The following is a 103,977-nucleotide window of genomic DNA, read 5'->3' on the forward strand; positions in this document are numbered from 1 at the left end:
GACCACAATAACTCACCTTTTCGAGGCGATCCAAAGTCACCAACTTTTCTTGCAATTCTCGGCTCTATTCTTGCTTTTCTGCATCACCTTCCAAGGGGAGAAAGGAGACCAGGGTCAGGCCATCGAACTCGCGGGGTTCGCGACGGTTCGCACCAAGTGTACGGAAGGCGAATCCCTGTTCGTTTGTCGCTCGCCAAATCAAAACGGCGTTCCCTTCGCCAAATCCCTCGGCCACATTGTTCCAGATCATCTCCCGCACCTTCTGCGAGAAATCGCCGACGTAGACCCCGGCCCGGATTTCCAGCATCCAGACGGCGAGGCGGCCGCGCAGTCGAGGCGGGACGTTTTCAACCACGATGACCGTCATCGCCGAGTCCCTCCTCATCTTCGAACGCTGGTCCGACACTGTCTTTGGGCGCGTTCGGCAAGGGCAATCCTCCGGCCGAGAGCACGTCCTCTATCAAAGGGATAAGCCGTCGCAACAACTTTTTGGAGCGAAAGGCGTCGCGACAGGCGAGCCGAGTCTCCCGTTCCGGATCTTTCGGTTTCTTCGCAGCCACGGCGAAGGCCGCCGGGACCACGGTTTCGAACTTGAGCAGATCCGCGATGTCGTAGACGAAGGAACGGGGCTTGCCGGTATGCAGAAACCCGATGGCCGGAGCATACCCGGCGGCAAGCACGGCCGCTTCCGTCACGCCGTAGAGGCAGGAGGTGGCCGCACTCACGCACTGGTTGGGGACGTCGCCGGAGGCCCGAACCTTGGGATCGTAGCGCCGTCCGGTCCATTTCACGCCGAATTGCCGGGCGAACAAAGCGTAAAGCGCCTTGACGCGACCGCCCTCGATTCCCCGGAGCTGATCCACGCTGCGGTTGGACGGAGCGTCCTCGCCGAAGCGGACGGCGAACATGCGACGCACGACGTTCAGCCGGGCCGTGGGGTCCAGGGCGAGTGACGCCTGCCAGAGCAGCTTGTCGCTGCGCGCGCCGCCGGGCTGTCCGGCGGCATACAGCCGCACACCCGCTTCGCCCACCCAGACCAGCAACGTCCCGGCCCGGGCGGCAAGAACGACGGCAGCGTGCGAAACGCGCGTGCCGGGTTCCAGCAGGATGCATCCCACGCCTCCAACCGGCACATGCGTCCGGACGCCCACGGCGTCCACCAGCACGAAGGAACCGTCCAACACGTCGAGCTGCCCCTTCTCCAGGAAGACCATGCTGGACCGTTCCTTGAGGGGGATGGGAGCGAGCTTGGGCAGCATCACGCCCTCCGGACGAGCAGCAGGCCGAAGCCGAACCCCTTGGCGCAGCCCACGCCTTGGAACAGGGCCATCCGGAGCGCGTCCGGGTTCGCGACCCGCGCGAAGCCACGCAGATCGAGACGCCCGAGCACGATCGGCTTGCACCCGGAACTCTTGCGGAACCGGTCCTGGGCATAGCCGTCGGCCAACACGGTTTCGGGCTCCACTTCCAGTCCGAGGCCTTCCTGCCGCGCAAGCAGCCAATCGCGCCCGGCCTGTTCCGCGAGTTCGGAACGCGGCGGCAGGGCGTGCTTCGGCGTCCCCGCCTCCATAAGCCGCGTCCGCAGGTCCTGCACAACATCGTAGCGCTTCTGTTTGTCGCCTTCGCGGGTCTTGCGCACGGGGTTCACCCGCACCGAGAACAGGACGCGATCGCCGACGGCGAGCAGGGGGTCATATTCCTTCACCTCCCGGCGAATCAGAAAGTCCGACTTGACGGGAGGACGTTCCGAAACGGCCAGGAAACAGTTCGCCCCGTCGCGCCCGCCGCCGATGTCGCGGAACAGGAAATCGCGTTTCCGCTCCGGGCCGTCCGAAAACACGTCCCACAACGCCTGGTGCATTTCATAGATACCAGCCCGCACAAGGGCGGCGGGATCGAAGCTGAGTTTGCTCATGTACATGGTCGCCTCCTGTCATTCGCCCGCGCGCAGCCGGTGTTCAGGCCGGACGGAGAACTGCCGCCGCCCATGATGGGAAACCTGGTCGCGCACGATGAATGTTTCCAGTTTCTCCAGGCCGTCCAGCTCGTCCGAGAAGACGTCCCGGTCCGCGGCATCGACGATGCCTGTCCGGTACGGAGCCTCCCTGCGGGCCAACGCCTCGGCGAAGTCCGCCGCCTCGACGATCTCGGGCCGGAACAGCTCGTCCGCGGGGCACGACTTGCGTCCGAGGTACGGCGTCAGTCGAGGCCGGAACAGGGCGTCGCGGAGCTCCGCCAGCGGGTGCGGCGGCTCCTCCCGCGCCCAGACGCAGGCCGTGAACACCGACCCGGCCAAGTATTCGCGCCGGGTGAGGATGGTGTTCGGCTCGTCGTCCGGCCCGAGCATGCGGCCCAGTTCGTCCTGGCGGGTGCGGTAGACAAGCTTGGCCCGCTCCCTGGGCGTCTGCACGGTGTGGTAGTCGATGAACCGTTCGCCGGGGGCGTCCACGCGCACGGCGAAGTGGTAGCCCTCGTGCAGCGCCGCGAGCCGGTTTTCCTCATCCCGGCGGATGCCCAGGCAGGCCGCCAGCAGCCCGAAGACGCCGGAACGCGTGGGGCGGCCGGAGATCGGCCGGATTTCGCCCACGGCCACCGTTCCCCAGGCCTGGAGCGGGCCGCTCAGCGTAAAGAGCAGATATTCGCGCATGACGGTCACTCCGCGATGAAGCCGCACACGGCCCGCAGGCTGCCCCCGCCGTCGGCGACGTTGAAGCATTCACTCGCAAGGTCTTGTCCGTACACGCTGTTGAGGGAATCGCGCCGTCCGAGCAGGCGCTCCACGGCGTCCGCCAGCAGATCGCCCTTCTCGCTGTTCAGCGGTTTCAGGAACGCGGCGGCCAGGCTACGCGGCTGCTCGTCGCCCTTCTCCGCGAGGCAGAAGGAGGCGTAGGCCCGACTGGCGAAGCTGTTCTGCTTGCCCGTGGGGCTGACGGTGCAGGCCGCCTCGACCAAAGCGCGCAGCGTCCGCGCGGTCAGGTTGTCGTCGCCCAGAGTCTCCCGCAGCAACTCGCGGTCGATACAGACGTAGAGGTAAAACAGGCCCGCACCGAACTCGGCGACGCCCATGTGCCCGGCCCCGGCATCCTCCTTGTTCAGGTCGTCCACGGCGGTGAAGAAGTCCTCCTCCACGGCGGCGGTGTGCACGGTAAAGGCGTGGGCCACCTGCGCGGCGGCTTCGACGTTGAACCGCTTGCTGGCGGCCAGCATGCGCCCGAACAGGGCCATGTCCGCCGAGGCCGCGTCGGCGCGCAGCAGGTCCAGCGCCTCGCCCTCGGGCACTTTGCCCGACGCGCGGCAGACCTCGACGAGCGCGGCCACGCCCTCGATCTCCGCCGGGGAGAGATGCACGATCTGCTCGGTCTCCAGAGACTCCAACAACGCCTTCATGCTCGACTCGACATCGTCCTTTTTCTTTTCATACTTGGCCTTGATTTTGCCGAACACGCTCCCGATGGCGCGACCGATGGCCACAGCCTTGTTCTCCTTAAGAGTGGACAATCCCCCCGTTTCTACGCCGTCGATGGCCTCATGAAGCGTCACGCCGCAGGTGAGCGCCTTGTAGGCGTACTTGCCGATTTCCTTGGTCCGCGTACCCAGCGCACCGCCGAGGGCCTCGGCAAAAGCGTCGGAAGTGCGCCAGGCGCGTTTGAGGCTCTGGGAGGAGACGCGCAGCCGCTGCGTATTGCCCATGGTCATGGTCTTGGGGCGGCCCAGGTCGTCGCGGTTCAGGTTGGCGGCGGGATAGCTGGTCAGGATGTGGAGCTGGATATATCTGGACATGTCTTTTCTCCTTGATTTAATTGGTAATGGCGTGGAGGTAGTATTGTTCGGCCCAGGTGCGGCTGGTGGTTTCATTCCACCAGACCGTGCCGATGGTCAGACTTACCGGGTCGACCGCGCCATCGAGCATCCGCACGAGGCGCAGCAGCATCCGGTACAGCTCGTCCCGGTCGCCGTCGCGGATGGTGATGAGCTTGCGGAACCGGGCGTCGCGAATTTCTTCGCTGGCCTTGGGAATGGCTGCGAGCTGGCGAGGAAAGGTCTTCTCGGAGGAAAGCCTGCGCGCGTGGGCCAGGATGCCTACGGGCAGGGCCAAACGCTCCAGCAACGGCGTGGAGAGTTCGAAGCCCGCACGGCGCAACAGGGGCACCAGTCCGCGCCAGAACGCCCGGGAGGTGAACACCTCAGTAGGCGACTTGGCCCGGCGCAGTTCCGCCCGGGCGCCCCGGTCCTTCTGCAAGGACTCCAACCACTCGCCCAAAACGGTCCAAAAGACTTTGTTCCCTTGCACTTCGCTGAAGCTGTTGATCATTTCGAACCTCGCTCTGTCGGCAATTCGAGAATTTTCGCAAGCGCCGCGCGGTTGAAGTTCCGCATGGAGCGCCAGGCCTGAACCTGCCGTTTGATGCGTTCCGGCTGCACCTGGAACCGCTCGACCTCCGCATGGAAGCGTTCTACCGCCGTCTTGGCCAGGATGTCCGCCCACTCGATGCGAAACGGCTCGGCCTCACCGTAGTCCTCACATTCGGCAAGCCTGCGGGTCAGATGGTAAAAGCCCTTTTCCGTCGCGCCCCAGAAAGCGGTCCCGGCATTGTCGAACACCGTCGCGTCGATCTTGGCCTGCGACTTGGCGGCCTCGTGCACCAGCGCGTCCTTGAGCGCCCCCACGAGATTGCGCCGCACCTGATCCGCAGCGGCAACGAACATGTCCACGGCCAGCCGAAAATCAGCCAGACGCTCCTCCGGCACATGGTAGGCCGGGAATTCGGACTCGCACCACTGCCGGGCCTTCATGTTGTCCATGTCGAACCCGCTGGCGCGCACGGTCAGCCCGAATTCGGGCTCGGCAAGCAATTCCCGCGTTTCGGGGTCGTCGAACAATTCCATGGCATTTGCCACACAGGCCGCCCGGGCGATCCCCTTGCCGTCCCTGGTCCTGTCGTCGAACTGGCCGTAGACCACGCCGAGCCAATGGGAATAACCGGCGATGTTCGCCATTCCCTTCACGGAATACGCGTCCTTGTCCTGCCCCTGGTGGCGGTACGGGGTCAGCGGATGACGCCATGTTCCTCCATAATTATATCCGGAAGGCCGCGTGACATAGCGGCGCACCACCGTCCGGGAGGAAGCGGCGCAAAGGTCGCACTGCACGGGACCGGCCTCTTCATCGGGAATCAGCAGGATGCGCCGGGGCATGCCCCAATAGGCGTGCAGGGGGTGCACATCGCCGGGGTGCGTCTCCTCGCCCTTTTCGCTGGTCCGGGTCGGAGCGCCCCACGGGTAGACCGCACCGGCAAGACCGTCGGGGCCCGGCGCGGCAGCGACTTCGTGGACACTGGCGTTCTGCGGCAACACGTTGCGCCAGACCTTCTCCCACAGCGTGCCGCCCTCCACCAACGTGGACAGCGGCCCGCCGCCGCGCAGGGAGGTGCGGTGCCCCTTGCCCCCGGAGGGCGCGAAGGTCTGGAGCGTGAAGAGCGCCATGGCCGCGCAGGCCGGGCACATGGCCTTGACGAAGCCACGCTTGATGAAGAAGTCGCCGCTGTTCTTCAGCGTATTGCCGCCGGGGGAGTCGATGAGCAGGGCCGCCACATCATTGGCGTCCTTGGGCGTGCCCGGCGGCAGCTCGAAGTCCTGCATGAACAGCGGCCGTTCGCCGAAGAGATTGAAGAAGGATTTATGCGGCTCCATGGCCGCGCGAAGTTCGTCCGGCGCAGGCGGTTCCTCGTGGAGCCGTTCCCATTCTCCGGCGGTTTCCGGAGGTCGGACCGTCTGCAGGAGCCCCACCAGGAACTCCATGAGCGCCGCCCGAAAATCCGGCCTCGGCGGCGCAAGGTCTTTGGGAGGGTTGTCCCCCGCGGCCAGCTCCCACGGCGCGATCACGCCCTCCGAGCCGTCGGCCCGGACGATGGGAAGCCAGCGCTCCTCAAGCAGATTGAACATTGATGCGCCTCCTTTGTTGATCGATGATAACAAAAAGGCTATACTTGCAGAAACGAGGCGGCCCTCCCCGCCTTGGGGAGAACCGCCCTGCGGCCACCTCGGTTAACCCGAGATGACCGCGGAGAATATGGGGATGACGAGAACCACGCTGCAATCAGCGCTAAGGTACATGATGACGATCGTACGCCGAGATCTAAAAACAAAAGTCTGCATGACAGCAAGCCTTCCTTCCGAGCATCAGGTTGACGGCTCGCGCACGAAAGGCTATTTTTTGGTTCTCACACCTGTGCCTTTGTGCACACCAGCGGCCCTTTCGGACTCGATTCGAAGGGGTCGTTTTTTTATTTTAGGTACAGCAGCCAGAAGAGGTTGTCAATTCTAATTTGTAGTTATCGTGATCATCTCTCCTTCTCATTCCATGCCGTTATCGTAATCAACTCTCCTTTTTATTTCATGGCGCTCACGTTAACCAGCTCTCCTTCTTGATAATTTGACAATCCCCACTATGTGGGGAACATATAAACCCTTGGTGTTATCGAGAACACCTCTCTGGTTCATCCCCGCGCACGCGGGGAACTCATTCTCCCTAACTGAGCCCCATTCATCCGTCAATTTCCGCCCCCTCCCCTTCAACGTACCGTACCTCCACCACCTGCCCCTTCTCATTCCTCCCCGCACCGAACCAGCGCCCCGGCTCCCGTTCCACGAGCGGCACCAGCAGGGACCAGCGCCCCTTGTCGGGCATCCGTTCGGTCAGGACGTCCAGCGCAGTCTGCAATTCGGGCGGAACAACCATCTCCGCGAGCTTGTAGGCCGAGAGCCGGACCTCCGAGCGCAGGCAGGCCCGCATGGAGGCGTCGTCCGGTCGGGCCGCGCCCCAAAGCGCGAGTTGGCCCTCCCGAACGCGGACCAGCCGCACCTGCCGGGTCGTCTGACCGAGCCTGGTCGGGGTCTTCTGGTCCCGGTCCCAGACCGTGCCGGAGCTGCGCCTGTGGTAGCCGGCTTCGAAACGGAGTCGGTTGTTTTCCGCGAAGGCCTTGTCGGCGTATTCCTTGCCGAGTTCCTGAAGCGCCTCGTCCAGCAGGGCTTCCGGCACGTCGCCCGCATAGGCGCCCTCCACCAGGGCGCGCGCGTCCTCGGGCAGGAGCAGCCGCCCGCGATCCGCGAGCAGCCGGGCGGTGCGCCAGAGCACGTCCGGGCGGGGGTAAACGTAGCGCCCCGAGGGGAAGACGCGGCCGTACCATTCCGCATCCGCATCCTCGACGGGCTCCGGCATGAGCACGAGCATCCGCGCCGAGCGATACCCTTCCGGACGACCGGTACGCGCCTGGTGTCGATGGCAGCGTCCGGCGCGCTGAATGAGCAGTTCCATGGGCGCGAGGTCGGAAAGCAAGACATCGAAATCAAGGTCGAGCGATTGTTCCACGACTTGGGTGGAGATGAGAATCTTCCCTCCCCGTTCCTCCGGCCTGGATTCCTTGCCGAACGTCGCCAACACTTGCGATTCAATCTCCTGCCGGTCGCAGCCCGCAAACCGGGCGTGGAATAGCAAGGCGTCCCCGGCGGGCACGCCGTACTCCTCCACTAGCCTGCGCCGGGCCGCCAGCGCATCGCCCACTGTGTTGCGGACCCAGCACGCGCAGGCTCCAGCCCGATGCGCGTCCGCCAGGGCGGCGAACATCGCGTCTTCGTCCGACACCGGGGTCACGGCCACGTCCAGCCGCCGCGAGGCCGCCACGGGTGTCTCCGTGAGACAAGTGTCCATTACCCGCGTGGCCAGGGGAAAGGCCGTCTCCCGAACGGTCATTTCCGGCAATGTCGTCCCCCCGGCGAGCTCCCTTCCCCGCACCCAGGCGCGCACCAGCTTCTCCCGGAGCTCGCGGGTCATGGTCGCCGAGAGCAGCACCACGCTGCCGCCGAGGGCCGCATGGAAGGACAGCAACGAGCACGCCAGTGTGCCCGTGTATTCATCGTAGGAATGGATTTCGTCGGCGACGAGCGTGGACCGTGACAGACCGAGCAGGCGCAGGCACTGGTGCCGGGAAGGCAGGACGCCGAGCAGCGCCTGGTCCAGAGTGCCAACGCCGCACGGTGCAAGCAGGGCCTTTTTGCGGTTGTCCGCGATCCAGGCCGAACAGGCCGCCCCTCCCTCCCAAAAGCCGCCCTCCCCTCCGACGGATGCGGGACGAATGGCTTCAAGTCCGATGCTCTCCAGATAGTCTTCTTTCAAGGCCCGGCCGCCATGGGCCAGCACCAACGATGCCTTCTCGTCCGCGAAGAGCCGCCGGTAACTCTGCGCAAGGCGGGCGTACATGGCGTTGGAGGTGGCCATGGTCGGCAGCCCGACGAAGACGCCCGCGCTCGTCCCGGCACGCATGTGGCGATGCGCGGCCAGGATGGCGGCCTCCGTCTTGCCTCCTCCGGTCTGGTCCTCCAAGATGAGCAGCTCCGGTCCGTCCGGGTCGGGAAGATCGAGCACATACCGCTGCAGAGGGTGCGGGGACGCGTCGTCCGGGAGGCCTGGAAAATATTCGTGAAAGGAAAGCCTGCCCGACGGGGACGCGGACAGCACGCCCGTTTCCGCGACGGCGATCCGAGCCCGGTCCACAGCGTAGCCCCAATACTCCGAGACATCGCCGACCTCCGCTCGGGCTTCGAACCATTCCGAATTGGAGCCGACCCAGTCGGAAAGCACGAACAGTCCGGCGGCGAGCCAGGACAGCCGACACAGGCCGTTTTCCCCGACTCCGTCCAGGGAGACGCCGCCAAGAAACAAGTCCGCCATGTCTTTGACGAAGGCTTGCGCCTCGCACTCCGTGCCCTTGAAGAACCGTTTCACATTCGAGCAGGCGGAAACGGGCTCGCCGTGGTGGCCGAAGGCTGCCGCCGCCAACGGGGAAAGGCATCGCTTGTTTTCCGCCCGGAGCATGATCCGCACCTGCGGCGCGACCTCCGACCAGAGCCCCATACCGAGCTCCGTGTGGTGCGGCCCGCCTTCCGCCCGCCACTCCGGAATGCCAAGTCGCCGCGCCAGTTCGGGAACCATGTTTTGAAAGGGAAGCGAGAACTTGCCGAGGTCGTGTACGGAGGCGAAAAAACGGAGCAAAGCCAGTGTTCCGGCTTCATCCATCGAAGAAAGATGCATGAGGCGGGCACGAAACAGTGAGTCCATGTCCAAAAGAACATGAGTTACAGCAGCGACGTCAAGACAGTGACAAGCAAGGTGATGATATCCCTCGCCTGCAACCGTTTTCCCCCAAAACAGGGTGCTATGATCAGAGGTTTTATTTGACATAGCATACCGTCACAACGAAATTTTTTTTCGAAAAAAGGTGCCGCGACCGACAAGTCACACCGTCTGATCTGCTATTATAAGCCCTTGCCTTCGCATTCAATATTTCTACGGTTATCCCACATACATTGGATGCACGCTCTCTTTGACCAACGTTCTTGGTTCAAGGGAGGAGGGCTGCCTAGAACGGAGGTACACCCTCTGAGCAATAATCTGAAGTCCTTAACTAACCGATCTGTCGCCCGCGCACACCCCGCAGATTAACAGAAAAAATCGGTCGACATCGCATACCGGCTGCCAAGGCCGCAGAACTGATCGAGCGGAACCATGCGGCAAGCATCCGGTATATGACGGAAAAAAACCATGAACGCAAACGGTTCCTGTCCCCCGAACAGGTGAATCAACTGCTGGCCGCCGCACCAAACATGCGGTCCAGCCACTATCTGCCGCTGGCGATCCTTCTGGCGGTGGAACACGGCTGCAACAGGCAGGAAGCGCTGGATCTCAAATGGTCCGATGTCATCTTGAGCGAGCAGGAAAATCTCATCACCTTCCAACGGACCAAGAATGGGGTGACGAGGACGCACCGCATCCTGCTCCGCGTTCGTAAAACCAGCATCCCGCCTATGTTCCGCTCGCATTCCGCCGATTGAATCCAGGCTCGACGCCCATTCTCATCTCTCCTGCCCCCCATAACGGACCCCAAATCTACCCCGCAAGCACGGAAAAAGGGCTTCGGTAAACTACCGAAGCCCTTTCATATTCGTGGTGGAGCTGGAGGGAATCGAACCCACGACCTCTTGAATGCCATTCAAGCGCTCTCCCAACTGAGCTACAGCCCCACGTCGTTGGGAAGAACCCTTTTGCCCATTTTCGCCTTCGATGTCAACACGCGGAACGCGAAAAATCGCAATTCGCTTCCGGCCTTGGAGCGCTTGCATTTTTGGGCGTATCACGCGAGGAAGGCGGCATGAAGGTGCAGGGCGGGAAAACGGATCTCGTGCTCGGAGCGGCTGCGGGCTACCATCTCGGGGATGTGCGGCCCTTTCTCGTTTCGCTCGCCCGGTCGGGATTTCAGGGCGAGTGCGTGCTGTTCGTCTCCCCGACCACGCGGGACCAGGAGCGCATGCCCGCGCTGGCGAGCGGGTTCGCCCTCCGGCTCGTGCCGATGCGCGCCCTGCCCGGCCTGGAGCATCTGCCCTGCAACGCCTTGCGCCATTTCCACGCCCTGAACCTGCTCCGGCGCGAGGCGGGCCGTTTTTCCCGCGTTCTGCTCACGGACGTTCGCGACGTGATCTTCCAGCGCGATCCCTTTGCCTACGCCTGGCCGAGCGGTCTGAACGCCGTGCTGGAGCACCGCGCCGCGCTGCTCGGCGACTGCCCGCACAATTCCCTCTGGGTGCGCGGCCACCTCGGCCCGCAGGCGCTCGACGCCCTGCGCCGCGCGCCCGTGTCCTGCTCCGGCACGACCCTGGGCGATCCGGAAGCTGTGGCGGACTACCTCGAAAAGCTCACCGCCCTGCTCGCTCCCTACGTCCCGGCCCCGCGCATGGCCGGATACGACCAGGCCGTGCACAACCATCTCGTGCATGGCCGCAGCCTGCCGAAGCTGACGCTGCACGACAATTCCGGCCCGATCCTGACCCTGGCTTCGAGGCCGGGCGAGCCCGCCCTCGACGACCAGGGCGACGTGCTCAACGACGCGGGCGCGCCCGCGCTCATCGTGCATCAATACGACCGCAAGCCCGGCCTGTTTCGCCATCTGCGCGAAAAGTACGCCTAAGGCCGGCCCGATTCCTTCAGACTCAGCTCGTATTCCTCCCGGATGCGCTCCAAAAGCGCCTTGGTATCATCGGCCAGCAGCTTGGGCGCGGAAAAATCAGGACGCGACGCGAATTTCTGAAGCATCAGCACGTCCCGGTCGCTCCAGAGCGGCAGCAGGCCCCCGAGCACATAGCCCCGCTCCCAGGCGCGCTCCACGGCCCAGGGCAGGCCGGGGTCCGCAAGCGGCAGCTGCGCATGATAGGCGTGCATGCCGGGATGGAGCGCCTCCAGTTCCGCCAGCCGGTCGGGCAGATCCGCCCCCAGCGCATCGGCCTGGATCTTGGCAATCCCGGAATTGTCCATGCTCGTGAAAGCGCAGTCCGTGATTCCGGCGGGATCGACGCCGGGCGCGAATTCGCGTTCCACGCCGAGCTGTCCGTAGGCGTCCCGCAGGTAGTCCTCGTAGGCCGGATGCGGGTGCACCGCGTGCGGAATGTCGCGGAAGATGGTGAACTCGCAGAGCAGGCTGATGCGCGCGTCGCTGTCCCGCTTGGGCGGCATGCTTTCGATCTCCAAGGCCAGTTCCCGCATGTCGTATTTCCGGTTGACCTTCTGCATGGTCGTCTCGTCCGTGACGCTCTGGCCGAAAAGCATGTTCACCTGAAGCTCGTCGCGAGCCGCGACGTAGGTCATCTTGGTCAGGCGCAGAGCCAGAAAGCCGTTGCGGTAATCGGGCAACACCATGAGTCCGCCCGACTCCACAGCCCCTTTCCCCGGCGCGGACCGATACAGCCCGGCAAGGCCCACCACATCGCCGGATTCGGCCCTGCCCACGAACATCTGCACGTCCGGCCCGGCATTGGCCGCGCGCAGGCGCTCCGGATCATAAACGTAGTCGAGGGGAAAGTTGTCGCCATAAATGGCGTAATACAGCCGGGCCACGTTTTCCGCGTCCTGCGGCTGAAACACGTCCGCCTTGATCTTCTGTCCGGGCTCCACCGCTTTCGCGCTCTGCCGAAGCAGCTCGATGCATTCCTCTTTCGTTCTCTGAACCAGGGCCATGTTCGCTCCGTTTTCTCAGGTGCAGACGAATTCGCCGTTGGGCAGGGGGCGCACGCCCTTCCGAAAGACCGGGCTGCGCTCCTTTCGAAATGGACGCTTCCCTCCGTTGCTACCCATAATTGCGGCTTCGGGCAATCTCCCCGCATCCGACAGACTGCGGAAGCCAAGCCGGGGCTCTTGCATTTTCCGGATTCTTGTACGCAAAAATGAAATTATGGCAAGGCATTGCATGCTTCTCAATTTACTTTCGTTCGGCAACGATATTGTGGTATAGTTGAAGACACACTTCAACCGCGTCCGGCCGCCCACCGGAGAGGAGACCCCATGCAACCCCATAAAATACTCTTCGCATTTCTCGTCCTGTTTGCCTGCGCTTTGCCTGTTGCAGCGCAGGAAAGCGTACCCGGCCACGCCCAGGACTCTGCCGAAGACTACGCCGGAATGCCTCCCTTCACTCAATCCGAGCTGGAACGATTCCTCCACGACTGGCCCGCGTTCACAGGCTGGGCCGAGACGCGCGGCGAGGAGCTGGACCAGAGCGGCAACGAGGACGACTGGACCCGCGAGGCCGCGACCTTCGTCTCCGGGCTCGGCTGGGACCACGAACGCTTCTTCTACGTCGCCCACCAATGCGCCGTGGGCATCTCCGGCCTGGCCATGGAAGAGCAGGGTCCGGCCATCATGGCCGAGCTGGCCGAGGCCAGAAAGCAGATCATGGCCGACCAGACCATGACCGACGAGCAAAAGCAGCAGATGCTCCAGATGCTCGAACAGTCCCAGGGCGGCATGGACGGCATGCAGGACATGCAGGAGCATGTCGCGCCGCAGGAGCTGGCCCTGATCAAGTCGCGGCAGAAGGATATCCGCCGCGTCATGCAGGTGGAGGAATAAAGAGCCTCCGGTCCTCCCTTTGCTTTGTCCCGGCGGGTCGGCTATGTTCCTTCCCGCCGGGACCGCTTTTTCCCGCCCTTGACCCCAGGCTGGTATGTGCCTTGCAGACCCACCGTGGACCGTCGGCGGCATATGGCCGTTCTCGGCGAACAGCACTCGACCCACGGGAAGGCCATGAACAAGATTCGGATCAAAATCATCATCTTCTTCGTCGCGTTCATCAGCTTCATGACCCTGAACACGGCCATGTACGGCTGGAACATCGTCTCCTTCCGCGACAGGCTCGGCGTTCTGGACCATTTCCACGAGCTGCTCTCGGACATCCTCGAAATCCGGCGCTACGAAAAAAACTACATCTTCTACCCGGAACCCGGCAGCCTCAAGGAAATGCTCGTCTACATCGAGATGACCGAGCAGACCGTGGGCATTCTTCAGGAAAACATCGTGGAGATCGGCGGGGAAGAGGAATACCAGGGCTTCATTTCGGATCTCAAGGAATACAAGCAGCGGCTGCACATCCTCTCCGAAGGGGGCAAGACCGACTTCGCGGAGGTCCGCCGCCTGGGCACGGCCATGGTCGGCTTTGCGCAGCGCCTGCTCGACCTCAAGAAGCAGCGCATCCACAACGCCCTGATCTCCATCCTCTACATCCCCATCTGCGTGATGATCGGGCTTGCCGCGCTGATAACGGTCCTGTTCATCTGGCAGGCCAAGCGGGTCATGGACCGCCTCGCCTACGTGCAGCAGGCGGCCGAGGGCGTGGCCAAGGGCGACTACGAAGCCATCCAGCACATCAAGAGCGACGACTACGCCTCCAAGCTGATGCGCTCCGCCTTCAGCAAGATGGCCGAGGAGATCGAGTCCCGCCAGGAACAGCTCATCGAGTCCCGCAAGCTCGTCTCCATCGGCACGCTGACCTCCGGCATCGCCCATGAGCTGAACAACCCGCTGAACAACGTCTCCCTCACGGCGGACACGCTTCTGGAGGAATTCGGCGAGCTTTCGGAAGTCGAGGCCAAGGAGATGCTTCTGGACATCATCAACGAGACGAGCCGGGCCAGCGAGGTGGTCCGCAACCTGCTGGACTTCTCCAGGGAGGACCGCCAGCCCATGACCCGGCTCAAGGTCGCCGAGGTCATCCGCCAGACCCTCAAGCTGGTGGGCAACCAGCTCATGCTCGACCACGTCCGCGTGATTTCGAGCATCCCGGACGACCTGCCGGACATCTGCGGCGATCTGCACTATCTGGAGCAGGTCTTCATCAACCTGTTCATGAACGCCACGCAGGCCATGCCCGACGGGGGCGTGCTGAGCATTTCGGCCCGGAGCGGCCCGGAAGGCTATGTCTGCGTGGACGTGGCCGACACGGGCTGCGGCATGTCCGCCGAAACCCTGGAACGCATCTTCGACCCCTTCTACACCACCAAGCCCGTGGGCAAGGGCACCGGCCTCGGCCTGTCCATCATATATGGAATCGTCAAGAAGCACGGCGGATTCATCGAGGTGAAGAGCGAAGTGGACCAGGGCACCACTTTTTCCATTCATTTGCTGACCATGGGCGAGGAGGACGAAGCGGATGAGCAAGTTTCGAGCTGCGGTCATTGACGACGAGGGCCAGGCGGCCCGGCACATCGCCCGAGTGCTCGAAAAGCTGGGCTTCGAAACCGAAACCTTCGGTTCCGGGCACCCCTTTCTGGCCCGGATGACCGAAGCGCCCTTCCAGCTCGTGTTCATCGACCTCAGGCTGCCGGACATGGACGGCATGGAAATCCTCGACTTCGTGAAAAAAGGCTTCGAGGACGTGGAGGCCCTGGTGGTCACCGGGCACGGCTCCATCCCCTCGGCGGTCAAGGCCACGGGCAAGGGAGCGTCCAACTATCTGGTCAAGCCCCTGCGGCTTCAGGACATCCGGGCCGCGGCCCGCGAGGCCCTGGAAAAACTCCAGCTCAAGGAGGAAAACCGCAGGCTCAAGGCCGCCCTGGACAAAACCCCGCCCCTCAAGGACTTCATCGGCAACAGCCCGGCCATGCAGGAAGTCTTCGCCATGATCCGCAAGGTTTCCAAGGTCAACTGCAACGTGCTGCTCCAGGCGGACACGGGCACGGGCAAGGAGCGGGCCGCACGGGCGATCCACGACCTCAGCCCGCGCCGCGACAAGACCTTCGTCTCCTTCAACTGCGGCGGATTCACCGAAGAGCTGATCTCCAGCGAACTCTTCGGCCATGAGAAAGGAGCCTTCACCGGAGCCACGGCCACCAAGATCGGCCTGCTCGAATCCGCGGACGGCGGCACGGTCTTCCTGGACGAGATCGGCGAGATGCCGCTGAACATGCAGGTCAAGCTCCTGCACGTGATCCAGGAACGGCAGATCATGCGCGTGGGCGGCACCCGGCCCATCCACCTGGACATCCGGATCATCGCCGCCACCAACCGCGACCTCCAGCAGGCCATGAGCGCGGGCGAATTCCGCGAGGATCTCTTCTACCGCCTGAACGTGGTCATGATCTACCTGCCCCGGCTGGCCGAGCGGCGCGACGACATCCCCATCCTGGTCAACCACTTCCTGAAGACCTTCAACAACCGCTTCGGCAAGTCGGTGACCTCCCTCTCGCCCCAGGCCATGGAAGTGCTCATGCACTACAACTACCCCGGCAACGTCCGGGAGCTGGAAAACATCGTCCAGCGCGCCGTGGCCCTGGCCGAGGGCGAAAGCATCGGCATCAACGAGCTGCCCCCGGACCTGCTCAACCTGGCCTTCAGCACCTTCGGCGGCTCGGGCATGCTGCCCCTGGAGGAGATGGAGCGCCGCCACATCCAGCGGGTTCTGGAAGCCACGGGCTACAACAAGAACCTGGCCAGCCACATCCTGGGCCTGCCCCGCACCACGCTCTGGCGGCGCATCAAGAAGTTCGGCATCAAGGACGAGGAATAGGCGCAGCGGCCCGGACATCCGGTGCGGGCCGCCCCGCACGCACGCCAACGGTTCCCCTCCTTGCGGGCCGTGCTTCTCCTTTCGAAATTCCGCCGCGTCCCCTCCCACGGGCTGCCTGACGCCCAGCGAAAGACTCTTCCCCCTGTTTTTCTTCCGCCTCCCGCCGCCCGGCAATCGGAGCGCCTTCGAATGGTTCATTTTGAAACAGGAAGCCCTGAAAACCGAGAACAAGGCCCCCCATATCCGTTGCCCGCTGTTTCATTTTGAACAACACTTTTTCAACTCCGGAATATTTTCACAACCTCACGGCGCACTTCGCATCGGCGCGATCCCAATGATACCTTGAAGATCGGCCCATTGCGGCGTCTGCGCCCGCCTTGTTCCCCGCCGCCCTTTTGCGCGCTCCGGCCCGGCCGCCTGGCCCGGACCGCATTTCAAATTGAAACACATAAAGCCGCACTTTATCCTCCACGACACGCCCAAGAATTGAAATACATTTAATTTCGCATGATTACGCACAGCCCGGTCCGCCCGTCTCTTGGCACCGCCCTTGCTCTGTCAGGGGCAAATGGACGCACCGGATGGACAACGTACTCATAGCGATCGACTCCTCGGAATCCAGCTTCTGGCTGGCCTTCTATGCCCTGGGACTGACCCGCAGGGTCAAGGCCAACGTCTCCATCCTCATGGTCGTGGACCAGGAGCTCATGGAGCAGTCCGGCGAGGACGACGAGTGGATCGGCCTGCCGGAACGGCGGCTGGAGTCCCTCATCGCCGAGGAAAGCTCCGACCGGGCCCGTATTCCCTACTACGTGGCCCACGGCTCCCTGGAGCAGGAGATTCTGCATTTCGTGCAGGAGAACGCGGTCACCATCCTGGTCATCGCCAAGCCGTCCGGCAAAGACCCCAAGCGAACACGGCGTTTCCTGGAAATGCTCGAACGAATCAGCAAACAGACCAGCTGTCATATCGAGGTCGTGCAAAAGGTTCTGGCCCAGCGGGAGCGTTGAGACATGCCCAAATCGACGAACGCGCTCCCCGAAGTCCGGATTTTTGCCGCCCTCTGCGGAATGTGGAGTGGATGAGCACGCATCGCCCGGCAACGGCCGCGGGCCAGGGCCGGGAGAAGCGGACTTGACGCAATCCCTTAACAGGAAAGGAGATCGACGATGTGGCATATGTACCTTCCCATCGCCGGGAACAGCGTAAACGTGATCCTCATCTTCGCCTTGGGCGGATTCGTGGGTCTTATGTCCGGCATTTTCGGCGTGGGAGGCGGTTTTCTGATGACGCCCCTGCTGATCATGTTCGGAATCCCACCGACCGTGGCCGCGGCGTCCGACTCTAACCAGATCGTCGGTGCGTCCACCTCGGGCTGTCTGGCGCACTACCGCCTCGGCAACGTGGACTTCAAGATGGGCCTGCTGCTCCTGGTGGGCGGCGTGGTCGGCGGGTTCGGCGGCGTGCAGGCCATCAAGATCCTCAAGGCCATGGGCAACGCCGACTTCCTCATCAACGTCACCTACGTGCTCATGCTCGGTTTCGTCGGCTCCTACATGTTCATCGAAAGCCTCCAGGGCATGCGCAAGACCGCGCAGCCCGCGCCGACAGAGGCCGCCCCCAAGAAGAAATCCCGCTACGCGGCCATGCTGGAGAAGCTGCCCTTCCAGACGGACTTCCAGAAGTCCGGAGTGCGCCTCTCCCTGCTCATGCCCCTGGTGCTGGGCGGCCTGGTGGGCGTGCTCGCGGCCATCATGGGCGTCGGCGGCGGCTTCATCATGGTTCCGGTCATGGTCTACCTCCTGCGCATGCCCATGCACGTGGTGGTCGGCACCAGCCTGTTCCAGATTCTCTTCACCTGCATCAACGTGACCATCCTCCAGTCCTACACCAACCACACCGTGGACTTCGTGCTGGCCCTGCTGCTCCTGCTCGGCTCCACCATCGGCGCCCAGTTCGGAACGCGGATCAGCAAGCACCTCAAGGGCGAACAGCTCAAGATTCTGCTCGCCACCCTGGTGCTGGCGGTCATGGTCAAGATGCTGCTCAACCTGCTGCTCACTCCCGACGTGCTGCTGGCCTACACCGGAGGACATTAACAATGAAGAAGACCAGCCTGAACATCGCGGCCCTGGCCCTGGCCTTGACCTTGACGCTGATCCTCTCCTGCGGACCGCTCTTCGCGGCCCAGGACAGCACCCTCAAGCTCCTGTCCGACAAGATCGACATCGGCACCAACTACAACGGCACGAGCCTTTCCATGTCCGGGACCATCCCCGAAGGCGGCACCGCGGTCATCCGCGTCGTGGGCGACCGGGGGGACAAGCACTTCAAGCAGAAGGGCAAGGCCCTCGGCATGCTCTGGATGAACCTCGCCACGGTGAGCATCGAGGACGTGCCGGGCGTGCTGCTCATCGGCCTGGACGCGAACTCCGCTCCGGATTGCGATGCCGATTGGGAAAAGGCCGGACTCGGATTCCAGTCCTTCGAGGGCGAAACCGACGCATCCATCTTCAAGGAGTTCCTGCACCTCAAGAAGAACGAGGGCCTCTACCAGGTCCAGCAGGGCGCCGTCACCTACGGCAAGGACGAGGACGGGCACCGCGACTTCGACGCCCGCATCACGCTGCCTTCGGCCCTGCGCAAGGGCGCTTATGAAATCGAGCTCTTCGCGGTCCGCGACGGCAAGGTCGTGGCGAGCGCCACGGAAGAAATCCAGGCCGAACTGGTGGGCTTTCCGGCCCTGCTCTCGTCCCTGGCCTTCGGACACTCGCTGACCTACGGCATCATGGCGACCCTCATCGCCATCATGGCCGGATTGCTCATGACCGTGGTATTCAAGGACCGTGGAGGGGCGCACTAGCCAGGAGAAGAATGCCCATGTCGCTGAGCACGCACATACATTCGCTGCTGCGCAGGTGGCGGGGAGGGGACAAACCCTCCTTCGCCGACCTGTTCAGCCGTTTTCGGGAAATCCTGAAGCTGAACAACGCGGTGCTCACGGCAGTGGCCTCCATGAACAGCAAGCTCGGCGGCAGCTACATCTTCGACCGCCAGTACATCCGCAGCGCGAGCAGCGAGCTGGAAAACCTGGTCGGCAAGCTGATCTACGCCATGGACGGCCTGGCTCCGGGCAAATACCTCGGCCTGAACAAGTCCTTCCGGGCCATCTGCGGCAACATCGAGGCGGAAATCGCCGGAAGAACGGTGATTCCAGAAACCCCGATGGTGCTGCGCTACTCCCAGATCAAGCCCTCGGACCGGGAAGCCGTCGGCGCCAAGACCGCCCACCTGGCCGAACTCGGCAACACCCTCGGCCTGCGCACACCGCAGGGCATGGTCGCCACGGTGACGGCCTACCAGGCGTTCCTGGACCACAACCGCCTGCGCGAGCCCATCGCGGCCCTGACCTCGGACTGGCAGGACGGCAAGATGGACGCCCACTCCGCCTCGGAGCGCATCCAGGAGCTGATCCTGGCCGGAGAGCTGCCGCCCCGGCTGCGCCGGGCCTTGTCGCGCGGGGCCGAGGCGCTGCGCCTGGACCCGGACGACCCGGAAACCTTCTACGCCGTGCGCAGCAGCGCCTGGGGCGAGGACGGCGAGCATTCCTTCGCCGGGCAGTACCGCAGCGTGCTCGGCGTGACCCCGGACAAGCTCCACGACGCCTACCGAGAGGTTCTGGCCGGGGCCTATTCGGCCAGGGTCATGGAATACCGCCGCGACATGGGGTTCGCCGCGCACGAGGTCTTCATGGCCGTATCCTTCCAGGCCATGATCCCGGCCCGGTCCAGCGGCGTGGTCTACAGCCTGCCGCCCGAAGCCCCGGAGGAGCGCAACGTGGTCGTTGCCGGAACCTGGGGCCTGGGCGCGCCCCTGGTTTCGGGCGACGCGGCTGCGGATCGCTTCGTGGTCTCGCGCGAGCGGCCCCACAAGCAGGTGGCCATTTCCGTGGTGCGCAAGGAAAACGCCGAGCGCGTGGCTCCGGACGGCGGCGTGCACTCCGAGGCCGTGCCCGAGGAATTGCAGACCCGGGCCAGCCTCACGGCCGGGGAGGTCACGCTCCTGGCCGAGACGGCCTTGCGGCTGGAGCGCCACTTCAAGAAGCCCCAGGACATCGAGTTCGCCTTCGACGAGTACGGCGACCTCTATCTGCTCCAGGCCCGGCCCCTGCGGGTCCAGAGTTCGGGCGAGGCGCTCTGTCGCGATCTTTCCGAATCGCTCAAGGATTACCCCGTGCTGCTCACCGGGCGCGGCGACGTGGCCCAGCAGGGCATCGCCACAGGCCCGGTCTTCCTGATGCGCAAGGGCGTGAAGCTGGAAGACTTCCCTGCCGGAGCCATTCTCGTGGCCCCGCATTCCTCGCCCTCCTTCGCCGCGGTGCTGCGCCGGGCCGCCGGGGTGATCACGGACGTGGGCTCGGCCGTGGGACACATGGCCACCATCGCCCGCGAATACCGCGTGCCCGCCCTGCTGAACGCGGGCAACGCCACCCGCCTGCTGCGAAACGGCCAGCGCATCACCCTGGACGCGGAGCAAAAGACCGTCTACCAGGGCATGGTCGAGGAACTCTGCATGCTGGAGCTGACCAGCGACCGCATCGAGGACGCCTACGAGTACCGGCTGCTGCGCCGGGTGCTCCGGCTCGTGGAGCCTTTGAACCTCATCGATCCCTCGGCCTCGAACTTCTCGCCCGAAGGCTGCCGGACCCTGCACGACATCACCCGCTTCATCCACGAGAAGGCCGTGGAGGAGCTGATCAACATCAACCACGCCCGCCACGTGGACGACGCCAGCGCGAGCGGCAGGCTCGTGCTCCCCGTACCCCTCGACCTGGTGCTCATGGACATCGGCGGCGGGCTGGTGGAGCCCCAGAGCGACGAGGCGCGCGGAAGACGCTGGCGACGCCGGGAAATCACCCCGGCGGACGTGGTTTCCTCGCCCATGCACGCCTTCATCCAGGGCGTGACCGAACCGGGCGTCTGGCAGTCCGGCCCCGTGCCCGTGGATTTCGGCAGCTTCATGTCCAGCCTGACGCGGACCATGCCCGCGGAACTGGTCAACCCCAAGCACATGGGCCAGAACCTGGCCGTGATCTCGGACTCCTACGCCCACCTCAGCCTGCGGCTGGGCTACCATTTCAGCATGATCGACTGCTACGCGAGCCGCTTCAAGGAAGACAACTATCTTTACTTCCGCTTCGCGGGCGGGGTCACGGGCGCAACGCGGCGCTCGCGCCGAGCCCGCTTCATAGCGGACATCCTGAGCCGACATGATTTTTCCACCACCCTCCAGGAAGACCTGGTGGTGGCCCGGATGAAAAAGCTCGACGCGCCGTTGATTCTCCGGCGGGTCCGCATCCTGGGCCTCTTGGTGGCTTATACGCGGCAGCTGGACGTCTCCATGATCGACGACGAACAGATCCAGGCCCATGTGGAGCTGTTCGAAAAGATCGTGAAGTCCGGCGCATAACAATCAACGGAGGGGTGCGTCATGACCGTCCCGGGCAAGACCAGCATACTTATTTTGGACGACGAGCCCATCGTCAGCAAGCGCCTTCAGCCCGCGCTGGAGAAAAAGGGCTACGAGGTCGAAAGCTACTTCCGCAGCGCGGACGCACTGGAGCGCGTGCGCCAGCGCAACTTCGACATCGTCATCACCGACCTGAAGATGGAAGGCGTGGACGGGATGCAGTTCCTGACCGAGGTCAAGGAACGCTCCCCGCGCACGGAAGTCATCGTCATCACGGGCTTCGCGACCATGGAGACCGCCAAGGAGTCGCTGCGCAAGGGCGTCTTCGACTTCCTGGCCAAGCCCTTCAAGCTGGGCGAAATCCAGGAGGTCATCCAGAAGGCCGAGGCCAGGAGCCGGCAAGCGTCCGGCGACTGATCCCGTTCAATCCGAGCAACGAAAACGAGGTGCGAACCATGCTCAATGCACTGATACCCATCGAACTCAACCTGGCCTCCAACATCGCCCTGCGCTACGCCTGCCAGAAAGCCGGGCTTCTCCGCATGGGCCTTCAGCCCATCCACGTGGAAGAGCCGGACGGCAAGGCCCATTCCTCGCAGTCCGGCTGGATCCGCCGGACCTGGGAAACCGGGCTCCAGGAGGCCGGACGCGAGGAGGTGCAGCGCATCCTCAACAGCGAGAAGCTGGACTGCGTGGTCATCCCCCAGGCCGTCATCGCCGTGGGCGACCGCAACGAAGCCATCCTCGACGAGCTGCGGCGCGGCAGCTACGACCTCTTCATCGAGGGCGTGGTCACCAACTTCAATCTCGGCGAATTCCGCAAGCTGCTGCGCTCGAAGCTCTACAAGCGCATGTCCTGCCCGGTGCTCATGGTCAAGAACCTGATCATGTCCCCACGGGTGCTGCTTCTGCTCGACGAGGAAACCGACGTCGCGGCCCTGGTGGAGCAGTTCTGCCATCTCGTCGGCGACCCGGAAGCCGATTTCGACCTCTGCGTCTACGAGATGGAAGAGGAGCCGGGAGACAAGGCGGAGCAGATTCTCCGCAGCGCCCGGGAGCTGCTCGAGGCCCGCGGACGCGTTCCGGCCGATGCGCGGGTTCTGCGGGGCGCGCCCGAAGCCGCGGCCGAAGAGATGCGGGACTACGGCCTGCTCGTCTCGACCGTGGACCGCAAGTCCAGCCGCAAGTCCCCGCTGACGGAAGTGCTCGGACGGGTGCCCTGTCCTCTGCTGCTCTGCTGGTAACTTCTTCAACGGGAGGCGTTTATGAAGATTCTCGTGGCTGTGGATGAGAACCTCTACAGCATGTATGCGCTGGGCGAAGCGGCCCGGCTGGCCATGAACACCTGGCCCGACGTCAGCCTGCTGGCGGTGGAAAGGGAAAGCAGCCCCCTCTTCGATGACGACGCGGCCCCGGCCGACGAACGGCACCCCGGCATCGGCACGCTGCGCAACTACCGCGAGGAATTTCTCTCCATCATGGGCGAGGAGGCGCAGCTCTACGCCGCGGCCCCTGCCTCGCCGGACTTTCGGGAGGCCGGGAAGAACGTTCTGGAGGAAAAGACGGACGGCGGCCGCAAGGACTTCCGGCTGCGGCTGCGCTCCGGCAACACGGTCAAGGCGATTCTGGCCGAGGCCCGCGAGGAGCAGAGCGACCTGATCGTGCTCGGCAGCGCCCGCAGCGGCAGCGGCTGGGGCGGCGGCGACGTGCCCGGCAAGGTGGCCGAGGGCGCGGACTGTTCCGTGCTGGTGGTCAAGGAAGCCCGCAGGCCCGCCAAGGTCACCTGCATCCTGGACCACGCCAACGTGAGTCAGCAGTCCCTGGAGATGATCAACCAGCTCGTGACCCTCTACGGCGTCGACCTGGAAATCGCGGGCGTGCTCAAGCGCGGCGAACTGCGCGAGGAGGTCGAGCGCAAGATGGGCGAGGTGCTGGACTACTACATCCAGCGCGGCGTGCGCGCCCTGGTCAAGGTCGTGGACGCGGCCTCCCTCGGCTCGTTCCTTTCCCTGGGCTCCCGCACCGACCTCATGGCCCTCTGGCTCGGCCCCAAGTCCGGACTGCAACGCTTCTTCAAGCGCGACCACGTGGCCGAGCTGGTCAACGGCGCGCTCTCCTCCGTGCTCATACTTCGTTGACCGCGTGTCCGGGCCGGGCGTGTCTGCCCACATCCCCGGCTCTCCCACCTTCATCACGCGTCACGAGCCCCTGCCGGACGGTTCTCCTCCGGCAGGGGCAAATCTTTTTCAGGGATGTTCCAGGCGGGGAAGCAAACCGCGCGGCTAGCGCATCAGACGCAGGTCCAGGCCCATGTCCTCGATCTGATCGGAAATCTGCGGCCACCAGGTCGAGGCCACGAGAATGATCGGCCGCCGCTGCTCGCGCAGCAGAACCTCCGGGGCCAGCACGGGGCAGCCCATGATTTCCCGGCCCTGGCGCGAGGGGTCGGAATCGATGAATCCCAGGCAGCGGAGCGTTTCGCGATTTCTCTCGAACCATTCCCCATAGACCTGGAAAAAGCCGCCGGACGCGCCCCAGATGTAGAACGGCGAATCCCCAAGCTCCTCGGTCAGAAACCGCGTATTCGGCGCATACATGAACTGGGTCGGCACGGAAATCTCGTCCACGCTCGTTTTCCTGGCCGCGAATCCGAGCATGGAATGCCGCCGGAGCACGCGGTCCGGGATGATGTCCCGATAGCCGTAGCGCCGCACGTCGCCCCCGCCTTCCGCAAGGAACAGGTTGCAGTCCTCGAAGCCGTTGGCCAGGTAGTAGTCGAAGAAAAGCCCCGGCGAGAACTGGTAGAATCCGTGGTTCACGCTGTTGTTCATGGGCAGGCGGTGCAGCACCACTCCATCGCCGCGCAAGGAGCGGACCGTGTTCTCCAGCGCCTGCGGCGTATTGAAGATGTGTTCCAGCGTTCCGCCGTCATAGATGAAATCGTAACGATCCCAGAATGTTTTCGGCAAGGGCTCGTTCATGTTGTGCAGGAAGGTGGGCGGCGGCGTCGCCGCGATGTCCAGGGACTCCACAAAGCGAAACCCCAGGCCCCGGAACAGCTCCGGCGAGCCCCACTCCCCGCTGTCCGGAACCGGATCCCGGAGCGGCAGCACGGCCTGCGTCTGGTCCCGTGAAACGCCGAGATCCTGAATGCCGTACATCAGCATCCGCTCCCGGCCCACGGACGGCAGCACGCGCTTCAAGATGTCCAGATCGTCCCTTGTGATGCCCATCCTTGGAACTCCTCATGATCACGGCATGTTGCGAGGCGCAGACGGCACTCAATAGCACCAATGCGAAACAAACGAAAGCACGGCCCGTCCGGCACGGCCCGTCCGGCACGGCAGGCGCGCGGGCAGAGTTCTCCGCTGCCGTCCCGGTCGGCGGCGCTTCCGCAATCCCGGAACGCTACTTGGCGATGTCCGCAAAGGACGCGCCCGTGAGGGCGGCGAGGTCGCGCGGCGACAGCTCGATCTCCAGCCCTCTGCGGCCCGCGCTGACGAAGATGGTTCCGGCCGTTTCGGCGGAAGCGTCGATGACCGTGGGAAGAGGCTTTTTCTGGCCCAGGGGGCTGACCCCGCCGACCACGTAGCCCGTGACGCGCTCCACCAGCCCCACCTCGGCCATGGCGACCTTCTTCACGCCCACGGCCCTGGCCAGGCACTTCAGGTCGAGCTGCCGCAGCACGGGAACCACGGCCACGAAAAGCGTTTTGCCCTCGCCGACCACCAGGGTCTTGAAAACCCTGGCCGGGTCCACGCCCATCTTGTCCGCCGCTTCCCTGCCGTAGGAATCCGCTGCCGGGTCGTGCTCGTACTCGTGGACGAGATATTCGATCCTGGCCTGCTTGGCCTTGTCGATAGCCGGAGTCATATCTTCTTCGTCTCTCCCGGATAGCTGCCCATGGTCTCGCCCCCCTGCCCGCCGCCCGGCTCAGTCCGGGTCGAAGGGCGCGATCAGCCCGTTGAAGCCCGTGCGCGCCCGCGCACGGTACAAGGCTTCGTCCGCCGCGTTGTTTTTCCGCGTATGCTTCTCGTAGTCAACCTCGCACATGATGCAGCCCGGATTGAAGATGGCCCTGCCCTGAGCCCAGGCGATGGCGGATATTTCCGTATCGCCGAAATGGCTCTGGTATTCCGGGTAGAACACGAAGTTGTGGTACAGGCTCCGCGCCCAGGAGCGCCGCAGGAGGCCGAAGGTGGCGATGTTGCCGTAAAAGCGCCCGTCGCTGAAGGGCAGGAGGTCCGCTCCGCTCTCGTCGAGGGTTTCCAGCGCGGCGCGCAGCCAGCCGTCGCCGGGAAACACGTCCTGGGCGAGATAGCCGAAATATTTGGAGCGGGAATGGGCGAAGATCAGATTGGCGACCTTGATGAAGCCGAGGCGCAGGGAATCGTCCACCAGCACCAGAAGCCCATCGCAGAGGGCGCGCCGCGACAGGACGGATTCGACCCGCCTCGCCAAGGCCTGATCGATGAAGGGCAGCACGATCACGACCTGCTCATGCTCGAAGGTTGCCCCAGATTCCAGCTCGGCCACGTCCAGGAAAACAGAGCGCATGGTTTCGCCTCGCCGCGTTGTCGTCGCGGCCGGAGGAAGCGTATCTCTCCGGCCCCTGTCAGGGTTACGCCACCGGGCATGCCCGCCCGCGCCAGCGCCGCTATCGGAAGGCGTGCCAGGCCCGCTTCGACGATGTGCGGAATCGGCTCATGCCGACCTCGAACAAAAAAGCGCACAACAGAAACACGAAAAAGGCGATGCAGGCCTTGGGATTGTCCGACGCGGACCGCCAGAGCAACGTGCCCAAAGCGGCCAGGCAGACCAGCGCGCCGATCAGCATGGGCGCCCTCCTCCCGTGAATCGACTCGTGCAGCTTGGCTCCGGCGAGATTCACGGCCGCGAAGATCAGCAGGAACCCCGCGCTGGCGATCATGGCGATGGACTGGAGGTCCAGGAGATTGGCCAGGGCCAGGGTGATGGCTCCGGTGATGAGCACGCCGAAGGGCTGGTTCCAGACCTTGCGTTCCATGATTTCCGGCAATTCCTTGTCCTTGGCCAGGATGAATCCCAGCCGTGCGTTGCCGTAGATGGTGGCGTTGATGGCGGAAAGCGTGGCCAGCATGGCGGCCGCGCCGACCAGGAAGAATCCGAACCGGCCGAGCGCGGGCTTGGCCGCCACCGCCAGCACGAAATCCTTGGAGGAGGCGACGAGGCTTTCCGGCACGACGCCCACGGTCAGGATCGCCACCAGGACGTAGAGCACGACCACCAGCCCGACGGAACAGTAGAAGGCGCGCGGCAGGGTCACGGACGGGTTGCGGATGTCCTCGGCGGCGTTGGCGATCAGTTCGAAGCCCTCGTAGGCGACGAAGATGACCATGCCCGCCGGGACCACGGACGACATGGGCGCCCAGTGCGACACGGCCATGCGCGCGGGCTGGATGAACATGGCCCCGGACACGAGCACCACGGCCAGCAGGATCAGCTTGAGCACCACGACGAATGTCTCGGATTTGCTGATCAGCTCCGCGCCGAGCAGATTGACGAGCATGGGAACGACGATGGCCGCGCTGATGAGCGCGTGATGCAGAAGGGACGGATGCCACCCGGCCGGAAAGAACGTTTCGGCGTAGGATGCGAAGGCCGTGGCGTAGAGCGAGAGGGTCACCAGATAGCTGAGCCAGAGCACGAAGTTCAGTCCGCCCACCAGGCTGTCCATCCCGAACGCGCGGTCCAGGAACACCACGGTGCCGCCCTGGCTGGGAAAGGCCACGGACAGCTTGGCGTAGGAATAGGCCGTGAGCATGGCCACGCACCCGGCAAGGGCAAAGGCCACGGGCGTCGCTCCCTGCGCTATGGTCACCGCCACGCCCAGCACAGCGAAGATGCCGCCGCCCACCATGCCGCCGATGCCAATGGCGACCGCGCCGAGCAGGCTGATTTTCCCCTGCTTTTCCTCGCTCATGCCCAAGACCTCCCTCTCCCTGCTTATGCCCAACCACAGCGAAAGGCAACGCGCGTTCCCAAAAGAGCGGGTCTAGCCCGCTTCACGCTCCCCGGCCCCGGCCCGGACCAGCGCCATGGCCACGTCGGCCAGCTCGTCCGCAAAGGCTTCGTCCAGGGAGGCGTGCCCCACGAGCAGACGATACCACATGGCGCCGAAAACGACGTCCGCAAGCATGTCCGGATCATGGACAAGACCGATTCGGCCCTGCTCGGCGGCCTGCGTGAAGATCGAGTTCAGGACCGCGCGCCGTTTCGCCGCGAAGCCCTCCCGGAAGCGTTCCCGGAATCCGCCGTCCTCCTGCGCCCGCGCCATGAGAAAGCGCAGGTGCGCGCCGCCTCCGTCCAGGATGGCGCGCACCGAGCCCCGCAAGAACTCTCGCAGGGTTTCCCGCAACGATTCGCGGGCAGAGACCGCGATTTCCTCGTCCGCCAGCCGGAGAACGGCCTCCAGCACGATGTCCGCCAGCGTGGGCCACCAGCGGTAGAGAGTCGGCCTGCCCACCCCGGCCCGCCGCGCCACCGCCTCCATGGTCAGACAAACGCCCCGGTTCTCGATCAAAAGCTCGTGCGCGGCGCGCAGGATCGCCTCCCGCGTCCTCTCGCTTCTCGGACGTCCGATCTTCGCTTTGGTCATGTCCCCCTCGTTCTCCCTGTCCGCATTGCGCCGTGCTTGACACGTTTCGACAAGATAAATTACGTTACGCAACGTAAATTATCAAGAGCGTACCGCTCCGCTTTCGGCCCGGAAAATCACCGGGCCGAGCATGGAGCGCCGCCCCTCCCCTCTACGACAACGGAGCTGAACGATGGATGTGAAGAACGTCAAGGCCGCATATTTTTCCCCCACCGGCACGACCAGGGCCGTTGTCCGAGCCATTGTCGCGGGCATTGCACCGGACGCCGGAGCGGGCGAACCCGAATTCCTGGACATCACCCTCCCCGGCTCCAGGAAAAAGCCGCTCACGGTGGCCGAGGACGATCTGCTCGTGATCGGCGTGCCGGTCTACATGGGCAGGGTTCCCGCGCTCCTGGGCGACTGGCTGAACGCTATCCGGCTTCGCGCAACGCCCACGGTCTGCGTCGTGGTCTACGGCAACCGCGCTTACGAGGACGCGCTTCTGGAGCTGAAGAACATGGTCGCGCAGCGCGGCGGGGTTCCTGTCGCGTGCGCCGCGTACGTTGGCGAGCATTCCTTCTCCTCGGCGGAGCGGCCCACGGCCCAGGGCCGCCCGGACAAGGACGACCTGGAGCACGCCCGGGAATTCGGAAGGAAGATCCGCGCCAAAATGCAGTCCCTTTCCCCAGCGGCGCAAGTTCCCGACGTGGCCGTGCCGGGGGTGCTGCCCTACCGCAAGGACTCCAAGCTCTGGGATGTCGATTTCATCGCGGTCAGCGACGAATGCACCCAATGCGGCGCGTGCGCCGAAGCCTGCCCCACCGGAGCCATCGACCCGCAGGACGCCGCCAGGATCGATCCCGTCAGGTGCATCACCTGCTGCGCGTGCATCAAGCTCTGCCCCCAGGGAGCCAGGAGCATGAAGCCCGGCCCGGTGCTGGACGCCTCCGTGCGGCTGAACACGCTTTTCCGGGAGTGCTGCCGACCGGAATGCTTTCTGTGACCGTTCGAATCCCCGTTTGCCGGGCTTTTTCCGCGCGGCGCGCAGTCCCGGCCTGTCGGGCGAAAAACGCACGCGGCAGGCCGCGGGGGAAACCCGTTGCCAAATCCACAGGGGCGGCGTAGTGGAAAATGAGGCAAGTTCTCCGCTCGACACGTCTTGAGCACATCGTCCCGGCGCATTCGTCGGCGGCCAAGCGCGGCCCCGGCAGACCGGGACGCGCCCTGCGCCTTTGCCGGGGAGTCCGGGCGACCCCCGGCCATGTTCCGCGCGCCAAACCGCCCATGCCTTGCCCCAGGAGTTTTTCCGCATGAACGCCCTCTTTGCTCCGCACATGCTGGACATCGTCTGCCTGGCCATATCCACGGGCCTGTTCACGGCATATCATCTCTTCGTCGCGTGGAAGCTGAAGAAAAATCCCATCTACACGCTCTACGGGGCCACGAAATGGGCGAAAACGGCCTGGGTCGTCAACGTCATGGAAGAGAAGAACGACATCCTCGCCGTGCAGACGCTGCGCAACTCGACCATGGCCGCGACGTTCCTCGCCTCGACGTCGATCCTGCTCGCGGTCGGCCTGCTCACCCTTTCCGGCCAGAGCGACAAGCTCGGCCAGACGTGGCATTCGCTGAACGCGCTCGGCTCCACGACCCAAAGCACCATGACCCTCAAGCTGCTCGTCATCCTGGCGAACCTGTTCATCGCCTTCTTCAATTTCTCGTTCTCGATCCGGCTTTTCAGCCACGTCGGGTTCATCATCAACACCCCGCCCGCGGACGAGAACTACGGGACATCGATCACCTTCGTGGCCATGCAGCTGAACAAGGCGGGAAGCTACTTCCACTTCGGCATGCGCGCCTACTATTTCCTGATCCCGCTCATCTTCTGGCTCTTCGGCCCGCTGCTGATGGTCCTGTCCACGATCATCGTGGTCGTGCTCATTTCGCACATCGAAAAGACCCCGAAGCTGGACTGCGGATATCTTGCCGCCTTTTTCAAGCAGACCTGCGCATTGCCGAAGCGATAGAAAGTTGCGGACGCAGGCCGCGTTGCTGGCGGGCGTTCGGGAATGCGGGAAAACAGGGCGGGAAAAGCGCGTTGCGTTCCGGGGGCGGCCCCCCGCGAACAGGAGGGGTTCCGGCCATGGCCGGAACCCCTTCCGCGTTGAGGATCAGTACAGTCCGCCCAGATTGGCGGCGGTATGGATGGTGTCGGCGAAGAACCCGGCCCGGCCCGCCAGCTCGCCCAAAAGGAGCAGCACGGGCAGCCAGACGGGGATGCCCTTGGTCAGCCGGAACACGAGCAGGCAGGCCGCGAGCACGGCCACGTGCACCCAGTAGAAGCCCGAACCCAGCCAGGTCTGTCCGGTCATGCGCATGACCGCTCCGCCGGAAAGCCACACGCAGGGCACGACCAGATAGAGCACGAGCGCCACCAGCAATCCGGCCCCGAAGATGCCGCCCATAAGCGGCTGCCTGGACTCGGAGGCGAACCAGCTGCCGAAGCCCGCGCCCAGGGTCACGGCCGAGAGCAGGAAGAAGGTGGCCGGGAGGGCGTTGTTCACCGCGGGGAAGGCGGGCGGCGCGTAGGTCATGCCCGCCGAGAGGATCAGCCCCAGCCCGACCAGGGAGCCGGCCCAGGCAAGAACCGGGTTGACCTCGGTCTTGCTGACGAGCACGGCCAAAACCGCCAGGACGGCGAACGTCCCGGCCAGCAGCACCTCGCGGCTGAGCCAGGCCGTGGACAGATGGACCAGGGCTCTGGGCGCGCCCGTGGGGTGGCCCAGGTGGAACAACGAGGCCAGAAGCCCCAGCCCGATCAGGCCCGCGACCATGATCCACTCGCGGCGGGGGCTGCGGCCCTGCGGACCGCTGGAAACGCGCACCGCGCCCATGAGCGCCAGACCCACGGCGGCCTGGGAGAGCACAGTGAAGAGGACCAGCGGGAATTCCATGGATTGCATACTTACCTCCTCACCAGTCTGGGAAGCTTGGGCAGGATGAACCGTGTGGACGGATTCACATCCTCCATTTTCGGGAAGCCGGCCGGATACTGCACCTGATTGCCGGGCTCCAGCTCGGCGAGATCGACCATGCTCAGCGCGCCCGTGGGGCAGGACTGGATGCAGGCGGGCTTGAGCCCGGCGTCCAGCCGCTCGTGGCAGAAGCTGCACTTCTCGGCCCGCTTTTCCACGGGATTGTACTTGGGCGCGCCATAGGGGCAGGACCGGATGCAGTTTCCGCAGCCGATGCACTTCTCCTGATGGTGGACCACCACCCCGTCCTCTTCGCGCTTGGTGTAGGCTTCCACGGGACAGACGTTCAGGCAGGTCGGATTTTCGCAATGGTTGCAGGCCAGGGAATAGAAGGCCCGTTCCCGGTGCGGGTAGATCTCCTCGTCCAGGGGATAGACCTGCCGCCAGATCACGCCTTCGGGCGGATGGTAGTAGTTGCGGCAGGCCATGGCGCAGGTAAAGCAGCCGATGCACAGCTCGGAGTCCACCAGGAATGCGTATTGTTTCTTCATCGTTTCGCTCCTTAGGCCTTTTCAACGTCGGCGAACTGGTCGTGGATGGCCACGCCCGGCGCTCCGGCCTTGTACTCGCCCATGTCGGCGGATTCGTCGTCGACCAGGTTCTGGACATTGAAGGTCGAACCCTTGCCGAACCAGGCTTCGTAGATGAGCAGGCAGTCCTTGGCCACGTTGGTGGTCAGCTTGGCCACCACCTTCTGCTCGCCCACCTTGTTGAAGACCCGGACCATGTCCAGATCCTTGATGCCCTTTTCCGCGGCGGCCTCCGGATGCATGTAGAGGTAGGGCTGCTTGTCGTATTCCTGCATCCAGTCCAGGTTCAGGAACTGGGAATGGATGGCGAACTTGGTGTGCGGGGTGAGCAGGCGGAACTTGTCGTAGCTCTTGCGCGGCTCCATGTATTCCGGGAGCGCCATGTGGCCGTTGTCCTTGCAGATGTCCGAGCGGAACTCGTACTTTCCGGACGGCGTGCCGAACTGGAAGGTGCTCCACGAGGCCGAGGAGGCCAGCTTGGCCTTGACGGGTCCGTTCTTGAGCGCGGTCCAGTCGTCGATGCCGAAGAGGTCGTAGATGCCCTGGTTGAACTCCTTGGCCATCCATTCCCTGGTGTCCGGCTCCTGCGGGAAGGTGCACGAACCAGGAGAAAGCTCGTTCATCTTCCTGGACAGAGCCATGCCGATCTCGATGTTGGACTTGGCCTCGTACATGGGCTTGATGGCCTGCTCGTTGAGGCCCAGCCAGTAGTGCCAGTAGGAGGCGTTGACGGTCCATTCCTCGAACAAGGTGGTCACGGGCAGGACGATGTCCGAATTGGCCACGGTCTCGTTGAAGAACTGGTCCACGGTGACGACCATCTCCAGGGTGTCGAAGGCCTTTTCCAGCTTGGGCCTGTCGAAGTCCTGGCCGAAGGGGTTCTTGCAGGAGACCCAGAGCATCCGGAGGGCCGGATCCTTGGTGTCGAGGATGTTCTGCGCGGTCTTGTTGATGTTCACCGTGCGGTCCGAGTAGCTGGCCTCGGAGCCGGAGGTGAAGTCGAACTCGCCCTTGGCCGCGCCGCCCACGAAGCCCACCGAGCCTTCCGGCTTCTGCTGGATCATGGCGTTGTAGTTGAATCCCCAGGTCTGGAGATGGCCGTAGCGCGCGCCGCCGCCTTCCTTGCCCACGTTGCCCGTCATGGCCACCAGGGCGTCGATGGAGCGCACCGAAGCGCCGCCGTTGGTGTGGCGCTGCATCCCGTAGCCGATCCAGATGGTGGCGGGGTCGGCGGAGGCGAACTCCTCGGCCACCTGCCGAATCTCCTCGGCCGGGATTCCGCTCTGCTCCGCGGCCCACTCCACGGTGACGTTGCCGCGCAGGTAGTCGGCGAACTCACCGAAACCGAGGCCGTGGTTGTCCGTGAAGTTCCGGTCCACCATGCCCTTGTCCAGGATGTGGCGGGCCATGCCCAGGGCCAGGGCGCCGTCGCTGGCGGTCTTGGGCTGCCAGTAGACGTCCCCCTTGGCCGCGGTCTGGGTGAAGACCGGGTCCACGACCACCACCTTGGCGCCCCGGCGCTTGGCCTCCATGATGTATTTCATGGTGTGCACCGAGCACCAGGCCGGGTTGGCCCCCCAGATGATGATGTACTTGGACTTGACCATGTCTTCGGGGTCGTTGCACCACATGTTGCCCATGTCGTAGTTCTGGGCGTCGATCCCCGCGGGCCAGCACGGAGTGCCCACGAAGCGCGTGGTGTAGCCCAGGGAGGACATCAAGCCCTCCACGGCGTAGTTGGTGATGCCGAAGTTTCCGGAATACTTGGTCATGCCCAGGCCAAGCAGGTTGCCGTCCTGTTCCTTGAGCTCCAAAATCTTCCTGGCGATCTTGTCCATGGCCTCGTCCCAGGAGACGCGCCGCCACTTGCCGCTGCGGCGTCCGTCCTGGACCATGGGATATTTGACCCGGTCGGGGCTGTAGGGACGGCGCGTGTAGGCGTAGCCCTTCACGCACAGGCCGCCCCTGGTGAAGGTGGACTCCGGAGCGCCCTCGATGAACCGGACCACCCCGTCCTTCACGTAGGTCTTGATGCTGCACGTGTCGTAGCAGTTGCGGGGGCAGGCGTTGCGGAACACCTGGAACTCTTCCGGATCGAAGGCCGCGGCCTGGGCCTGGGGCACCAGGAACCGGCACGGCAGCAGCCCGGCCACGCCGGCACCGACCATGCCCTTGATGAATGAACGCCTGCTGAAGGCGCTTTTGTTCGTTGCCATGCAATCCTCCTTACGTTCCATCATTATGCAAGCTTTGTCCGGTCCGTTCCGCCTCGATTTCGCTCCGGGCGGCTTCCAGCCAGACGGTCAGCGCCTTGACGGCGACGGCCACCGGCGCGCTGACTCCCCGCTGCCCTTCGACCGCCTCGGCAAAACGCGGCACCCAGGCGCCCATGTGCTCGGCGATGAGCCATGCCTTCACCTGGGCAGATTCGTTTCCGGCCCCGGCGGGATCCAATCCGTCCAGGGCCACGACCGCGTCCAGCTCGAAGGCCAGATGGTCATCGGGCGTGGTTCCCTGGTTCGGCACGGCCAGGCCGAGCCGCTCATAGGCCCGCCGCGCCTCCAGGGCGGGTTCGCCCATGAGCGCTGGCTGCTCCCGCCCCGCTTGGTAGGCCGAGGCGTACGGCGGGGCAGGAACCGCTGCCGGACCGACGAAAAGCCGGTTGAAATCGTACTCGACCTCGGTCCAGTCCGTGGCGGCGTCCAAAGGCAGGTCGAACTGCGCGGCGATGCCCTCGGCGGCCTCACGCAGATCCCCCGCGTCCACGGACGCGAAAAAGTCGCGGAGTACCGCCGCCTTCCGATTCAAAATAATTTTATCCATCCTCTCTCCTTACCAGAACAATGCGGAACATGCACATTATTCTCCTAAGCCAGGAGCAGGGACAGGCTACAGATGGGAAAAAGGGTATAGAATGGGTAGACCCGGATCCCCAGTCAGGGGTTCAGGCCCATGGTCTTGAGGTGGGCGTAGAGGCTGACGCTCTTGCCCTGGATGCCGAGCTTGCGGCGAATGTTCTTGCGGTGCGTCTGCACGGTTTCCAGGGAGAGGTTCAACGTGTTGGCGATATCCTTGGAAGATTGTCCGGCCTGGATGAACTGGCTCACGCGGGTTTCCATATGGGTCAGCCGGAGCAGCAGCGGGTCCGCGAGCCCGCCGCCAGGAGCCAGCCGGGCCAGCTGGTCCTTGACCACGGTGATGTACCCCTTGCGGATTTCCTCGTCGTTCTCCTCCTCGATGCGGACGAGGGCGGGCAGAACCTGATTGTTGACCTTGGCCGTGACCTCGTCGAGCAGCGCCGCGCGTTCCTTGTCGATGCTCTTGAGCACGTTGCGCAGGGTGATGTTCATTTCCTCGAGCTGCTCCTTTTCCCTGCGCAGAGCTTCGGTCCGCTCCGAAACCACATGCTCCAGAATCTCCCGCTGGGCCGCGTGCACCGTGACGTTGTTCAGCATGACCATGTATTCGTCGCTGGCCATGCTCACGCTGCCGATGGGGCTGATCTGCATGCGGTAGACGCCCTCGTTGCCGAACGGGCTCAGCTCGCAGGAGATGCCCACGGGATAATACTTGAGCAGCTCCTCCATGGACCGGCCCTCCAGGTCCAGAACCTGCCAAACGGGCGCTCCCAGCACCTTTTCCTGCGGCAGCACCTGGCTCGCGGAGCGGTTGACCTTGGTCACCAGGCCGTCGCTGCCGACCACGAAGACCAATGCCGAAGTGGAATTGAGGATGTTCTCGTAGCGGCACTTCTCCAGGGTCAGCAGACGGTTGGTTTCATCGAGCTTGCGCGCGGTCATTTCCGGCAGAATCCGGGTCCAGTCCCGCACGAACAGAACCTCCAGCGCGTCGCCGTAGAGCTTGACGTGCCGCCGGGCCTGGACCTTGCTCTCGTAGGAGCCGTCCAGCTTCTCGATGACGTCGAGCAGGCTGTGGATGAAGGTCTTGAAGCAGCCCAGATACATGTCGGAGGTGATGCCGCGCATGCGGTGCCGCCGCGCGGTCTCGATCTGCGGCCCGCCCCAGCCGTCCCGGTCCTGGATGAGCCAGGGATATTCGGGCGACGCGATGCCCTGCTCCCAGTGCTCCCGAATGGGGGCGAGAAAATCGTTCAGAGCGCGGACGCAGTCCACCCGCTTGGCCGTGGTGTGGCGCAGGTATCCGGCCTGGTCCATGCGCAAGGCCCAGCGCTCCAGGTAGTATTCCTCTTCCTCGGCGATGGACTGGATCATGCGCCAATAATGCTGTTGCGCTCCGATCAGATCGTGCATGCGGCTGCCTCAAAAAATACTACCCAGTGGATACCCATGCCTTGCATTATCCCTTGGGAGTCTTAAAATCAAGACATGCAAAAAATACTCGCCTCAGCCAGAGTCTTCGGGACGCTCCTGCTGCTGTTTCTGGTCCTCCCCGGCCCGGTCCGGGCGGCGGAGCCCGCCCCGCCTCCGGACGCAAACCTCGTCCTGCGCGGCGAGCTGCGCGTCGGGCAGCCGGTGGAGGCCCTCTTCGACCTCAAGGGATACGAAATCCCCATGGGTTCCTATGCCTCCATCAAGGTCATCTTCATCGACAAGCCGGACGGGCCGGAACCCGCGGTGCGGACCGGATATCCCACGACCACCATCACCTTCCACCAGCCCGGGGAATACCGGATCGGCTTCCTGCTCAACGAAGTCACCAAGGGCAGCTGCGGCGGCGCGCTCGCCAAAAACCTGCTGGAAGCCCAGCGGACCCTGGTCATCACGAAATAGCCTTCCCGCGCGGGAGCCGCCCTTTTTCCGGCACTCCCGGAGCTATCCATCGGCACCAATTGAAAAGGCCCGGTCTGCATTGCGCGGACCGGGCCTTGTGGAAATATGATGATGGAGCTGGAGGGAATCGAACCCACGACGTCTTGAATGCCATTTTTGAGGAATATAAATCACACACCGTGCTTATCCAAGAAACGCTGTTCATTTTCTGCCGCGCCGATGACAAGCAATGATGCCCCTTTGTCCAACGGGCGCTCCGGATCAGGGTTGACTTCCATTTCCTCACCGCGGGACACTGCGATGATACTGCAACCGGTTTCAGCGCGAACGTTGCTTTCCACGAGCGTTTTCCCGGCAAGCGAGGCCCCCACTTCGACCTGGAATATATTCAGCCCCTCAGTCAGGGTCAGCACTTTGCCCGGGCTCAGCAGGTTGATAATCGTATTGGCCGCCATGGTGGCGTAAGACATGACCAGATCGGCTCCGGCCTTGTGCATTACCGAAACGTTTCGGTCCAGCGTTGCCCGACTGATAATATGAATGTCCGGCCTGAGCCTCCGGCAATAAATCGTCAGGTAAATATTCAGGTCGTCGTTGTGAGTGGTGACGAATACCGACGGAGCTTTATCAATGCCCGCCGTTTTCAGCACATCGAGATCTGAGGCGCTCCCAAGAACAGAATTGGTATCGTTCTGAATCAGCGCGGGGTTTTTCTCCACAATCTTGTAGTCGACAGCCCGTTGCCTGAGCACTTGCGCAGCGGCTTGCCCCACCCGCCCGCCGCCGAGGATGAGCACAGGAGCTTCCATGGACGGAGCTTCACCGACATAGGCATCGTAACCCTTGAGCTGCTCCTCGGTCCCGGCCAGAATCATGATCGATCTGGAAGTGATAACGGTCTCCGGGCGGGCAGACACCAACCGACCATGTTCCCATAAGCCGACGAGGTTCATGTTGGTAGCGGAACGCAGACCGCTATTCTTGACGCTTCGCCCCACAAAAGGCGTATCCGCAGCGGGTGCCTCGGCAATCTTCAAATTGTTTATGCTGCCGATGACATTATGTCGGGTGCCTGTCCCCAGGGTTCGCCGAGCGAGGATCTCACCAAGCATGTGCATAAACTGAAAGACGTGGCTCGCCCCGGCCAGCTGAAGAATATCGACCGATTCTTCGGAATCGGCATTGGTTACCACCTGTACGTCCGCCGACACCTCACGGATCGTGTAGACAGCATTGGTATTCTTCATGTCGTCGTTAAGGACCACAACCATGGCCGCCTGATCAGTTCGCAGTCGTATATATGTTTCCGCATTATCGGCATCGCCCACCACAGCATTGTATCCTTGATCGACCAGATCCAATGCGTGGTTCACCTCATTGACCAGAACGCAATACTTGTAGTTGTACTGCTTAACGAGCGAAGCCAAACTGAGGGCCACTAAATCGGAGCCGACAATAATCAAATGCCCGGATGTTTCTTCGGGTAGTTCGCGGGCGGCTCTGGACTTCGTCTGGGCTTCAAGAAATGGCGCGTAAAAGAATTGAATAAAGGTGAATGGCAGCATCACCAGCAAGAAAACAATACCGGACATAAGGACACAGATTGAAAATAATTTTCCTATATCAGATATGAAGGTTATGTCGCCGAACCCAAGCGTCGACATGACCGTCAGCGTCCAATATAAGCCGGTGATCCAGGAGTGGTGCTGTCCTTCCATTTCCATAAGGATATGGAACAACGCACTGTAGACAGTTATGAAGAAGCACAGCAACAGGATGAATCGGATGAGGGAATGCAGATTGCGCTGAGCGCGTCGATCTTGGAAAAAGTATACCAACTGGGAAGGAATAAATTTCACTTACTCTCGCTCTGCTTTGCGATGCGTGACCAGCCTAAACAAGCACACTCGCAGATTCTGCCAGCCAACTGTAGCGTTATCGGGAACAGGGTGGGCCATACCCGACTCCCAATCCCTCAACCCCAGCCATTACCCACCTGATATCATTTGTATATCCTTTTGTATATTCCACAAAAAAAGGCTTAGAAGGAAAACCTTCTAAGCCTTTAAAATTCTTGGTGGAGCTGGAGGGAATCGAACCCACGACCTCTTGAATGCCATTCAAGCGCTCTCCCAACTGAGCTACAGCCCCACGTCGTTGGGAGAGTTTTACTGCCCCTTTTCCGGCCGGTTGTCAATGCGCGGCCGCACTTTTTTTCCCACTTGCCTCGGAAGCGTTGTCCGGCGTTGATTCGCGGCGTCCGGCTTTGGGTTCGCTTGGGGCCTGGCTTTGATCTCTCTCCGGCAGCAGGAGCCCTGCAAGCTCGGCTCCAAGCAATAGCCGCATTCCGGGCCTGCCCATCGGCAAGCAGGGTGCGTCTTTCCCATGAGCGTATCCGGACAAATCAAACCTGCCCCTAAAGAAAGATCAAGCGCCTGCCGATAAGACCTGCGAAAGCTCATATTCCGTTTTCAGCTTTCGACAGGCCCAAGGGGTTGCCATGTCTCTCAGCGACCAGGAAAAAAACTTCATCTACGAATATTCCACGCGCCTGCTCTCGCAGGACATGCTCACGAACGCCCTCTTCGCCAATTCCGGCGTGGGGCGATCCCTGCGCGACATGATGCTGGCCAAGCAGCCTGTGCAGCCGCTGACCAATCCCATGGAAGCCGCGCTCACCGGCACCCTGCGCGCGGATTCGGCCGCCGTGCGCCAGAACGCCCGCAACGTGGGCGAGGCCGCCAACATGATGGGCACGGCCAAGACCGCAGTGGCCCAGATTTCCGACGCGCTCGCGGACATGGAAGACATCATCGACAAGATCAACCAGGGGGAGCTTTCCGCCAGCAGCAGCGTGGTCCAGGCGGACTACGACGCTCTGCGCGACAAGATCACCGGCCTGATCTCCTCCACGGACTACAACGGCATCTACATGCTCGACGGCTCCCAGTGGGGCACGGACCAGATCGATTCCAACGGCAACGTCTGGATTCAGGCTTACAAGGACGGCGGCTTCGACGTCACCTTCCACAACCTCGACGGCATCGACTGGACCCAGCTTTCGGGTGCGGGGCTGAACACCGACATCAACGCCCAGCTCGCCTATGTGCAGAGCTACGCCTCGGACGTGAACGCCATCCTGGACAACTACGCCTCCAAGCAAAGCAGCCTGGAATATCAGCAAACCCAGCTCTCGTCCCAGGCCGACCTGCTGGACCAGGCCGTGGCCAACCGCTCGCCGGAAACCTCCGCCCTGAGCACGGAGCAGCTCCTGCTGAACCTGATTCTCTCGGAAACAGGCCGCATCGTGGACGAAAGCCGCTGACACCGTTCCGCGCGCCCTTCCCTGTCCGACCTCCTGCCTTTTTCTCTGGTTGACATGCCGGCTGTTCTGATCGACCTTTTCCAAAAAAGGGGAATCAGAATGAAGGAATACATGTTCCAATCACCGGCCCGTATCCACTTCGGCCGCGGCGCGGTTTCCAAATCCGGAACCGAGGCCGCCCGCTTCGGCAAAAGCGCCCTGGTGGTCACGGGCAAGGGTTCGTCCGCGCGCACGGGCAGCCTGGACGCGGTTCTGGCCTCGCTGAAGGCTGCGGGCGTGGCCGCCACCGTTTACGCCCAGGTGGAGAGCGACCCCAGCGTAAACACCGTTGAAGCGGGCGCAAAGCTGGCGCGCGAAAATGGCTGCGACGTGATCGTGGCCCTGGGCGGCGGCAGCCCCCTGGACGCGGCCAAGGGCATCGCCATGCTCCTGACCAACGGCGGCAAGGTCACGGACTACGAGTTCAAGTCGCCGGAAAAGGACGGCACGCCCATCATCGCCGTGCCCACCACCGCCGGCACCGGCTCGGAGATCACCCGCTTCACCGTGCTCACGGACACGGACCGCAAGGTCAAGATGCTCATCCAGGGCGCGGGCCTGATCCCCAAGGTGGCCCTGCTCGACCCGGAACTGACCCTGTCCATGCCCGCCCACGTCACCGCGGGCACGGGCATGGACGCCCTGACCCACGCCATCGAGGCATACATTTCCAAGATCGCCACGCCCATGACCGACGTGCACGCCCTGGAGGCCATCCGGCTCATCGGCGAAAACCTGATCAAGGCCGTGCACGGCCCGGAGAACATGCAGGCGCGCGAGGGCATGCTGCGCGGGCAGATGCACGCCGGGCTCGCCTTCGGCAACGCCTCCGTGGCCCTGGTGCACGCCATGTCCCGGCCCCTGGGCGCGCTCTTCGGCATTCCCCACGGACAGGCCAACGCCATGCTCCTGCCCGTGGTCATGGACTACAACCACAGCGCCGCTCCTGAGCGTTTCCGCGACATCGCCAGGGCGCTGGGCGAAAACGTGGACGATCTCAGCCTGCGCGACGCGGCCCGCACCGCGGTGCTGTCCGTGGAGGAACTCCTTGAGGAAACCGGGCTGGAAAACCGCCTTTCCGCATTCGGGGTCAAGGAATCCGACATCGACCGCCTGGCCTCGGACGCGGCCGTCAACGGCAGCTGCAACTTCAACCCGCGCAAGCCGGACAAGGAAGAAATCGCCGCGCTGTATGCGGCGGTGCTGTAGCCGCTGCGGCCAAACAACGACGAACGCCCCTGCCGGAACAATCCGGCGGGGGCTTTTTTCGCGCCGGAGCGGGCCTGCCCCCGGCGGGACGCCAACCCGGCGATTGCCAGCGGGCCGCGCTTTGCGTATGAACAGGACGTACAAACCTCAAAGAGGCCCATGTCCATACTCAAGCGCATCCTCATCAAACTTCTCTGGGTGGCCGTGGTCTTTTTCGGCATCACGGTCATCAGCTTCTGGGTCATTCATCTGGCTCCGGGCTCGCCCACGGACCTGGAAACGCAGCTCAACCCGACCGTGACCCCGGAGGCTCAGCAGCGCCTGGCCGCGCTCTACGGCCTGGACAAGCCCATCCACGAGCAATACGCGGCCTGGGTCGGCAGGCTCGTGACCTTCGACTTCGGCCAGTCCCTGTCCGGCGACCACCAGCCGGTCTGGCAGAAAATCAAGGAGCGCCTGCCCCTGACCTTCGGCATGAACGTGGCCTCCCTGGTGCTGACCCTGTTCATTTCCGTGCCCATCGGCGTGCTCTCCGCCTGGCGGCGGGGCGGCGCCTTCGACAAGAGCATGACCGTGCTCGTGTTCATCGGCTTCGCCATGCCCGGCTTCTGGCTCGCGCTGCTGCTGATGCAGGCTTTCGGCATCTGGTGGAACATCCTGCCCATTTCCGGCCTGACCAGCCTGGACTTCCCGCGCATGGGCTTTTTCGGGCAGATGTGGGATCTGGCCAGGCATCTGGCCCTGCCCATCTTCATCTACACCTTCGGTTCCCTGGCGGGCATGTCCCGGTTCATGCGCACGAGCATGCTGGAGGTGCTGCGCCAGGACTACATCATGACCGCCCGCGCCAAGGGCCTGCCCACGCGCACGGTCATCTTCAAGCACGCCATGCGCAACGCGCTCATGCCCGTGATCACCATTCTCGGCCTTTCCGTGCCGGGGCTCATCGGCGGCAGCGTGATCATCGAATCCATCTTCGCCCTGCCCGGCCTGGGCCAGCTCTTCTACCAGGCGGTCATGGCCCGCGACTATCCGCTGATCATGGGCTCGCTTGTGCTCGGCGCGGTGCTGACCCTGGCGGGCAACCTGCTGGCGGACGTGGGCTACGGACTGGCCGACCCGCGCGTGCGGCTGGCCGGGAGGGACGCATGAGCCGCGAGCTGAAACGGCGCGGTTTCCTCTCGCGCCAGACCCTGCTCCTGATGGGAGTGCTCATCGTGGGTTCGGTTTCCCTGGCCGCGCTGCTCGCGCCCTGGATCGCGCCCTACCCGCCGAACGCCATCGACGTGAACGCCATTCTTCTGCCGCCCGGCCCGCAGCACCTCTTCGGCACGGACGCCCTGGGCCGCGACATTTTCTCGCGCATGCTCTGGGGCGGCCGCGTCTCGCTCTGGGTCGGGTTCGTGGCCGTGGGCCTGTCAACGGCCATCGGCCTCGTGCTCGGCCTCATGGCGGGCTACTTCGGCAAGCTCGCGGACGAGATCATCATGCGCATCGTGGACGTGATGCTCTGCTTCCCCAGCTTCTTCCTGATCCTGGCCGTGATCGCCTTCCTGCAGCCGAGCCTTTTGAACATCATGATCGTCATCGGCCTGACCTCCTGGATGGGCGTGGCCCGCCTGGTGCGGGCCGAAACCCTGACCCTGCGCGAGCGGGACTTCGTGCTCGCGGCGCGCGTGGCCGGGGCCGGGCCGGGCCGGATCATCTTCAAGCATATCCTGCCCAATGCGCTGGCCCCGGTGCTCGTCTCCGCCACCCTCGGCGTGGCCGGGGCCATCCTCGTGGAGTCCTCGCTCTCCTTCCTGGGCCTGGGCGTGCAGCCGCCGGACCCGTCCTGGGGCAACATGCTCACGGAAGGCAAGGAAGTGCTCGGCGTGGCCTCCTGGCTCTCCATCTTCCCCGGCCTCGCCATTCTCGTCACCGTGCTCGGCTACAACCTGCTCGGCGAGGGCCTGCGCGACCTGCTCGACCCAAGATTGAAACAGTAGCGGCTCGCACCGCCCGCGCGCCGCAGCGCCCGCGCCGGAGGACTTCGGCTCGGCTGCGGCTCGGCTGCGGCTCGGCTGCGGGCTCTCATTCGAAAATTCTTCCCCTCGCCGCCCCCGTTTCCAAAAAATTCCTCGGTTTCCCGAACATCCTTCCCCCGAATATCCTTCCCCGATACCTTCCTCCCCGACACGCCCGACACGACAACACATTGTCGAGACTTGATTTTTCGTCAAAACTTCGCGCCCGAAATTTTAGCTTTACCTTCAAACTATCCAGCGATAGGAAATCTTGAAAATCAAGCTAACGGAGTGTCCATGCCCCAAGAACACGTTTTTCTCGTGGCCCTGCAATCCTCCCTGCTTCTCGGCCTCGTGCACGGCGTCAACCCCTGCGGCCATTCCTGGCTGGCCTTGGCCCCGTTCGTTTCCGGCGAACGCCGCGCCTCCCGCGTCCTGGCCCTGACCGGGGCTTTTCTGGGCGGCACGGCCCTGGCCTGCCTGCTGCTGGGCCTTACCCTCGGCGCGGTTTCCACGCTCTTCCCGCCCTCGTTCAGCTACTGGCTGGACATCGTCGCCGCCGCAGCCATCATTCTGCTCGGACTGGTTCTGGCCGTGCGGCCCCACCTGCTGCACAGCCACGAACACGGCCACGAACACGGCCACGAACACGGGCATGACCACGGCCACGGCCACGGGCAAGCCCATAACCACGAACACGAGCAGGACCGCTGCCGCGTGCACGACTCCTGCGACTGCGCCGGTTCCCCCGGTCCTTCCAAGCTGCGCAAGGCCGCAGTGCCCGGCCTGTTCGCCTTCGGCTTCGTGAACATGATCGTGCCCTGCCCCACGGTGGCGATCATGTATTCCTACGCGCTCAATTCCGGAAGCGTCTGGCGCAGCGTGGCGGTTTTCGCGGCCTATGCCCTGACCACGGCCCTGGCCGTGGGTGCGGTGATCTGGGCGCTTTTCCGGGCCGCGAGCTGGGCGCGGCGGCTGGACGACCATCGCTTCGAGGAATGGATCATGCGCGGCATCGGCCTGATGACCGTGGCCTTCGGACTCTATACGTTGTATCAGGGCATTTGAGGCGACAAAGACAAGAGGCGGAAATGACGCGGAAGGAATCGGACAATCTGGCCCAGCTCATCGTAGAGTTCTACGAGAAGCTCTCGTCCTGGGAACACGGAGTGGTGCGCGGCACCGGCCTGACCCCCACGCAGATGCACGTCATCGAGATTCTCGGCGCGCACCAGGCCCTGCGCATGAAGGAACTGGCCGAACGCATGGGCGTGACCACGGGAACGCTGACCGTGGTCGCGGACAAGCTGGAGCAGCGCGGCCTGCTGCGCCGCAGGCCCAACGACCAGGACCGCCGCTCCATCCTCGTGGAGCTGACCGGAGCCGGGCAGGAGCGCTTTCAGGAACACGACAAGCTGCACGCGGACCTGACCCGCGAGATCATCGCGGACCTCAGCCCGGAGGAGGCCGCCTGCCTCGCGGCCTGCCTGGGCAAGATCAACCGGGTTTTCTAGAGGGAACGTCGCCGCCGCAGAGGCGCGGCAGGAAAAGGCCCTGAATCAGGAACCGCAGCTCCCGCAGCCGCAGGGGCCTTGATTCGACGGCGCGAAGAGTTCCAGCCCCTCTGGCCTCTCGCACTGCTCCGTGCGGGCCAGCAGCCCCTCCACGAACATCATGAACCAGAACGCGACGCGCTCCACGCTCGCGGACAGCCTGTGCCCGTCCGGGACCATGTGCAGGGTGCAGCGGGTGATTTCGGCCAGCCGCAAGGCGTTGCGAGCGGGAACCACCTCGTCCTGCCAGCCGTGGACCACCTCCAGCGGGCAGCCCGTGTCCGCGAACTCCTGGCGCGCGTAGCCCGGCAGATAGACCGCCGGAGCCAGGGCAAAGACGCCCAGCGGGCGAACCTCGGCCGCGGCGCACAGGCTGACGTAGGCCCCCATGCTCGATCCGGCCAGGACCAGCGGTCCGGGGATCCGGGCGCAGCAGTCCAGCAGCCGCCGCACCCGCTGTTCCGGGGCGTCGGCCATGTCGTTCAGATCCTGGTAGTCCACGATCTCGAAATCCACGCCCAACTGACGGGCCATTTCCGCCATGCGGCGGCTCTTGGCCCCCCAGGGGCTCGCGTCCTTGCCGTGGGACCAGATCACCGTTGCGCTCATGCCGTTCCTCCCTGTTGCGTTCCACGTTCCGCCTCTCCGGCTGCCGGACTCTTCCAGAAAACCCAGCCCGGAGCAAGCAAGCGGCCCGCCTTCCGGGGTGGGGAAGACGGGCCGCTGTCGTTCATGCGGGTCCGGGCCTAGTAGCGGCCGAACTCGTCGTCGTCCAGATGGATCACGATTTCCGGATCATTTTGCCCACGACCCTTGGCGCTGCCTTGGGGTCCGGGCTTGGGGCCTTCCTGTTCCGGCTTCGCGCCCCAGGCGTCCTGCGGGGTGGAGCTGCCGGGCTTGGGCGCGGACGGCTTGCGCTTCTGGGCGGGGGTGTTCCCCTGGGGCAGCTGCTGCGGGGGCCTGCGCTGCACGCGCAGCCGCGAAGGCTCGGCAGCGCGGGAATCCCTTTCCCTTTCCTGCCGTACCGGCTCGCCGCGTCCGGCTCCTTCCCGCAGGCGGAAGTTGGCGAGCAGCGAACGGAGCAGCCCGGCCTGGCTGGAAAGCTCCTGCGCGGCCGAGGAGGTCTGCTCCGCGTTGGCCGTGTTGCGCTGGGTCACGGTGTCCACCTGCTGCAAGCCCTGGGTCACTTCCATGAGCGCCTGGGACTGCTCGGAAGAGGCCGTGGCGATGGCGTCCACCAGGGTGGCCACCTCGGCCACGTCCGCGACCACGGCCTGCATGCCTTCGGCGGTCTGTCCCACCATCTCGCTGGTGCGCCGGACCTTGTCGCCCGAACCTTCGATGAGCTGCGCGGTTTCGCGGGCGGCCTTGGCGCTGCGCGAGGCCAGATTGCGGACCTCCTCCGCGACCACGGCGAAGCCCTTGCCGTGCTGCCCTGCGCGGGCCGCCTCCACGGCGGCGTTCAGGGCCAGGAGGTTGGTCTGGAAGGCGATCTCGTCGATGACCTTGATGATCTTGGCGATGGCCTGGGAAGAGTCGCTGACCTCCTGCATGGCCGCGACCATGCGCTCCAGTTCCTCGTATCCCTTGCTGGCGCGCTCGCGCACGGCGTCCGCGTTCTTGCTCGCGCGGGAGGCGTTTTCCGCGTTCTCGCGGGTCTGGGAGGAAACCTGGGTCAGGGAGCTGGTGATCTCCTCCAGGGAGGCGGCCTGCTCGGTCGCTCCCTGGGAAAGGGCCTCGCTGGCCGCGGAAACCTGGCCCGCGCCGGAGTCCACTTCCAGGGCGCTCTGGAGCACGGATCCGAGCACGCGGTTCAGATTGCGCGACATCTGGCGCAGGGCCTTGCCGAGCACGTCCTTTTCCGAGGCGATTTCGACCTCGGCGGTCATGTCGTTGGAGGCGATGGCCTGGGCCAGCCCGGCCTTGCGTTCCAGCCCGTCGGCCATGTGGTTCAGGGACCGGGCCAAGACCCCTATCTCATCCCTGGACTCGTATTCGAGCCGGTCGGACAGGTCGCCCTGGCGGACCATCTCGGCCAGGGCGGCGGCCCGGCGGATGGGTTCGGCGATGGAACGCGCCAGGAACCAGATCATGGCGCAGAGCAGCAGCACCACGCCGAGGCTGATGCCCACGGCCCGGTAGAGCATGGCCTGGGAGTCCGCCAGGACCACGTCCATGGGGATGTCCACGCCCAGGCCCCAATACTGCCCGTTTCCGGTCACGTCGATGGGCACGAAGATGCGGTACCACAGCGCGCCGTCCGTCTCGAAATCGAAGACGACCTCCTTGCCCGCGGCAATGGCGTCGTGAATGGCTGCGGCCTGGGCGCCGAAAGCGTCCTTCATGGGCTTGGCCATCATGGCCTTGTCCGGGTGGCCCACGAAGGTGTCGTCGTCCGCCACGATGTAGGCCCGGCCCGTGCCGAAGGGCTTGATTCCGGCGGCCATGTCCATGAAGGCGGTCACGTTGTAGTCGATGCCCACCGCGCCGAAAAAGCGGCCCTTCACGATCACGGGGATGCAGGAGTCGATGCCGAGCACGGTCTTTCCGCCCGCCTCGAAGGAATACGGCGCGGTCAGGTAGTCCTTTTTGGTGTCGCGCGGCACGGTGTACCATTTGGCCGATTCCGGATCGGAACACGGCTGCGAATCGATGCCGGACGCCGTGCGGAAATAGTAGGGCTTGTATCTTCCGCTGGCGTCGTGCGCCTTGTTGAAATTCCCGTATTCCGCGTCCCTTCCGTCGAGCGCGTTGGGCTCGAAGGCGGCCCAGACGCCGAGAAAGGACGGTTCGCGCTCCACCATGCGATACAGAATGTGGCTGAACTGCTCCCGGCTCACGCCCGCCTCGCCCTGGATCGAGCCTTCATACACGGCGGCCAGCGCACGGGCCTGATCCATGATCGGATTTATGAAATCCAATACTTCCGTAGCGTGGCGTTCCGCAATCTGCCGGGCGAGATCCCTCGCATCGTTTTCTGCGGAGCGCCCCATCCAGGAGGCAAGCAGCAGACTCGTGGCGAGCATCCCCACTGCCACCACTGCGCAGGTCGGCAATAGTATCTTGTTGCGAATACCTAAATTTTTGAACATTCCCCTTCCCCTGTTGTATTCGTTTCAACATTCCCTAACAGACACGCACCTTCCGCGCCAGCCGGGAGCGGGCACCCCGCCGCATTTTCGTTTTCGCGGGCGGCCGTCCGGTTCGCTTGGCAGCACGCCCCAGTTGGGATACAACTCGCTGAACCGAACACCGCCGGAGAAGTCCCGACCATGCTGGAACTGTTACGCATACATGACCTCGCCCTCATCGAGGACGCCGAGCTGGAGTTCTCCTCCGGCCTGAACGTGCTTACCGGCGAAACCGGAGCGGGCAAGTCCTTCATCCTCCGCGCCCTGGATTTTCTCACCGGGGAGCGCATGAGCCGCGACATGGTCCGGCCCGGCAAGGAAAAGGCCGTGGTCGAGGCGCTCTTCGTGCTCCCGGAGGGCGAGGCCCTCATCCGGCGCGAACTCTCGGCGGAAACGGGACGCAGCCGAATCTACGTCAACGACAGGCTCGGCTCCCAGGAGACCATCCGCGACCTTCGCCCCCGGCTCATCGTGCACACCAGCCAGCACGGCCAGCAGAAGCTGCTCTCCCCGGCCTACCAGATGCGCATCGTGGACGACTTTCTGCCGGATTCCGGCCTGCTCGCCGAGCGCGACGAGGCCGCGAAGGCGCTGGACGAGGTGCTGGAATCGCGCCGGGAGCTGGAGCTGCGCGCCGAGGGGCTGGCCAGCCAGCGCGAACTGCTGGAGTTCCAGCGCGCCGAGATCGACAAGGTCGACCCGCAGCCCGGCGAGGAAGAGGAACTGGAAGCGCTCAAGCAGCGCCTCAAGGACCAGGAAATCGCCGCGGAATCCCTGAGCCGCGCCCTGGACCTGCTGCACGGGGACGTGGCCCTCTCCGACCTGCTCTCGGCCCTCTCGCGCCAGATGGACGAGATTGCCCGCATGTACCCTGATTTTTCCGAAGACCGCGACGCGGTCAACGAGTTCCGCCACCGTGTGGGCGACCTGGACGCGCGCCTGCGCCGCAATCCGGCCGAGGCCGTGGAAGAAGGCGACCTGAACAGCGTGGAGTCGCGGCTTTTCGCCATTTCGCGGCTGAAGCGCAAGCTGAACCGATCCCTGGAAGACATCCTCCGGCTCAAGGACGAGATCGCCGAAAACCTCTCCTTTCTGGACGCCTGCGCCCTGGACAGAAAACGCCTGGAAAAGCTGGAAGCCGAGGCCTCGGCGCGGCTCGGAGGCATTCTCGACAGGCTCAACCAGGCGCGCAAGGCCGCGGCCGGAGACTTCTGCGCCCGCGTGGAGGAGGAGCTGCACGGACTGGGCTTTTCCGAGCACGCCCGCGTGGACATGGAATTCTCGCCCCACGAGCCCTATCCGGGACTCATCGAGATGCGCGGACGGCTGATGTGGATCCCCAACCCGGGCCAGGCTCCCCAGCCCCTGGACCGCATCGCCTCGGGCGGCGAGCTGTCGCGCTTTCTGCTCGCGCTGGTCAGCATACGCACCGGACGCGGCGACGACCTGCCCTCCCTGCTCTTCGACGAAGTGGACGCGGGCGTGGGCGGGCTGACCCTGAACAGCCTCGGCGACAAGCTGCGCTCCCTGGCCGAACGCCAGCAGGTGCTGCTGATCACCCACTGGCCCCAGCTCGCGGCCCTGGCCGTGCGCCATTTCCTCATCGCCAAGGACGTGCAGGGCGGCGAGACCTTCACCCGCTGCGAACGGCTGCGCGGCGAGGCCGTGCGCGCCGAGCTTTCGCGCATGGCCGGCGGCGGCGAACGCGGCGAGGCCCTGGCCGGAAAACTGCTCTGAGCGAGAAATAATCCGCCTGGACTCGATTTTTCATCTCATCTATGTGACATTCCTCCGGGCGACACGACTCTGGCGACGCAGTGCGTCGCCCTCTACATCACAGGAGAACGCATGCACCTGACCCTCAAATTCGACACCGTGAACATCGACTGGGAAAAAGCCGCCGAAATCTACCGCGCCGCCGAGTTCACCGGCAGGGACGCGGCCGGACTGCAATCCGCCTTTGACGCCGCGCAGGCCGTCTGCTTCGCCTTCGACATGGACAAGCTCATCGGCCTTGCCCGCGTGGCGGAAACGGACCACGGCCCGGCGCTGCTGGACCTCTGCATCTACGCCTCCTACAAGGGCTTCGGGCTGGGACACACCATGCACGACTACCTCGCCCGCAAGGTGGAGGGAAAGCTGCCCATCGCGGCGGGCGACGAAAAGGAGCGGGAGTTCTACAAGGCCATGGAACTCGACGAGCTGTTGGACTGACGCCGTGAACGTGTCGCTGTTCATTTCGGTCTTCATCAAGATCTTCTTTCTGCTGACGCCCTTCTTCGGGCTCTCGGCCTTCATGTCCATGACCAAGGGCCTGGACGCGCCCAAGCGGCGCAGCACGGCCATGCGGGCCACGGGCGCGGTCATGGTCGTGAGCCTCGTGATCTTCTTTTTCGGCCCGGCCATCTTCGAAACCCTGGGCATCACCCTGGACGCCTTCCGCATCGGCGCGGGCGCGCTGCTCTTTCTTTCGGCCATCTCCCTGGTCAAGGGCAAGGCCGCGCCCGAAGAGCCCGAACCCGGCGACGACATCGCTGTGGTGCCCCTGGCCGTGCCCATCATCGTCGGCCCGGCCACCATCGGCACGCTCATGGTCCTCGGCTCCGAGCTTTCCGGCCCGGAACGCTACACCGGGGCCGTCGCCCTGCTCTGCGCGGCCCTGGGCATGGGCCTGATCCTGCTCGGCTCGCGCCACCTGGAGCGGCTGCTCGGCTCCATGGGACTCTCCATCCTCATGAAGCTCACCGGCCTGATCCTCGCGGCGCTTTCCGCGCAGCTCGTCTTCACGGGCATCAAGCACTTCCTGGCCTAGGTGTGTCCATATGCCGATCCAGTTCTCCTCCGATTTGGCCGATGTCGATTGGGAAGAAGCGGCAGGTCTGATCTCCTGCACCCTGGCCCGGCGCGATCCCGCTCCGCTTCGCCTGGCGTTCGAAAATTCCCAGGCCGTGGTCTTCGCAAAGGACGAGACTCGCCTCGTGGGCATGGGCCGCGCTTTGGACGACGGCGTGTTTCAGGCCGTGCTCTACGACATCTGCCTCCTGCCTGCATATCAGAGCCAGGGCCATGGGAAGGCGCTGCTGAACCACCTGCTGGCAAGGATCAAGGGGGCTAACGTCCTGCTCTACGCCGTTCCCGGCAAGGAAGCCTTCTACGAGCGCTTCGGTTTTCGAAAGATGACCACGGCCATGGCCCGCTTCGGGGACGCCGAGCGCATGGTCCGCCTGGGATACATCACGCCGCGCTAAGGTGCTTCGGGAACGCTCCACACTGTTGCATTAATGCAACAACACGCCGCACTTCTTTACTTTGGCTACTCCATATTCTATCTTCATTGGGAAGCCTGTCCCCATAGCCTGGATAAGAATGTGACCTTCGGCTGCGCACACATTTCATCTGCCCGCAAGCACTACCTTTTTCTGGGCATATTGCTGCTCTCCTGCCTGGCGATCAATCTCTCGCTGGGCGAACTGGCCCTTCACTACTCCCTGCCGCTCTACCTGGACGCTCTCGGAACCACGCTGCTCGCGGTGGTCTGCGGTCCTCTGGCGGGCGCTGCCTGCGGAGCGCTGACCTCCGCGGTCTGGGAACTCTGGCGGCCCGGCATGATCTACTGGGCGCCGTCCGGCGCCATCGTCGGGCTTTGCGCGGGCTGGTGCATGCGCATGGGACTCTTCCGCCACTGGGCGACCACGCTCATGGCGGGCGGCATCCTGGCCGCAGCGGCCACCCTGGTTTCCGTGCCCATCCGCCTGCTCGCGGACGGCGCGCTGACCTCCGGCGAGGGCGTCATCTCCCAGCTGCTGATCCGTTCGGGCAAGGACGTCTGGGAAGCCGTCATCAGCACGTCCTACCTCGTGGAACTCACGGACAAGGTCAGCATCTGCCTGCTGGCCAGAGCCCTCGGACTGGGCATCCTCTTGCTGCGCCCCCCGCTCGGCACCGTCCCGCTCGCCCAGCGGCTGAGCGCGCCCGCCTCGGAGCGGGTGCCCATCCTGGCGGTGATCGGAGGCTTCCTCGGCGCGGGGGGCCTGTATCTCTGGTTCTTCCTGCATGAAATCGTCTCGACCACGCCCCAGATCTACGACCACTCCGCGTATGAATCCTTCATCGCCCTGGCGCGGGTCGGATTCGGCGACTTCATCACCCTGGGGGCGGCCTACTCGCCGACAGTGGCGGCCTTCGGCGGCGTTCTTCTGCTCGTGGGCCTGATCTTCCGGGTCTAGCCCGGACGCCGGGGCACGAAAAAAGGCGCGAGCCGAAGCCCACGCCCTGATGATTTCCTCTTCGCCCCGTCGCGGGCTACTTCTGCTTCCAGCCGCCGCCGTCCTGTATCCAGGTGCCCGGTTCGGCAAAGCCCTTCCAGACATCGGCGTAGATGGCCTGAACGTCTCCGACCTTGTCCGGAGTCTGGGCCGCCTTGGCCTTTTCCTGGTAGAGCTGCATCTTCAGGGAACGGTCCTGAGCCGCGAGGCGGTTGATCTCGCCGACCTGCTGCATGTTCAGCCCGCTCTTGTCGCGCAAGACCGCGAACCCGTCCTCGTCCAGGCCCATGTTGCCGGAGGCGAGGTAGGGCTTGAGCTGGGGATAGAGCTGCTTGAGCTGCTCGCCGATGCCCCGCGTCACCGAGTTGGAAAGGGACTTGTAGTCCTGGGCGAAAGCCTCCCTGGGGCCGACAAGGTTCAGCCAGGAGCCTTCCTTGGGAGCCTCGGTTCCGGGCTTTTGCTGGCCTTCGATGCCGTAGACGCTCTTGACCACGTCCTCGGCGTCCTTCTTGATCTCCGCAGCGGGGAAATAGATGTTCACGGTCACGCAGGCCGTGACCAGAAGCATGACCAGAGCGGCCTGAACCTTGAACAGTCGTTTCATGTGCGCCTCCTATGGCGTGCCGGACGGCGGCCCGCTCGTTGCCGAGCCCTTGACCACCCGCTGGATGCGTTCCAGCATGTCCGAAAAGCTGATGTAGTTCTCAGGGTTGCCGTTGACAACGTTGATTCCCGTCAAGAACGGCTTCTTGATCAGGTATTCCACGCCACCCTCGCGGATCAGCCCGCGCACCTGGAATCTATCATTGTTCAGGATGCATTGGAAGCCGATGCGCGAATAGGAAAACTCCTCGAAAAAGGAAGCGAAGAGCCCCACGCCCACGTCGCCTATGCCGGAGCCCGTGCCGATGACGGACAGGGAGTTGACCGCGCGCAGGCTGACGCTCTTCTCGAAATCGTCGTTCTCGGACGTCGTCGCGGAGAGCGTGAACCGCGCGGGCTGGCCAAAGGCGAAGAGCAGGCCGCGCAGGTCCAGGTCGATCAGTCCTGTGACCCGGCCGATGCCCAGCGCGCCGGAAAGCCGCTCCAGGTCGAGCCCGCGCACCAGAGCGCTCGCCCCGAACTGTCGCCGGGCCTCCAGGGGCCAGTCCATGAAAAATCCGTCCGCATGGACCGCGCCGCCGAAAAAGTCGCCCTCCACGGACCCCGGTATGGCGACGCGCTTGCGGGTGGCCGTGATCCGGCCCAGGTCGCCGTGCAGCACTCCCTCGAGCGGAACCGCCTCGCGCGACCACTGCGAGAGGTCGATGTCCTTGAAGGCGGCGGTCAGGGACAGCTCGAAGTCGCGGGAGAGCGGCGCATCGCAGAAGAGGTCTTCGAGCCGGATGCGCCCGCCGAAAAGCGGGATGCGGATGGGGTCGAGAAGGTAAAAGCGGTTCGGGACCAGGGCCATGCGCACCGCGAAATTTTCCCGCTCGGACCAAGGCGTCCGCATGCGCGCGATGCGCAAGGCGCCGAGCTGCTCGTCGCGCAGGGCGCTCCGAGCGGGCGGCGCGGCCGGGCCTTTGAGGCGGTAGGTCAGGGGCAGGTCCAGGTAGGCTCCGCGCAGGTCCACCTGGCCTTCGGCGCTGCGCAGCGAGGCATCCTCCAGGCGCAGCCGTCCGCGCAGGTCCGCCGTGGTGCCGTCCGCGTTCACCGCGAGGGAAAAGCCGCCTCTGCCGCCCAGGCCCGCATCCGGTCCCTGCCAGCGCGTCAGGCCCTGGGGAGCGGCCACGAAGGTCTGGAAGAGCGCGCCGAGGTCCAGGCCGTCGGATTCGGCCTCGCCCCGGTAGCGCCAGTCCGTGAAGGGGCCGTGGGCCCAGAGGTCGCCCTCGGCCCGCAAGTGGCCGAATCCGGACCAATCCACCACGGCCTTGAGATCCTTGAAGCGGTCCGCGCCGATCTGGTTGGCGTTGGCCGTGAAGCGCAGGGGCGAGTCCGCGAGATTGAGGTACGTGGCTCCGAAAAGGGCTTCGCCCTTGTCCAGGCGCAGGTCCGCGTTGACCCAGCGGCGCAGGGTCTTCAGGCTCAGCCGCGAGCGCAGGCGCAGATCGCCCCCCAGGCCCTGGCCCATGTGCAGGGCGTCCGGGGACATGTAGTTCAGCCCGCGCAGACGCAGGCGCACGTCGCTGGTCACGTTCTCGGCGTCCATGTCCAGGCTGCCGGAAACATCCAGCCGCCCTTCGGCGGTCCAGTCCGCCAGCCCGGCCAGGATAGCCAGGCTCGGCCCGAGACGCGCCAGGTCCAGGCCCGGTCCCCGGAAATCGCAGTGCGCCGTGCCGTTGCCGTCCACAGCGCCCGTGGCCGTGAACGTTCCTCCCGGCACTTGCAGGCGCAGCTCGTCGATGCTCCATCCGTCCTGCGGCAACGGCGAAAGCGTGCCGGAGAGGGTCGCGGAGCCCAGCGGCAGCCTGCGCCCGGCCAGAGCCAGCCCGTCCGCGCTGGAGACGCGCAGCCGCCGGAGATGATACGCGCCGCCGGACATGCCCGCCTCGAATTCCATGCTCGGCGAGCGCAGCTCCACGCCGCCCGGCGCGAGCGTTCCGCGCACGTCCACCCGGCCCGCTGCGTCCCACTGCCCGCCCGTGCCGGGATGCAGGTCCGCTTCGGCGCGCAGGCCGGGCACGGATACCGTTGTTCCGGAAAGCTCAATGCCCAGGGACCGCTTCACGTCCAGGGTCAGGTGCAGGTCGTCCGGAGCGCGGCCCGCGCCGCCCATGGCGAAGCCCAGTCCCAGACGCAGCGCGCCGCGCAGCCGCAAGCCCTTCAGCGTTTCGGGAAATATCCGCGCCAGGAGCGCAGCGAACCGGCTCCCGTCCGAGGCGTCCAGGGAAAAATCCGCATCCAGCCCGCCGGAGTCGGACCAGCGCAGGCCCCCTTCCAGCACCAGCCCGCCGGACAGCTCGACCCGAAGCCGGTCGAGGCGAAGCTCGCCTGCCGAGGCGATCCAGACCCCGTTCCCGGTCAGCAGGATGTCCGTTTCCGCGTCTTTTGGCGCGCCGCTCCCGGCGGCTCCTTCCTGGGCGTGCAGTCGGGCCTTGTCCATGCGCAGCCGCACGCGCTCGAAAACGATGCGCTCCCCGTCCACGCGGGCCTCGGCCTCGCCCGCGAGCAGCCCCCGGATCCAGGGGGAATCCAAAAGCGTCGGCTCCAGGGCCAGCGTCCCCCGCAGGGCCGCACCGTCGAAACGCAGCTCCCCGACGGGATGCAGGGTCAGCAGCGGCGAGCCGTCCGCGCCGCGCAGGACCACTGTCGGCCCGCCGGAAGCCGCGCTTCCCGCTTGCGCCGCCCGCGCCGGAATGGCCAGGAGCGCAAGCACGGCCAGCGCGCAGCAGAACGCTGCGGCCAAACGCTCAACGGAACGCGCCGGAAACGCGCGCGGAAAAAGGAGCGGGGAACGGGTCATGTTTTCAGCATACCAGTATTTCAGGCGGTTTCAAAGCATCGCCCCCGATCATGGAGCCGGACCGATCCAAAGCGTCCTGCGGCATCCGGACGCTTCGGCTGCGGCCCCAATGCGTCGAAATACGCCCCCTTACGCATCCCGGCCTTGCCGCACGGCGGGCCTTGGGCTAACGTACCCCCTGCGAAAAGAGGAGAATCCCATGTCCGAACCGATGAATCCAGAGGCCGATCCCGTTCTGGCCGCCATCCGCGAACGGCGCTCCATCCGCCGCTACAGCGGCGAACATCTCTCCAAAGAGGAAATCCTGACCGTGCTCGAGGCGGGCCGCTGGGCTCCGAGCGGGCTGAACAACCAGCCCTGTCGCTTCCTGGTGCTCCCGCCGGACGACCCGCGCCGGGAGGGACTGACCGCACATACCAAATACGCTCACATCGTGCGCACCTGCGACGTCATGATCGCCCTGCTGCTGCGCAAGGACAAGCTCTACAACGCCCGCAAGGACCACCAGGCCGCCGGGGCCAGCGCACAAAACATGCTGCTCGCGGCCCATGCCCTGGGCCTGGGCGCGGTCTGGCTCGGCGAGATCATCAACCAGGAATCCGAGGTGCTCCAGGTTCTGGGCCTGGACAGCGAGGTCTACGAGCTTCAGGCCGTCCTCGCCCTGGGCCGCCCCGCCCAGAAGGGCAGCTCCGAGCGCCTGCCCCTTTCCGAAATCGTCCTGGAGGGCTTCGCTTCATGAAAGTGACTGCACTGAACCTCGGCCCCCTTGAAACGAACTGCTTCGTCTGCTCCGAGGCGGGCAAGGCCGTGGTCATCGATCCGGGCGGGGAGCCGTCCGCCGTTCTGAAAATCCTCCGGGCCGAGAAGCTCGAACCGACGCATATTCTGGTCACGCACCTGCACTGTGACCATATATATGGTTGCAAGGCCCTGGCCGAGGCCACGGGCGCGCCCGTGCTGGCATCCGCAACGGATGACTTCCTGATGCAGACTGAAGTCGGGCGCGGCGGGCTGTTCGGCCTGCCCCTGGTGGACGAGTTCGCCTACGCCGACCTCAAGCCCGGCAAGCATGAATTCCTGGGCCTGGAGTGCCGTGTCCTGGCCACGCCGGGCCACACGCCCGGCAGCCTGACCTTTTATTTCCCCTCGCAGGGGCACGCCTTCGTGGGCGACCTGCTCTTCTACCGCTCCGTGGGGCGGACGGATTTCCCCGGCGGAAGCAGCGAAACCCTGAGCCAATCGGTCCGCAGCGAGATATTCACCCTGCCGGGAGAGACCGTGATCCACCCCGGCCACGGACCGGACACCAGCGTGGGCGACGAGAAGCACCACAATCCCTTTTTCGCGGGGTTTCAGCCATGAACGTGAAGCACCGCCTGGACCTGCGCGGCAAATGCTGAGGCGTGGGCATGGAGATAGGCTGGTATCTCCGCTTCACCAGGGATGGGGCCATCGAGGCGCTCATCGACGAGGCGCAGCTCGCCCAGATCGAGCACGCCCTCTACATCGTGCCGGAATGGACTTTTGAGACGTTCCGCGAGAACGGCCATCTGCGCGTTCTCCTGAGCCGGAAACAAACGATCTGATTCGATCAGCAAGGAGCATACGGACATGAGCAATCCCCTTCTGTTTCAATGCAGCCACCGCGCCCAGGGCAACAGCAACAACGCCGTGAACCTCTTTCTCGAAGGGGTCCGCGAGGCGGGCGGCGACGCCGAAAGCATCTACATCCGCAAGATGGACTTCAAGCCCTGCCGCGCCTGCCGCATCTGCGAAAAGGACCAGGCCAGCCCCTGCGCGCTCCAGGGCAAGGACTACGCCCTGGATCTCTTCGAAACCATGCTCGCGGCTCCCTTCGTCTTTTTCGCCGCGCCGATCTACTTCTACCATCTGCCCTCCCGGCTGAAGACCCTCATCGACCGCAGCCAATGGGTCTACGCCCGCAAGATGAAGAACGATCCCGAAGTGGCGGGCCGCCCGAAGCGCCCGGCCTATCTCGCGCTCTTCGCGGGACGCACCGAGGGCGAAAAGCTCTTCGAGGGCTCCCGCTTGACCATGAAATACTTCCTGGACAGCTTCAATCTGGAGCTTCAGCCTCCGCTGGAATTCCGGGGATTCGACAAGATCGCGGACATGGAGCGCCATCCTGAAGCCGCCGAGCAGATTCGCAGCCTCGGCCGCGACGCCTGGAAAAACCACGCGGGCTGATCGCGGCGCCATGCCCGGAGCGCTCAGCCGACTGCTCCGCTCGTTCGGGCGGCGGACCGGGATTCTCCAGGTCCGCTGCCCGGCCTGCGGCGTGCCCGCCCCCGCGGACAGGGCCGACGGGCTTTGTCCCGGCTGCGCGGCCGCCCTGGCTCCCCGGGAGGGCGGCTTCTGCCCCGGCTGCGGAGCCATGTTCGGCCTGGAGAGCTACGAGCCCGCGCTCTGCGGGGATTGCCGCGCCGCGCCGCCGCCCTGGGGGCGCTTCATTTTCCACGCGCGCTACGACGACCCGCTGCGCGGGCTGATCATCGCCTTCAAGTACAACGCCGGGCTGGAGCATTCCGCCCTGCTGCGGAGCATGGCCGCCTCGGCCTGGGAGCGGGCCGTGAACCAGCCTTCGGAATTCGCGCCGCCCCCGCGCAGGCCCGACCTGGTCGCGCCCGTGCCCCTGCACGGGAAACGACTGCTCTGGCGCGGCTTCAACCAGAGCCTGGAGCTGGCCTCGGCCGTGGCCGCGCGCGCCGGCGCGCCGCTGGAGCCGGCCGCGCTGCAACGGCTGCGCGACACCCGGCCCCAATCGACCCTTTCCGGCAGCGAACGGCTGACCAACCTGCACGGCGCGTTCGAGGCGGACGCGGCCCTGGTGGGCGGCAAGCGGGCGCTGCTGGTGGACGATGTCTGCACCACGGGCTCCACCCTGCGCGAATGCGCGAAATCTCTGCTCGAAGCAGGCGCCAAAGCAGTTGACGTACTCGTGCTTGCCAGGGCATAAGCGGTCCTGGCCTGGAGCCGCCCAGCGAAATTCGCGGGCCGCGATCCGCGCAGCCCAGGCGCCAGAGCGTGAAAAGCGTGATTTTTTCGAGCAGCGATAAAAAACTCGCTCGCGGGGCTTGACTTTACCGCACCCTTGCGGATAGGTTGCCCTCCTTGCGAGACGGAGGTAACACCATTATGTTTGCAATCATCGAGACCGGCGGAAAACAGTTCCGCGTGGAAGAAGGCCTCGAAATGGACGTGGAACTTCTCAAGGCCGAGGCCGGTTCCACTGTTTCCATCGATAAGGTTCTGCTGGTGGGCGACGGCGACGCCACCAAGATCGGCGCTCCCTACGTTGAGGGCGCGAAGGTCGACTGTGAAGTCGTCACGCATGGCCGCGGTAAGAAAATCGTGGTCTTCCACAAGCTTTCCAAGAAGGACGCCCGCAAAAAGCAGGGCCACCGCCAGGACTTCACGCGCCTGAAAGTGAAAAGCATTTCGGCCTAGTGCCGCAAGGAGAACGTCATGGCTCATAAAAAAGCAGGCGGCAGCTCCAGGAACGGTCGCGATTCCCAAGGCCAACGGCGGGGCGTTAAGCGCTTCGGCGGCCAGCAGGTTCTCGCGGGCAACATCCTCGTGCGCCAGCTCGGCACCAAGGTTCACCCCGGCAAGAACGTCGGCATGGGCAAGGACTTCACCCTGTTCGCCCTCACCGACGGCGTCGTCAAATTCGAAAAGTACACCCGGCACAAGAAGGTCAAGACCCGCGTGCACGTGGTCCCGGCCGAAGCCTAGCCGCGATCGGCTAAAGCGCGATTTCAGGGCAGGAGCTTCTCCTGCCCTTTTTTTTGTTGTACCTCTCGGTAAACTCCGGCGAGAACGCCGGGCAGGAAGGAACAGATGCGATTCGTCGACGAAGCAAGCATAACCGTGCGATCCGGCAAGGGCGGGAACGGCTGCGCCTCGTTCCGCCGCGAGCGCTGCGTTCCCAAGGGCGGCCCCAACGGCGGCGACGGCGGCCGGGGGGGCGACGTGATCTTCCGCGCCTCCGACCGGCTCGTGACCCTCTACGACTTCCGGATCAAGCGGCTCTACGAAGCCCGCAACGGCCAGCCCGGCATGGGCCGCGACCGCTACGGCAAGGCCGCCGATCCCCTGGTCATCGACCTGCCCGTGGGCACGCTCGTTTTCGAAACCGTGGAGGACGAGGACGGAAGCGTCCGCGAACGGCTCATCGCCGACCTGGTGCGGGACGGACAGGAAGTGCTCATCTGCAAGGGCGGCGACGGCGGACGAGGCAACCTGCACTTCAAGACCGCCACCAACCGCGCCCCCCGCCGCTGCGAGCCAGGCTTTCCCGGAGAGGAACGCCACGTGCGCCTGGAGCTGAAGATTCTCGCGGACGTGGGTCTGCTCGGCCTGCCCAACGCGGGCAAATCCACCTTCATCTCGGCCGTGTCCGCGGCCCGGCCCAAGATCGCGGCCTACCCCTTCACCACGCTGGTGCCCAACCTCGGCGTCATCGAGGACGAAATCGGCAGGCGCATGGTCATCGCGGACATCCCCGGCCTCATCGAGGGCGCGAGCGAAGGCCAGGGACTCGGCCACACCTTTCTCAAGCACGTGGAGCGCACCCGCTTCCTCGTGCACATCCTCAGCTGCGAGGACGTGGCCCACGGCGACGAGAGCGATCCCTTCTCCGGCTTCGCCATGCTCGACGAGGAACTGGCCCGCTACAATCCGGAACTGGCCCAAAAGGAACAGATCCGGGTGCTGAACAAGATCGATCTCCTGGACGACGAGCAGCTCGACCAGCTCAAAAGCCTCGCCAAGGAATCCGGGTTGGAGCTGCACTTCCTCTCGGCCCGGCGCGGCGACGGCCTGGAGGAATTCGTGGACCTGCTCTGGTCCCGCCTGAACGCGCTCAACGAGGCCGAGGCCGCCGAACGCGCCGCCGAAGACGCGGCCCGCGAAGCCGCAAATTTCGACCACGGCGCGGGCTTCGAATCCGCAACCGTCTCTCGCGCCCGCGAGGAATGCGATTTCGGGGAAGACGCCTGCGGCTGCGAGGACGGGGAAGAGCTTGAAGACCGGGACGAGACGCTGGACGAGACGCGGGAAAACGAGTAGTTCCCAGCCCATGAACGCATCCGATCGCCGCAGCCTGCTTGCATCCGCCCGCCGGGTGGTCGTCAAGGTCGGGTCCGCCGTCCTGACCATGGAAGACGGCCTCGACCTGAACATGATCCGTCATCTCGTGCGCGAGATTTCGGCCCTGCGCCAGCGGGACATGCAGGTCCTGCTGGTCACTTCCGGAGCCGTTGCCGCCGGACGCCGCCGCATCCAGTTTATGCAGCCCGACGCGGCCCATCTTTCGGATCTGCCCGGCCGCCAGGCCGCCTCGGCCATCGGCCAGGGCACGCTGATGCACGAATACGACCGCGCCCTTTCCGAGCTGGGCATCGTGGCCGCGCAGGTGCTCCTGACCCGCGAGGGGCTGCGCCAGCGCGAACGCTTCCTGAACGCGCGCAACACCCTGGAACGCCTGCTCGACTGGGGCGCCGTGCCGATCATCAACGAGAACGACACGGTCTCGGTCAAGGAATTGCAATTCGGCGACAACGACACCCTGGCCAGCCTGACCGTGGGGCTCGTGGGCGCGGACCTGTTCATCAACCTGACCTCGGCGGACGGCGTCTTCGACAAGAATCCGGACCAGAATCCGGACGCCCGGCATCTCGACGTCATCGAAGACATTTCGGCCCTGGACATCCCGGCCATGTGCGACGGCAAGACCGCCGTGGGTTCCGGCGGCATGTATTCCAAGCTGCTCGCGGCCCGGCGCGCGGCCCAGCTCGGCGCGCCCACCCTGATCCTTTCGGGGCGCAAGGGGTTCTCGCTCTGCGCGGCCTTGGACGGCGCGCCCGGCGGCACGCTGGTCCTGCCCTGCGACCGCTGCGTTTCCAGCAAGAAATTCTGGCTGGCCTACCACGACAAGCCCGCCGGAACCATCGTCGTGGACGACGGCGCGGCCCGCGCGCTCTGCGAGCTGGGCCGGAGCCTTTTGCCCGCGGGCATCGTGGCCGTCGAAGGCGAGTTTCCCCAGGGCGCCCTGGCCGGCATCCGCACCCAGGCCGGCCGCGTGCTCGGCGTGGGCCTCTGCAACTACGCCTCGGACGAATTGCGGCGCATCATGGGCCGCAAGAGCACCGAAATCCAGGCGGAACTGGGAGCCTGCCCCTACGAGGAAGCCGTCCACCGCGACAACATGCTCCTCGATCCCGCCATCTGAGCCTTCCCGCTCCTCCTGCGCCGCGCGCCGCCTTCTGCCGAAGTCCTTTTCGGCGCTCTTCCCTTTTCCCCGGACTCCGGCTTGCCCTGCGCGCAATCCTGGTCCATATTGAGCACTTGCCCCGCGCCATCCCAACACGCAAGGAGAGAGCCTTGGCTTCCGGTTCCAAGAAAGTCATCATCGCGGCCATGCTCGGCAATCTGGCCATCGCGGCCACCAAATTCGTTGCCGCCGCCTTCACGGGCAGCTCGGCCATGCTGTCCGAGGGCGTGCACTCCACCGTGGACACGGGCAACCAGATCCTGCTGCTCCACGGCATGCGCCGGGCCGCCCTGCCCGCGGACGAGCGTTTCCCGTTCGGCCGAGGCAAGGAAATCTACTTCTACAGCTTCGTGGTCGCCATCCTCATCTTCGGCCTGGGCGCGGGCGTGTCCATCTACGAAGGCATCGTGCACCTGCGCCGCCCGGAGCTGCCGGAAAACCCGCTTCTGAACTACGCGGTTCTCGCCATTTCCATGCTCTTCGAAGGCGCGGCCTTGACCCTGGCCCTGCGCGAGTTCCGGCGCACCAAGGGCAAGCGGGGCTGGCTGCGGGCCGTGGCGCGCAGCAAGAACCCCTCCCTGTTCGTGGTGCTCTTCGAGGACAGCGCCGCCATGCTCGGCCTGGTCGCGGCCTTTGCGGGCGTGCTCCTGACGCAGATCACGGGCGATCCCCGGTTCGACGGCGCGGCCTCCATCGTCATCGGCTGCATTCTCGCGGGCACGGCCTCCTGGCTGGCCTACGAGACGCACGGCCTGCTCCTGGGCGAGGGCGCCCACCCCGAAGTCGTCGCGGCCATCCGCAAGATGGTCCTGGAACGCCCGGAAATCGACGTAATAAACGAACTCGCCACCCTGCACATGGGACCGGAATATGTGGTCGTCACGCTTTCCGTGGATTTCGCGGACAGGGAGAGTTCCTGCGACGTGGAGAGCGTGGTCGCGCAGCTCGACCGCCAGATCAAGGCGGCCTTTCCCAACGTCAAACGCGTTTTCGTCGAGGCGGAGGCCAAAAACCCGCTGGGCCCTGTTTCCGGCGAGAACCGTTAGACAAGGCCACGGCCCTGTGATAATTTTCGAGCAATTTCGGAACGCGCGCCTTGCGCGTTCCTCGCAGCGCCGGGAGAACGGTCATGGCAATCAAGAGTCTTCTTGAACTCCGCAAGTTCGTGGCTCCGGAATTCGTCTTCGGCGAAGGGGCCGCCGCCCTGGTGGGCAGATACGCGCGCAACCTCGGCGCGGAGCGGGTTTTGCTGGTCACGGACCCGGGGGTCATCGAAGCCGGCTGGGCGGACGCGGCAGCGGCCTCCCTGCGCGAGCACGGCCACAAGGTGACCATGTTCTCCGACGTCTCCCCCAATCCCCGCGACAGCGAATCCATGGCCGGAGCAGAGATCTACAGGCGCAACGACTGCAACGCCATCGTCGCCGTGGGCGGAGGCAGCCCCATGGACTGCGCCAAGGGCATCGGCATCGTCGTGACCAACGACCGCCACGTGCTGGAATTCGAGGGCGTGGACAACGTGGGCCGTCCCGGCCCGCCCCTGATCTGCCTGCCGACCACTTCGGGCAGCTCCGCGGACGTTTCCCAGTTCGCCATCATTCTTGACTCCGCGCGCAAGGTGAAGATCGCCATCGTCAGCAAGGCCGTGGTCCCGGACGCGTCCCTGCTCGATCCGGAACTGACCTCGACCATGAGCAAGGAGCTGACCGCGAACACGGGGCTGGACGCGCTCACCCACGCCATCGAGGCGTACGTGTCCAACGCCTCCTCCCCGGTGACGGACCTCTTCGCGCTGGAGGCGGTCCGCTTCGTCAAAACCCATCTGGCACGGGCCATCGACGATCCTCTGAACATGGAAGCCCGAGGCGGAATGCTGCTCGGCAGCCTGTATGCGGGGCTGGCCTTCTCCAACGCCATTCTCGGCGCGGTGCACGCCCTTTCCCACAGCCTGGGCGGCCTGCTCGACCTGCCGCACGGCAAGTGCAACGCCATCCTGCTGGACCACGTCATCGCGCACAACTTCGAGGCCGAGCCGGAGCGGTATTCCGCCGTGGGCGCGGCCCTGGGCGCGGACATCATGCCCGGCATGAACATGGCCGAACAACGCGACGCGGTCATCGACGCGGTGCGCTCCTTCAAGACCGACGTCGGCGTGACGGAAACCCTCTCCTCCCTGGGCGTGACCCGCGAAGACCTGCGGGGCCTGGCGGAATTCGCCCTGGCCGATCCCTGCATGGCCACGAACCCGTCCGCCCTGACCACGGAAGAAATCATGGAGATCTATGCGCAGGCGCTCTGACACACCGGAAAACGGCGAAGAGGCGAACCAGCGGTCCTCGACCTCGTTGCGCGAGAAGCTCATCGGACTGGGCGAAAGCTCCGTGCGCAAGAGCTACTACCCGGAACTCCAGGCGCGCCTGCAACAATTGCAGCGCTTCCGCGCCATCCTGGATCAGAGCAACGACGCCATCTTCCTGCTCGACCTGCGCGAAGGCTTCATCGTGGACTTCAACCGCATGGTCTGCGACATGGCCGGATGCGACGAAGACCACATCCCGACCAAGCCCTTTTTCGAAATCTTCCCGGACCCGAAGATCAAGGAACTGATCCACAACCTGGCCGCGGAAAAGGGCGACCGCGCCCGCGTCACCGAAACCGAGGTCCATTCCACGCGGGGAGACATCACCCCTGTGGAAATCTCCGCGCGCAACGTCGCCTTCGGAGGCGTGCAATACGCCGTGGTCGTGGCCCGCGACATCACCGAACGCCGCCGGGCCGAGGCGTCCCTTCGCCGCCAGCGGGAGCTGGACTCCACCCTGGCCGAACTGTCCGGCAGGCTGCTCCGGCCCATCAGCCTGGACGAAATTTCCGGGCACGTCCTGGATGCGGCCAGCCGCATCACCGACAGCCCGCTCGGCTTCGCCGCCATCCTGGAACAGGGCGGAGCGCGCATGTCCATCAAGGCCCTTTCCGGCACGCAGGAAATGTGGCCCGACCCCGCAAGGCCCCTGCTCTTCGATGACTTCGGCGGTCTCTGGGGCTGGGTCATCAAGCACGGCCAGCCCTTGATGAGCAACAACATTTCCCTGGACTCCCGCCGCAGCGGAATTCCCGACTGGCACCAGCCCGTGCGGCGCTTTCTCTGCGTTCCGGCCCTTTCCGGCACCCGCGTCACAGGCATCATCGCCCTGGCGAACGCCGAGAGGGAATACTCCCAGGAAGACCTGGACGCGGTGGAACGCCTGGCCACGTTCTTCGCCCTGGCCATGCAGCGCAAGCAGTTCGAACGCGACGTGCTCGCGGCCAAGGAGGCGGCCGAGGCTGCCAACCAGGCCAAGTCGGAATTTCTCGCCAACATGAGCCACGAGATCCGCACGCCGCTGAACGGGGTGCTGGGCATGCTCCAGATTCTCCGGGACAACGGGCTCTCGGAAGAAAACATGAGCTACGTGGACGTGGCGCTGCGCTCCGGCACCGGCCTGCTGGCCCTCCTGGAAGACCTGCTCAGCCTCTCGGCCATCGAGGCGGGACAAATCACGGTGCGGGAAAAGGCCTTCTGCATGACGGACCTGCTCCAGACCATGATCCAGGTCTTTCGGCCCCAGGCCGAGGCCAAGGGCATCGCCCTGCGCGCGACCCTCTCCCCGGACCTTCCTCCCGCGCTCATGGGCGACCCCGGACGGCTGCGCCAGATCCTCTTCAACCTCCTCGGCAACGCCGTGAAGTTCACCAGCGAAGGCGAGGTGCGCCTGGACGTGCAGGTCGTTGCTGCGACCGAAACCGACAGCCTGCGAGTGCTCTTCATCGTCGAGGACACCGGAATCGGCATTCCTGCGAGCCACCTGGGCAAGGTCTGGGAGATCTTCACCCAGGTGGACGGCTCCTCCACCCGCAGGCACGAGGGAACGGGCCTTGGCCTGCATCTCGTGCAGCGCCTCGTCAAGGCCATGCGCGGGCAGGCCTGCATCGAGAGCGAACCGGGCGAAGGAACCACGGTGCACGTCAGCCTGAGCTTCGCCCCCGCACGGGAACATCCCGGCGACATCCTGACCCGCCCCTCCCTCGACGAAGAAACGCCCATGCACGTGCTTCTCGCCGAGGACGAGCAGGTCAACCGCCTCACGGTCCTGCGCTTCCTGGAGCGGCTCGGCCACACGGCGGACGCGGTGGAAAACGGCAAGCAGGTTCTGGAAGCCTTGCGCAGCAGAATCTACGACGTGGTGCTCATGGACATCCAGATGCCCGAAATGGACGGAGTGACCGCCGCAAGGGCCATCCGCAGCTCCTCCGAGGTGCTCGACCCGGACGTGCCCATCGTGGCCCTCACCGCACACGCCCTTGAGGGAGACCGCAAGCGATTCCTGGAAGCGGGCATGAACGAGCACATCGCCAAGCCCCTGGACATGAGCGCGCTCCAGAGCATCTTGCGCCGCGTCCGCAGGAAGTAAGCCGGACCGCGCCGAAGCCGCCCGAAACGGCGTCCGACTTTTCACGTTTCCTTTTGCCCTGCTTTTCGCTACCTTGTCGTTTCCTGTGAAAAACGATCCGGCTCGGCCATTTTGCAGCCCGGCCAGGACCGCCCGCCGGAAGAACTTCCGCCAGGCCGGAATTCTTCCGAGAAGCTCCCCAAAGGCGACGAACTTGCGCAAGCTCTACCTCGACACGAATCTCCAGATCGTCTTCTGCGTCACGCTCATGGCCATCGTCAGCGTCTCCAGCGTGGTGCCGGTCCTGCCGGACATGATCCGCAACATTCAGGGACTGACCCGCGCCAACGTCGGCCTCGTGATCACCGCCTTCACCCTGCCCGGAGTGCTCATGGCCCCGGTCACGGGCATTCTCGGCGACCGCCTGGGGCGGAAAAAAGTGCTCGTGCCGTCGCTCTTCGTCTTCGGCTTTTTCGGCGCGGCCTGCTTCTTCGCCCGCGACCTGCACACCCTGCTGGTTCTCCGCTTCCTTCAGGGCATGGGCGCCGGCCCGCTGGGCATGATCAACCTGACCATCATCGGGGATCTCTACGAGGACCGCGAGCGGCTCACGGCCATGGGCTACAACGGCAGCGTGCTCGCCGCGGGCACGGCGGCCTTCCCGGCCATCGGCGGCCTGCTGGCCCTGCTCGGCTGGAACTGGCCCTTCATCCTGCCCGTGCTGGCCCTGCCCCTGGGCGCGCTGGTGATCCTGAAGCTGCACGCTCCCGAACCGAAGGACGAGGCCGGGCTCGGCGCCTACCTGCGCGACGCGGCCAGGGGACTGCGCCGCCCCGAGGCCCTGGCGCTCTTCTGCATCACCCTGCTGACCTTCATCGTGCTCTACGGCCCGATCATCACCTATCTGCCGCTGCTCCTGGACCACCGCTTCGGCACGTCCGCGCCGCGCATCGGGCTGATCATCTCCATGGCCTCGCTGGTCACGGCCCTGGCCTCGTGGCGGCTCGGCCACCTGGCCAGCCGCTTCCGGCCCCGCACCCTGCTCGGCTCGGCCTTTTTCTTCTACGCCGCGTCCATGCTGACCATCCCCATGATGCCGGGCGAATGGTGGGTCATCCTGCCCGTGCTCAGCTTCGGCCTGGGCCAGGGGCTGAACGTGCCCACGCTCATGGCCACCATCAGCGGGCTTGCCCCGGGCGGCCAGCGCGCGGTGTTCATGGCCGCCAACGGCATGATCCTGCGTCTCAGCCAGACCATCGCCCCGCTGCTCATGGGCGGGCTGTACGCCGCCTTCGGGCTGCACGCGGTCTACTGGGCAGGGACGGTCTGCGCCCTTTGCATGTTCCTGCTGCTGCCCCTGGTCGGCAAGGCCGGGGAACGCGCGGAGGGCTACGGAGGATCGGCATGATCCGGCCTCTCGGCACCGGACAGATGCGCTGTTTCGGCGCGGACGGAGCGGAGGTTCCCTGCTCCGGCAGCGGGCAGGACGCCGAACAACGCTCCGGCGCGCCCTGGCCAAAGCCGCGCTTCGAGCCGCTTTCGCAGGAGACGGACGGCCCCGGAGCGGTTCTGGACCGCCTCACCGGACTGGAATGGAGCCGCAACGCCGCGCCCTTCGAGTTTCCCCTGACCTGGGAAGAGGCCCGGCAGGCCTGCGAGGGGATGAACGCCGCCGATGCGGACACGAGTGCGCCCCCGGAACGCCGCTGGCGTCTGCCCAACCGCCGCGAACTCTTCAGCCTGCTCGACTTCGACCGGGCCAATCCCGCCCTGCCCGAAGGGCACCCCTTTGAAAACGTGCCTTCCCTGGCCTGCTGGACCAGCACCCGATCCGCGCGGAACACGGAATATTTCTGGTACGTGCAGCTCTCCGGGGGGAGGATGTTCTACCATCGCGCGGACAGCTACGCCATGGTCTGGCCGGTGCGCGGCGAAAGCGCGGCGCTGCCGGCCACGGGCCGCGACGACGAGCCCGCCACGGGCGCGCCCTGGCCCGAACCGCGTTTCGTGATGCTGGAAAACGGCGCCGTGCGGGACCGGCTCAGCGGGCTTGCCTGGACCCCGGCCGCGAACCTGGACGGCCCCTGCCTCTGGACCGAGGCCCTGGCAAGGGTGGCCGGGCTGAACCGCGAGGGGCACCTCGGCCTGGACTCCTGGCGGCTGCCCACCATCCGCGAGCTGGAATCCCTGGTGGATGCCTCCCGCCACGACCCCGCCCTGCCCGAAGCGCATCCCTTCGCGGACTGGCAGGAAGCCTACTGGTCTTCGACGACCTCCTCCTACGAGACGGACTGGGCCATGTGCCTCTACCTGCACAAGGGGGCTGTGGGCGTCGGCTACAAGCCCGGCCCGGAGCCCTTCTCGGTCTGGGCCTGCGCGGACCTTTCCGAATAGCCTTCGATAACGCGGTCTTGCCGGACGGCCGCAGGCCCGCTCAGAGCCGCGCCCCGGAACGCCGCACCACCCAGCCGAGGCAGATGCCCGCGCCGAAGCCCCAGGCCAGGTTGGACCCCAGGGCCACCGCCGCCACGGCCAGGGCCACGAACAACCCGTCGCGCTCCTTCAGGTCCATGACCGTCAAGGCCAACTGCCCTCCGGCGAAAAACAGCAGCACGCCCAGCGCGCACAGCGGCAGCAGGCGCACCAGGGGCAGCACGCCCGTGCCGAAGAGCAGCGCCAGGAGCATGAGCACGCCGCCGATGAAGAGATTCGAACCGTTGGTGCGCGCGCCGAAACGATAGTGCGCGGCCAGCCCGCCCGCGCCGTGGCAGAGCGGCATTCCGCCGAGACAGGCCGAAACCGCGTTGGCCAGCCCCATGCTCACGCACAAGGCGCGGTCCGTGACCCTCGTGCGGCTTTCGGGATACAGCTCGTGGGAGAGGTCGCGGTTGGCGATGACCGCGTTGCCCAGGGTCATGGGCAGTTGCGGCAGCGCCAGGACGGGCAGCGCCCAGAGCAGGTCCGCCCAGGTGGGCGGGCCGAAGGGCAGCAGCGCGGGCAGGTGCAGTCCGGGCGCGACGCCGGAAAGGCCGCGCCAGCCGCCCAGGGCCAGCCCCAGTCCGAATCCGGCCACGACCACCAGCATCCCGGCGGGAAAGCGCCGGCTGTCCAGGAAAACCAAGGTCAGCGCCAGCAGGGCCGGACCGATGACGAGGCCGATGGGAATCTCTCCCAGGCCGGGCAGCGGCAGGCCCTGGACCGCCAGCCAGGGTTCCCCCAGGCCGCGCGCAGCCTGAAACGAAGACGTCCCGGCCATGAAGGCCACGCCCTTGGACATCAGCAGCAGGCCCGTGGAAAGCTGCACCCCGCGCACCACGGAACGGGGCACGACCCGCGCCACCACATCCACGAGCCTTGTCAGGCCGAGCAGCAGCAATAGCCCGGACATGATCCACCCCGCCGCCGTGACCTGCCCGGCTGTGGCCGCCGTGGCCACGGCGTACGCGCCGATGACCTTCATGGGCTGCACCGCGATGGGCGCGCCGTAATACAGGCCGCCGAGCACGTAGAGCAGCCCGGCGGAAACGAACAGCCCCACGGGATCGAGTCCGTTGACCATGACCATGGCCACGGCCAGGGGCAGCAGCGTGCCCAGGTCGCCCAGACTTCCTGCCAACTCCTGCCGCCCGAAGCTCCATTTTTGCATCTTCATGCCCGGATTCTTGACCGAAACAGGCCTTGCGGTCAACGGCCCGCCCGATTTGACCCAAGGGCGCGGCAGCACCCCGCCGGACGGAACGCCGCCTGTTTCGCCAAGCATTGACAGCCGCGCCCTGAAAAGGGAATATCCCGCCACCTCGATCAAGGAGCAGCGATGAAGAAACGCATTCCCAGGGACAAGAAGCGCGACTCCGTGCAGGCCCGCCTGATCATGGAGGCCCTGCCCTACATTCGGAAATTCTTCAAGAAAACCATCGTGATCAAGTACGGCGGGCACGCCATGGTGGACGAGCAGCTCAAAAAGAGCTTCGCCCTGAACGTGATCCTGCTCAAGTACATCGGCATCAACCCCGTGATCGTGCACGGCGGCGGGCCGCAGATCGGCCAGATGCTCAAGGCCCTGAACATCCCCACCACCTTCCGGGAAGGACACCGCGTCACGGACGAGGCCACCATGGACGTGGTCGAGATGGTTCTCGTGGGCAAGGTCAACAAGCAGATCGTCAACCTGATCAACCTCAACGGCGGCAAGGCCCTGGGCCTCTCCGGCAAGGACGGCTGGCTGATCCGCGCGGAGAAGAAGGAGCTGGCCGTGGCCAAGGAGCACGCCACTCCGGAGCTGATCGACCTGGGCAAGGTCGGACAGGTCACCGCCGTGAACGTGGACCTGCTCAATTCCCTGCTCGAGCAGGACATCATCCCGGTCATCGCGCCCGTGGGCGTGGACGGCCAGGGCGAAACATACAACATCAACGCCGACTCCGTGGCCTCGGCCGTCGCGTCCGCGGTGGGGGCCAAGCGCCTGCACCTGCTCACGGACGTGGAGGGCCTGCTGGACAAGGACGGCGAACTGATCCAGTCCCTGACCGTGCCCGAAGCCTTCGAGGCCATCGAATCGGGCGTGGCCACGGGCGGCATGATTCCCAAACTGCACGCCTGCCTGGAGGCCGTTACGGCCGGAGTGGAAAAGGCGCACATCATCGACGGCAGACTGGAAAACGCGGTGCTTCTGGAGCTGTTCACGGACGAAGGCATCGGCACGGCCATCCTGCGGGAAGGCGGCGGCGAGTCCCCGTGCGAAGGACCGACCTGCACCGGAGTTTCCCCGCTGCCGGGAGGGTACGTGGCATGAAGGCGATTTCTCTCGTAGGCTACAAGAATTCCGGCAAGACCACCGTGGGCGTGGCCCTGGTCGCCACGCTCAAGGCGCGCGGGCTGAACGTGGCCGCCGCGAAGTTTTCCAGCTGCGGCTTCGACGAGCCGGAGCACGCGGACACGCGCCAGTACAAGGCCGTTGCCGACACCGTGCTGGGGCTTTCCGAAAAGGAAAGCTTCGTGTCCTGGCCGGGCGAGCGCGGGCTGCTGCGCATGCTGCCCCTGCTGGAGGCGGACGTGCTCGTGGTCGAGGGCGGCAAGAGCCTGGGCTACATGCCCCGGATCATCGTGGGCCGCGAGGACGCGGTGCTCGACGATTTCGAGGGCGAGGCCCTGGACCCGGCCCTGGCCCTGGGCACCTTCGGCGGGGCGACCATCGCGGACAAGCCGCTGATCAAGGACATCAACGCCCTGGCCGATCTGGTCATGGAAAAGGGCTTCCTGCTGCCCGGCCTGAGCTGCGGCGGTTGCGGCCGCAAGGGCTGCCGCGCCCTGGCCCGCGACATCGTGGCCGGCACCGCCACGGTGCACGAATGCGTGACCACCGGGGATTCCGGGATCAGCGTGAGCGTCAACGGCGCGGAACTGGCCCTGAACCATTTCGTGGCCCGCATTCTCGCCTCCGGTCTCAAGGGCATGCTCGGCGAGCTCAAGGGCTATGTGCCCGGCAAGGTCAAGATCGAATTCGAAGGCTAGCCCGCCCCGCGAGAAAACGAACAGCCCCCGCGTCCGATCGGATGCGGGGGCTGTTTCACGTTCCCGGCGGAAGTTCAGTTCCCGGCGGGCGCTTCGAGATCTTCGGCGGCCAGGATTCGCCATTTCCCGTGTTCGCTCACAAAGGTGAAGATCGTGTGCACGGACATGTCCTCGTAGGTCTCGCCCACGTAGATCGTGTAGCTGCCGTCCACTTCCAGCTTGATGCGGTCGCGCTCCGACAGGGCCGGGCCGAAGCGCAGTCCCGCCGTGTCCACGAGAGCGTTGCGGAAGAGGTGGAAAACATGGCGCTGGCGCTGGAGTTCCTTGAAATATTCGAACATGAAGGCCTCTTCCTCGCGCACATGCTCGGCGTACAGCTCCGTGTAGCCGTCGTCCAGGGTCACCAGCTTGGTGAAATACGCCCGGATCGCTTCGCGCAGGGCCTCCTGGTCCTTGATCCCGGCCACCTGCCCGCCCTTGTCCTTGCGCTCGCCCGCCATGACCTCGACGTCCACGCGGGGCAGTTCGTCCAGGGCCTCGCGGTGCGCTTCGTCCTCGGCAGCGGCGGCATCCGTCGGCGCGGCGTCCGCGGCCTGCTGCGGAGAAGCGGACGGCGCAGGCGCGGGCGGCTCGGCCTCGGACGGCGCGCGGTCCCCCCCGCTCATGGCCCGCATGTCCACGGGCGGCAGGACCGGACGGTCCAGGGAGCCGAACAGATCGCCGATGCTGAACCGATGCTTTTTCGTGGCCTTGGGCTCGGGGGTCGCTTCTCCGGTCTTTGCCTCGGGGCCGGGCGTCGGTGCCTCGGCTGTCGCAGCATCGGCTGTCGGGGTCTCGGCTTTCGGGGCCGCGGAAGCCGGGGATTCCTGCCGCGCCGATGCGGCCGGGGCCGCAGGCCGGGAAGCCGAACCCATGGCATCCACGTCCACGCCAGGCAGGACGGGCATTTTCTCGCCCGCGAACAAATCGGCCAGGCCGACCTTCTTTCGGGGCGTTGCCGGAACTTCGGCCGTCCCTGACGTTTCAGGAGAAATCTCTCCGGCAGGGGCGGTCCCGGACGGCGAAGGCGCGTCCCCTTCGGGCGCGGGGCCTGCCGCGAGCCCGGCGGCTCCGGGCGGCAACGCCAGCTCGAAGGACACATCCGAAACGCAGGTGCGGTTGTAGGTCAGCTCGCTCGTGCCCTTGCGCACGGCGTCGATGACCATGCGCACGCTGGCGGTGCGCTTGTCCACCTCGACCATCTGCCAGTCCGCGCTCTCGTCCAGGGAGACGCGCTGCTCCGTGCCGTCCGAAAAGACGAGCCGAACGGACGCGGGGCGGTTGTTGGTCTCGAAGGAGCCCTCGCTCTGCCAGCCGTTTCGCACGCCCATGCGCTCGACAAGCAGCTCGCGCCCGAACTCGAACAGCACCCATTCGCCCTCGCCCGGACCTTCCACCCCCTCGGCCCAGGCCGTGGCCGGGTCGCCGTCGAGCAGGTTTTCCGGCCCGAAGGATCCGAACAGGGGCATGAATTCCGAAGATGCGGAGACGGTGAATTCGATGGCCTGGGCAGGAGCCGCCAGAAGCAGCAGCGCCAGGGTCAGGGCCTGGATCAGGACGGGCGTTGCGAAACGTTTCATTCGCCATGCTATAGATTGCTTTGCGTCCGGGAGCAACGTCTAATCCTTTGGAACGAGATTCGGACATTTTGCGGACAGAGCGTTGTACCTTGTCCCTGCTTCTGCCATAAAGGTGACAAGACTCATATTCAGGAGACGCAAGCGATGCGGGTCAAGCAACTGCACTGGAACGAACAGGACGGATGGAATCCGCAGCAGCCGGACACGCTCGGAATCGATTGGGACCTGCTGCTCTGCTTCTGGTCCGCGGACGCGGACGCCCTTTCCGAGCCGCTTGCAGCGCTGCGCAGCAGCTTTCCCGGCGCAATCATCACCGGCTGTTCCACGGCCGGAGAAATCCACCAGGACCATGTCCTGGACGACTCCCTGAGCGTCACCCTCGTTGGCTTCGACTTCGCCAAGGCCACCGGCGCCAGGGTGGCCATCGAGAATCCCGCCCAAAGCCGCGAGGCGGGCCGCGCGCTGGCCGACCGGCTGCCCCGCCAAGGCCTGCGCCACACCCTGATCTTTTCCAGCGGACTCGGCGTCAACGGCAGCGAGCTTGCGCGGGGCGTCATCGCCGGGCTGCCCGAAGGCGCGTCCGTCAGCGGCGGGCTCGCCGGGGACGGCGACCGCTTTTCCCGGACGTTCGTGCTCTGGGACGGCGAAATCTGCGACAACTGCGTGGTCGGGCTGGGCCTTTACGGCGACGCGCTGCACGTGGGCTGCGGATCGAAGGGAGGCTGGGACGTGTTCGGCCCGGAACGGCTGATCACCTCCTCGTCCGGAAACGTCCTCTACGAGATGGACGGCGAGAGCGCCCTTGCGCTCTACGAAAAATATCTCGGCAAGCAGGCTGCGGGGCTGCCCGCCACAGGGCTGCTCTTCCCCCTGAGCATCCGCCAGGAGGGACGCGAGGAAAGCCTGGTGCGCACCATCCTCTCCATCGACAGGGAACGCCAAAGCATGACCTTTGCCGGAGACGTGCCCGTGGGCGCATACGCCCAGCTCATGAAGGCGAACTTCGACCGGCTGGTGGACGGGGCCACGGACGCGGCCCAGCTGGCCATGACCCCGCTGCGCGAGCGCCTCGGCCCGGGCACCGAGCCCGACCTTGCCCTCCTGATCAGCTGCGTCGGCAGAAAATTGATTCTCAAGCAGATGGTGGAGGAGGAAGTGGAAAGCGTGGCCGACGTCGTGGGCGCGGACACCCCGCTGACGGGCTTCTATTCCTACGGCGAACTGGCCCCCGGTCGGCCGGACGGGACATGCGAACTGCACAACCAGACCATGACCATCACGGCCATCTGCGAGCGCTGAACTCCGGGAGACTGCATGCATCGACTGCTCCTGCGCCAGATCCGAAAGGCTTTCGCCAGCCCAGCCGAAATCCCCGAATCCGTTGATCCGCTGCTCGCCCTGGTGGACCGCGCCTACGGTCAATACGACGACGACCTCGAAATGCTGCACCGCTCCCTGGAACTCAGCTCCGAGGAACTGGTGCGGCGCAACGCGGAGATGCGCGCCGTCTTCCAAGCCTTTCCCGACACCTTTCTCTGGGTGGACGCGGCAGGAACCGTGCTGGACTGCCGGGGCGGCGCGGACGACGTGGTCACGCTCGTTCCCAGCCTGGTTCGGGGATGCAGGATATGGGAGCTGCCCATCACCTGCGGCCAGGAGAAGTGCGCGGAGATTTTCGCGCAGTTCCGCTCCGACCGCAACGTGCGCCACGTGGAATACACCGTCGAGCTCGACGGCCGGGAGCTGCACTACGAGGCCCGGCTGCTGCACCTCGTGGAAGACGTCACCCTCGTCATCCTGCGCAACATCACGGCGCGCAAGCTCGCGGAGCTGCGCCTGGAGGACTCCCGACAGCAGCTTCAGGACATCATCGAATTCCTGCCCGACGCGACCTTCGCCGTGGACGCCGACGGCAAGGTCATCGCCTGGAACAAGGCCATCGAGATCATGACCGGCGTGTGCAAGGCCGACATGATCGGCAAGGGCGACCACGAGTACGCCCTGCCCTTCTACGGGGAGCGCAGGCCGGGACTCATCGCGCGGGTCACCCGCGACTTCGGCGGAAACGAGGCGGACTACGACACCCTGGAACAGCAGGGAGAGACCGTCGTGGGCGAGACGTTCGTGCCGAAGCTCCACGGCGGCCGGGGCGCCTACGTGCGGGCCACGGCCTCGCCGCTCTACGACAGGCAGGCCCGACGCAGCGGAGGCATCGAAAGCATCCGGGACACGACGCTGCGCAGGCGCAGCGAGCGGCTCACCACCGCCCTCTACCGCATTTCCAGCGAGGCCAGCGCCAATTCCGACCTCGACAGCCTCTTCCAAACCATTCACGCGGTGCTCCGCGAATTCATCAACGCGCCCAACTTCTTCATCGCCCTGGTCGACCGCGAGCACGACAGGCTGGTCTTTCCCTTCTTCAGCGACGAGCGCGACACGGCGCTGAGCATCGAAGGCATCAGCTCCCCGGACATGCGCAGCCCCACCCTGTCGATCCTGCGCACGGGCAAGCCGCTGCACCTAACGGGCGACGAAATCAGAAACAGGCTCGACTCCGGCGAGATGCGCCTCTTCGGCAGCATGCCCACGGACTGGCTCGGCGTCCCCCTGACCATCCGCGAGGAGAGCATCGGGGTCATGGCCGTGCAGCGCTACGATGACCTCGCTCCGTTTTCCGCCGAGGACGAGCTGTTCATGGGCATGGTGGCGGACAACGTGGCCCTGGCCATCCAGCGCAAGCAGGCCGAAGAGGCGCTCGTGGCCAGCGAGGAGAAATATCGATCCATCTTCGAGAACGCGTCGGAAGGCATCTTCCAGAGCAGCCTGGACGGGCGAATGCTCAACGCCAACCCCAGCTTCGCCCGCATCTTCGGCTACGGCAGCGTGGAAGAGCTGCTCCGCGACGTGAACATCCGGGATCTCTACGCCCTGCCGGAAAACAGGGACCGACTGCTGCAACGGCTGCGCGGCGGCGAGACCATCGTGGCCCACGAGGGCCAGGCCAAGCGCCGCGACGGCAGCATGATCTGGGTTTCGCTGAACATCCGGCTCGTGCGCGACGAAAAGGGAGAGCCGCTGTACCTGGAAGGCACCTTCGAGGACATCACCGCGCGCAAGGAATACGAAGAGCAGCTCACGCATCAGGCCCTGCACGACGCGCTCACCGGGCTGCCCAACCGCACCCTGTTCATCGAGCGGCTGGACCGGGCCATCAAACGCTGCGACCGGGCAGGTTCGGCCTACTCCGTCCTGCTCGTGGACCTCGACCGCTTCAAGCGCGTCAACGACAGCCTGGGACACGTGGCCGGGGACCGCCTGCTCATCGAGGTCGGCAGAAGGCTGGCCGACTGCGTGCGGAGCATGGACACCGTGGCCCGGCTGGGCGGCGACGAATTCGCCATCATCCTGGAAGAGTTCCAGGCCTCCCAGGAGGCAATTCAGATCACCCGGCGCATCCAGGAGGAACTCCGCAAGCCCTTCCTGGTGGGCGGAGGGGAGGTCGTGCTCAGCGCGAGCATCGGCCTCGTGCTGCGGACCGAGGGCTACGAACAGCCCGAAGACGTGCTGCGCGATGCGGACATCAGCATGTACCGCGCCAAGGATCTCGGCAAGAACCGCTACAAGATCTTCGACAAGACCATGCACATGCGCGCGGTCAAGGCCGTGCAGATGGAAAACGAGCTGCGCCGTGCCATTCCGGAGCGGGAATTCTTCGTCATGTACCAGCCCATCCACGACATCCAGGGCGGCCTGTACGGATTCGAGGCCCTGGTGCGCTGGAACCATCCCGAACGCGGCATCATCGCCCCCAACGACTTCATCCCCGTGGCCGAGGAATCCGGCCTGATCATCGAGCTGGGCATCTGGGTGCTGGAAACGGCCTGCGAAGTCCTGGCGCGCTGGAACCGGCGCAAGACGGACCGCCGCCTATCCCTTTCCGTGAACCTCTCCCGGCGCCAGCTCTCCCAGCCCAAGCTGGTGCACAACGTGGCCCAGATCCTGCGCGACTCCATGCTCGATCCGCAGCTCCTGACCCTGGAGGTCACGGAAACCGCCATCATGGACAACCCGGAGCAGGCCCTGCAACGCCTGAACATGCTCAAGGAGCTGGGCCTGCGGCTCTCCGTGGACGACTTCGGCACCGGATATTCCTCCCTGGCCTACCTCCAGCGCTTTCCCGTGGACATCCTCAAGGTGGACCGCGCCTTTGTGGACCGCATGGCCGAGGACCAGGAAAGCCAGGAGATCGTGCGCGCGATCATCGCCCTGGGCCACAGCCTGCGGCTCAGCCTGGTGGCCGAGGGCGTGGAGACCGTCCCGCAGTTCGAGCTGCTCAAGACCATGCAGTGCGACTTCGTGCAGGGCTATCTCTTCAACAAGCCGCTCAGTTGCGAGGACGTGGAAAAGCTGCTGGGCGGGGATTGAGGCCAGGGCAAACGCACGAAGAAAGGCCGCCCCCGGAACCGGGAACGGCCTTTTTCATTTCATAACCGCCGGGGCTAGTAGCGGTAGTGATCCGGCTTGAACGGCCCTTCCTGGGGCACGCCGAGGTAGTCGGCCTGCTCCTTGCTGAGCACGTCCAGCTCCACGCCGAGGCGGGCGAGGTGCAGCCGGGCCACTTCCTCGTCCAGCTTCTTGGGCAGGATCATGACCTTGGGCTCGTAGTCGTTCTTGGCCAGGTCGAGCTGGGCCAGCACCTGGTTGGTGAAGGAGTTGGACATCACGAAGCTGGGGTGGCCCGTGGCGCAGCCCAGGTTCACGAGACGTCCCTCGGCCAGGACGATGATGCTCCGGCCGCTCGGCAGGGTCCACTTGTCCACCTGGGGCTTGACCTCGACCTTGACGCAGCCGGGGGTCTTCTCGAGGTAGTCCATCTCGATCTCGGAGTCGAAGTGGCCGATGTTGCAGAGGATGGCCTCGTTCTTCATCTGCTCGATGTGCTCGCCGCGAACCACGTGGTAGTTGCCGGTGCAGGTCACGAAGATGTCGCCCAGGGCGCAGGCCTTGGACATGGGCAGGACTTCGTAGCCCTCCATGGCGGCCTGGAGCGCGCAGATGGGGTCGATTTCCGTGACGATGACGCGCGCGCCGAAGCCGCGCATGGACTGGGCGCAGCCCTTGCCCACGTCGCCGTAGCCGACCACGACCACGACCTTGCCCGCGATCATGATGTCCGTGGCGCGCTTGATGCCGTCGGCCAGGGACTCGCGGCAGCCGTAGAGGTTGTCGAACTTGGACTTGGTCACGGAGTCGTTGACGTTGATGGCCGGGAAGAGCAGTTCGCCCTTCTCCTGCATGTGGTAGAGGCGGTGCACGCCCGTGGTGGTTTCCTCGGACACGCCGCGCACCTTCTTCGCGATCTCGGTCCACTTGGACGGAGACGCCTTCTGGCTCGCGGCCAGGCGGTCCATGACGATCTGGAACTCGCGCACGTCGTACTTCTTGGCGGCCAGGGCCGGGTCGGCCTCGACCTTGACGCCCTGGTGGATGAGCATGGTGGCGTCGCCGCCGTCATCCACGATCAGGTCCGGGCCGGAACCGTCGGGCCAGGTCAGGGCCTGCTCGGTGCACCACCAGTAGTCTTCCAGCGTCTCGCCCTTCCAGGCGAAGACGGCGGCGGTGCCGGCCTTGGCGATGGCCGCGGCGGCGTGGTCCTGGGTCGAGAAGATGTTGCAGGACGCCCAGCGCAGGTCCGCGCCCAGCGCGTGCAGCGTCTCGATGAGCATGGCGGTCTGGATGGTCATGTGCAGGCTGCCCATGATCTTCAGGCCCTTGAGGGGCTTTTCCCGGCCATATTTCTCGCGCAGGGCCATCAGGCCCGGCATTTCGTTCTCGGAAAGCTCCAGTTCGCGGCGACCCCAGTCGGCAAGGTTGATGTCCTTGACCTTGAACGGCAGCTTCGGATCGACGGGCGTAATGGAATTGCTCATTTCATTCCTCCTCGGAAAGGACTTCGGCGCGTTCGCGCCGGGTATTCGGGACACGGCTCAGGGCCGCGTCACTTTTTGACGCATTCATATATGAGGACCGCAAGGCCCTTGTTCACTTCATATTCGGCCACCTCGACCACGTCGAAGCGGGCGCGCTCCAGCCAGCCCAGCATTTCCTCGCGGGGGATGCCCAGGCGCAGGTCGCCGTAGGATTCGCGCATTTCCTCGACCTCGTGCCGGTCGAACTCGGCCAGGATCAGCCGTCCGCCCATCTTGAGCACGCGGCCTGCCTCGGCTATGGCCCCGGCCGGGTCGGAAAGGTGGTGCAGGACCATGGACATGGCCACGGCCTCGGCTTCCCAGTCGCGCAGGGGCAGGTGGGTCAGCTCCCCGATGCGCAGGCTGACGTCATCGCGGCCCTCGAAGCGCTTGCGGGCCACATCGAGCATGCGCGGCGAGTTGTCCACGCCGATGACCTGGCGGCAGTGGTCGGCCAGACGCTGGAGCAGGTCGCCGGGTCCGCAGCCGAGGTCCACGGCAACGCTGCATCGGCCCACGCGCTCGGCGAGCTTTTCGTAGAGGCGCAGGTCGCCCAGCAGATCCCGCGAGAGCCGCTCCCACTCCGGGGCCACGGTGTTGAAGAACTCCCTGGTGCTGGCCACGCGCTCGTTGAGAATGGCCTCGGCCCGTTCCAGATCGGCGGCCAGTTCGGCTTCGGCTTCGAGCAGAACCTCGGCGCCCTGCAAGAAGGCCCTGGCGGGGCCGTCCTCCACCGCGCGGTAAAAGGCCCAGAGCCCGTCGCGCCGCACAGAGAGCAGCCCGGCGTCGAGCAGGATCTTGAGATGCCTGGAAACCCGCGACTGGCCCATGTCCAGCGCGCGGACGATCTCGCCCACGTTCAGTTCGTGCCGCACCAGAAGATGCACGAGCCGCACGCGGGTCTCATCGGACAAGGCCTTGCAATAGCGGACCAGTTCCACGACGTGACCTCTCGATTCGTATCAATATATGTTGATATACGAATTGTGTTTTACGACAAGGCGGGATTCGCGTCAACCCCCGCCTGCCCCCTTGCGGCCCGGCTCGCCGGAGGGTATCATATTTTTTTTGTTTTAGCCGCAAGGGAGATCGATCTGGCGCTCTTTCGCCGAAAATACCGCATCGCGCGCGTTGGCGAAGCCCTCTCCCCCCTGCTCGACCGCCTGGACGGGAAGGGGGCGCTCAAGCTCGTGCGGCTCTGGACCCACTGGGACAAGGTCATGGGCGAGCAGGTGGCCAAGATGGCCCGGCCGCTCGGCCGGCGCGGCTCGACCCTGCTGCTGACCTCGGACGACCCGGCAGTGGCCCAGGAGCTGACTTTTTTCGCCCCCGAGATGATCCGCAAGGCCAACGATTTTCTCGGCGAAGAATACTTTGACAAAGTACGCTTCGAGCTGCTAAACGGCAGGGTTCCTTTGGACGGATACCGGCCCGATAGCGCGCCCCGCAGTGTGCCTTCACCCAGAAAGCCCGGAAATCTTGGGGATATTCTGGAGCAACTGGACGAAGACTCTCCGGTTGGCAGATGCTACCGCGCCTACATCGGCCTGTTCCGGCCGCGATAAATAATTCACCCGAGGCCGCCACAAGTCGCGGCGAGGAGGACAGGATGAGCGAAGAAGCCAAGAAGGAAGAACGGACGTACGAGGTTACCTTCGAGAGCCTCGGCCTGACCAAGACCCTGGACAAGATGACCGCCAAGGAGCTGCGCGCCCTTTGCGTCGCCAAGATTCCCGCCATCGTCGGCGCTTCCGGCATGAGCAAGGAAGACCTTGTCGCCCGGATCAAGGAAATCTTCGGCATCTCCAGCGAAGAGGGCGGCGTCTCTCCCTACAAGGAGCAGATCCTGAACATCAAGCGCCAGATCCGCGAGCTGCGCATCAAGAAGCAGGCTTCTGAAGAGCGCAAGGAACGCGACGTCCTGCGCCGCCGCATCAACAAGCTGAAGAAGCGCACCCGCCGCCTGGCGCGCGCCGTTTAACTTTTTTTTCAACCGGTGAGTTTTTTCGGTTGACACCGAACGCGGTCTGCCTTAAGAACTCACTTCGCTTGCAGGGCTGTCGTTCAATTGGCAGGACGACGGGTTCTGGCTCCGTTAATCAAGGTTCGAGTCCTTGCAGCCCTGCCAAGTTTTTCTTCTAGACTGTCCCCATCGTCTAGCCTGGTCCAGGACGACGGCCTTTCACGCCGTTAACAGGGGTTCAAATCCCCTTGGGGACGCCAAGGAATTACAAGGCCTTACGCACACCGCGTAAGGCCTTTTCCTTTCCACGTGTCACCCGCAAGTGTCATTTTTCCGGACTCGGCCTCTGACCGCATCGGCCAAGGCCGCATCCAGGGCATCCACGGCACCGGTGGTCTTCTTCGTCCGGAGGATGTAGCGCTGGGTCGTGGCGATGGACTTGTGCCGAAGCAGGTGCTTCACTTCCATGATGGTCGCACCGTTGTCGATAGCCACTCGGGCCGCCAGGTGACGGATGCCATGAAAGCCGAACGGCTTCACCCCGGCTTCGGCGCACAACCGCTTCAGCCACCGATTGTTCGGGTCCAGAAGACCGTTGAACCGATTGCCGAAGACCAGATCCTCGGCACCGGACACCAGCTTCCATTCGGCCAGCTTGGCTCGAAGCCCTGCGGACATGGGGAGCTCATCGAATTCCGCGTTTCCGCTTCGACGCTTCCGTGTCCAGTAGCCGACAAGCCCGGAACCGAAGTCCACCTCGCTCCACTTGAGCTTCCAGAGCTCGCTCCTGCGCGGCGCGGTATGGAAGGCCAGCAACAGCAGTTGCCTACGACGAGGTCCGGCCAGGTCCACCACCTTGCGGAAGTCGCCCAACGGCGGGACGTAGCGCGGGTGGCGATCCTCGGGGAACCTGTCCACATGCTGGAAGGGATTGTCCCTGTCCAGATTGAGGTACTTGATTCCCCACACCCAGGCGGCGGCGAGATTCTTGCGATCCTTGTTCGCCGAATTCCCGGTTACCGTCCTGGAGACCATGGCCAGGTGCTCCAGAGCCACGTGAAGGCTGATTCGCCCGACCAGCGACCGGTCGTCCCTGAGGAAAGCCCCCAGCCGTTGGAAAGCCAACCGTTTTTCGTTGTAGGTCTTCCGGCACATCGTGGCCTCGACGTGATCGAGGTAACGATTCGCCCATTCCGTCACGGTCAGAGCCCGGCCAATTACATCGGCCTTGGCAGGGTTTCTCTGATCGGCCACCTTCAATGCCTTGACGGTTTCACCTTCCCAATCCCCTGCCTGTTTCTTGGTTTCAAAGAACTTCGTGCGCCTGATGATCGGACCATGTGTCGGGGTGAAACGCACCACGCCCCTCCACCTTTTTCCTTCCTTGTAAGGCATCATTTCTCCTGCAGGGAAGGTCGCTTACCATCATTGAAGTTACCAAATGCCATGACGATCCGTCAAATCGGACCGACTTCCGCCTTCGTCCGTGACTGGCGTCTTTTCTGCATGGCCGACCTGCCCCCTGGCGATGTACGCCTTGAGCAGATCATGGTGAAACCGGATGCCCCGCTTCCCGATCCGAAAAGCCCCCAGCGCGGCAAGCATGGCCGGAGTCCTGACCAGGCTTTCCGAACAATTTAGGATTCGGGCGACATCCTTGACCTTCAATGCGTTCGACATGCGACCTAAACCAAAGGGTTAAACACCTGTCCCGGTACGGGACTCCCAGCCAACCCTTCAGTTTAAGCACGCCGGCACCTTTGACCTCAAGGAATCGGGATAGGGTATTTTCACTTTTTTCGATGAGTCGCTCATCAGGGGGCGAAAGTCCTCCCTGCCCATCGGCCACAAGCCGACGGGCGGGGAGGACGGTTGCCTGGAGATGAATCGCCTGAGCGATTCATCTCCAGGCAAGCTCACGCCCAAAAGGAAACCCCGCCGGAAATGGCGGGGCTTCTTCTAACGGGAACAGCCAAGATAGGCGTCGGACACATCCCGGCGGCCAGGGGAATGCCCGGCAGTGACTTCGATGTCGTCACGGGCTTCGGCGTCGAGCCGAGGCCATTCGTCCCCAGCGGTGTCCCGCGCGGCCCTCTGAAAGGCTTCCACGGAATCGTGCTGGTTGGGCGGCTGAAAACCCGTGTGCTCGACGTACATGTGGTGAAACCGTTCATGGCGGTTGCTGTGCAGCGTCCACCCGCTTTCCTTCTTGGTGAAACCGCAAAGCCTGGCCGCGTAGGACAGCTTTTCCTGCCATTTGTCGCCCATCCCGCTCGGCATGAGATTATGAATCCCCGGCCTGTTGGATTGACTGACGTATGGCAGAGCTCGCTCAAGAGCTTCCTGCTGCCGATCGGACAGGTTGTACAGCGTCCTGGGCCGTCCCCCTTTTGGTCCGTGCTGGATGAGCAGGCTGCGGCCTTCCCTGTCCCAGTCCGCGACCAGATCGACCTTCGCCGATTCTTCGCGTCGGAGCCCCAGTTCGTACTGAAGCCGGATCTGAGCGGCGCATCGGGGACCATGCTCGTATGACAATTCGGTTTCCAGTTTGGCGATTGCCCCCAAGACGAATTCAGGGGCAACCGCCTTGCTGTTGGCGTTGGCAATGGTCCCGCGCTTCACGCCGAACACGTCGTTGGTCGGGCTGATGCGGGTGTTGCCGTATGCTTCGCACAGGTGACGGGCTGCCGAAAAAATTTCAGCGATACGCCCGTCACCCACGCCCTGTCCTTTCATCTTGGCGGCCACCGCCGCAAAATGCTTGTTGGATATGTTGGTCCATTTGCGGACCCCAAATCCGGCTTCACGCAACCGGCCTGCAAAGGCTTTGGCGTTCTGCCGGATTCTGTGTTGTTTCGAGCGCGGGCCGGACAGGGTTGCCCTGTTCGCGCCCAGTACCAGACTGATGGATTTCATATGGATCTCCTTCCTGAAGTTCGGGGCAGCGCCCCGGGACAAAGCAGATCGGACCTTCCCCGTTTGCCGGGAAATGACCTGCCTATGGCGCGAATGCGCCACACAACAACCGACACGGGACAAATCAATGTCCATTTCCCACAGAAGGAAAAATCCTGAGAATCCATTCAATAAGGGGTGCCACCACGCAGGCTCGTTCGTCCTGCGCATAAGGGGTGGCCGTGGGGGAATTTCAACAACGGCAGATTTCTAGATACCTGTCGTTTGTCCGGCGGGGGTGCTGTGTTCCAGCCTGGCATTTGGAAGTGAAAGCGTGCCGTTTGGAAATGAACGACAGCGAAGTGTTAGGCGTTACGGCATGTTAGTGCCTACTTAAGCGTTCATCAGTTTAGACTTCGTCAAAACTTATGAACGCGCCTTGGGTGCTTTATACCTCCTTTGGGTTACTCAACCTGACTGGTTATGCCCTGTCGTATCATCCCGGAAAATCGGCGCGCAAGGTCCGGCGCCAGGGTTTCTACCCCTGCCCGCCGACTTTCCGCGAGCGTGACGCAAGCAGCCGCCGGGGCAAGGCCAAGCCCTTCGGGCGGACGCTTCGCGGTCCGGCCTTGCCCCGACGGCTTTACTTGCGTCGTCATCCGCGCAGGCGACGGCGAGAGGGATGGCGGTTTCGACTCGGGCTCAAGGGATAGCTCAAGAAAGGCTGAAACCGATGAAAGTAGCAGAAGCTCCGATTGCCGCATGGAGCGAAGAACGCGTCACGATTCCTAATTTCTTCCCTGGAACCGCGGTCCTCAGGGTAGCAGCCAATACGTTGATCTGGAGATTCAAAATGGCCGAGTACGGTTTCCGAAACCACATTGCGACATGAGATGGGCTCGTGGTCAAGTGGAGCCAAGTTGAACGAAGCCAGTTCAATATTCAGGGCGAAGCCTACTGCCCGGCTCGACTTTATCCGAGGGCAGTTATCCTTCAGGTCTCACTGCAACCTTCCCTATAGAAGACGCCAACCAAGCGGTCCATCCTTTACGGTGTAAACAACAGCTCCGTGGCCTGACAGTCCGCATCTCCCTGGCGGCTACTTTGCGACTCGCCGGATATTCATTTTTCGTATCCGCGTCGACAAGGTGGTCGGCTTCAGCCCCAGCAGGGCGGCGGCGCCGTCTGGGCCGTAAATCTTCCCTTTGCACCGCGCCAATGCCTTGGCGATGTTGTTTGCCTGCAACCGGATCATTTCTTCCTCGGTCAACACCGCATCACCCGCCTCTGGAACGACCGACCCGGGACATGGCTTGCGTTCTTCCCCGATTCCACTGAACAGCTCAACCCGGGCCGACCCCGCAATGGACGAAATGGCGAACCGTTCGACAATGTTTTGCAGTTCGCGGACATTCCCCTGCCAATTGTACTCGACAAGCTGGGCAAGCTGTTCCGGACTGAATCTGAGAGCCGGGCGATTCATGGCCTTCAGGGAGCGCTTGAGGAAATACTCGGCCAGCGGGGCGATGTCCTCTCTCCGGGCGCGCAGGGGCGGGACCGTGATGGGAAAGACGTTGAGCCGGAAATAGAGGTCCTCCCGGAAACGTCCGGCCTCGACTTCCTTTTGCAGGTCCCGGTTGGTGGCCGCGATGACGCGCACGTCCACCTTGCGGACCTTTTCCTCGCCGATCCGCTCGTATTCCCCTTCCTGAAGGACGCGTAGGAGCTGGGCCTGTAGTTCGAGCGGGATTTCGCCCACTTCGTCCAGAAAAAGGGTTCCCTGATTGGCCGCGCCGAACTTGCCTTCCCGGTGGGCATGCGCCCCGGTGAACGCCCCTTTGACGTGCCCGAAGAACTCGCTGGCGAAGAGTTCCTTGGGAACCGAAGCGCAGTTCACCTTGATCAGCGGCTTGTTGTTCCGCCTGCTGCGTTGATGCAGCTCCCGGGCGACCAGTTCCTTGCCGGTGCCGGACTCGCCCTGGACAAGCACGTTGGCATCGGTGGGCGCGACCAGATCGATCTGCTGGACGATACGCTGCAGCGCAAGGCTGCGGCCTATGAATCCCCCATAGAAACTGGTCTCGCTCAGCTCTTCGCGCAGCAGACTGTTTTCCGCTTCGAGCCGACCCTTCAGGGTTTCGATTTGTTCGAACGCCCGGGCGTTCACGAGGGCGGTGGCCGCGTGATTGGCGAGAATCTGCAAAATGTCCAACGCGGGCTTGTCGATTCTCGTCTTCGTGAAGATGGCCAGCACGCCCAGGATCTCGCCGTGGAACCGCATGGGTTGACCGGCGAAGCCGTTGATCCCTTCCTCCCTGGCCCACTCCGGGTGGGCTATCCATTTGGAGTCCTCGGGAATCGACTCGACGACCACGGGTTGCCCCGTGGCCCCGATATGCCCGACCTTCCTCACCCCCATAGGGAACCGTTTGAACTTCCCGTCCAAGCGGCTCCAGTCGAGCGTTTCGTCGCAGGACGAATGCCCCGCGCTGGCGACCAGATGCAGGCAGAGTTCCCTGCTCGGACACTCGTCGGCCATGAGACAGGAGGAGCAGATATCCCCTTCCTTGATGAGCCAGATCCGGACAAGCGACACTTCCCCGAATGCGGAGAGCCGATCGACGACAAGGCTGAAGAGCGCCTCGGTCGAGCGTTGCTCTCCCATCGCCAGAAGCAGCGACTGAATGTCCATATTACTGAAATGAAAGGTTTGATCGGGGGTCATGGCGTATAATTAAACGAAACGACCACCCATCACAACACAAATGGTTCCCGCGAGGGCTATGGTGAAGAAAGGGGGCGCGCCATGCAGGGAGCCAGGCGAGGTGATGAGGCGACGGTGCGCCCGGCTCGGCGCGCCCTCCCTTTCTTCAGGCAGGGTGTCTATGAATCATGCGGCGCGCCGTATTCCGAAAAAGTGATGGGTGCCGAGCAGCGCAACCCCGATGAGCATGACCGCCGTTCCCGCCGTATGCGCCGCGGGGAAAAGACGCTGCAGGCACAAGAGGGCGAACCCGGCCGCGCACACCGACAGGCCGGCGATTTGCGGCGGCTGCATATACAGGCCGCAGGTCCTCTCCCGGTGGTCGATGTCGGATGCCGGGAACTCGAACCAAAGCCGGTTCCAGACCAAGGCGAACAGTACGGCCAGGGTGGCTCCCCAGGCCATGTGGACGGGCAGCAGATAGGCGGGCATGGGCAGCGGCAGGATGGCCGGGATGGCCGCCGTGGCGGCGGCCGGCGGATGGTCGGCGTCGAAAATCTGCATCAGGACGGCGGCGAACATCACCGCGAACCCGAGCTTGAGCGCGACCGCATACCCTATCTCCGCGCCCAGAAAGGAGCCGACCCAGCACCCGGCCAACCCGCCTGTGGAGGCGACGAAATGCCCGACGATGACCGGCTTGGGCCGGGCCACGCGAAGGAAGACGCAGGTCGAGTTGATGAAGCAAGTAGCGGCCAGGGGAGGAAACAGGACCGCAACGCCGGTCAGCCGGGAGGCGAAGGCGATGATCGCCAGCAGCAGGCCGCCGCCGAGCGACCCCCACAACAGGCGCGAAAGGGAGATGACCCCCGGGCGGTAGACCTCGGGCGTGAACTCCTCCCGGCACAGGGAGGCCATTCTGAATTGCACCGAACCGGATTTGAACAACATCGATACGTCCCTTTTTCCCCCGGCCCGCCTCGGGCGGCGGAGCCGAAGGTTTGCACGGCCCGCTCCCGAGCGGCGTCCCGCTGGACGGATGCCGGGAGCGGGCATGCAGGCTGTTGGTTGAAAAACGTTCATGGAAGGGAGAAGGCCCGCGCCGGGGGGTGCCTCGGGCGCGGACGTCCTCCCTCCTCCGGTCAGATTATGCCCAGTCCAGTTTTTTGCGGGCGGCCTCAAAGTCGTTGATGATCATTGCGGCGACCTTCTGCGGGTCGGGGTCGACGTTCATGCAGGAGCCGAGCAGTTCTCTCGTGCCGCCGTAGAGGAAGTCGCGGACCTTTTTCGAGCCCTGCACCGGCGCGTGCACGCAGTGGTAGGAGTCGAAACCGAGCATGCGGAAGGCCAGCGCCGCGCCTACGCCCTTCTCGTTGGACCATTCCGGCGTGACTTCCGCGAACGGCATGTCCTTGATGGGATGCCCGGCGAAACCGGCGATGGTTGCGAAGGTGCCCACGGCATGGGCGTTGTCGATGCATTCGCCGAAGTGCAGGACCGGCGGCAGGTTGTCGCCGAGAAACGCCTTCAGGCTGTCGCCGCACTTTTCCCGGGCCTCGGGCCTGCAATAGCCGAGCTTGGCCATAGGGAAGGAGGCGCAGCCGTTGGTGAAGACCAGGATGTTGTTCTTCAGCAGGATGTCGACGATGTCCACGATGGCCTTTTCAAAGACGATGCGGGTGTTCGTGCAACCGGCCAGGTTGATGATGCCCCTGATCCTGCCGTCCTTCAGCGCCTTGGCGATGGGCTCCACGCTGCCGTCGAAGTGCTCGCTCAGCACCTCGAGTCCGAAACCGACCTGGGCCTCCATCTCGTAGGGCGGGATGTGCCGTTTGACGTCGCGCCGGTTGGAGAAGCTCTCGATGGCGCGGGTGACGATCTTCTCGGCCAGCTCGGGCAGCTTGTCCAGGTCCTCCAGGTCGCGCTTGTAGCCGATGTGCTCGGCACCGGGCAACCGGTTGGATTCGTTGGTGGTCACGACCACGGTCTTGTAGCAGTTGGCCACGTCCATGATGCCGGGGAAGACCTCCTGGATGTCCGCCAGCCACAGGTCGAGCGCGCCGGTGGCGACCACCAGCTCGGAGCCGTTGGCGTTGGACAGGGGGATGACCCCGCCCAGGCGGTACATGGAAGACAGGCCGGAGCAGCAGATGCCGTAAAACTGGATGCCCTTGGCCCCGGCCTCCTCGGCCATCTTGACGAACTTCTCGGTGCGCGCGGTTTCGATGACCTTCATGGCCATCATCGGGGCATGGCCGTGAATGGCGATGTTGACCGTGTCCGTCTTCAGCGCGCCGAGGTTTGCCTTGATGGTGCTGCGGCGCGGGACGCCGTAGAGACAATCCTGGGCGATGGAGCCGCCGACCACGCTGTTCATGGAGAAGGTTAGGCCCAGGCGCAGGAAATGATCCATGGCCTTGCGCCAGTCGCCCTGGGTGCCGACCGTGGTCTGATGCAGGGCCTCGAAGACCTCATGATAGGAGCTGATCGGGGTCAGGCCGAGCTCTTCCCAGACCTTCTGGCGCTCGGCCGGGGCGATGGCCCTGAGGGTCTTGTGCGGGCCGGGCACGGTCCGGCTCATGTCCTCAAGCAGAATGTCGGCAATCTCGCCAGCCAGGGCTTCGACGGTCTTGCCCTCGGTCTTCAGCCCGTAGGCCTTGGCCACGCCCATGACCTTGTCCTTGCCCACGATGGGCAGATCGACGTTGCCCTCGGCGGCCTTCTTCATGGTCAGCATGACCTCGCGGGCGCGGGCGCCGTGCCCGGCCACGCCACCGGCCGCCGAACGGACCATGTTGCGGGCGACAATAAGGTCCGCGTTGGCCCCGCAGGTGCCTCTGGGGGAACGCTCCGTGATCTTGCACGGCCCGAGCGAGCAGATGCGGCAGCAGACCCCGGCGAGGCCGAAAGTGCAGTGCGGTTTCTGCTTGTCGAAGCGATCGAAACAGTTCTCCACACCCTGTTCGTCCATGTACTTGAGCATCTCCCGGACCGCCGGATCCGGGGCGTGATTCATCACCTCCTCTTTGCTGGCAAAGGACTCGCGGTAGGCTTTGACCGCATCCTTGTAGTCGGTGAAATCGTTGTCGTGGTGGTGATGGCCGTGACCATGCTCATGCGAATGGTTGTCGCCGCACATAGAAACACTCCTTGGCTTGAAAATTGTTCAGCAAGAGACGGCGCCTATCACGTGGCCGGGCGGAACCCAGTTCCGACCGAACGTCCTTCCCGGACAACGCCGCCAGACCGCAAACCCTTTCCACTCAAGGCAATCCCCGTGCCAGCAGCTGAAATTATTCAATTCACTGATATAACGACATATTTACAGTTGATCGCACAAAAAAGGCAACGAAACCCCGTTGAACAACGGTATTCCGGTGTAGTTTCAACGAATTCTCGTCGATCCACGCGGTCCGGAAGGCGAGTAAGGGGATGACGCGCAGCCCGCGCCGGAAGATTTCGAATTGGCAAAGGGGGAAATTGCAACCCGCCCGGATGCCTCCTGAAAGGATAACCACCCGCCGTCACGGGAGCTTTACATGCGCTGCCTCCCGCCCCCACCCGAAACGCGCCCGACCGCGGCGGCAAGCCGTGAAACCGGGCATGCTCCTTGCTCAGTGAAGAGGACTCATTGCGAGTATCCATTCCAAAAGTTCACTCCCGCAGGTCGGCAGAGACATAATAAACGCCATCAACCAGCCTAAAACTCTCCGATTCCGTGCTGCGGGAGTGAACAACAAACTCAGGAGACGAAACGATGACCTATAACGAGATGCAAGCCGTATTGATGAAGGAACTGCGCCTGTACCACTACCCGGTCGCGGTCAAATTCTTCTTCGACGAAAACGAGCTGGAGACATTCCGGCGGAACGCACCGGAAATACACACGCCGCTCAAGCCCATGACTTTCTGTCAGTGGGAGATAGGCGCGCGGATGCAGGGACAGATCGTCTACTCCGATGTCGAAGGACTCGGCTGCGGCAACGCCAGGTATTGCTTCGGGTGGAAGGGGTTGGACGACGGCGAGATCAAGGGACACGCCAAATACGTCCGGGACCTTGACCAGGCCGAACGGTTCGTAAAGTCCAAGCACCGGCTCCGGGACGGCCTGTTGGGAGTCGCCGTGGCGCCGCTGGGTTCCATCGACGGCCTCTACGAGCCGGACACGGTGCACTTCTACTGTGACAACATGCAGGCGTACCACCTGGCCGTGGACTACATGGCCGCCACCGACACCCACCCGCTCCGCCCGAACATCACCATGAATTCCTCCGCCTGCGGCGGCAACGTCTTCACGTTCATGGAGCAGGAGTTCAACATGCTTCCCGCCTGCTCCGGCAGCTACAACGCGGGCAAGACCGAGCGCGGCGAGATCAACGTGATCATCCCCGGCGGCAAGTTCGCGGCCACCTTCCAGCGGCTCATGGACCGCATCGAAAAGACGAGCAGCTCCATCACCCGGCCCGGCGACGGGTTCCCCGGCGCGGACATTTGCAAGAACTGTCCGCTGATCATCTTCAAGAAGCGGTAACCCGCGCTAAACCGATATGATGACTGGCGGCCTCCCTCACGGGGGGCCGCTTTTTTCGTGCCGACGCCCATAACAAAAGAGGGACGGCCCGCCGTTTGGCGGACCGTCCCCTGCGTCGCGTGTATCGCTATGCGGCTGGGACTATCTCCAGCACAATTTCGACCGCGCCTCTTCGAAATCGGCAATGATCATGGCGGCGAGCTTTTTGGGATCGGTGTCCACCTTCATGCTGGAACCGAGCAGCTCCCGGGTGCCGCCATAGAGGAAGTCGCGCACCTTTTCCGAGCCCTGCACCGGCGCGTGCACGCAGTGGTAGGAGTCAAAACCGAGCATCCGGAACGCCAGCGCCGCGCCGACCCCCTTCTCGTTGGACCATTCCGGCGTGACCTCGGCAAAGGGCATGTCCTTCATCTGGTGTCCCGCGTACCCGGCAATCTCCCGGAACGTGGCCACGGCGTGGGCGTTGTCGATGCATTCGCCGAAATGCCAGACCGGCGGCAGCTCTCCCCTGAGGAATATCTGCAGTCGCTCGCCACACTTGTTGAGGGCCTTCTTGCTGCAGTATCCCAGCTTGGCCATGGGGAACGAGGCGCAGCCGTTGGTGAAGACCAGGACGTTGTTCTTGAGCAGGATGTCGACGACCTCCACGATGGCCTTTTCGTAGACGATCCGGGTGTTGGTGCATCCGGCGAGGTTGATGATGCCCTTGATCTGCCCGTTGATGATGGCGGACGCCACGCGCTCCATGCAGCCGTAGTGGGCGTCGAGGGTTTCCAGGCTGAAGCCCACTTCGGCCTCCATCTCGTGGTCGGGGATGTGCCGCTGGACATCCCGGCGATTGGTGAAGCTCTCTATGGCGCGGGTGACGATCCTGTCCGCCAGCTCGGGGAGCTTGTCCAGATCCTCCAGGTCGCGCCGGTAGCCGATGTGCTCGGCACCGGGCAGCCGGTTCGATTCGTTGGTGGTCACGACCACCGTCTTGTAGCAGTCGGCCACGTCCATGATGCCGGGGAAGACCTCCTGGATGTCCGCCAGCCACAGGTCGAGGGCGCCCGTGGCGAGCACCAGCTCCGAGCCGTTGGCGTTGGAGAGGGGAATGACGCCGCCAAGCCGGTAGAGCGAGGACAACCCGGAACAGCAGATGCCGTAGAACTGGATGCCCGCGGCCCCGGCCTCTTCCGCCATCTTCACGAATTTGTCCGAGCGGGCCGCCTCGATGACCTTGGTGGCCAGCATGGGGGCGTGCCCGTGGATGGCGATGTTGACGGTGTCCGTCTTCAGCGCGCCGAGGTTCGCCTTGACCGTGGTCCGCTTCGGGGTGCCGTAGAGACAGTCGCTGGCAATGGAGCCGCCGACCACGCTGTTCATGGAAAAGGCGATGCCCAGCCGCATAAACTGATCCATGGCCTTGCGCCAGTCGCCCTGGGTGCCGACCGTGGTCTGGTGCAGCGCCTCGAACACCTCATGATAGGAGCCAACAGGCAGCACGCCCAGCTTCTCCCAGGTCTGCCGCCGCTCGGGAGTGGCGACGGCCTCCAGCGTCCTGTGCGGCCCCGGCACGGTGCGGCTCATGTCCTCAAGCAGGATGTCCGCGATCTCGTTGGCCAGCTCCTCGATGCTCTTGTCCTTGGTGACCAGGTTGAAGGCGGCGGCCATTTTCCTGACCGCCTCCTTGCCGAGGATGGGGAGATCGACTTCCCCTGCGGCGGCCTTCTTCATGGTCAGCATGACTTCGCGCGCCCGCGCCCCATGGGCCGCCACGCCGCCGGCCGCCGCGCGCACCAGATTGCGGGCCACGATCAGGTCCGCATTGGCTCCGCATGTGCCCCGGGGAGAACGCTCCGTTATCTTGCATGGCCCGAGCGAGCAGATGCGGCAGCAGACGCCCGCAAGGCCGAAGGAGCAATGCGGCTTCTGCTTGTCGAAACGGTCGAAACAGTTCTCAACACCCTGCTCGTCCATGTATTTGACCATCTCCCGAACCGCCGGGTCCGGGGCCTGGTCCATCACGTCCGCCTTGCTGGCGAAGGTCTCACGGTAGGCTTTGACCGCTGCGGTATAGTCGGTGAAGTCATTATGGTCATGGTGATGTCCATGCTCATGGGAATGCTGTTCTTTCGCCATGTAATACCCCTTCTGGCTGTATTGATTGGAAAGGCCTCGGAATACGTTTGCGTTCACTCAGACCTTTCGCGAAGTAGAGCCGTAGTCAGGCAAGAGGTGTGCCAGTAGGGATGATTTCGTTATATACTGAATTTAATGTGGATTTATTTTTGAAACCAAAAACCGTAAACGGAATTTCGTTAATTCCGCTTTTCCCGCTGTCAATGCAACGGAATACCGTTTTTCCCGATGAAACAGAAAGGATAACAAATTGATTATTGCTTTTATTGAAACTCTATCTTTGATTTCACGGACACACAGCACAATCACTATGGAGAGGCCCATCGACGAGCTCCCGGCCGAACTGGCGCATCTGAGCTCAAACAGTGGCGATTCGCTCAGACCACGTATCAACCAAGTACCATTCCAAGCGGCACCCATGGTTTTAATGGTACATATGGCGTTTGCAACTCATTGAAATGCCGTAAGCATGCGGCCTACAGTTTGATTTTTTACAGCCTTCCACGAAGTTAACACCTGCCTAAATCGAAGTACTCCTTGCTTCATGAAGTCATGCCCGGGCTGTGTTGACATCGGCTAGAGTTGGTGCCTTTTTTTGGTTCATCCGGTTAAAGCGTACTTGGACTCATGAATGCCCATAATCCTGAGTTTGAAGAACTCAGTATCGCGGTAGCCGTAGGCCTGCCGTTTCAATGTCTTGATCTTGTTGTTTGTCCCTTCGATTGGACCTGATGAGATGGGGTGATCGTAGTAGGCAAGGATGCCGAAACGATACGCGGCAAGCGTCTTCGCCATGACCTGCAAGGGGCGAATCTCTGAGGCTTCGGCTCTAGCGATCCAATCAGCGATAACCTTTTCCGCTGTTGCCTTGTTCGGTTGGGACCAGAATTGTCGCAAATCCTCTTTCAGATAGTAGGCTGTCGCCAGTGGTTTGTTCAGCCGCAACGCTTCGTCCAGGCGTTGTTTCTCATCACGGCCTTCATCCAAGTTTTCCGGATTTTTCAGAAGAATCCAACGAGTGCCTTTGACTGCCTTCTTCTCAAGTGGTGACGAGAGTTCCCTGAATAGTTGACGGCGAATCTGGGTGATTTTCTCGTTCATCAATTTGACCACATGGAATCGGTCAAAAACAATGGCCACATTAGGCAAACTCTCCATGACGGCGCTGATGTAACCAACGTTCATGTCAGTCGCCACAGCCGCAATCTTGGCTCTGGTTTTCTTGAGTCGTTTCCAGAATGGAAGGATAGTTTCGCGGCTTCGACCTTCTCCGACGAAAACAACTGCGCCGCTTTCGAGATCCATGACCAACGTCAAATACTTCTGGCCTTTTCTGACACTGATTTCATCGATGGCAATGTATTTGAGCTTCCCCAATTTCGGCTTTGCGAAACGATGAAACAGATACCGTTTGAAAATTGATTTAATCGTGTCCCAACCGACGCCGAGCAGGTCGGCAACATCTTGTATTGTCATCTTTTTTGCCAGAGCAAGAGCGTAACGCTCAAATGCCTTGGTGTACCATCGTCTTGGTTCCGCGACTTGCACATCAATTAGTCGAACTACACCACAATTACGGCATCCTATCCGCTGCACAGGAATGACCAGCCAAACCGGTTTGAAACCGATGGGTACAGTCTGCACCCACCGCTCGGAAAAGCCTCGACGGATGATGTTTCTGGAACGACAGCAGGGACAACGAACAAGATCGTCTTTGGGTTGCACTTTCAGGATTATATTGCCTGCGATAAAATCCTGTCGAATGTAGTCGTAGCCTCGCAGGCCGAACGCGTGGTAGATGAAACTCGTGGACATGGCGACAGCTCCTTTTGATGGTCATTGGCGTGAACATCATTAGGACGCCATGTCCTTTCATTTTGTCAAAAGTACGCTCTGACCGGATGCCCCCCTTTGCCACTTGACATATCGACAAAAAGAGATATGCTGATATGTATGAATTTGGAAGAAATTTGTAAAGCGCTAGGGAATCCGGTGCGCCTCAGCATCATGGAATGGTTGAAGGAACCTGAAAAAAACTTCCAGCCCATGGTTCACCTGCCGGAAAATGAACGCGGCAAAGGATACGTTTGCGTAGGTGCCATACAGGAACGAGTAGGGATCACGCAGTCTACAACGTCGAGCTTTTTACGCAAGATGAAACAGGTTGGCCTGCTGCACAGCAAACGTATCGGACAATGGACCTACTACCGCCGGAATGAAGAGCGCATACAAGAGCTGGCGATATATATTGCCAACAAGCTTTAATCATTAAGGAGGCCTTGCGCTTCCTTTTTTACCATCACAACATATCGCAAATTCGCGATATGTAAATTTAGCGAGGAATAAGTACCATGAAACTGTTTGAGACAACACAGCTCGGCCCCATGACCTTGAAAAACCGTCTGTGGCGTTCCGCCACGTGGCTCAACATGGCTGACGATAAAGGTCACATTACGGAACAGCTCGAAAAAACATATATTGCTCTGGCTAAGGGCGGCGTGGGAACCATCATCACAGGCTATGCCTTTGTGCGCGAAGACGAGCAACCGAACCCCGGCATGCTGGGAATTTATGATGATGCATTCATTCCCGAATACAAAGAATTTGTGCAGAAATTGAAAGCCGAGGGCGCAAACGTTGTTATGCAGATTGTGTATGGCGGTTCCGCTACTGATTTTCAGCCGGAAGGACGCACCATATGGGGACCGTCTGCGGTACCGCATCCCATGTTCGGCACCATCCCTACGGAAATGTCTCAAGCCGACATACGAACACTGGTGGCCGATTTTGCACGGGCAGCACGGCGTGTAAAAGAAGCCGGATTTGACGGGGTGCAGCTTCATGGTGCGCACACCTACCTTTTCAGCCAGTTCTTAAGCCCGTATTACAATCGCCGTCAGGATGAATATGGCGGGAGCATTGAGAACAGAGGCCGCATCATCTTTGAAACTGTCCGCGCCATACGCGAAGAAGTAGGCGAAGAGTATCCCGTACTGATCAAGATGCATTGCTCCGACGACTGGGACGAGCACGGCCTGAGTGTTGAAGAAAGCATGGTTGTAGCAAAGGGGCTCGAACGGCTGGGGGTCAGCGCCATCGAATTCAGCGGCGGCAATCTGGATACCACAAACTATCCGGAAGCCAGCCCTATTCGTTCGGGCATCATCAAGCAGGAAAAACAATCATATTTTGCGAAAAAAACGGCGGAAATCGCGAAACATCTGACCATTCCCGTCATCTCTGTCGGAGGGCACAGAACTCCGGAAGTTCTTGAAACCCTATTGGAGGAAACTCCCATTCAATACTTCTCATTCTCCCGCACGCTCCTTTCCGAACCAGATCTGCCTAACCGCTGGCAGTCAGGCGATTACGGAAAACCCCGCTGTATTTCCTGCTCAAAATGCTGGCACCCTGACGGCAACATCTGCATTCTGGACAGACCGAAAAAGAGCTAAGGCTGTTCCTAAAACAAGCTTGTTCAGTAAACGTTCAGTAGTATCGTACTACATGACACAAACGACATAGCCTCTGGAAAAAACAGTAATATCTCACACTGCAATGTTCACGTTTTCGGTTAGCCTTGAAAGTTTGGCTCAAGCTGAGCGTAAGAAACAGAACACAAGAAGACCAGCCATAGAGATATGGCTGGTCTTCTTGTTGCTTGATTTTGTCAAAAGTACGCTCGAGTCGGATGAACCCTTTTTTTGCTAAAATAAAAGGATATTCCTATCAAGACATGTGTGAAAAAATGTGTAACAACATCCCCGAAATTCCCGAAAATCACTAGGGATCACCATAAATCACCTAAAAGTAAGTCCCTGCCATATTAAAAAACACGGCAGGGACTAGGTTTTCAGAAACGTGGTGGGTACTTTTTGGAAGGCTTCCACGGATTTGTGCTGGTTGGGCGGCTGAAAACCCGTGTGTTCGATGTACATTTGATGAAACCATTTATGGCGATTGCTATGCAGCGTCGTAAATTCAATTACGTCCAGTCCCCTTTTTTTTCGAAAGAAAATCTTCGTATGTCATGAAACTACGTTTACTCGGATCGTCGGAGTTGCAAAACGAAATCCATTTCACCGGAGTTCCATCCGGCTTCAAAGGCCATTCTTCGGCTTTTTGGACCTTTTTACTTCGGGTTGCCAACCATTTTTGCAGGTCTTCCTGGTCCCAGTCATGATAAGTGACCTCTGGTGAGGCGGAAGTTCCGTCCAGCTTAACAAAGGGTCCATTTTCAACAATAGATTTGGGTGGAACGGGGGTCTTATAAAGGAATCTCTGCCACACGACCTCTTCATTTACTTTCCGCGGTGGTGGGCAGAAGCATGCATAATATATGGTCCTATCGGGCATGTCCGTGTGTTCACCACCAATTTCAAAGACAGCAACACGATCGGGGAAAAAGGTTATTTTGCGGACAACCCGTCTCAACTCGGCGGTCAACTCTCCGCGAAGTCTTGACGCTTCTTCCTCATCTGCATTTTTCAACTTTTCGGCCAAGGCCGTGATGTTTGACTGCCTTTTTTGGATAGACGGCTTTACCTGGCTTTCCGCAAGTCGATCTTCAAGGTCTAGGATTCTTTCCTTACAGCCCCTAACGTCCTCGTGCATGTCCCGGATGCGTTGCTCGACTTGCGGGATGGAGTCGGCCCCGAAAGACTCGACTAGCTTGTCCAAGGTTCTCGTGCTTTCCGCTAGTTCGGTTTGCGCCTTTGTCAGTTCCTCCTGAAGGTCCGGCTTATGGATTGTCTTTTCCTCGCCGATGGAGTCCAGGTCGATTTCCCGCAGGAGGCCATCAAGGAGCGCTTGTTCAATCCGGGCATACTGGTGGAATGAGGCGTGTTCACAGTTCGTCCCGCGACTCCGGCCGTCACAAACTAGATATTTGTCTTTCGGACGGGCAGTGCGCAAACGCATGGCACACCCACACAATCCGCAACGAGCGACTTTCCTGAAAATATTGGTCACAAACCCCTTTTTCCCCTTCCCTCCCGTGTCGGGCTTCAATTTCCTCCGCTTGGAAGCGGCCCTTGCCCTAAGCCATGTCTCCTCGTCAATCACCCGGGGCCAGTAGCCATGTACGGGGTCGCCGAACGGAACCCGCTTCCCCCCTTGGCGTTTACCACCAGTGTACGGCTGGTATTCACCTAAAACCGATCTTTCATCGACGATTTTGCCAACGTATGAAGCCGACCAACCGTTTTTGGAACGGCCCCAAGTCGGAATCTTCTCTTCGTTAAAACGCATGGCGATCATGCGTCTTCCGTACCCGGTGATCGTCTCTGCGAACATCCGCTTGATCAACTCCGCTCTTTCCGGGATCAGGATGTATTTACCCTGGTCAGCGGAATACTCGACCCACGCCGGGTGGAGACCTCCGATCGGGACCCCTTTGTTGGCCAAACGGTGCTTGTTGTCCCACATCGCACCGAGTCGTTCGGATTTCCGCTCGGACTCCTCGTTAGCCCTCGCCATGATCCCGAGGCAAATCAGCAGATCACTGAAATTGTCGTTGATATTCTCATGCGTGTATGTTTTCCCGTTTTCAAGGGTATGGATTTTTATGCCAGCACGGACGATCTCACGGAAAACGTCGAAAGCGTCCAAAACCTTGGCGCGGGAAATCCGGTCCAACGACTCAACGACTAGGACCGAACCGCTTGGGATTTTGCTTTCGCGAACAAGAGACAGGAACTGTCCCAGCGCCCCTTCGGTGACGTTGGCCGATGTGTATGCCGACACACCAAGGTCCCGCAGATCATCATCAAGAATAAGCTCGTTGGCTTGCACGTATCTCTGTGTCGCCTCAAGTTGCCTTCGCAAGCTGTCGCCATGAAGCTGTTTTTTCGACGACATCCTTATGTAGCTGTATGCCTTGGGTTTTTTCTTGTTAAATTTTGACATGGCCACATGTTAAATTGTTGTCCAAATAAAAACAAGTCCATACTATTGTTTCTATAACTCTTATCATCGGAAGAGTCTATGACCTGCGTCAATTTATAACTCGAACCGGATTGATCACGTTTGCAAAATTTAATGGAGTTGACACACCTTACGCCGTCAAGTTGGCTTCACATCCCTTGAGCCAGAGTCGGCTCCGCCATCCCTCTCGCCGTCGCCTGCGCGGATGACGACGCAAGCAAAGTCGAGAAGGCAAGGCCGACCGGCCAAAGCCGGTCGCCCGAAGGGCTTGGCCTTGTCATCTCGACTGCTTGTGTCACGCTCGCGGAAAAATCGGCAGGAGGGGCAAATATCCTGTCAACGAACCTTGCTCGGCGATTTCCCGGGGTGATAAGACAGGGCATAACCAGTCAGGTTGAGTAACCAGAAGGAGGTAAGAATCGCGTTCAGGCGCGTTCATAAGTTTTGACGAAGTCTAAACTGATGAACGCTTAAGTAGGCACTAACGTGCCGGAACACCAAACACTTCGCTGCCGTTCATTTCCAAACGGCACACTTTCACATCCAAACGCCAGGCTGGAACACAGCACCCCCGCCGGACAAACGACAGGTGTCTAGAAATCTGCCGTTGTCGAAATTCCCCCACGGCCACCGCTTTATACGCAGGACGAACGAGCCTGCGTGGTGGCACCCCTTATTGAATGGATTCTCAGGATTTTTCCTTCTGTGGGAAACGGACATTGATTTGTCCCGTGTCGGTTGTTGTGTGGCGCATTCGCGCCATGGGCAGGTCATTTCCCGGCAAACGGGGAAGGTTCGACCTGCTTTGTCCCGGGGCACTGCCCCGAACTTCAGGAAGGAGAATTCCATGACAAAATCCATCAGTCTGGTACTGGGCGTGAACAGGGCAACCCTGTCCGGTTCGCGTTCCAAGCAACACAGGGTCCGTCAGAATGCCCGAGCCTTTGCCAAGCGGCTTCGCCGTGAAGGGTTCGGGGTTTGCAAATGGACCAATGTCACGAATAAGCATTTCGCGGCTGTTGCCTGGCAAATGCAGGAAGAAGGCAAGGGTGACGGGCGTATCGCCGAACTTTTTTCGGCGGCCCGTGATCTGTGCAAGGCCTACGGGAATACCGGCATCAGCCCGACCAACGACGTGTTCGACGTTCGGCGGGGCAGCATTGCCAACGCCATAAGTAAAGCGGTTGCCCCCGCCTTCGTGCAGGGGGCAATCGACAAGCTGGAAAACGAGCTTGGCTATGAATACGGTCCCCGGTGTGCCGCCCAAATCCGCCTGCAATGGGAACTGGGCCTTCGTCGGGAAGAATCGGCAAAAATCGATTTGGTCAGCGATTGGGATAGGGAAGGGCGTAGCCTTCTTGTCCAGTATGGGACGAAAGGGGGACGGCCAAGGACGCTGACCAATCTGTCCGACAAGCAGCAGGAAGCCCTGGAACGGGCGTTGCCATATGTCAGCCAGTCCGACAGGCCGGGGGTCCACACCCTTATGCCTGAAGGGATGGGCGACAAGTGGCAGGAAAAGCTGTCCTACGCGGCCAGGTTGTGCGGGTTCACCAAAAAAGAAAGCGGGTGGACGCTGCACAGCAATCGTCATGAACGGTTTCACCGCATGTATGTCGAGCACACGGGCTTCCAGCCGCCCAACCAGCACGAATCCGTGGAAGCCTTCCAGAAGGCCGCGCGGGACACGGCTGGGGATGAATGGCCTCGACTCGATGCTGAAGCCCGTGACGAAATCGAAGTGACTGCAGGACATTCCGCCGGGCGGCGGGACGTGTCTGATGCCTACCTTGGCAGCAGTCAGTAACAAGACCCCGCTTCGGCGGGGTTTTTCTTTTGGGCGTGAGGTTCCATGGAGGAGACACCCCGCTCGGGCGGTGTGTCTCCTCCATGGAACCGTCCTTTCCTCCAGTCGGCTTGGGGCCGACTGGAGGAAAGGACTATCGCCAAATGAGGAATGTTACCTGGGAGCGAATAGGGACGCAGAAAAAATTGGTTGGCAGTATCGTTCAGCGTATAATGCTATAAAAACGAGATGTTATCGCTTCGCAATGTGATCAAATGAATGTTGTCCAAATTAAAATATGATTATTATGATATGGCTGCTGGGCTGGGCCTTTCAATTTTTTCTTTCCGTCAGCACCCAGTTATTTTGTAACCGCAACATAAGGAGACCCATATGTTTTGCTACCAATGTCAGGAGACAGCGAAAAACACAGGCTGCACCGTCAAGGGGATGTGCGGAAAACCGGAAGAAACAGCCAACCTCCAGGATCTTCTGATTTTTGTCCTGCGGGGCATCGCCGTCTATGGCGAAGGACTCAAGGGTTTGGGTAAGCCCGACCGTTCCAACGACGACTTCGTGCTTCAGGGGTTGTTCGCCACTATCACCAATGCCAACTGGGATGACGCCCGTTTCGAAGGCATGATTCAAGAAGGTCTGAAACGCCGTGACGCACTCAAGGCAAAGTTCATGGACGCATACAAGGCGAAGCATGGCAAGGACTACGCCGATGCTCTGCCCGATGCAGCAACGTGGAGCGGACCTGCCTCCTCCTTCGCGGAAAAGGCCAAGACGGTCGGCATCCAGGCCACGGCAGACGAAGACGTGCGCTCACTGCGCGAATTCCTGATCATCGGCCTCAAGGGCGTGGCAGCCTACGCCGAACATGCCGCCGTTCTGGGATACCGCAAACCGGAAATCGACGACTTCATGCTGGAGGCCCTGGCGTCCACAACGAAGGACCTGTCCGTGGACGAGATGGTCGGTATGGTCATGAAGGCCGGAGAGGTTGCGGTCACGACCATGGCCCTGCTGGACGAGGCCAACACCTCCACATACGGGCATCCGGAAATCACGGAAGTCAACATCGGCGTTGGCCGCAACCCCGGCATCCTCATCAGCGGCCATGATCTCAAGGACATGGAAGAGTTGCTCAAGCAGACCGAGGGAACGGGCGTCGACGTCTACACGCATGGCGAGATGCTCCCCGCCAACTACTACCCGGCCTTCAAGAAGTATGACCACTTCGTAGGCAACTACGGCGGCTCCTGGTGGCATCAGAATACGGAATTCGAAGATTTCAACGGTCCCATTCTGCTGACGACCAACTGTCTTGTGCCCCTGAAGAAAACCAACACCTACCTCGACCGCCTCTACACTACCGGTATCGTGGGCTATGAGGGAGCCACACACATTCCCGAACGTCCTGAAGGTGGAGCCAAGGACTTCTCGGGGCTCGTCGCCCAAGCCAAGAAATGTTCACCGCCTACGGAACTTGAAAAGGGCACCATCGTCGGCGGATTCGCGCACCATCAGGTGACCGCTTTGGCCGACAAGGTCGTCGATGCCGTCAAATCCGGTGCGATCAAGCGATTCGTGGTCATGGCGGGTTGCGATGGACGCCAAAAGACCCGTGAGTACTACACGGAAGTTGCGGAGAATCTTCCCAAGGACACGGTCATCCTGACCGCCGGATGCGCCAAGTATCGCTACAACAAGCTGGCTCTCGGGGACATCGGCGGCATCCCGCGCGTCCTTGATGCCGGTCAGTGCAACGACTCCTATTCGCTCGCCGTCATCGCCCTCAAGCTCAAGGAAATCTTCGAGCTGGAAGACATCAACGACCTGCCGGTGTCCTACGACATCGCCTGGTACGAGCAAAAGGCCGTGGCGGTCCTTCTCGCGCTCCTATTCCTGGGCGTCAAGGGCATCCGCCTCGGCCCAACGTTGCCTGGATTCCTGTCTCCGAACGTGGCCAAGGTCGTCATCGAGAAGTTCGACCTGAAACCCATCGGAACCGTGCAGGAGGACATCGCAGCCATGATGGCTGGCAAGTAGCACCAATAGGCCCTGTCGGAGAGATTCTCCGGCAGGGCCTTGATTGTTTATTCTTCAACCAACATGGGACGCACAAGCCGGTCACAATGGGCACAAATCCGGCCAGCATGCCCCCGGCAAGTGTTGCATAGGGCTATCGCGTGTAGGTTCTCTTTGATGAGAGCCCGCTTCCCTGTTCATCTAGTAGTTGAGAATCCTGTCCGCCTTTATCATTTCCTCATACAGAAATTTCATGCTGGACAACTTGACGTATTCGCTTTCATCCACCCCGTGGATGCTCAGGCACTTCCCTCAGGCGACCAGCGCGCCCTCGCTTAGGGCGAACATTTTCGCCTGTTCGGCGATCGGGAATGCTTCCGAATCGCCCGCATACAAATCAACGGCGCTGGCGTTCAGGAACAACGTGACGTCCTCACCCTCGTTCAACAGGAAGTTGCCGAAACGGATAGTGTTCCATTTCACTTCCGGGTCGTTGCTGGAAAGAATGATCAAGACTTGCATAGAGGCTCCTTCGATTTGACATTGCCTAAGCATAGATTGTTTCCATGCCAAGTTGAACAAAAACTGCGCTTTCCCCCGAAATTCGGACCACCGGTTAAGGTGGAATCAGCGTCCTTAAACCGATAAGGAAGGGCGTATGACAAAGAGCAACAAAAGACGGAAGCATTCGGACAAGTTCAAGGCCAAGGTCGCGCTTGAGGCGATACGTGGCGTGAAGACGCTGGCGCAATTGGCTGCTGAGTACAAAGTGCACCCAAACCAGATTTCTACGTGGAAAAGACAGCTCCTTGAAAATGCCGAAGGCATTTTCTCCGGCGACAAGAAAGCCAAGAGCCAGGAAGAGGTCACCGCTCCGCTGTTTGAAGAGATCGGGCGGCTCAAGATGGATATCAAGTGGCTTGAAAAAAAGTT

Annotated in this window: 89 protein-coding genes and 4 tRNA genes; 54 read left to right on the plus strand and 39 right to left on the minus strand. The window is 63.2% G+C overall.

What is annotated here, in order from left to right; all coding sequences use genetic code 11:
* Positions 1 to 64: 64 nt before the first annotated feature.
* The 8 genes from cas2e to G452_RS0100045 form a co-directional block, all read right to left on the minus strand.
* Positions 65 to 367: a type I-E CRISPR-associated endoribonuclease Cas2e gene (gene cas2e, locus G452_RS0100005; RefSeq protein WP_022660208.1), complete on the minus strand. Its 303-nt coding sequence runs from the start codon at positions 365 to 367 to the stop codon at positions 65 to 67.
* Positions 348 to 1,259, minus strand: coding sequence for a type I-E CRISPR-associated endonuclease Cas1e (gene cas1e / locus G452_RS0100010; protein ID WP_022660209.1), 912 nt, complete (start codon positions 1,257 to 1,259; stop codon positions 348 to 350). Before cas1e ends, cas2e begins: the two co-directional genes overlap by 20 nt.
* Positions 1,259 to 1,921 (minus strand): type I-E CRISPR-associated protein Cas6/Cse3/CasE, encoded by a 663-nt coding sequence (gene cas6e, locus G452_RS0100015; RefSeq protein WP_022660210.1) that lies wholly within the window; start codon positions 1,919 to 1,921, stop codon positions 1,259 to 1,261. The genes cas1e and cas6e overlap by 1 nt, the downstream gene beginning before the upstream one ends.
* 12 nt (positions 1,922 to 1,933) lie before the next feature.
* Positions 1,934 to 2,647: a type I-E CRISPR-associated protein Cas5/CasD gene (cas5e, locus tag G452_RS0100020; RefSeq protein ID WP_022660211.1), complete on the minus strand. Its 714-nt coding sequence runs from the start codon at positions 2,645 to 2,647 to the stop codon at positions 1,934 to 1,936.
* Positions 2,648 to 2,652: 5 nt separating this feature from the next.
* Positions 2,653 to 3,780 (minus strand): type I-E CRISPR-associated protein Cas7/Cse4/CasC, encoded by a 1,128-nt coding sequence (gene cas7e, locus G452_RS0100025; RefSeq protein ID WP_022660212.1) that lies wholly within the window; start codon positions 3,778 to 3,780, stop codon positions 2,653 to 2,655.
* 16 nt (positions 3,781 to 3,796) lie between these two features.
* Positions 3,797 to 4,312 (minus strand): type I-E CRISPR-associated protein Cse2/CasB, encoded by a 516-nt coding sequence (gene casB / locus G452_RS0100030; protein WP_022660213.1) that lies wholly within the window; start codon positions 4,310 to 4,312, stop codon positions 3,797 to 3,799.
* Complete coding sequence (casA, locus tag G452_RS17350; RefSeq protein ID WP_022660214.1) at positions 4,309 to 5,943, minus strand: type I-E CRISPR-associated protein Cse1/CasA; 1,635 nt, start codon at positions 5,941 to 5,943, stop codon at positions 4,309 to 4,311. The genes casB and casA overlap by 4 nt, the downstream gene beginning before the upstream one ends.
* Positions 5,944 to 6,544: 601 nt before the next feature.
* Positions 6,545 to 9,238, minus strand: coding sequence for a CRISPR-associated helicase/endonuclease Cas3 (locus G452_RS0100045; RefSeq protein WP_022660216.1), 2,694 nt, complete (start codon positions 9,236 to 9,238; stop codon positions 6,545 to 6,547).
* Positions 9,239 to 9,582: 344 nt separating this feature from the next.
* Between G452_RS0100045 and G452_RS0100050 the strand changes: the two genes are divergently transcribed.
* Complete coding sequence (locus tag G452_RS0100050; RefSeq protein WP_022660217.1) at positions 9,583 to 9,888, plus strand: tyrosine-type recombinase/integrase; 306 nt, start codon at positions 9,583 to 9,585, stop codon at positions 9,886 to 9,888.
* A 113-nt stretch (positions 9,889 to 10,001) separates the two neighbouring features.
* Here the strand turns inward: G452_RS0100050 and G452_RS0100055 are convergent.
* Positions 10,002 to 10,077 (minus strand) — tRNA-Ala (locus G452_RS0100055).
* Positions 10,078 to 10,205: 128 nt separating this feature from the next.
* Between G452_RS0100055 and G452_RS0100060 the strand changes: the two genes are divergently transcribed.
* A complete protein-coding gene (locus tag G452_RS0100060; protein WP_022660218.1) occupies positions 10,206 to 11,018 on the plus strand; it encodes a hypothetical protein in 813 nt (270 codons plus the stop codon).
* On the opposite strand, the gene G452_RS0100065 is transcribed toward G452_RS0100060, so the two are convergent.
* Complete coding sequence (locus tag G452_RS0100065) at positions 11,015 to 12,061, minus strand: hypothetical protein (protein ID WP_022660219.1); 1,047 nt, start codon at positions 12,059 to 12,061, stop codon at positions 11,015 to 11,017. The genes G452_RS0100060 and G452_RS0100065 overlap by 4 nt on opposite strands.
* 324 nt (positions 12,062 to 12,385) lie before the next feature.
* Here G452_RS0100065 and G452_RS0100070 point away from each other — a divergent pair, with 324 nt between their 5' ends.
* From G452_RS0100070 to G452_RS0100115, 10 genes are all read left to right on the plus strand, one after another.
* Positions 12,386 to 12,952 carry a hypothetical protein gene (locus G452_RS0100070; protein ID WP_022660220.1) on the plus strand — a complete coding sequence of 189 codons (567 nt, stop codon included), beginning with the start codon at positions 12,386 to 12,388 and terminating at the stop codon, positions 12,950 to 12,952.
* 174 nt (positions 12,953 to 13,126) lie between these two features.
* Positions 13,127 to 14,557: a sensor histidine kinase gene (locus G452_RS17355; protein WP_040367974.1), complete on the plus strand. Its 1,431-nt coding sequence runs from the start codon at positions 13,127 to 13,129 to the stop codon at positions 14,555 to 14,557.
* Positions 14,529 to 15,884, plus strand: coding sequence for a sigma-54-dependent transcriptional regulator (locus tag G452_RS0100080; protein WP_022660222.1), 1,356 nt, complete (start codon positions 14,529 to 14,531; stop codon positions 15,882 to 15,884). Before G452_RS17355 ends, G452_RS0100080 begins: the two co-directional genes overlap by 29 nt.
* A gap of 581 nt (positions 15,885 to 16,465) precedes the next feature.
* Entirely contained in the window at positions 16,466 to 16,894 is a 429-nt protein-coding gene (locus G452_RS0100085; protein ID WP_022660223.1) for a universal stress protein, read from the plus strand.
* A 159-nt stretch (positions 16,895 to 17,053) separates the two neighbouring features.
* Positions 17,054 to 17,983 (plus strand): sulfite exporter TauE/SafE family protein, encoded by a 930-nt coding sequence (locus G452_RS0100090; protein ID WP_027188881.1) that lies wholly within the window; start codon positions 17,054 to 17,056, stop codon positions 17,981 to 17,983.
* A gap of 2 nt (positions 17,984 to 17,985) precedes the next feature.
* Positions 17,986 to 18,747, plus strand: coding sequence for a TIGR02186 family protein (locus tag G452_RS0100095; RefSeq protein WP_022660225.1), 762 nt, complete (start codon positions 17,986 to 17,988; stop codon positions 18,745 to 18,747).
* Positions 18,748 to 18,764: 17 nt separating this feature from the next.
* Positions 18,765 to 21,353 (plus strand): PEP/pyruvate-binding domain-containing protein, encoded by a 2,589-nt coding sequence (locus G452_RS0100100; protein ID WP_022660226.1) that lies wholly within the window; start codon positions 18,765 to 18,767, stop codon positions 21,351 to 21,353.
* A gap of 21 nt (positions 21,354 to 21,374) precedes the next feature.
* Positions 21,375 to 21,770, plus strand: coding sequence for a response regulator (locus G452_RS0100105; RefSeq protein ID WP_022660227.1), 396 nt, complete (start codon positions 21,375 to 21,377; stop codon positions 21,768 to 21,770).
* A gap of 38 nt (positions 21,771 to 21,808) precedes the next feature.
* Positions 21,809 to 22,597, plus strand: coding sequence for an adenine nucleotide alpha hydrolase family protein (locus G452_RS0100110; RefSeq protein ID WP_022660228.1), 789 nt, complete (start codon positions 21,809 to 21,811; stop codon positions 22,595 to 22,597).
* A gap of 21 nt (positions 22,598 to 22,618) precedes the next feature.
* Complete coding sequence (locus tag G452_RS0100115; protein ID WP_022660229.1) at positions 22,619 to 23,491, plus strand: universal stress protein; 873 nt, start codon at positions 22,619 to 22,621, stop codon at positions 23,489 to 23,491.
* Between the two features lie 144 nt (positions 23,492 to 23,635).
* Here G452_RS0100115 and G452_RS20270 read toward each other — a convergent pair whose 3' ends face one another.
* From G452_RS20270 to G452_RS0100140, 5 genes are all read right to left on the minus strand, one after another.
* Positions 23,636 to 24,586, minus strand: a complete 951-nt coding sequence (locus G452_RS20270; protein WP_022660230.1) for a nucleoside-diphosphate sugar epimerase/dehydratase — start codon at positions 24,584 to 24,586, stop codon at positions 23,636 to 23,638.
* 175 nt (positions 24,587 to 24,761) lie between these two features.
* Positions 24,762 to 25,226 carry a Cys-tRNA(Pro) deacylase gene (gene ybaK, locus G452_RS0100125; RefSeq protein ID WP_022660231.1) on the minus strand — a complete coding sequence of 155 codons (465 nt, stop codon included), beginning with the start codon at positions 25,224 to 25,226 and terminating at the stop codon, positions 24,762 to 24,764.
* Positions 25,227 to 25,286: 60 nt separating this feature from the next.
* Positions 25,287 to 25,910 (minus strand): hypothetical protein, encoded by a 624-nt coding sequence (locus tag G452_RS0100130; protein ID WP_022660232.1) that lies wholly within the window; start codon positions 25,908 to 25,910, stop codon positions 25,287 to 25,289.
* 100 nt (positions 25,911 to 26,010) lie between these two features.
* On the minus strand, positions 26,011 to 27,315 hold the full coding sequence (locus G452_RS17365) for an APC family permease (RefSeq protein ID WP_022660233.1): 1,305 nt from the start codon (positions 27,313 to 27,315) through the stop codon (positions 26,011 to 26,013).
* Positions 27,316 to 27,387: 72 nt separating this feature from the next.
* Positions 27,388 to 27,990 (minus strand): TetR/AcrR family transcriptional regulator, encoded by a 603-nt coding sequence (locus G452_RS0100140; RefSeq protein ID WP_022660234.1) that lies wholly within the window; start codon positions 27,988 to 27,990, stop codon positions 27,388 to 27,390.
* Between the two features lie 172 nt (positions 27,991 to 28,162).
* Between G452_RS0100140 and G452_RS0100145 the strand changes: the two genes are divergently transcribed.
* Positions 28,163 to 28,975 carry an EFR1 family ferrodoxin gene (locus tag G452_RS0100145; RefSeq protein ID WP_022660235.1) on the plus strand — a complete coding sequence of 271 codons (813 nt, stop codon included), beginning with the start codon at positions 28,163 to 28,165 and terminating at the stop codon, positions 28,973 to 28,975.
* A gap of 307 nt (positions 28,976 to 29,282) precedes the next feature.
* A complete protein-coding gene (locus G452_RS0100150) occupies positions 29,283 to 29,999 on the plus strand; it encodes a DUF599 domain-containing protein (RefSeq protein ID WP_022660236.1) in 717 nt (238 codons plus the stop codon).
* 144 nt (positions 30,000 to 30,143) lie between these two features.
* Here G452_RS0100150 and G452_RS0100155 read toward each other — a convergent pair whose 3' ends face one another.
* The 5 genes from G452_RS0100155 to G452_RS0100175 all read right to left on the minus strand — a co-directional run bounded on the left by G452_RS0100155 (position 30,144) and on the right by G452_RS0100175 (position 35,808).
* The gene (locus tag G452_RS0100155) at positions 30,144 to 30,935 is read right to left on the minus strand and encodes a dimethyl sulfoxide reductase anchor subunit family protein (protein ID WP_022660237.1); all 792 of its coding nucleotides are present in this window, start codon (positions 30,933 to 30,935) and stop codon (positions 30,144 to 30,146) included.
* A 2-nt stretch (positions 30,936 to 30,937) separates the two neighbouring features.
* Positions 30,938 to 31,498, minus strand: coding sequence for a 4Fe-4S dicluster domain-containing protein (locus G452_RS0100160; RefSeq protein ID WP_022660238.1), 561 nt, complete (start codon positions 31,496 to 31,498; stop codon positions 30,938 to 30,940).
* Between the two features lie 11 nt (positions 31,499 to 31,509).
* Positions 31,510 to 33,753: a molybdopterin-dependent oxidoreductase gene (locus tag G452_RS0100165; protein WP_022660239.1), complete on the minus strand. Its 2,244-nt coding sequence runs from the start codon at positions 33,751 to 33,753 to the stop codon at positions 31,510 to 31,512.
* A gap of 10 nt (positions 33,754 to 33,763) precedes the next feature.
* On the minus strand, positions 33,764 to 34,360 hold the full coding sequence (locus G452_RS17370) for a molecular chaperone TorD family protein (protein WP_022660240.1): 597 nt from the start codon (positions 34,358 to 34,360) through the stop codon (positions 33,764 to 33,766).
* A 113-nt stretch (positions 34,361 to 34,473) separates the two neighbouring features.
* On the minus strand, positions 34,474 to 35,808 hold the full coding sequence (locus G452_RS0100175; protein WP_022660241.1) for a LuxR C-terminal-related transcriptional regulator: 1,335 nt from the start codon (positions 35,806 to 35,808) through the stop codon (positions 34,474 to 34,476).
* 75 nt (positions 35,809 to 35,883) lie between these two features.
* Between G452_RS0100175 and G452_RS0100180 the strand changes: the two genes are divergently transcribed.
* Positions 35,884 to 36,288, plus strand: coding sequence for a hypothetical protein (locus G452_RS0100180; protein ID WP_022660242.1), 405 nt, complete (start codon positions 35,884 to 35,886; stop codon positions 36,286 to 36,288).
* Between the two features lie 170 nt (positions 36,289 to 36,458).
* Here the strand turns inward: G452_RS0100180 and G452_RS0100185 are convergent, their stop codons facing one another.
* Both G452_RS0100185 and G452_RS0100190 read right to left on the minus strand, forming a co-directional pair.
* On the minus strand, positions 36,459 to 38,147 hold the full coding sequence (locus G452_RS0100185) for a potassium channel family protein (protein ID WP_022660243.1): 1,689 nt from the start codon (positions 38,145 to 38,147) through the stop codon (positions 36,459 to 36,461).
* Positions 38,148 to 38,363: 216 nt separating this feature from the next.
* Positions 38,364 to 38,439 (minus strand) — tRNA-Ala (locus tag G452_RS0100190).
* A 349-nt stretch (positions 38,440 to 38,788) separates the two neighbouring features.
* Here G452_RS0100190 and G452_RS0100195 point away from each other — a divergent pair.
* The 6 genes from G452_RS0100195 to G452_RS0100220 all read left to right on the plus strand — a co-directional run bounded on the left by G452_RS0100195 (position 38,789) and on the right by G452_RS0100220 (position 44,381).
* Complete coding sequence (locus G452_RS0100195) at positions 38,789 to 39,613, plus strand: flagellin (protein ID WP_022660244.1); 825 nt, start codon at positions 38,789 to 38,791, stop codon at positions 39,611 to 39,613.
* A gap of 99 nt (positions 39,614 to 39,712) precedes the next feature.
* Entirely contained in the window at positions 39,713 to 40,861 is a 1,149-nt protein-coding gene (locus G452_RS0100200; RefSeq protein ID WP_022660245.1) for an iron-containing alcohol dehydrogenase, read from the plus strand.
* Between the two features lie 159 nt (positions 40,862 to 41,020).
* Positions 41,021 to 42,013: an ABC transporter permease gene (locus G452_RS0100205; protein WP_022660246.1), complete on the plus strand. Its 993-nt coding sequence runs from the start codon at positions 41,021 to 41,023 to the stop codon at positions 42,011 to 42,013.
* Entirely contained in the window at positions 42,010 to 42,849 is an 840-nt protein-coding gene (locus G452_RS0100210; RefSeq protein ID WP_022660247.1) for an ABC transporter permease, read from the plus strand. The genes G452_RS0100205 and G452_RS0100210 overlap by 4 nt, the downstream gene beginning before the upstream one ends.
* A gap of 315 nt (positions 42,850 to 43,164) precedes the next feature.
* Positions 43,165 to 43,935: an urease accessory protein UreH domain-containing protein gene (locus G452_RS0100215; RefSeq protein ID WP_022660248.1), complete on the plus strand. Its 771-nt coding sequence runs from the start codon at positions 43,165 to 43,167 to the stop codon at positions 43,933 to 43,935.
* Between the two features lie 23 nt (positions 43,936 to 43,958).
* Positions 43,959 to 44,381 (plus strand): MarR family winged helix-turn-helix transcriptional regulator, encoded by a 423-nt coding sequence (locus tag G452_RS0100220; RefSeq protein ID WP_022660249.1) that lies wholly within the window; start codon positions 43,959 to 43,961, stop codon positions 44,379 to 44,381.
* A 45-nt stretch (positions 44,382 to 44,426) separates the two neighbouring features.
* Here G452_RS0100220 and G452_RS17375 read toward each other — a convergent pair whose 3' ends face one another.
* Complete coding sequence (locus tag G452_RS17375; RefSeq protein ID WP_022660250.1) at positions 44,427 to 45,029, minus strand: alpha/beta hydrolase; 603 nt, start codon at positions 45,027 to 45,029, stop codon at positions 44,427 to 44,429.
* 137 nt (positions 45,030 to 45,166) lie between these two features.
* Positions 45,167 to 47,512, minus strand: a complete 2,346-nt coding sequence (locus G452_RS17380; protein ID WP_081650404.1) for a methyl-accepting chemotaxis protein — start codon at positions 47,510 to 47,512, stop codon at positions 45,167 to 45,169.
* A 180-nt stretch (positions 47,513 to 47,692) separates the two neighbouring features.
* Between G452_RS17380 and G452_RS0100235 the strand changes: the two genes are divergently transcribed.
* The 5 genes from G452_RS0100235 (at position 47,693) to G452_RS20275 (ending at position 51,777) form a co-directional block, all read left to right on the plus strand.
* The gene (locus G452_RS0100235; protein ID WP_022660252.1) at positions 47,693 to 49,288 is read left to right on the plus strand and encodes a DNA repair protein RecN; all 1,596 of its coding nucleotides are present in this window, start codon (positions 47,693 to 47,695) and stop codon (positions 49,286 to 49,288) included.
* A gap of 111 nt (positions 49,289 to 49,399) precedes the next feature.
* Positions 49,400 to 49,765, plus strand: coding sequence for a hypothetical protein (locus G452_RS17385; protein WP_022660253.1), 366 nt, complete (start codon positions 49,400 to 49,402; stop codon positions 49,763 to 49,765).
* A 4-nt stretch (positions 49,766 to 49,769) separates the two neighbouring features.
* On the plus strand, positions 49,770 to 50,363 hold the full coding sequence (locus G452_RS0100245; protein ID WP_022660254.1) for a MarC family protein: 594 nt from the start codon (positions 49,770 to 49,772) through the stop codon (positions 50,361 to 50,363).
* Between the two features lie 10 nt (positions 50,364 to 50,373).
* Positions 50,374 to 50,799, plus strand: coding sequence for a GNAT family N-acetyltransferase (locus G452_RS0100250; RefSeq protein WP_022660255.1), 426 nt, complete (start codon positions 50,374 to 50,376; stop codon positions 50,797 to 50,799).
* Positions 50,800 to 50,919: 120 nt separating this feature from the next.
* Positions 50,920 to 51,777 (plus strand): hypothetical protein, encoded by an 858-nt coding sequence (locus tag G452_RS20275; RefSeq protein ID WP_022660256.1) that lies wholly within the window; start codon positions 50,920 to 50,922, stop codon positions 51,775 to 51,777.
* 76 nt (positions 51,778 to 51,853) lie between these two features.
* On the opposite strand, the gene G452_RS0100260 is transcribed toward G452_RS20275, so the two are convergent.
* Positions 51,854 to 52,420 carry a DUF1318 domain-containing protein gene (locus tag G452_RS0100260; protein WP_022660257.1) on the minus strand — a complete coding sequence of 189 codons (567 nt, stop codon included), beginning with the start codon at positions 52,418 to 52,420 and terminating at the stop codon, positions 51,854 to 51,856.
* A 9-nt stretch (positions 52,421 to 52,429) separates the two neighbouring features.
* A complete protein-coding gene (locus G452_RS0100265; RefSeq protein ID WP_022660258.1) occupies positions 52,430 to 55,261 on the minus strand; it encodes a translocation/assembly module TamB domain-containing protein in 2,832 nt (943 codons plus the stop codon).
* A 199-nt stretch (positions 55,262 to 55,460) separates the two neighbouring features.
* Here G452_RS0100265 and G452_RS0100270 point away from each other — a divergent pair, with 199 nt between their 5' ends.
* The 14 genes from G452_RS0100270 (at position 55,461) to G452_RS0100335 (ending at position 68,377) form a co-directional block, all read left to right on the plus strand.
* The gene (locus tag G452_RS0100270; protein WP_022660259.1) at positions 55,461 to 56,000 is read left to right on the plus strand and encodes a nitroreductase family protein; all 540 of its coding nucleotides are present in this window, start codon (positions 55,461 to 55,463) and stop codon (positions 55,998 to 56,000) included.
* Positions 55,997 to 56,623: an MBL fold metallo-hydrolase gene (locus G452_RS0100275; RefSeq protein ID WP_022660260.1), complete on the plus strand. Its 627-nt coding sequence runs from the start codon at positions 55,997 to 55,999 to the stop codon at positions 56,621 to 56,623. The genes G452_RS0100270 and G452_RS0100275 overlap by 4 nt, the downstream gene beginning before the upstream one ends.
* 47 nt (positions 56,624 to 56,670) lie before the next feature.
* Positions 56,671 to 56,847: a hypothetical protein gene (locus tag G452_RS21265; protein ID WP_022660261.1), complete on the plus strand. Its 177-nt coding sequence runs from the start codon at positions 56,671 to 56,673 to the stop codon at positions 56,845 to 56,847.
* A 25-nt stretch (positions 56,848 to 56,872) separates the two neighbouring features.
* Complete coding sequence (locus G452_RS0100285; RefSeq protein WP_022660262.1) at positions 56,873 to 57,469, plus strand: flavodoxin family protein; 597 nt, start codon at positions 56,873 to 56,875, stop codon at positions 57,467 to 57,469.
* Between the two features lie 10 nt (positions 57,470 to 57,479).
* The gene (locus G452_RS0100290; protein ID WP_022660263.1) at positions 57,480 to 58,238 is read left to right on the plus strand and encodes a ComF family protein; all 759 of its coding nucleotides are present in this window, start codon (positions 57,480 to 57,482) and stop codon (positions 58,236 to 58,238) included.
* Between the two features lie 179 nt (positions 58,239 to 58,417).
* Positions 58,418 to 58,729, plus strand: coding sequence for a 50S ribosomal protein L21 (rplU, locus tag G452_RS0100295; protein ID WP_022660264.1), 312 nt, complete (start codon positions 58,418 to 58,420; stop codon positions 58,727 to 58,729).
* Positions 58,730 to 58,747: 18 nt separating this feature from the next.
* Positions 58,748 to 59,017 carry a 50S ribosomal protein L27 gene (gene rpmA, locus G452_RS0100300; RefSeq protein WP_022660265.1) on the plus strand — a complete coding sequence of 90 codons (270 nt, stop codon included), beginning with the start codon at positions 58,748 to 58,750 and terminating at the stop codon, positions 59,015 to 59,017.
* 105 nt (positions 59,018 to 59,122) lie between these two features.
* The gene (gene obgE, locus G452_RS17395; RefSeq protein WP_022660266.1) at positions 59,123 to 60,352 is read left to right on the plus strand and encodes a GTPase ObgE; all 1,230 of its coding nucleotides are present in this window, start codon (positions 59,123 to 59,125) and stop codon (positions 60,350 to 60,352) included.
* A gap of 10 nt (positions 60,353 to 60,362) precedes the next feature.
* Positions 60,363 to 61,514, plus strand: coding sequence for a glutamate 5-kinase (gene proB / locus G452_RS0100310; protein WP_022660267.1), 1,152 nt, complete (start codon positions 60,363 to 60,365; stop codon positions 61,512 to 61,514).
* A 152-nt stretch (positions 61,515 to 61,666) separates the two neighbouring features.
* Entirely contained in the window at positions 61,667 to 62,602 is a 936-nt protein-coding gene (locus tag G452_RS0100315; RefSeq protein ID WP_022660268.1) for a cation diffusion facilitator family transporter, read from the plus strand.
* 83 nt (positions 62,603 to 62,685) lie between these two features.
* Positions 62,686 to 63,855 (plus strand): alcohol dehydrogenase-like regulatory protein ErcA, encoded by a 1,170-nt coding sequence (gene ercA / locus G452_RS0100320; protein WP_022660269.1) that lies wholly within the window; start codon positions 62,686 to 62,688, stop codon positions 63,853 to 63,855.
* A complete protein-coding gene (locus tag G452_RS17400) occupies positions 63,839 to 66,004 on the plus strand; it encodes an ATP-binding protein (protein WP_022660270.1) in 2,166 nt (721 codons plus the stop codon). Before ercA ends, G452_RS17400 begins: the two co-directional genes overlap by 17 nt.
* Positions 66,005 to 66,197: 193 nt before the next feature.
* Positions 66,198 to 67,391 carry an MFS transporter gene (locus tag G452_RS0100330; RefSeq protein WP_022660271.1) on the plus strand — a complete coding sequence of 398 codons (1,194 nt, stop codon included), beginning with the start codon at positions 66,198 to 66,200 and terminating at the stop codon, positions 67,389 to 67,391.
* Positions 67,388 to 68,377 carry an Lcl C-terminal domain-containing protein gene (locus G452_RS0100335; protein ID WP_022660272.1) on the plus strand — a complete coding sequence of 330 codons (990 nt, stop codon included), beginning with the start codon at positions 67,388 to 67,390 and terminating at the stop codon, positions 68,375 to 68,377. The genes G452_RS0100330 and G452_RS0100335 overlap by 4 nt, the downstream gene beginning before the upstream one ends.
* A gap of 40 nt (positions 68,378 to 68,417) precedes the next feature.
* Here the strand turns inward: G452_RS0100335 and G452_RS0100340 are convergent, their stop codons facing one another.
* Positions 68,418 to 69,635: a putative sulfate/molybdate transporter gene (locus G452_RS0100340; protein WP_022660273.1), complete on the minus strand. Its 1,218-nt coding sequence runs from the start codon at positions 69,633 to 69,635 to the stop codon at positions 68,418 to 68,420.
* Positions 69,636 to 69,797: 162 nt separating this feature from the next.
* On the opposite strand from G452_RS0100340, the gene argB reads away from it, so the two are divergent.
* Both argB and G452_RS0100350 read left to right on the plus strand, forming a co-directional pair.
* Positions 69,798 to 70,775, plus strand: coding sequence for an acetylglutamate kinase (gene argB / locus G452_RS17405; RefSeq protein WP_022660274.1), 978 nt, complete (start codon positions 69,798 to 69,800; stop codon positions 70,773 to 70,775).
* Positions 70,772 to 71,494, plus strand: coding sequence for a molybdopterin-guanine dinucleotide biosynthesis protein MobB (locus G452_RS0100350; protein WP_022660275.1), 723 nt, complete (start codon positions 70,772 to 70,774; stop codon positions 71,492 to 71,494). The genes argB and G452_RS0100350 overlap by 4 nt, the downstream gene beginning before the upstream one ends.
* Before the next feature lie 74 nt (positions 71,495 to 71,568).
* On the opposite strand, the gene G452_RS0100355 is transcribed toward G452_RS0100350, so the two are convergent.
* On the minus strand, positions 71,569 to 73,113 hold the full coding sequence (locus G452_RS0100355; protein WP_022660276.1) for an NADase-type glycan-binding domain-containing protein: 1,545 nt from the start codon (positions 73,111 to 73,113) through the stop codon (positions 71,569 to 71,571).
* A gap of 144 nt (positions 73,114 to 73,257) precedes the next feature.
* Here G452_RS0100355 and G452_RS0100360 point away from each other — a divergent pair, with 144 nt between their 5' ends.
* Positions 73,258 to 74,412: an FIST signal transduction protein gene (locus G452_RS0100360; protein ID WP_022660277.1), complete on the plus strand. Its 1,155-nt coding sequence runs from the start codon at positions 73,258 to 73,260 to the stop codon at positions 74,410 to 74,412.
* 15 nt (positions 74,413 to 74,427) lie between these two features.
* Positions 74,428 to 77,538: an EAL domain-containing protein gene (locus G452_RS20280; RefSeq protein ID WP_051141952.1), complete on the plus strand. Its 3,111-nt coding sequence runs from the start codon at positions 74,428 to 74,430 to the stop codon at positions 77,536 to 77,538.
* A gap of 74 nt (positions 77,539 to 77,612) precedes the next feature.
* Here the strand turns inward: G452_RS20280 and ahcY are convergent, their stop codons facing one another.
* The gene (gene ahcY / locus G452_RS0100370; RefSeq protein WP_022660281.1) at positions 77,613 to 79,043 is read right to left on the minus strand and encodes an adenosylhomocysteinase; all 1,431 of its coding nucleotides are present in this window, start codon (positions 79,041 to 79,043) and stop codon (positions 77,613 to 77,615) included.
* Positions 79,044 to 79,111: 68 nt separating this feature from the next.
* Positions 79,112 to 80,023 (minus strand): ArsR/SmtB family transcription factor, encoded by a 912-nt coding sequence (locus G452_RS0100375; RefSeq protein ID WP_022660282.1) that lies wholly within the window; start codon positions 80,021 to 80,023, stop codon positions 79,112 to 79,114.
* A 45-nt stretch (positions 80,024 to 80,068) separates the two neighbouring features.
* Between G452_RS0100375 and G452_RS0100380 the strand changes: the two genes are divergently transcribed.
* From G452_RS0100380 to G452_RS0100395, 4 genes are all read left to right on the plus strand, one after another.
* Positions 80,069 to 80,647: a DUF721 domain-containing protein gene (locus G452_RS0100380; RefSeq protein ID WP_022660283.1), complete on the plus strand. Its 579-nt coding sequence runs from the start codon at positions 80,069 to 80,071 to the stop codon at positions 80,645 to 80,647.
* Between the two features lie 44 nt (positions 80,648 to 80,691).
* Complete coding sequence (locus tag G452_RS0100385) at positions 80,692 to 81,063, plus strand: hypothetical protein (RefSeq protein WP_022660284.1); 372 nt, start codon at positions 80,692 to 80,694, stop codon at positions 81,061 to 81,063.
* 72 nt (positions 81,064 to 81,135) lie between these two features.
* Positions 81,136 to 81,210, plus strand: a tRNA-Gln gene (locus G452_RS0100390).
* Positions 81,211 to 81,227: 17 nt separating this feature from the next.
* A tRNA-Glu gene (locus G452_RS0100395) sits at positions 81,228 to 81,305 on the plus strand.
* Positions 81,306 to 81,357: 52 nt separating this feature from the next.
* Here the strand turns inward: G452_RS0100395 and G452_RS17415 are convergent.
* The 5 genes from G452_RS17415 to cooS (G452_RS0100425) all read right to left on the minus strand — a co-directional run bounded on the left by G452_RS17415 (position 81,358) and on the right by cooS (G452_RS0100425) (position 89,783).
* Positions 81,358 to 82,440: a tyrosine-type recombinase/integrase gene (locus tag G452_RS17415; protein ID WP_022660285.1), complete on the minus strand. Its 1,083-nt coding sequence runs from the start codon at positions 82,438 to 82,440 to the stop codon at positions 81,358 to 81,360.
* Positions 82,441 to 83,004: 564 nt separating this feature from the next.
* On the minus strand, positions 83,005 to 83,961 hold the full coding sequence (locus G452_RS0100410; RefSeq protein ID WP_022660287.1) for an integrase domain-containing protein: 957 nt from the start codon (positions 83,959 to 83,961) through the stop codon (positions 83,005 to 83,007).
* A 1,078-nt stretch (positions 83,962 to 85,039) separates the two neighbouring features.
* The gene (locus G452_RS0100415) at positions 85,040 to 86,665 is read right to left on the minus strand and encodes a sigma-54-dependent Fis family transcriptional regulator (protein WP_051141953.1); all 1,626 of its coding nucleotides are present in this window, start codon (positions 86,663 to 86,665) and stop codon (positions 85,040 to 85,042) included.
* 165 nt (positions 86,666 to 86,830) lie between these two features.
* Positions 86,831 to 87,595, minus strand: a complete 765-nt coding sequence (locus G452_RS17420; protein WP_022660289.1) for an HPP family protein — start codon at positions 87,593 to 87,595, stop codon at positions 86,831 to 86,833.
* Between the two features lie 196 nt (positions 87,596 to 87,791).
* Entirely contained in the window at positions 87,792 to 89,783 is a 1,992-nt protein-coding gene (cooS, locus tag G452_RS0100425; protein WP_022660290.1) for an anaerobic carbon-monoxide dehydrogenase catalytic subunit, read from the minus strand.
* Between the two features lie 618 nt (positions 89,784 to 90,401).
* Here cooS (G452_RS0100425) and G452_RS0100430 point away from each other — a divergent pair.
* Positions 90,402 to 91,175 carry a DUF169 domain-containing protein gene (locus G452_RS0100430; RefSeq protein WP_022660291.1) on the plus strand — a complete coding sequence of 258 codons (774 nt, stop codon included), beginning with the start codon at positions 90,402 to 90,404 and terminating at the stop codon, positions 91,173 to 91,175.
* Between the two features lie 141 nt (positions 91,176 to 91,316).
* Here the strand turns inward: G452_RS0100430 and cooS (G452_RS0100435) are convergent, their stop codons facing one another.
* A complete protein-coding gene (gene cooS / locus G452_RS0100435; RefSeq protein WP_022660292.1) occupies positions 91,317 to 93,299 on the minus strand; it encodes an anaerobic carbon-monoxide dehydrogenase catalytic subunit in 1,983 nt (660 codons plus the stop codon).
* Between the two features lie 600 nt (positions 93,300 to 93,899).
* Positions 93,900 to 95,114, minus strand: coding sequence for an ISL3 family transposase (locus tag G452_RS0100440; RefSeq protein WP_022660293.1), 1,215 nt, complete (start codon positions 95,112 to 95,114; stop codon positions 93,900 to 93,902).
* Positions 95,115 to 95,252: 138 nt separating this feature from the next.
* Here G452_RS0100440 and G452_RS0100445 point away from each other — a divergent pair, with 138 nt between their 5' ends.
* A complete protein-coding gene (locus tag G452_RS0100445) occupies positions 95,253 to 95,564 on the plus strand; it encodes an ArsR/SmtB family transcription factor (RefSeq protein ID WP_027188889.1) in 312 nt (103 codons plus the stop codon).
* 86 nt (positions 95,565 to 95,650) lie between these two features.
* Positions 95,651 to 96,754 carry an NADH:flavin oxidoreductase gene (locus G452_RS0100450; protein ID WP_022660295.1) on the plus strand — a complete coding sequence of 368 codons (1,104 nt, stop codon included), beginning with the start codon at positions 95,651 to 95,653 and terminating at the stop codon, positions 96,752 to 96,754.
* Positions 96,755 to 97,280: 526 nt separating this feature from the next.
* On the opposite strand, the gene G452_RS20285 is transcribed toward G452_RS0100450, so the two are convergent.
* A complete protein-coding gene (locus G452_RS20285; protein ID WP_155887433.1) occupies positions 97,281 to 99,206 on the minus strand; it encodes a recombinase family protein in 1,926 nt (641 codons plus the stop codon).
* An 865-nt stretch (positions 99,207 to 100,071) separates the two neighbouring features.
* Between G452_RS20285 and G452_RS0100460 the strand changes: the two genes are divergently transcribed.
* Together G452_RS0100460 and hcp are read left to right on the plus strand one after the other, a co-directional pair.
* Positions 100,072 to 101,031 (plus strand): integrase domain-containing protein, encoded by a 960-nt coding sequence (locus G452_RS0100460; protein ID WP_022660297.1) that lies wholly within the window; start codon positions 100,072 to 100,074, stop codon positions 101,029 to 101,031.
* Positions 101,032 to 101,403: 372 nt separating this feature from the next.
* Positions 101,404 to 103,065 carry a hydroxylamine reductase gene (gene hcp, locus G452_RS0100465; protein ID WP_022660298.1) on the plus strand — a complete coding sequence of 554 codons (1,662 nt, stop codon included), beginning with the start codon at positions 101,404 to 101,406 and terminating at the stop codon, positions 103,063 to 103,065.
* Between the two features lie 180 nt (positions 103,066 to 103,245).
* Here hcp and G452_RS0100475 read toward each other — a convergent pair whose 3' ends face one another.
* The gene (locus G452_RS0100475) at positions 103,246 to 103,566 is read right to left on the minus strand and encodes a DsrE family protein (protein WP_235619573.1); all 321 of its coding nucleotides are present in this window, start codon (positions 103,564 to 103,566) and stop codon (positions 103,246 to 103,248) included.
* Positions 103,567 to 103,702: 136 nt separating this feature from the next.
* On the opposite strand from G452_RS0100475, the gene G452_RS0100480 reads away from it, so the two are divergent.
* Positions 103,703 to 103,977, plus strand: a 275-nt coding sequence (locus G452_RS0100480; protein WP_022660299.1) for a transposase, incomplete at its 3' end; no start/stop codon positions are given.

The sequence above is a fragment of the Paucidesulfovibrio longus DSM 6739 genome (genome assembly GCF_000420485.1).
GTDB classification, from domain to species: Bacteria; Desulfobacterota; Desulfovibrionia; order Desulfovibrionales; family Desulfovibrionaceae; genus Paucidesulfovibrio; species Paucidesulfovibrio longus.

Excerpts from the sequence above, each read along its gene's own strand:
- G452_RS0100415 (WP_051141953.1), bottom strand. The coding sequence starts at position 86,665 with ATGACCCCCGATCAAACCTTTCATTTCAGTAATATGGACATTCAGTCG.
- rpmA (WP_022660265.1), top strand. The coding sequence starts at position 58,748 with ATGGCTCATAAAAAAGCAGGCGGCAGCTCCAGGAACGGTCGCGATTCC.
- cas6e (WP_022660210.1), bottom strand. The coding sequence starts at position 1,921 with ATGTACATGAGCAAACTCAGCTTCGATCCCGCCGCCCTTGTGCGGGCT.
- G452_RS17400 (WP_022660270.1), top strand. The coding sequence starts at position 63,839 with ATGCGCAGGCGCTCTGACACACCGGAAAACGGCGAAGAGGCGAACCAG.
- G452_RS0100355 (WP_022660276.1), bottom strand. The coding sequence starts at position 73,113 with ATGAAACGTTTCGCAACGCCCGTCCTGATCCAGGCCCTGACCCTGGCG.
- G452_RS0100080 (WP_022660222.1), top strand. The coding sequence starts at position 14,529 with ATGAGCAAGTTTCGAGCTGCGGTCATTGACGACGAGGGCCAGGCGGCC.
- G452_RS0100360 (WP_022660277.1), top strand. The coding sequence starts at position 73,258 with ATGCGGGTCAAGCAACTGCACTGGAACGAACAGGACGGATGGAATCCG.
- G452_RS0100105 (WP_022660227.1), top strand. The coding sequence starts at position 21,375 with ATGACCGTCCCGGGCAAGACCAGCATACTTATTTTGGACGACGAGCCC.
- G452_RS0100270 (WP_022660259.1), top strand. The coding sequence starts at position 55,461 with ATGTCCGAACCGATGAATCCAGAGGCCGATCCCGTTCTGGCCGCCATC.
- G452_RS0100140 (WP_022660234.1), bottom strand. The coding sequence starts at position 27,990 with ATGACCAAAGCGAAGATCGGACGTCCGAGAAGCGAGAGGACGCGGGAG.
- G452_RS0100115 (WP_022660229.1), top strand. The coding sequence starts at position 22,619 with ATGAAGATTCTCGTGGCTGTGGATGAGAACCTCTACAGCATGTATGCG.
- ercA (WP_022660269.1), top strand. The coding sequence starts at position 62,686 with ATGGCAATCAAGAGTCTTCTTGAACTCCGCAAGTTCGTGGCTCCGGAA.
- G452_RS0100200 (WP_022660245.1), top strand. The coding sequence starts at position 39,713 with ATGAAGGAATACATGTTCCAATCACCGGCCCGTATCCACTTCGGCCGC.
- argB (WP_022660274.1), top strand. The coding sequence starts at position 69,798 with ATGAAGAAACGCATTCCCAGGGACAAGAAGCGCGACTCCGTGCAGGCC.
- ahcY (WP_022660281.1), bottom strand. The coding sequence starts at position 79,043 with ATGAGCAATTCCATTACGCCCGTCGATCCGAAGCTGCCGTTCAAGGTC.
- G452_RS0100070 (WP_022660220.1), top strand. The coding sequence starts at position 12,386 with ATGCAACCCCATAAAATACTCTTCGCATTTCTCGTCCTGTTTGCCTGC.
- G452_RS17365 (WP_022660233.1), bottom strand. The coding sequence starts at position 27,315 with ATGAGCGAGGAAAAGCAGGGGAAAATCAGCCTGCTCGGCGCGGTCGCC.
- hcp (WP_022660298.1), top strand. The coding sequence starts at position 101,404 with ATGTTTTGCTACCAATGTCAGGAGACAGCGAAAAACACAGGCTGCACC.
- ybaK (WP_022660231.1), bottom strand. The coding sequence starts at position 25,226 with ATGACTCCGGCTATCGACAAGGCCAAGCAGGCCAGGATCGAATATCTC.
- G452_RS0100450 (WP_022660295.1), top strand. The coding sequence starts at position 95,651 with ATGAAACTGTTTGAGACAACACAGCTCGGCCCCATGACCTTGAAAAAC.
- proB (WP_022660267.1), top strand. The coding sequence starts at position 60,363 with ATGAACGCATCCGATCGCCGCAGCCTGCTTGCATCCGCCCGCCGGGTG.
- G452_RS0100060 (WP_022660218.1), top strand. The coding sequence starts at position 10,206 with ATGAAGGTGCAGGGCGGGAAAACGGATCTCGTGCTCGGAGCGGCTGCG.
- cas5e (WP_022660211.1), bottom strand. The coding sequence starts at position 2,647 with ATGCGCGAATATCTGCTCTTTACGCTGAGCGGCCCGCTCCAGGCCTGG.
- G452_RS0100385 (WP_022660284.1), top strand. The coding sequence starts at position 80,692 with ATGAGCGAAGAAGCCAAGAAGGAAGAACGGACGTACGAGGTTACCTTC.
- G452_RS17420 (WP_022660289.1), bottom strand. The coding sequence starts at position 87,595 with ATGTTGTTCAAATCCGGTTCGGTGCAATTCAGAATGGCCTCCCTGTGC.
- G452_RS0100285 (WP_022660262.1), top strand. The coding sequence starts at position 56,873 with ATGAGCAATCCCCTTCTGTTTCAATGCAGCCACCGCGCCCAGGGCAAC.
- cooS (WP_022660292.1), bottom strand. The coding sequence starts at position 93,299 with ATGGCGAAAGAACAGCATTCCCATGAGCATGGACATCACCATGACCAT.
- G452_RS0100235 (WP_022660252.1), top strand. The coding sequence starts at position 47,693 with ATGCTGGAACTGTTACGCATACATGACCTCGCCCTCATCGAGGACGCC.
- cas1e (WP_022660209.1), bottom strand. The coding sequence starts at position 1,259 with ATGCTGCCCAAGCTCGCTCCCATCCCCCTCAAGGAACGGTCCAGCATG.
- G452_RS21265 (WP_022660261.1), top strand. The coding sequence starts at position 56,671 with ATGGAGATAGGCTGGTATCTCCGCTTCACCAGGGATGGGGCCATCGAG.
- G452_RS0100210 (WP_022660247.1), top strand. The coding sequence starts at position 42,010 with ATGAGCCGCGAGCTGAAACGGCGCGGTTTCCTCTCGCGCCAGACCCTG.
- G452_RS0100445 (WP_027188889.1), top strand. The coding sequence starts at position 95,253 with ATGAATTTGGAAGAAATTTGTAAAGCGCTAGGGAATCCGGTGCGCCTC.
- G452_RS0100110 (WP_022660228.1), top strand. The coding sequence starts at position 21,809 with ATGCTCAATGCACTGATACCCATCGAACTCAACCTGGCCTCCAACATC.
- G452_RS20270 (WP_022660230.1), bottom strand. The coding sequence starts at position 24,586 with ATGGGCATCACAAGGGACGATCTGGACATCTTGAAGCGCGTGCTGCCG.
- G452_RS0100095 (WP_022660225.1), top strand. The coding sequence starts at position 17,986 with ATGAAGAAGACCAGCCTGAACATCGCGGCCCTGGCCCTGGCCTTGACC.
- G452_RS0100050 (WP_022660217.1), top strand. The coding sequence starts at position 9,583 with ATGACGGAAAAAAACCATGAACGCAAACGGTTCCTGTCCCCCGAACAG.
- G452_RS0100215 (WP_022660248.1), top strand. The coding sequence starts at position 43,165 with ATGCCCCAAGAACACGTTTTTCTCGTGGCCCTGCAATCCTCCCTGCTT.
- G452_RS0100160 (WP_022660238.1), bottom strand. The coding sequence starts at position 31,498 with ATGAAGAAACAATACGCATTCCTGGTGGACTCCGAGCTGTGCATCGGC.
- G452_RS0100440 (WP_022660293.1), bottom strand. The coding sequence starts at position 95,114 with ATGTCCACGAGTTTCATCTACCACGCGTTCGGCCTGCGAGGCTACGAC.
- G452_RS0100260 (WP_022660257.1), bottom strand. The coding sequence starts at position 52,420 with ATGAAACGACTGTTCAAGGTTCAGGCCGCTCTGGTCATGCTTCTGGTC.
- G452_RS0100085 (WP_022660223.1), top strand. The coding sequence starts at position 16,466 with ATGGACAACGTACTCATAGCGATCGACTCCTCGGAATCCAGCTTCTGG.
- G452_RS17415 (WP_022660285.1), bottom strand. The coding sequence starts at position 82,440 with ATGCCTTACAAGGAAGGAAAAAGGTGGAGGGGCGTGGTGCGTTTCACC.
- G452_RS17375 (WP_022660250.1), bottom strand. The coding sequence starts at position 45,029 with ATGAGCGCAACGGTGATCTGGTCCCACGGCAAGGACGCGAGCCCCTGG.
- G452_RS0100205 (WP_022660246.1), top strand. The coding sequence starts at position 41,021 with ATGTCCATACTCAAGCGCATCCTCATCAAACTTCTCTGGGTGGCCGTG.
- G452_RS0100145 (WP_022660235.1), top strand. The coding sequence starts at position 28,163 with ATGGATGTGAAGAACGTCAAGGCCGCATATTTTTCCCCCACCGGCACG.
- G452_RS17370 (WP_022660240.1), bottom strand. The coding sequence starts at position 34,360 with ATGGATAAAATTATTTTGAATCGGAAGGCGGCGGTACTCCGCGACTTT.
- rplU (WP_022660264.1), top strand. The coding sequence starts at position 58,418 with ATGTTTGCAATCATCGAGACCGGCGGAAAACAGTTCCGCGTGGAAGAA.
- G452_RS0100430 (WP_022660291.1), top strand. The coding sequence starts at position 90,402 with ATGACCTATAACGAGATGCAAGCCGTATTGATGAAGGAACTGCGCCTG.
- G452_RS0100290 (WP_022660263.1), top strand. The coding sequence starts at position 57,480 with ATGCCCGGAGCGCTCAGCCGACTGCTCCGCTCGTTCGGGCGGCGGACC.
- G452_RS17355 (WP_040367974.1), top strand. The coding sequence starts at position 13,127 with ATGAACAAGATTCGGATCAAAATCATCATCTTCTTCGTCGCGTTCATC.
- G452_RS0100090 (WP_027188881.1), top strand. The coding sequence starts at position 17,054 with ATGTGGCATATGTACCTTCCCATCGCCGGGAACAGCGTAAACGTGATC.
- G452_RS0100275 (WP_022660260.1), top strand. The coding sequence starts at position 55,997 with ATGAAAGTGACTGCACTGAACCTCGGCCCCCTTGAAACGAACTGCTTC.
- G452_RS0100340 (WP_022660273.1), bottom strand. The coding sequence starts at position 69,635 with ATGAAGATGCAAAAATGGAGCTTCGGGCGGCAGGAGTTGGCAGGAAGT.
- G452_RS0100265 (WP_022660258.1), bottom strand. The coding sequence starts at position 55,261 with ATGACCCGTTCCCCGCTCCTTTTTCCGCGCGCGTTTCCGGCGCGTTCC.
- casB (WP_022660213.1), bottom strand. The coding sequence starts at position 4,312 with ATGATCAACAGCTTCAGCGAAGTGCAAGGGAACAAAGTCTTTTGGACC.
- G452_RS0100165 (WP_022660239.1), bottom strand. The coding sequence starts at position 33,753 with ATGGCAACGAACAAAAGCGCCTTCAGCAGGCGTTCATTCATCAAGGGC.
- G452_RS0100460 (WP_022660297.1), top strand. The coding sequence starts at position 100,072 with ATGACAAAATCCATCAGTCTGGTACTGGGCGTGAACAGGGCAACCCTG.
- G452_RS0100220 (WP_022660249.1), top strand. The coding sequence starts at position 43,959 with ATGACGCGGAAGGAATCGGACAATCTGGCCCAGCTCATCGTAGAGTTC.
- G452_RS0100100 (WP_022660226.1), top strand. The coding sequence starts at position 18,765 with ATGTCGCTGAGCACGCACATACATTCGCTGCTGCGCAGGTGGCGGGGA.
- G452_RS0100065 (WP_022660219.1), bottom strand. The coding sequence starts at position 12,061 with ATGGCCCTGGTTCAGAGAACGAAAGAGGAATGCATCGAGCTGCTTCGG.
- casA (WP_022660214.1), bottom strand. The coding sequence starts at position 5,943 with ATGTTCAATCTGCTTGAGGAGCGCTGGCTTCCCATCGTCCGGGCCGAC.
- G452_RS0100045 (WP_022660216.1), bottom strand. The coding sequence starts at position 9,238 with ATGTCAAATAAAACCTCTGATCATAGCACCCTGTTTTGGGGGAAAACG.
- G452_RS0100155 (WP_022660237.1), bottom strand. The coding sequence starts at position 30,935 with ATGCAATCCATGGAATTCCCGCTGGTCCTCTTCACTGTGCTCTCCCAG.
- G452_RS0100195 (WP_022660244.1), top strand. The coding sequence starts at position 38,789 with ATGTCTCTCAGCGACCAGGAAAAAAACTTCATCTACGAATATTCCACG.
- G452_RS17380 (WP_081650404.1), bottom strand. The coding sequence starts at position 47,512 with ATGTTCAAAAATTTAGGTATTCGCAACAAGATACTATTGCCGACCTGC.
- cooS (WP_022660290.1), bottom strand. The coding sequence starts at position 89,783 with ATGTGCGGCGACAACCATTCGCATGAGCATGGTCACGGCCATCACCAC.
- G452_RS0100250 (WP_022660255.1), top strand. The coding sequence starts at position 50,374 with ATGCCGATCCAGTTCTCCTCCGATTTGGCCGATGTCGATTGGGAAGAA.
- G452_RS0100175 (WP_022660241.1), bottom strand. The coding sequence starts at position 35,808 with ATGCACGATCTGATCGGAGCGCAACAGCATTATTGGCGCATGATCCAG.
- G452_RS0100350 (WP_022660275.1), top strand. The coding sequence starts at position 70,772 with ATGAAGGCGATTTCTCTCGTAGGCTACAAGAATTCCGGCAAGACCACC.
- G452_RS0100180 (WP_022660242.1), top strand. The coding sequence starts at position 35,884 with ATGCAAAAAATACTCGCCTCAGCCAGAGTCTTCGGGACGCTCCTGCTG.
- G452_RS17385 (WP_022660253.1), top strand. The coding sequence starts at position 49,400 with ATGCACCTGACCCTCAAATTCGACACCGTGAACATCGACTGGGAAAAA.
- G452_RS0100410 (WP_022660287.1), bottom strand. The coding sequence starts at position 83,961 with ATGAAATCCATCAGTCTGGTACTGGGCGCGAACAGGGCAACCCTGTCC.
- G452_RS20280 (WP_051141952.1), top strand. The coding sequence starts at position 74,428 with ATGCATCGACTGCTCCTGCGCCAGATCCGAAAGGCTTTCGCCAGCCCA.
- cas2e (WP_022660208.1), bottom strand. The coding sequence starts at position 367 with ATGACGGTCATCGTGGTTGAAAACGTCCCGCCTCGACTGCGCGGCCGC.
- G452_RS0100150 (WP_022660236.1), top strand. The coding sequence starts at position 29,283 with ATGAACGCCCTCTTTGCTCCGCACATGCTGGACATCGTCTGCCTGGCC.
- G452_RS20285 (WP_155887433.1), bottom strand. The coding sequence starts at position 99,206 with ATGTCAAAATTTAACAAGAAAAAACCCAAGGCATACAGCTACATAAGG.
- cas7e (WP_022660212.1), bottom strand. The coding sequence starts at position 3,780 with ATGTCCAGATATATCCAGCTCCACATCCTGACCAGCTATCCCGCCGCC.
- obgE (WP_022660266.1), top strand. The coding sequence starts at position 59,123 with ATGCGATTCGTCGACGAAGCAAGCATAACCGTGCGATCCGGCAAGGGC.
- G452_RS0100335 (WP_022660272.1), top strand. The coding sequence starts at position 67,388 with ATGATCCGGCCTCTCGGCACCGGACAGATGCGCTGTTTCGGCGCGGAC.
- G452_RS0100130 (WP_022660232.1), bottom strand. The coding sequence starts at position 25,910 with ATGCGCTCTGTTTTCCTGGACGTGGCCGAGCTGGAATCTGGGGCAACC.